This is a genomic window from Microbacterium sp. PRC9, assembly GCF_031844125.1.
GTDB lineage: Bacteria > Actinomycetota > Actinomycetes > Actinomycetales > Microbacteriaceae > Microbacterium.
On sequence record NZ_JAUZUR010000004.1, the window covers coordinates 286,135 to 398,312 of the forward strand.

General features: G+C 69.9%; 104 protein-coding genes, 4 tRNA genes and 1 pseudogene (2 of these 109 only partly in view). 36 read left to right on the forward strand and 73 right to left on the reverse strand.

The annotated features are described in order from the left end of the window. Window positions 1-619, reverse strand: the start of a protein-coding gene (locus Q9R33_RS10630; RefSeq protein WP_311293707.1) for an ATP-dependent DNA helicase RecG. Its footprint begins 1,544 nt before the window's first position; the window shows 619 of its 2,163 coding nt (coding positions 1-619); it begins with the start codon at window positions 617-619; its stop codon lies off the left edge, out of view. 222 nt (window positions 620-841) lie between these two features. On the opposite strand from Q9R33_RS10630, the gene rsmD reads away from it, so the two are divergent. Further along, on the forward strand, window positions 842-1,405 hold the full coding sequence (gene rsmD / locus Q9R33_RS10635) for a 16S rRNA (guanine(966)-N(2))-methyltransferase RsmD (protein ID WP_311293708.1): 564 nt from the start codon (window positions 842-844) through the stop codon (window positions 1,403-1,405). A gap of 37 nt (window positions 1,406-1,442) precedes the next feature. Here the strand turns inward: rsmD and thiL are convergent, their stop codons facing one another. Continuing rightward, a complete protein-coding gene (gene thiL, locus Q9R33_RS10640) occupies window positions 1,443-2,438 on the reverse strand; it encodes a thiamine-phosphate kinase (RefSeq protein ID WP_311293709.1) in 996 nt (331 codons plus the stop codon). A gap of 57 nt (window positions 2,439-2,495) precedes the next feature. Here thiL and Q9R33_RS10645 point away from each other — a divergent pair, with 57 nt between their 5' ends. Then, window positions 2,496-2,993: a DUF3515 family protein gene (locus Q9R33_RS10645; RefSeq protein WP_310247059.1), complete on the forward strand. Its 498-nt coding sequence runs from the start codon at window positions 2,496-2,498 to the stop codon at window positions 2,991-2,993. Between the two features lie 9 nt (window positions 2,994-3,002). Here the strand turns inward: Q9R33_RS10645 and Q9R33_RS10650 are convergent, their stop codons facing one another. The 7 genes from Q9R33_RS10650 to Q9R33_RS10680 form a co-directional block, all read right to left on the reverse strand. Further along, entirely contained in the window at window positions 3,003-4,118 is a 1,116-nt protein-coding gene (locus tag Q9R33_RS10650; RefSeq protein ID WP_311293710.1) for a D-alanine--D-alanine ligase family protein, read from the reverse strand. Then, on the reverse strand, window positions 4,018-5,154 hold the full coding sequence (locus tag Q9R33_RS10655) for an NAD(P)H-dependent glycerol-3-phosphate dehydrogenase (RefSeq protein WP_311293711.1): 1,137 nt from the start codon (window positions 5,152-5,154) through the stop codon (window positions 4,018-4,020). Before Q9R33_RS10655 ends, Q9R33_RS10650 begins: the two co-directional genes overlap by 101 nt. Then, window positions 5,144-5,908 (reverse strand): 1-acyl-sn-glycerol-3-phosphate acyltransferase, encoded by a 765-nt coding sequence (locus tag Q9R33_RS10660; protein WP_056367588.1) that lies wholly within the window; start codon window positions 5,906-5,908, stop codon window positions 5,144-5,146. Before Q9R33_RS10660 ends, Q9R33_RS10655 begins: the two co-directional genes overlap by 11 nt. A gap of 6 nt (window positions 5,909-5,914) precedes the next feature. Beyond that, a complete protein-coding gene (gene murA / locus Q9R33_RS10665; RefSeq protein WP_311293712.1) occupies window positions 5,915-7,297 on the reverse strand; it encodes a UDP-N-acetylglucosamine 1-carboxyvinyltransferase in 1,383 nt (460 codons plus the stop codon). Window positions 7,298-7,371: 74 nt separating this feature from the next. Beyond that, on the reverse strand, window positions 7,372-7,968 hold the full coding sequence (gene leuD / locus Q9R33_RS10670; protein ID WP_056367590.1) for a 3-isopropylmalate dehydratase small subunit: 597 nt from the start codon (window positions 7,966-7,968) through the stop codon (window positions 7,372-7,374). Window position 7,969: 1 nt separating this feature from the next. Continuing rightward, window positions 7,970-9,442 carry a 3-isopropylmalate dehydratase large subunit gene (gene leuC / locus Q9R33_RS10675; RefSeq protein WP_311293713.1) on the reverse strand — a complete coding sequence of 491 codons (1,473 nt, stop codon included), beginning with the start codon at window positions 9,440-9,442 and terminating at the stop codon, window positions 7,970-7,972. Between the two features lie 252 nt (window positions 9,443-9,694). Next, window positions 9,695-10,768 (reverse strand): TerC family protein, encoded by a 1,074-nt coding sequence (locus tag Q9R33_RS10680; RefSeq protein WP_056367595.1) that lies wholly within the window; start codon window positions 10,766-10,768, stop codon window positions 9,695-9,697. A 246-nt stretch (window positions 10,769-11,014) separates the two neighbouring features. On the opposite strand from Q9R33_RS10680, the gene Q9R33_RS10685 reads away from it, so the two are divergent. The 5 genes and pseudogenes from Q9R33_RS10685 to Q9R33_RS10705 all read left to right on the forward strand — a co-directional run bounded on the left by Q9R33_RS10685 (window position 11,015) and on the right by Q9R33_RS10705 (window position 13,705). Then, the gene (locus Q9R33_RS10685) at window positions 11,015-11,572 is read left to right on the forward strand and encodes a sigma-70 family RNA polymerase sigma factor (protein WP_311293714.1); all 558 of its coding nucleotides are present in this window, start codon (window positions 11,015-11,017) and stop codon (window positions 11,570-11,572) included. Next, window positions 11,569-12,753, forward strand: coding sequence for a DUF4349 domain-containing protein (locus Q9R33_RS10690; RefSeq protein WP_311293715.1), 1,185 nt, complete (start codon window positions 11,569-11,571; stop codon window positions 12,751-12,753). Before Q9R33_RS10685 ends, Q9R33_RS10690 begins: the two co-directional genes overlap by 4 nt. A gap of 139 nt (window positions 12,754-12,892) precedes the next feature. Next, entirely contained in the window at window positions 12,893-13,330 is a 438-nt protein-coding gene (locus tag Q9R33_RS10695; protein WP_311293716.1) for a hypothetical protein, read from the forward strand. A 76-nt stretch (window positions 13,331-13,406) separates the two neighbouring features. After that, window positions 13,407-13,523, forward strand: a pseudogene (locus tag Q9R33_RS10700) (YidH family protein); the annotation flags it as partial. Continuing rightward, on the forward strand, window positions 13,499-13,705 hold the full coding sequence (locus Q9R33_RS10705; protein WP_311293843.1) for a hypothetical protein: 207 nt from the start codon (window positions 13,499-13,501) through the stop codon (window positions 13,703-13,705). The pseudogene Q9R33_RS10700 and the gene Q9R33_RS10705, both read left to right, overlap by 25 nt. Before the next feature lie 44 nt (window positions 13,706-13,749). Here the strand turns inward: Q9R33_RS10705 and Q9R33_RS10710 are convergent. Together Q9R33_RS10710 and Q9R33_RS10715 are read right to left on the reverse strand one after the other, a co-directional pair. Beyond that, window positions 13,750-13,825, reverse strand: a tRNA-Glu gene (locus Q9R33_RS10710). Window positions 13,826-13,867: 42 nt separating this feature from the next. Next, window positions 13,868-13,943: transfer RNA gene (locus tag Q9R33_RS10715), tRNA-Glu, on the reverse strand. 118 nt (window positions 13,944-14,061) lie between these two features. Here Q9R33_RS10715 and Q9R33_RS10720 point away from each other — a divergent pair. Next, window positions 14,062-14,700 carry an MBL fold metallo-hydrolase gene (locus Q9R33_RS10720; protein ID WP_310247077.1) on the forward strand — a complete coding sequence of 213 codons (639 nt, stop codon included), beginning with the start codon at window positions 14,062-14,064 and terminating at the stop codon, window positions 14,698-14,700. A gap of 90 nt (window positions 14,701-14,790) precedes the next feature. Here Q9R33_RS10720 and Q9R33_RS10725 read toward each other — a convergent pair whose 3' ends face one another. The 4 genes from Q9R33_RS10725 to Q9R33_RS10740 all read right to left on the reverse strand — a co-directional run bounded on the left by Q9R33_RS10725 (window position 14,791) and on the right by Q9R33_RS10740 (window position 18,907). Then, complete coding sequence (locus Q9R33_RS10725) at window positions 14,791-15,060, reverse strand: HPr family phosphocarrier protein (RefSeq protein ID WP_045297931.1); 270 nt, start codon at window positions 15,058-15,060, stop codon at window positions 14,791-14,793. Window positions 15,061-15,123: 63 nt separating this feature from the next. Continuing rightward, window positions 15,124-17,151 (reverse strand): fructose-specific PTS transporter subunit EIIC, encoded by a 2,028-nt coding sequence (locus Q9R33_RS10730; protein WP_311293718.1) that lies wholly within the window; start codon window positions 17,149-17,151, stop codon window positions 15,124-15,126. A gap of 38 nt (window positions 17,152-17,189) precedes the next feature. Next, on the reverse strand, window positions 17,190-18,131 hold the full coding sequence (gene pfkB / locus Q9R33_RS10735; RefSeq protein WP_311293719.1) for a 1-phosphofructokinase: 942 nt from the start codon (window positions 18,129-18,131) through the stop codon (window positions 17,190-17,192). Further along, complete coding sequence (locus Q9R33_RS10740; protein WP_311293720.1) at window positions 18,128-18,907, reverse strand: DeoR/GlpR family DNA-binding transcription regulator; 780 nt, start codon at window positions 18,905-18,907, stop codon at window positions 18,128-18,130. Before Q9R33_RS10740 ends, pfkB begins: the two co-directional genes overlap by 4 nt. A 75-nt stretch (window positions 18,908-18,982) precedes the next feature. Here Q9R33_RS10740 and Q9R33_RS10745 point away from each other — a divergent pair, with 75 nt between their 5' ends. Further along, complete coding sequence (locus tag Q9R33_RS10745; RefSeq protein WP_311293721.1) at window positions 18,983-19,903, forward strand: aminoglycoside phosphotransferase family protein; 921 nt, start codon at window positions 18,983-18,985, stop codon at window positions 19,901-19,903. 62 nt (window positions 19,904-19,965) lie between these two features. Here Q9R33_RS10745 and Q9R33_RS10750 read toward each other — a convergent pair. The 3 genes from Q9R33_RS10750 to Q9R33_RS10760 all read right to left on the reverse strand — a co-directional run bounded on the left by Q9R33_RS10750 (window position 19,966) and on the right by Q9R33_RS10760 (window position 22,622). Beyond that, window positions 19,966-20,040 (reverse strand) — tRNA-Gln (locus Q9R33_RS10750). A gap of 69 nt (window positions 20,041-20,109) precedes the next feature. Beyond that, window positions 20,110-21,639, reverse strand: coding sequence for a glutamate--tRNA ligase (gene gltX / locus Q9R33_RS10755; RefSeq protein WP_056367617.1), 1,530 nt, complete (start codon window positions 21,637-21,639; stop codon window positions 20,110-20,112). Between the two features lie 11 nt (window positions 21,640-21,650). Continuing rightward, window positions 21,651-22,622: a LysR family transcriptional regulator gene (locus Q9R33_RS10760; RefSeq protein WP_311293722.1), complete on the reverse strand. Its 972-nt coding sequence runs from the start codon at window positions 22,620-22,622 to the stop codon at window positions 21,651-21,653. An 81-nt stretch (window positions 22,623-22,703) separates the two neighbouring features. Here Q9R33_RS10760 and Q9R33_RS10765 point away from each other — a divergent pair, with 81 nt between their 5' ends. The 4 genes from Q9R33_RS10765 (at window position 22,704) to Q9R33_RS10780 (ending at window position 27,164) form a co-directional block, all read left to right on the forward strand. After that, the gene (locus Q9R33_RS10765) at window positions 22,704-23,771 is read left to right on the forward strand and encodes an aminotransferase class V-fold PLP-dependent enzyme (protein WP_311293723.1); all 1,068 of its coding nucleotides are present in this window, start codon (window positions 22,704-22,706) and stop codon (window positions 23,769-23,771) included. A gap of 78 nt (window positions 23,772-23,849) precedes the next feature. Further along, complete coding sequence (locus Q9R33_RS10770) at window positions 23,850-25,481, forward strand: amidohydrolase family protein (RefSeq protein ID WP_311293724.1); 1,632 nt, start codon at window positions 23,850-23,852, stop codon at window positions 25,479-25,481. Window positions 25,482-25,518: 37 nt separating this feature from the next. After that, window positions 25,519-25,905, forward strand: a complete 387-nt coding sequence (locus Q9R33_RS10775; RefSeq protein ID WP_310247105.1) for a Rid family hydrolase — start codon at window positions 25,519-25,521, stop codon at window positions 25,903-25,905. Then, a complete protein-coding gene (locus Q9R33_RS10780; RefSeq protein WP_311293725.1) occupies window positions 25,905-27,164 on the forward strand; it encodes an alanine racemase in 1,260 nt (419 codons plus the stop codon). The genes Q9R33_RS10775 and Q9R33_RS10780 overlap by 1 nt, the downstream gene beginning before the upstream one ends. 19 nt (window positions 27,165-27,183) lie before the next feature. Here Q9R33_RS10780 and Q9R33_RS10785 read toward each other — a convergent pair whose 3' ends face one another. From Q9R33_RS10785 to Q9R33_RS10805, 5 genes are all read right to left on the reverse strand, one after another. Further along, on the reverse strand, window positions 27,184-28,485 hold the full coding sequence (locus Q9R33_RS10785; protein ID WP_311293726.1) for an MFS transporter: 1,302 nt from the start codon (window positions 28,483-28,485) through the stop codon (window positions 27,184-27,186). Continuing rightward, a complete protein-coding gene (locus Q9R33_RS10790; protein ID WP_311293727.1) occupies window positions 28,478-29,245 on the reverse strand; it encodes a fumarylacetoacetate hydrolase family protein in 768 nt (255 codons plus the stop codon). The genes Q9R33_RS10785 and Q9R33_RS10790 overlap by 8 nt, the downstream gene beginning before the upstream one ends. 114 nt (window positions 29,246-29,359) lie before the next feature. Then, window positions 29,360-30,466 carry a branched-chain amino acid aminotransferase gene (locus Q9R33_RS10795; protein WP_311293728.1) on the reverse strand — a complete coding sequence of 369 codons (1,107 nt, stop codon included), beginning with the start codon at window positions 30,464-30,466 and terminating at the stop codon, window positions 29,360-29,362. Window positions 30,467-30,527: 61 nt separating this feature from the next. Further along, a complete protein-coding gene (locus tag Q9R33_RS10800; RefSeq protein ID WP_311293729.1) occupies window positions 30,528-31,580 on the reverse strand; it encodes a 3-isopropylmalate dehydrogenase in 1,053 nt (350 codons plus the stop codon). A 7-nt stretch (window positions 31,581-31,587) separates the two neighbouring features. Next, window positions 31,588-33,129 carry an MFS transporter gene (locus tag Q9R33_RS10805; protein ID WP_396654092.1) on the reverse strand — a complete coding sequence of 514 codons (1,542 nt, stop codon included), beginning with the start codon at window positions 33,127-33,129 and terminating at the stop codon, window positions 31,588-31,590. 63 nt (window positions 33,130-33,192) lie between these two features. Here Q9R33_RS10805 and Q9R33_RS10810 point away from each other — a divergent pair, with 63 nt between their 5' ends. After that, window positions 33,193-33,738 carry a TetR/AcrR family transcriptional regulator gene (locus Q9R33_RS10810; protein ID WP_056367639.1) on the forward strand — a complete coding sequence of 182 codons (546 nt, stop codon included), beginning with the start codon at window positions 33,193-33,195 and terminating at the stop codon, window positions 33,736-33,738. Window positions 33,739-33,825: 87 nt separating this feature from the next. Here the strand turns inward: Q9R33_RS10810 and serA are convergent, their stop codons facing one another. From serA to Q9R33_RS10845, 7 genes are all read right to left on the reverse strand, one after another. After that, on the reverse strand, window positions 33,826-35,430 hold the full coding sequence (serA, locus tag Q9R33_RS10815; protein ID WP_056367640.1) for a phosphoglycerate dehydrogenase: 1,605 nt from the start codon (window positions 35,428-35,430) through the stop codon (window positions 33,826-33,828). A 139-nt stretch (window positions 35,431-35,569) separates the two neighbouring features. Further along, the gene (locus tag Q9R33_RS10820; protein ID WP_235560164.1) at window positions 35,570-35,944 is read right to left on the reverse strand and encodes a bacitracin resistance protein; all 375 of its coding nucleotides are present in this window, start codon (window positions 35,942-35,944) and stop codon (window positions 35,570-35,572) included. Beyond that, the gene (locus Q9R33_RS10825) at window positions 35,941-36,486 is read right to left on the reverse strand and encodes a DNA polymerase III subunit gamma/tau (protein WP_311293730.1); all 546 of its coding nucleotides are present in this window, start codon (window positions 36,484-36,486) and stop codon (window positions 35,941-35,943) included. The genes Q9R33_RS10820 and Q9R33_RS10825 overlap by 4 nt, the downstream gene beginning before the upstream one ends. A 75-nt stretch (window positions 36,487-36,561) precedes the next feature. Then, the gene (locus Q9R33_RS10830; protein ID WP_311293731.1) at window positions 36,562-37,416 is read right to left on the reverse strand and encodes a peptidoglycan-binding protein; all 855 of its coding nucleotides are present in this window, start codon (window positions 37,414-37,416) and stop codon (window positions 36,562-36,564) included. 82 nt (window positions 37,417-37,498) lie between these two features. Beyond that, on the reverse strand, window positions 37,499-40,726 hold the full coding sequence (locus Q9R33_RS10835; protein WP_311293732.1) for a lamin tail domain-containing protein: 3,228 nt from the start codon (window positions 40,724-40,726) through the stop codon (window positions 37,499-37,501). 97 nt (window positions 40,727-40,823) lie between these two features. Beyond that, a complete protein-coding gene (locus Q9R33_RS10840; protein WP_311293733.1) occupies window positions 40,824-41,540 on the reverse strand; it encodes a copper homeostasis protein CutC in 717 nt (238 codons plus the stop codon). Between the two features lie 82 nt (window positions 41,541-41,622). Continuing rightward, window positions 41,623-41,829, reverse strand: coding sequence for a hypothetical protein (locus tag Q9R33_RS10845; protein WP_056367649.1), 207 nt, complete (start codon window positions 41,827-41,829; stop codon window positions 41,623-41,625). A gap of 199 nt (window positions 41,830-42,028) precedes the next feature. On the opposite strand from Q9R33_RS10845, the gene Q9R33_RS10850 reads away from it, so the two are divergent. Then, window positions 42,029-46,264: a BTAD domain-containing putative transcriptional regulator gene (locus Q9R33_RS10850; RefSeq protein ID WP_311293734.1), complete on the forward strand. Its 4,236-nt coding sequence runs from the start codon at window positions 42,029-42,031 to the stop codon at window positions 46,262-46,264. An 88-nt stretch (window positions 46,265-46,352) separates the two neighbouring features. On the opposite strand, the gene Q9R33_RS10855 is transcribed toward Q9R33_RS10850, so the two are convergent. The 8 genes from Q9R33_RS10855 to Q9R33_RS10890 all read right to left on the reverse strand — a co-directional run bounded on the left by Q9R33_RS10855 (window position 46,353) and on the right by Q9R33_RS10890 (window position 56,043). Then, the gene (locus Q9R33_RS10855; protein WP_311293735.1) at window positions 46,353-48,188 is read right to left on the reverse strand and encodes a 5'-nucleotidase C-terminal domain-containing protein; all 1,836 of its coding nucleotides are present in this window, start codon (window positions 48,186-48,188) and stop codon (window positions 46,353-46,355) included. 100 nt (window positions 48,189-48,288) lie between these two features. Then, window positions 48,289-49,008, reverse strand: coding sequence for a copper homeostasis protein CutC (locus Q9R33_RS10860; RefSeq protein WP_311293736.1), 720 nt, complete (start codon window positions 49,006-49,008; stop codon window positions 48,289-48,291). Then, window positions 49,005-50,348 carry an alpha-L-fucosidase gene (locus Q9R33_RS10865; protein ID WP_311293737.1) on the reverse strand — a complete coding sequence of 448 codons (1,344 nt, stop codon included), beginning with the start codon at window positions 50,346-50,348 and terminating at the stop codon, window positions 49,005-49,007. The genes Q9R33_RS10860 and Q9R33_RS10865 overlap by 4 nt, the downstream gene beginning before the upstream one ends. After that, window positions 50,345-51,895, reverse strand: a complete 1,551-nt coding sequence (locus Q9R33_RS10870) for a M81 family metallopeptidase (protein WP_396654100.1) — start codon at window positions 51,893-51,895, stop codon at window positions 50,345-50,347. Before Q9R33_RS10870 ends, Q9R33_RS10865 begins: the two co-directional genes overlap by 4 nt. 10 nt (window positions 51,896-51,905) lie before the next feature. Continuing rightward, on the reverse strand, window positions 51,906-52,886 hold the full coding sequence (locus tag Q9R33_RS10875; RefSeq protein WP_056367662.1) for an ROK family protein: 981 nt from the start codon (window positions 52,884-52,886) through the stop codon (window positions 51,906-51,908). Next, window positions 52,883-53,836: a carbohydrate ABC transporter permease gene (locus Q9R33_RS10880; protein ID WP_311293738.1), complete on the reverse strand. Its 954-nt coding sequence runs from the start codon at window positions 53,834-53,836 to the stop codon at window positions 52,883-52,885. The genes Q9R33_RS10875 and Q9R33_RS10880 overlap by 4 nt, the downstream gene beginning before the upstream one ends. Continuing rightward, window positions 53,826-54,734 (reverse strand): carbohydrate ABC transporter permease, encoded by a 909-nt coding sequence (locus Q9R33_RS10885; RefSeq protein WP_056367664.1) that lies wholly within the window; start codon window positions 54,732-54,734, stop codon window positions 53,826-53,828. The genes Q9R33_RS10880 and Q9R33_RS10885 overlap by 11 nt, the downstream gene beginning before the upstream one ends. 46 nt (window positions 54,735-54,780) lie before the next feature. Next, on the reverse strand, window positions 54,781-56,043 hold the full coding sequence (locus tag Q9R33_RS10890; RefSeq protein WP_235560166.1) for an ABC transporter substrate-binding protein: 1,263 nt from the start codon (window positions 56,041-56,043) through the stop codon (window positions 54,781-54,783). Between the two features lie 187 nt (window positions 56,044-56,230). Between Q9R33_RS10890 and Q9R33_RS10895 the strand changes: the two genes are divergently transcribed. Next, entirely contained in the window at window positions 56,231-57,382 is a 1,152-nt protein-coding gene (locus Q9R33_RS10895; protein ID WP_311293739.1) for an ROK family transcriptional regulator, read from the forward strand. Window positions 57,383-57,388: 6 nt separating this feature from the next. Here Q9R33_RS10895 and Q9R33_RS10900 read toward each other — a convergent pair whose 3' ends face one another. The 7 genes from Q9R33_RS10900 to Q9R33_RS10930 form a co-directional block, all read right to left on the reverse strand. After that, window positions 57,389-58,654, reverse strand: coding sequence for an alpha-L-fucosidase (locus Q9R33_RS10900; protein WP_311293740.1), 1,266 nt, complete (start codon window positions 58,652-58,654; stop codon window positions 57,389-57,391). A 131-nt stretch (window positions 58,655-58,785) separates the two neighbouring features. Next, window positions 58,786-59,859 (reverse strand): ketol-acid reductoisomerase, encoded by a 1,074-nt coding sequence (ilvC, locus tag Q9R33_RS10905; RefSeq protein WP_311293837.1) that lies wholly within the window; start codon window positions 59,857-59,859, stop codon window positions 58,786-58,788. Between the two features lie 4 nt (window positions 59,860-59,863). Continuing rightward, window positions 59,864-60,373 (reverse strand): acetolactate synthase small subunit, encoded by a 510-nt coding sequence (gene ilvN / locus Q9R33_RS10910; protein ID WP_045297961.1) that lies wholly within the window; start codon window positions 60,371-60,373, stop codon window positions 59,864-59,866. Between the two features lie 3 nt (window positions 60,374-60,376). Beyond that, a complete protein-coding gene (locus Q9R33_RS10915) occupies window positions 60,377-62,182 on the reverse strand; it encodes an acetolactate synthase large subunit (protein WP_056367670.1) in 1,806 nt (601 codons plus the stop codon). Between the two features lie 47 nt (window positions 62,183-62,229). After that, window positions 62,230-63,948 (reverse strand): dihydroxy-acid dehydratase, encoded by a 1,719-nt coding sequence (gene ilvD, locus Q9R33_RS10920; RefSeq protein ID WP_311293741.1) that lies wholly within the window; start codon window positions 63,946-63,948, stop codon window positions 62,230-62,232. A gap of 61 nt (window positions 63,949-64,009) precedes the next feature. Beyond that, window positions 64,010-64,801, reverse strand: a complete 792-nt coding sequence (gene otsB / locus Q9R33_RS10925; protein ID WP_310247140.1) for a trehalose-phosphatase — start codon at window positions 64,799-64,801, stop codon at window positions 64,010-64,012. Further along, window positions 64,798-66,264: a trehalose-6-phosphate synthase gene (locus Q9R33_RS10930; RefSeq protein ID WP_311293742.1), complete on the reverse strand. Its 1,467-nt coding sequence runs from the start codon at window positions 66,262-66,264 to the stop codon at window positions 64,798-64,800. Before Q9R33_RS10930 ends, otsB begins: the two co-directional genes overlap by 4 nt. 136 nt (window positions 66,265-66,400) lie before the next feature. Here Q9R33_RS10930 and Q9R33_RS10935 point away from each other — a divergent pair, with 136 nt between their 5' ends. Beyond that, window positions 66,401-66,655, forward strand: coding sequence for a hypothetical protein (locus tag Q9R33_RS10935; RefSeq protein WP_056367677.1), 255 nt, complete (start codon window positions 66,401-66,403; stop codon window positions 66,653-66,655). A gap of 68 nt (window positions 66,656-66,723) precedes the next feature. Here the strand turns inward: Q9R33_RS10935 and Q9R33_RS10940 are convergent, their stop codons facing one another. From Q9R33_RS10940 to Q9R33_RS10950, 3 genes are read right to left on the reverse strand one after another with little or no spacing between them, the layout of a single operon-like run. Next, window positions 66,724-67,908, reverse strand: a complete 1,185-nt coding sequence (locus tag Q9R33_RS10940; RefSeq protein WP_056367679.1) for an acetyl-CoA C-acetyltransferase — start codon at window positions 67,906-67,908, stop codon at window positions 66,724-66,726. Continuing rightward, the gene (locus tag Q9R33_RS10945; RefSeq protein ID WP_310291401.1) at window positions 67,905-68,558 is read right to left on the reverse strand and encodes a CoA transferase subunit B; all 654 of its coding nucleotides are present in this window, start codon (window positions 68,556-68,558) and stop codon (window positions 67,905-67,907) included. The genes Q9R33_RS10940 and Q9R33_RS10945 overlap by 4 nt, the downstream gene beginning before the upstream one ends. 1 nt (window position 68,559) lies before the next feature. Continuing rightward, window positions 68,560-69,360, reverse strand: coding sequence for a CoA transferase subunit A (locus Q9R33_RS10950; RefSeq protein WP_311293743.1), 801 nt, complete (start codon window positions 69,358-69,360; stop codon window positions 68,560-68,562). A gap of 107 nt (window positions 69,361-69,467) precedes the next feature. Here Q9R33_RS10950 and Q9R33_RS10955 point away from each other — a divergent pair, with 107 nt between their 5' ends. Both Q9R33_RS10955 and Q9R33_RS10960 read left to right on the forward strand, forming a co-directional pair. Next, entirely contained in the window at window positions 69,468-70,256 is a 789-nt protein-coding gene (locus tag Q9R33_RS10955) for an IclR family transcriptional regulator (protein ID WP_311293744.1), read from the forward strand. Between the two features lie 198 nt (window positions 70,257-70,454). After that, complete coding sequence (locus tag Q9R33_RS10960) at window positions 70,455-72,890, forward strand: PxKF domain-containing protein (protein WP_311293745.1); 2,436 nt, start codon at window positions 70,455-70,457, stop codon at window positions 72,888-72,890. 65 nt (window positions 72,891-72,955) lie between these two features. On the opposite strand, the gene Q9R33_RS10965 is transcribed toward Q9R33_RS10960, so the two are convergent. Genes Q9R33_RS10965 through Q9R33_RS11005 form a run of 9 tightly spaced genes read right to left on the reverse strand, consistent with a single transcriptional unit; the run spans window position 72,956 to window position 81,763 of the window. Continuing rightward, window positions 72,956-73,870 (reverse strand): alpha/beta hydrolase, encoded by a 915-nt coding sequence (locus Q9R33_RS10965; RefSeq protein WP_311293746.1) that lies wholly within the window; start codon window positions 73,868-73,870, stop codon window positions 72,956-72,958. After that, the gene (locus Q9R33_RS10970; RefSeq protein WP_311293747.1) at window positions 73,855-74,607 is read right to left on the reverse strand and encodes a 3-hydroxybutyrate dehydrogenase; all 753 of its coding nucleotides are present in this window, start codon (window positions 74,605-74,607) and stop codon (window positions 73,855-73,857) included. The genes Q9R33_RS10965 and Q9R33_RS10970 overlap by 16 nt, the downstream gene beginning before the upstream one ends. Further along, window positions 74,607-75,293 carry a TetR/AcrR family transcriptional regulator gene (locus Q9R33_RS10975; RefSeq protein WP_396654093.1) on the reverse strand — a complete coding sequence of 229 codons (687 nt, stop codon included), beginning with the start codon at window positions 75,291-75,293 and terminating at the stop codon, window positions 74,607-74,609. The genes Q9R33_RS10970 and Q9R33_RS10975 overlap by 1 nt, the downstream gene beginning before the upstream one ends. Continuing rightward, a complete protein-coding gene (locus Q9R33_RS10980; protein ID WP_311293748.1) occupies window positions 75,290-76,975 on the reverse strand; it encodes an AMP-binding protein in 1,686 nt (561 codons plus the stop codon). Before Q9R33_RS10980 ends, Q9R33_RS10975 begins: the two co-directional genes overlap by 4 nt. Then, the gene (locus Q9R33_RS10985) at window positions 76,972-78,120 is read right to left on the reverse strand and encodes a branched-chain amino acid ABC transporter permease (RefSeq protein ID WP_396654094.1); all 1,149 of its coding nucleotides are present in this window, start codon (window positions 78,118-78,120) and stop codon (window positions 76,972-76,974) included. Before Q9R33_RS10985 ends, Q9R33_RS10980 begins: the two co-directional genes overlap by 4 nt. Continuing rightward, window positions 78,117-78,992, reverse strand: a complete 876-nt coding sequence (locus tag Q9R33_RS10990; RefSeq protein ID WP_056367694.1) for a branched-chain amino acid ABC transporter permease — start codon at window positions 78,990-78,992, stop codon at window positions 78,117-78,119. Before Q9R33_RS10990 ends, Q9R33_RS10985 begins: the two co-directional genes overlap by 4 nt. Further along, window positions 78,989-79,732, reverse strand: coding sequence for an ABC transporter ATP-binding protein (locus Q9R33_RS10995; RefSeq protein WP_310247168.1), 744 nt, complete (start codon window positions 79,730-79,732; stop codon window positions 78,989-78,991). The genes Q9R33_RS10990 and Q9R33_RS10995 overlap by 4 nt, the downstream gene beginning before the upstream one ends. Next, complete coding sequence (locus tag Q9R33_RS11000) at window positions 79,729-80,544, reverse strand: ABC transporter ATP-binding protein (protein WP_310247170.1); 816 nt, start codon at window positions 80,542-80,544, stop codon at window positions 79,729-79,731. The genes Q9R33_RS10995 and Q9R33_RS11000 overlap by 4 nt, the downstream gene beginning before the upstream one ends. A gap of 19 nt (window positions 80,545-80,563) precedes the next feature. Then, entirely contained in the window at window positions 80,564-81,763 is a 1,200-nt protein-coding gene (locus tag Q9R33_RS11005; protein ID WP_311293749.1) for a substrate-binding domain-containing protein, read from the reverse strand. Window positions 81,764-81,979: 216 nt separating this feature from the next. On the opposite strand from Q9R33_RS11005, the gene Q9R33_RS11010 reads away from it, so the two are divergent. Both Q9R33_RS11010 and Q9R33_RS11015 read left to right on the forward strand, forming a co-directional pair. After that, window positions 81,980-82,435, forward strand: coding sequence for a MarR family transcriptional regulator (locus tag Q9R33_RS11010; RefSeq protein WP_311293750.1), 456 nt, complete (start codon window positions 81,980-81,982; stop codon window positions 82,433-82,435). Next, complete coding sequence (locus Q9R33_RS11015; protein ID WP_311293751.1) at window positions 82,432-83,664, forward strand: MFS transporter; 1,233 nt, start codon at window positions 82,432-82,434, stop codon at window positions 83,662-83,664. Before Q9R33_RS11010 ends, Q9R33_RS11015 begins: the two co-directional genes overlap by 4 nt. Window positions 83,665-83,742: 78 nt before the next feature. Here the strand turns inward: Q9R33_RS11015 and Q9R33_RS11020 are convergent. Beyond that, window positions 83,743-83,815 (reverse strand) — tRNA-Lys (locus Q9R33_RS11020). Between the two features lie 94 nt (window positions 83,816-83,909). Here Q9R33_RS11020 and Q9R33_RS11025 point away from each other — a divergent pair. Together Q9R33_RS11025 and Q9R33_RS11030 are read left to right on the forward strand one after the other, a co-directional pair. Next, window positions 83,910-84,737 carry an inositol monophosphatase family protein gene (locus Q9R33_RS11025; protein WP_056367703.1) on the forward strand — a complete coding sequence of 276 codons (828 nt, stop codon included), beginning with the start codon at window positions 83,910-83,912 and terminating at the stop codon, window positions 84,735-84,737. Between the two features lie 52 nt (window positions 84,738-84,789). Continuing rightward, window positions 84,790-85,368, forward strand: a complete 579-nt coding sequence (locus Q9R33_RS11030) for a hypothetical protein (protein ID WP_056367705.1) — start codon at window positions 84,790-84,792, stop codon at window positions 85,366-85,368. Between the two features lie 19 nt (window positions 85,369-85,387). On the opposite strand, the gene Q9R33_RS11035 is transcribed toward Q9R33_RS11030, so the two are convergent. The 4 genes from Q9R33_RS11035 to Q9R33_RS11050 are packed head-to-tail and all read right to left on the reverse strand — an operon-like array spanning window position 85,388 to window position 90,729. Beyond that, window positions 85,388-86,968 carry a peptide ligase PGM1-related protein gene (locus Q9R33_RS11035; RefSeq protein WP_311293752.1) on the reverse strand — a complete coding sequence of 527 codons (1,581 nt, stop codon included), beginning with the start codon at window positions 86,966-86,968 and terminating at the stop codon, window positions 85,388-85,390. After that, complete coding sequence (locus Q9R33_RS11040) at window positions 86,965-88,101, reverse strand: response regulator (RefSeq protein ID WP_311293753.1); 1,137 nt, start codon at window positions 88,099-88,101, stop codon at window positions 86,965-86,967. The genes Q9R33_RS11035 and Q9R33_RS11040 overlap by 4 nt, the downstream gene beginning before the upstream one ends. Next, a complete protein-coding gene (locus Q9R33_RS11045) occupies window positions 88,091-88,483 on the reverse strand; it encodes a response regulator (protein WP_311293754.1) in 393 nt (130 codons plus the stop codon). The genes Q9R33_RS11040 and Q9R33_RS11045 overlap by 11 nt, the downstream gene beginning before the upstream one ends. Continuing rightward, window positions 88,480-90,729, reverse strand: a complete 2,250-nt coding sequence (locus Q9R33_RS11050) for a GAF domain-containing protein (RefSeq protein ID WP_311293755.1) — start codon at window positions 90,727-90,729, stop codon at window positions 88,480-88,482. The genes Q9R33_RS11045 and Q9R33_RS11050 overlap by 4 nt, the downstream gene beginning before the upstream one ends. 183 nt (window positions 90,730-90,912) lie before the next feature. Here Q9R33_RS11050 and Q9R33_RS11055 point away from each other — a divergent pair, with 183 nt between their 5' ends. After that, on the forward strand, window positions 90,913-91,452 hold the full coding sequence (locus Q9R33_RS11055) for a YaeQ family protein (RefSeq protein ID WP_311293756.1): 540 nt from the start codon (window positions 90,913-90,915) through the stop codon (window positions 91,450-91,452). An 8-nt stretch (window positions 91,453-91,460) separates the two neighbouring features. Here the strand turns inward: Q9R33_RS11055 and Q9R33_RS11060 are convergent, their stop codons facing one another. After that, window positions 91,461-91,874, reverse strand: coding sequence for an NUDIX domain-containing protein (locus Q9R33_RS11060; RefSeq protein WP_311293757.1), 414 nt, complete (start codon window positions 91,872-91,874; stop codon window positions 91,461-91,463). 49 nt (window positions 91,875-91,923) lie between these two features. Here Q9R33_RS11060 and Q9R33_RS11065 point away from each other — a divergent pair, with 49 nt between their 5' ends. From Q9R33_RS11065 to Q9R33_RS11075, 3 genes are read left to right on the forward strand one after another with little or no spacing between them, the layout of a single operon-like run. Beyond that, window positions 91,924-93,405 carry an SDR family NAD(P)-dependent oxidoreductase gene (locus tag Q9R33_RS11065; RefSeq protein ID WP_311293758.1) on the forward strand — a complete coding sequence of 494 codons (1,482 nt, stop codon included), beginning with the start codon at window positions 91,924-91,926 and terminating at the stop codon, window positions 93,403-93,405. Continuing rightward, a complete protein-coding gene (locus Q9R33_RS11070; protein ID WP_056367721.1) occupies window positions 93,399-93,629 on the forward strand; it encodes a hypothetical protein in 231 nt (76 codons plus the stop codon). Before Q9R33_RS11065 ends, Q9R33_RS11070 begins: the two co-directional genes overlap by 7 nt. A 43-nt stretch (window positions 93,630-93,672) precedes the next feature. Next, window positions 93,673-94,029 carry a nuclear transport factor 2 family protein gene (locus Q9R33_RS11075; protein WP_056367723.1) on the forward strand — a complete coding sequence of 119 codons (357 nt, stop codon included), beginning with the start codon at window positions 93,673-93,675 and terminating at the stop codon, window positions 94,027-94,029. A gap of 39 nt (window positions 94,030-94,068) precedes the next feature. On the opposite strand, the gene Q9R33_RS11080 is transcribed toward Q9R33_RS11075, so the two are convergent. From Q9R33_RS11080 to Q9R33_RS11105, 6 genes are all read right to left on the reverse strand, one after another. Continuing rightward, the gene (locus Q9R33_RS11080) at window positions 94,069-95,046 is read right to left on the reverse strand and encodes a zinc-binding dehydrogenase (protein WP_311293759.1); all 978 of its coding nucleotides are present in this window, start codon (window positions 95,044-95,046) and stop codon (window positions 94,069-94,071) included. Between the two features lie 184 nt (window positions 95,047-95,230). Beyond that, on the reverse strand, window positions 95,231-95,989 hold the full coding sequence (locus Q9R33_RS11085) for an NmrA family NAD(P)-binding protein (protein WP_311293760.1): 759 nt from the start codon (window positions 95,987-95,989) through the stop codon (window positions 95,231-95,233). Between the two features lie 80 nt (window positions 95,990-96,069). Next, window positions 96,070-96,483, reverse strand: coding sequence for a hypothetical protein (locus Q9R33_RS11090; RefSeq protein WP_311293761.1), 414 nt, complete (start codon window positions 96,481-96,483; stop codon window positions 96,070-96,072). Continuing rightward, the gene (locus Q9R33_RS11095; protein ID WP_235560167.1) at window positions 96,480-97,364 is read right to left on the reverse strand and encodes an RNA polymerase sigma-70 factor; all 885 of its coding nucleotides are present in this window, start codon (window positions 97,362-97,364) and stop codon (window positions 96,480-96,482) included. The genes Q9R33_RS11090 and Q9R33_RS11095 overlap by 4 nt, the downstream gene beginning before the upstream one ends. Before the next feature lie 47 nt (window positions 97,365-97,411). After that, window positions 97,412-98,206 (reverse strand): SDR family oxidoreductase, encoded by a 795-nt coding sequence (locus tag Q9R33_RS11100; RefSeq protein WP_056367731.1) that lies wholly within the window; start codon window positions 98,204-98,206, stop codon window positions 97,412-97,414. Window positions 98,207-98,305: 99 nt separating this feature from the next. Beyond that, window positions 98,306-98,713 carry a VOC family protein gene (locus Q9R33_RS11105; protein ID WP_056367733.1) on the reverse strand — a complete coding sequence of 136 codons (408 nt, stop codon included), beginning with the start codon at window positions 98,711-98,713 and terminating at the stop codon, window positions 98,306-98,308. Window positions 98,714-98,836: 123 nt separating this feature from the next. Here Q9R33_RS11105 and Q9R33_RS11110 point away from each other — a divergent pair, with 123 nt between their 5' ends. Both Q9R33_RS11110 and Q9R33_RS11115 read left to right on the forward strand, forming a co-directional pair. Then, a complete protein-coding gene (locus tag Q9R33_RS11110; protein ID WP_056367735.1) occupies window positions 98,837-99,577 on the forward strand; it encodes an alpha/beta fold hydrolase in 741 nt (246 codons plus the stop codon). A gap of 140 nt (window positions 99,578-99,717) precedes the next feature. Further along, window positions 99,718-100,068 (forward strand): LysR family transcriptional regulator, encoded by a 351-nt coding sequence (locus tag Q9R33_RS11115; protein WP_056367736.1) that lies wholly within the window; start codon window positions 99,718-99,720, stop codon window positions 100,066-100,068. 10 nt (window positions 100,069-100,078) lie between these two features. Here the strand turns inward: Q9R33_RS11115 and Q9R33_RS11120 are convergent, their stop codons facing one another. Both Q9R33_RS11120 and Q9R33_RS11125 read right to left on the reverse strand, forming a co-directional pair. Further along, window positions 100,079-101,743 carry an ABC-F family ATP-binding cassette domain-containing protein gene (locus Q9R33_RS11120; RefSeq protein WP_056367739.1) on the reverse strand — a complete coding sequence of 555 codons (1,665 nt, stop codon included), beginning with the start codon at window positions 101,741-101,743 and terminating at the stop codon, window positions 100,079-100,081. A gap of 66 nt (window positions 101,744-101,809) precedes the next feature. Next, the gene (locus Q9R33_RS11125) at window positions 101,810-102,178 is read right to left on the reverse strand and encodes a VOC family protein (protein WP_082496922.1); all 369 of its coding nucleotides are present in this window, start codon (window positions 102,176-102,178) and stop codon (window positions 101,810-101,812) included. 241 nt (window positions 102,179-102,419) lie between these two features. Here Q9R33_RS11125 and Q9R33_RS11130 point away from each other — a divergent pair, with 241 nt between their 5' ends. Together Q9R33_RS11130 and Q9R33_RS11135 are read left to right on the forward strand one after the other, a co-directional pair. Continuing rightward, a complete protein-coding gene (locus tag Q9R33_RS11130; protein ID WP_311293762.1) occupies window positions 102,420-102,872 on the forward strand; it encodes a hypothetical protein in 453 nt (150 codons plus the stop codon). Between the two features lie 117 nt (window positions 102,873-102,989). Continuing rightward, on the forward strand, window positions 102,990-104,336 hold the full coding sequence (locus Q9R33_RS11135) for a vanadium-dependent haloperoxidase (protein ID WP_311293763.1): 1,347 nt from the start codon (window positions 102,990-102,992) through the stop codon (window positions 104,334-104,336). 74 nt (window positions 104,337-104,410) lie between these two features. Here Q9R33_RS11135 and Q9R33_RS11140 read toward each other — a convergent pair whose 3' ends face one another. Then, window positions 104,411-105,625, reverse strand: coding sequence for an ROK family protein (locus Q9R33_RS11140; RefSeq protein WP_311293764.1), 1,215 nt, complete (start codon window positions 105,623-105,625; stop codon window positions 104,411-104,413). Window positions 105,626-105,742: 117 nt separating this feature from the next. Between Q9R33_RS11140 and Q9R33_RS11145 the strand changes: the two genes are divergently transcribed. From Q9R33_RS11145 to Q9R33_RS11165, 5 genes are all read left to right on the forward strand, one after another. Next, window positions 105,743-107,011 (forward strand): ABC transporter substrate-binding protein, encoded by a 1,269-nt coding sequence (locus tag Q9R33_RS11145; RefSeq protein WP_056367748.1) that lies wholly within the window; start codon window positions 105,743-105,745, stop codon window positions 107,009-107,011. A 22-nt stretch (window positions 107,012-107,033) separates the two neighbouring features. Then, window positions 107,034-107,966, forward strand: coding sequence for a carbohydrate ABC transporter permease (locus tag Q9R33_RS11150; RefSeq protein ID WP_056367750.1), 933 nt, complete (start codon window positions 107,034-107,036; stop codon window positions 107,964-107,966). After that, a complete protein-coding gene (locus Q9R33_RS11155; protein ID WP_311293765.1) occupies window positions 107,966-108,883 on the forward strand; it encodes a carbohydrate ABC transporter permease in 918 nt (305 codons plus the stop codon). Before Q9R33_RS11150 ends, Q9R33_RS11155 begins: the two co-directional genes overlap by 1 nt. Before the next feature lie 55 nt (window positions 108,884-108,938). Next, complete coding sequence (locus Q9R33_RS11160; protein ID WP_311293766.1) at window positions 108,939-110,630, forward strand: glycoside hydrolase family 13 protein; 1,692 nt, start codon at window positions 108,939-108,941, stop codon at window positions 110,628-110,630. Window positions 110,631-110,998: 368 nt separating this feature from the next. Further along, entirely contained in the window at window positions 110,999-111,547 is a 549-nt protein-coding gene (locus tag Q9R33_RS11165; protein ID WP_310247230.1) for a GNAT family N-acetyltransferase, read from the forward strand. A gap of 176 nt (window positions 111,548-111,723) precedes the next feature. Here the strand turns inward: Q9R33_RS11165 and Q9R33_RS11170 are convergent, their stop codons facing one another. Then, on the reverse strand, window positions 111,724-112,178 hold the end of the coding sequence (locus Q9R33_RS11170) for an aldo/keto reductase (protein WP_056367757.1). It continues 526 nt past the right edge of the window; 455 of the gene's 981 nt are visible here — the last part of the coding sequence; its start codon lies off the right edge, out of view; it ends in the stop codon at window positions 111,724-111,726.

Here is a 112,178-nt window from a genome sequence, read left to right on the forward strand (position 1 = left end):
GGATGTGCTCGATGGCGGACCGGGCGTCGATGAGGCCGTGCCGTGCGCGCAGCTCGTCGGTGAGCGGCTCGGGCACCTCGCCGAGTCCGTCGAGGACGAGTTCGACGATCTTCTGCAGCTGCCAGCTCGCGACCGTGCTCGTCGCCGGGTAGATCGGGATGGGAAGGTTGGCGTTCGCCTGCACCTTGAGCCGCGCCGTGTCGGCATCTTCGAACAGCTCGTAGTCGGGGTGCGCGAGCTGCTGTGCGCCCTTGTAGATGCCCACCTTGCCCGCGAAGATCCCCTGCCGGCCGGGCTGCAGGTCGCGCACCCGCCACGACTGGTTGAAGAAGGTCAGCGACATCTCGCCGTTGCCGTCGCTGATCACGACCTCGAGCAGCGAACCGTTCCGGTTCTTCATGCGCCGTTCGCTCACACGGCGCACCTCGGCGACGATCGTCACCGGCTCGCCGAGCGGCAGCGTCGAGATCGGCGTCAGCTCGCCATGGCGGGCGTAGCGGCGGGGGTAGTGGACGAGCAGATCGCCGACCGTCGTCATGCCGAACGCACGCTCGAGGGCCGCCGCCGTCTTTCCGCCGATCGCGCCGCCGAGGCTCGAGTCGAGGGTGAAGGAGGCCACGCCACGAGTCTAGGAGCGACCGGCGACGTCCCGTGCGCCAGCCGAAGATGGACTCCACGATCTCGGAGAGGAACGCGCGCCCGTTCCGGTTCACCGTGGAGAGGTAGAGCCAGCCCCCTCCGGGTGCGACCCCCGCCGCCGCTCGCGCACCCCGCGAGCACGAATGTGGCAGAGGGGCGGCCGCGACAGGGCCGCACGGAGGCGGGCCGATATCGTGGGAGGGTGACGCGCATCATCGCCGGCCGTGCGGGCTCGCTCATGCTCGACGTGCCGGACGCCGGCACCCGGCCCACGAGCGACCGCGTGCGCGAGTCCCTCTTCGGCGCACTGGAGTCCGCGGACGCGCTCCACGGCGCCGCCGTGCTCGACCTGTACGCCGGCTCGGGTGCACTCGGCCTCGAAGCGGTGAGTCGCGGTGCGGTCTCCGCCGACCTCGTCGAGAAGTCCCCCCGCGCCGCGACCATCGTCCAGCGCAACGCGGGCCGGGTGACGAAGGCCGTCGGGTCCGGCAGCACGATCCGCGTGCACCGCGCATCGGCCGACGCCTTCCTGCGCTCGGCGCGCGGCCCCTTCGACCTGGTCTTCCTCGATCCGCCCTACGACCTCGGCGAGACGGAGCTGTCGTCGACCCTGGCGCTGCTCGTGCCGGTCCTCGCCGCCGGTGCGGACGTCGTGATCGAGCGCGCCACGCGCTCCCCTGAGCCGAGCCTGCCCGAAGGCCTCGTCGCCACGCGCTCGAAGCGCTACGGCGACACTGCGATGTGGTGGGCGACCACGGCGGACTGATCGACGGAGGGCGTCGAAGCGTCGCTCCGACGCCGGATCAGCCGGTGCCCGCGTCCCAATCGCGGTAGGGGTCCCAGCCGCCACGTCCGTCGTGGGCCCGGCCGTCGACGAGCACGGCGTCCTGGCCCCGCGCCTGCACCACGCCCACGCGGACGAACCCGTGCGGCAGCGGTCGGTCCGCCGGGAACGTCGCCAGCAGCGCGTGATCCTCACCGCCCGCGAGGGCCGATGCGACGTCGGATCCCAGCGCCGCCGACTCCAGGGCGATGGTGACTCCGGATGCCGCGGCCATGCGCGACGCGTCGAGCACGAGGCCGTCCGACACGTCCATCATCGCCGTCGCGCCCGCGTCGGCCGCCTCGGGACCGAGCCACACAGGAGGCGATGGACGCAGCTGGGCCGCGAGATCGGCGAGCTCCGCGTGGTCGAGCAGACTCTCGTCGACCGGGATCGGGTGGCCCGCGGCATCCGTGAAGCGTTCGAACAGGATGTCGAGGCCGCGCGCCGCGCGCCCCAGTTCGCCCGCCACGGCCACGAGGTCGCCGGGTTCGGCGCCGGAGCGCAGCACCGGTGAGCGGCCCGCGAGAGCCCCCAGCGCGGTCACCGCGATCGTGAGGGTGTCGGAGACCGTGAGGTCGCCGCCTTCGACCCGGCAGCCGGGCGCGAGGTCGCGGCAGGCGGCGCGCAGGCCGTCCGCGATGCCGGTGACGAACGAGAGACGCGTCGCATCGGGCATGGCGAGGGCGACGAGCAGGGCGGTGGGGGTCGCCCCCATGGCCGCGACGTCCGCGAGGTTGACAGCAGCCGCCTTGTAGCCGAGGTCGAACGCGCTCGACCACGCAAGGCGGAAGTCGGGACCGTGGACGAGCGTGTCGACCGTCGCCACCACCCGGCCGTCCGCGGCGGCGATCACGGCGGCATCGTCACCGGGTCCGACCAGGGCGTTCGACTCGCCGAGGCGCTCCAGGATGCGCCGCAGGATGCGCCCCTCGCTGAGCTCGCCCACCGTCGGATCTATGCGCTCGTCGACCACACGACCACGCTACCGGTGCCGACATCGCCCGCCGCGCCGCCGGGTTAGCCTGGAACGGTGCGTGTTCTCCCCTCCCTGATTGCGTTCGGGCTCGCGATGGTGGCGGCCGTCGGCTTGACGGGGTGCACCACCACCGTCGACCTGGATCCCGCGGAGGCCGCGAACGACCCGCTCTGCGCGGAGGTCACCTCGAACCTCCCGGGAACGGTCAGCGGTCAGGCGCGCCGGTGGACTGATGCGCAGGCCACGGGAGCGTGGGGCGATCCGGCCAAGGTGCTGCTCACGTGCGGCGTCGAGCCGCCGGGGCCGACCACCCTCCCCTGCCAGGACGTCGCGGGCGTCGACTGGATCATCGACGACTCCGACGCGCCCCGCTTCCGCGTGACCACGTTCGGCCGCACCCCGGCCGTTGAGATCTACCTCGACACGACCGCGGACGAGAACGGCGACGGCGTGTCGAGCCGCGACGTGCTCGACGCCCTGTCGCCGATCGTCAGCGTGCTGCCGGTCGACGGCCAGTGCCTCGATCGGGGCGAGGCGACCCCCGCTCCCTGATGCCCCGGCTCAGCGAGCCGCGCGGACGGCGACCGTCTGCTCGGCGCGCTCGAGTGCGGTGTCGATGAGTTCCGTGATGAGCTCGGGGTACGACATCCCCGACGCGATCCAGCACTTCGGGAACATCGAGATCGGCGTGAACCCCGGCATCGTGTTGAGCTCGTTGACGTAGAGCCCGTCCGCAGCGAGGAAGAAGTCGACGCGCGCGAGACCCTTGCCGTCTACCGCCTGGAACGCACGGATGCCGAGCTGCTGGATCGCGGCGATCTCGCTGTCGGTCAGGTCCGCGGGGCAGACCACCTCGGCACCGTCGCCGCCGAGGTACTTGCCCTCGAAGTCGTAGAACTCGCGCGTCGTGAGAACGATCTCGCCGGGCAGCGAGGCGCGCGGGGCGGCGCCGCCGCGTCCCTCGAGGATCGCGACCTCGACCTCCCGTCCGACGATCGCCGACTCGATGAGCACCTTGTCGTCCTCGGCGAACGCGAGAGCGAGCGCCGCATCGAGCTCCGAAGCGTCGTGGACCTTCGAGACGCCGACGCTCGACCCGGCGCGCGCAGGCTTCACGAAGGACGGCTCACCGAGGGCCGCAGCATCCGCTCGCACGCCCTCGGGGTCGCGCTCCCAGCGCTCCTGCGTCACGGTGACCCACGGGGAGACGGGCACGCCCGCCGCCTGCAGGACGATCTTCATGAAGTGCTTGTCCATGCACAGCGCGGAATCGAGCACGCCACCGCCCGCGTACGGGATCTCGAGCGTGTCGAAGTAGCCCTGGATCGTGCCGTCCTCACCATGCACGCCGTGCAGGATCGGGAGCACGACATCGAGGGCGCCGAGGTCCTCGACCGTTCCGTCGGCGCGGCGAACGCGCAGTTCGCGGTCACCGACCTCGGGCCACAGCACACGGGTGCCGTTGTCGACGACCTCCGGAAGCCGTTCGGCGTCGAGGGCGAACTTGTCGGGGTCGTCGTCCTCGAGGACGAAGACGCCGTCCCGCGTGATTCCGACGGGGATCACGCGGTAGCTGTCACGGTCGATCGCCCGCAGCACCCCGCCCGCCGTTGCGGAACTGATCGAGTGCTCGCTGGATCGACCGCCAAAGAGCACCGCCACCGCCGGCTGGTCCATTCGTCGTCCTCTCGCCCTGGGGGGTGTCGTCGTCGGTCGTGAGATGCGGCGCGATGTCGCGAGGGTTCATGGTGCCGTCGAGCACCATCTTCACCTGCTCGACGATGGGCATCTGCACGCCCACCTCCCGCGCCAGCTGCAGGATGGGCGCGACGGACGCGAGCCCCTCCGCCGTCTGGTTCATCTGCTTGACGACGTCGTCGAAGCGATAGCCCTGGCCGAGCAGTCGCCCGGCGGTGTTGTTGCGGCTCAGCGGCGACTGGCAGGTCGCGATGAGGTCGCCGAGCCCGGCGAGGCCCTGGAGCGTCTCGTGCTGGGCGCCGAACGCCACCGCGAAGTCCGTCATCTCGACGAGGCCGCGCGTGATGATCGAGGCCTTCGTGTTCTCGCCGTAGCCGACGCCGTCGACGATGCCGATCGCCACCGCGATGAGGTTCTTGAGCACGCCGCCGAACTCGGTGCCGATCACGTCGGTGTTGACGAACGTGCGGAAGTACCTGTTGCGCGCGCGCCGGGCGACAGCCTCGGCCGTCTCCTGGCTCGTCGACGAGATGACGGCAGCGGTCGGCTGCTCGCGGGCGATCTCGAGGGCGAGGTTGGGGCCGGAGGCGACTGCGATGCGCGCGGGGTCGCAGTGGAGCTCCTGCTCGATGACCTGGCTCATGCGCAGGCCCGTCCGCCGCTCGACACCCTTCATGAGCGACACGATGGGCGCGTCGCTCTGCGCGATCAGCGGGCGGACCGCTTTGAGGTTCTGGCGCACCGCCTGGCTCGGGATCGACAGATAGATCTGCTCCGCGCCCTCGAGGGCCTCCGACAGATGATGGGTGGCGTGCATGTCGCGCGGCAGGTTGATGCCGGGGAGGTACTCGCTGTTGCGCTTGCCCTCCTGGATCTCGCTCGCGAGCTCGGGCCGCCGTGCCCACATCGTGACGTGGGCGCCGCCGTCGGCCAGGATCTTGCCGAACGTCGTGCCCCAGCTGCCCGCGCCGATGACGGCGACGCGCGGGCGCGCGGCATCCTGCCTACGACTCAAGGCGCCCCGTCTCCTTCTGGCCGTGATCGGCCGGGTTCCAGCGCTCCGGGGGTGCGGGCTCGCCGCGCAGCTGCGAGAGGAGGCCCGAGATGTCGGCCATCACGGCGTCCGTCGCCGCGACGAGCGCGGTCTGCGACGAGGCCGAGCCGGCATACGCCGACAGGTCCACCGGGTCGCCCACGATCACGCGCACGCGGCGGCGCAGCGGCCAGAGCTTGAGCTTTCCGTAGCGCGGGAGCACCTGCTGCGAGCCCCACTGCGCCATGGGGATGACCGGGATGCCTCCCGCCAGCGCAAGACGGACGGCTCCGGTCTTGCCGCGCATCGGCCAGAGGTTCGGCTCGCGGGTGAGCGAGCCCTCCGGGTAGACGATCACTCCGCGACCGTGCTCCACGAGGGTCTGCGACGCCTCCAGCGTGGCGCGAGCCGCGGCGGCCGACGTCGCCCGAGCGACCGGCACCATCCCCGTGATACGCAGGACCCACCCCAGCACCGGCACGCGGAACAGGCTCTCCTTCGCCATGAACCGAGGCGCACGGCCCAACCGCCACACGGCGAGGGCGACCACGAGTGGGTCGATCTCGCTCATGTGGTTCGGAGCGAGCACGTAGGCACCATCGCGCGGGAGCTTCCTGCCGTCTTCGATCTCCAGTTTGAAGAGCAGACTCAGGAGCGGCACGAGGAGGCCGGCCAGCGGCCAGAAGGCGCTCGGTCGCGTCTTCTCAGCCGACGCGCGCGGACGATCGGTGGCCACCGGGGGTTATCCGATGACGTCGAAGTCGGCGCCGAGCTGGTCGAGCTTGGCGAAGAACTTCTCGTAGCCGCGACGGATGATCCCGACGTTGCGGACGACCGACTCCCCCTCGGCTGCCAGTGCCGCGATCACGTAGCTGTAGCCACCGCGGAGGTCGGGGACGACCACATCGGCGCCGTGAAGAGGTGTCGGGCCGTTGATCACGGCCGCCTGCTCGAGGGCACGGCGCGGGACTCGGCGGCCAGGCGCATCGATGCCGTCGCGATGCACGACGATGTCGGCGCCCATCAGGTTGAGCGCCTCGGTGAATCCGAGCCGGTTCTCGTACACGGTCTCGTGCACGGTCGACTTGCCCTGAGCCTGCGTGAGCGCGACGATGAGCGGCTGCTGCCAGTCGGTCATGAAGCCGGGGTGCACATCGGTCTCGACGACGACCGGCTTCAAGGCCCCGCCGCGGCGGAACTGAATGCCGTCCTCGCGGACGTCGAACCATCCGCCGGCCTTGCGGAAGACGTTGAGGAAGGTCAGCATCTCCTGCTGGCGCGCTCCGCCGACGAAGATGTCGCCGTCGGTCGCCAGCGCCGCGCACGCCCACGATGCGGCCTCGTTGCGGTCGAAGATCGCGCGGTGGTCGTATCCGCGCAGCGAGTCGACGCCCTCGATGAAGATGACGCGGTTCGGCTCGTACGAGATGATGGCGCCCATCTTCTGGAGCACCGCGATGAGATCCATGATCTCGGGCTCGATCGCGGCGTTCCGCAGCTCCGTCACGCCCTTCGCGCGCACGGCCGTGAGCAGCACCTGCTCGGTCGCGCCGACGCTCGGATACGGCAGCTCGATGTTCGCGCCGTGCAGCCCGTCGGGCGCGGTGATGCGGATGCCCTCGTAGCTCTTGTCTACGACGGCCCCGAAGGCGCGCAGCGCATCCATGTGGAAGTTGATCGGGCGGTCCCCGATGCGGCAGCCGCCGAGGTCGGGGATGAGCGCCTCGCCGAGGAGGTGCAGCAGTGGTCCGCAGAAGAGGATCGGGATGCGGGAGGCCCCGGCGTGCGCGTCGATCTCTTCGAAGTGCGCGGCGACGGCCCCACTCGGGTCGAGGTGGATCGTACCTTCCTCCTCGCCGTCCACGACGCGGACGCCGTGGACTTCGAGAAGGGAGCGGACCACCTGGACGTCGCTGATGTCGGGGACGTCGCGCAGCGTGCTGGCGGTCTCTCCGAGGAGGGCCGCCACCATCGCCTTCGTGACGAGGTTCTTGGCGCCCTTGACTTCGACGCGCCCGGTCAGCGGTCGCCCGCCCCGGATCGCGAGGACTTCGCCGGTCAGTTCCTGCTCTCCCGCTTCGGCAGTGGTGCTTTCGCCGGCGGCGACGTTCAGGAGCGGCTTCATCCGGTGGTCCTCACTTGGTGTGCAGAGGGGGCTTGCGACGGTCGGGTGCCCGGGGTCTGGGCGCCCGGCCCGGCTTACGGAACGGGAAGTGTCCGCGGCCGCCACGCCTCTCGGCGAGCCTCGAACTGCGCGATCTTGTCTGCGTCGCGCAGCGTGAGCCCGATGTCGTCGAGCCCTTCGAGAAGCCGCCACCTAGTGTAATCGTCGATCTCGAAAGGGAGCTCCAGCGCGCCGATGCGCGCGGTGCGGGCGTCGAGGTCGACCGTCATCGACACGCCCGGATCCGCCTCGATGGCGGCCCACGCGGCCTCGAGGTCGGCCTCGGAGATCACTCCGGCGACGAGCCCCTGCTTGCCCGCGTTCCCGCGGAAGATGTCGGCGAACCGCGGGCTCAGCACGACCTTGAACCCGAAATCGCGCAGCGCCCACACGGCGTGCTCACGGCTCGAGCCTGTGCCGAAGTCGGGGCCGGCGACGAGGATGCTGGCACCCGCGTATGCGGGCTGATTCAGCACGAACTCGGGGTCCTGGCGCCAGCTGGCGAATAGGGCGTCCTCGAAACCCGTCTTGGTGACGCGCTTCAGGTAGACGGCGGGGATGATCTGGTCGGTGTCGACCGCGGAGCGCTTCAGCGGCGCGGCGATGCCGGTGTGCGTCGTGAACTTCTCCATGTCAGGCCTCCGTGCCCTCGGCTGCGGCCGCGACGGGCGCGGGAAGATCGCCCGGGCTCGCGAGGCGGCCCATGACGGCGGTGGCCGCGGCGACGAGCGGCGAGACGAGGTGCGTGCGGCCGCCCTTGCCCTGACGGCCCTCGAAGTTGCGGTTGCTCGTGGAGGCGCAGCGCTCCCCAGGAGCGAGCTGGTCGGGGTTCATGCCGAGGCACATCGAGCAGCCGGCGAAACGCCACTCGGCGCCGAAGTCCTCGATGACCTTGTCGAGGCCCTCGGCCTCGGCCTCGAGGCGGACCCGAGCCGAGCCCGGGACGACCATGACACGCACACCGTCCGCCTTCTTGCGGCCTTCGATGACCGACGCGAACGCACGGAGGTCCTCGATGCGGCTGTTCGTGCACGACCCCATGAACACGGCGTCGACGGGCACCTCTTTGAGCGGGGTGCCGGGCACCAGATCCATGTACTCGAGCGCACGCTCTGCGGCGGCGCGCTCGTTGGGGTCGGCGAAGTCTTCAGGCGACGGGACGGATGCGCTCAGCGAGACGCCCTGGCCCGGATTGGTGCCCCACGTCACGAACGGCTCGAGCTCGGCGGCGTCGAGGAACACCTCGGCGTCGTAGACCGCGCCCTCGTCGCTCGGGAGCGTCCGCCAGTAGGCGACGGCGTCGTCCCAGTCCTGACCGGTCGGCGCGTGCGCACGGCCCTTCACGTACGCGAAGGTGGTCTCGTCGGGCGCGACCATTCCGGCGCGGGCGCCGGCCTCGATCGACATGTTGCAGATCGTCATGCGGCCCTCCATGGAGAGGGAACGGATGGCGCTGCCGCGGAACTCGAGCACGTACCCCTGCCCGCCGTTCGCACCGATCTTGGCGATGATCGCGAGAACGATGTCCTTGGCGGTGACGCCGGGCTTCAGCTCGCCCTCGACCGTGATCGCCATGGTCTTGAAGGGCTTGAGCGGCAGCGTCTGCGTCGCGAGGACGTGCTCGACCTCGCTGGTGCCGATGCCGAACGCCATCGCGCCGAACGCGCCGTGCGTGGAGGTGTGCGAGTCTCCGCAGACCACCGTGATGCCCGGCATGGTCAGACCCAGCTGTGGTCCGACGACATGGACGATGCCCTGCTCCTTGTCACCGAGCGAGTGCAGGCGCACGCCGAACTCCGCGGCGTTGCGCCGCAGCGTTTCGATCTGGGTGCGGCTCGTGAGGTCGGCGATCGGCTTGTCGATGTCGAGCGTCGGGGTGTTGTGGTCCTCGGTCGCGATCGTCAGGTCGAGGCGCCGCACCGGGCGGTCCTCCGCCCGCAGACCGTCGAACGCCTGGGGGCTGGTGACCTCGTGCACCAGGTGCAGGTCGATGTAGATCAGGTCCGGCTGACCGTCTTCGCCGCGGACGACGACGTGGTCGTCCCAGACCTTCTCGGCGAGGGTGCGGGGACGATCGGGAATACCGGATGCATCGGTCATGCTCATTGCTAGTCGTTCTCCTCTGTGGGACTGCGCCCGAAAGGGTGGGGCCCGCGACGAACTCCGCGACGAGGGAGGCCTGGGGACTAGGACTCGTCGCGGCCGCTAAGGAGAAGGCGAGCGATCCGCACGTGCCCAGGCTACCACCGTCGAAACGGGCACCCGCGCCGCCGCCGTCATCTGCCGCCTCCCCGCGCTCCCGCACCTCGGGCCGCCGACGACGGTCGGCGGCCCGAGGGATACGGCTGGAGAAGGCGGTCAGCGAGCGTCGTCCGAACGGGGCTGATCGACCGTTGGTGGGGTGCCCTTCTCGTCCGCCACGACGGCGGCCGCAGCATCCGCGTTCGGCATCTTCTTCTCACGTGCGGACGCGACGAGGCTCGCCACCGTCGCGACCAGCATCGAGACGATGATGACGCCGAGCGACATCCACGTCGAGATCTCGGGTGCCCATTCGATCGGCTCGCCGCCGTTGATGAACGGAAGCTCGTTGACGTGCATGGCGTGGAAGACGAGCTTCAGACCGATGAAGGCCAGGATGAACGCGATGCCGTAGTGCAGGTAGCGAAGGCGATCCAGCAGGTCGCCGAGGAGGAAGTAGAGCTGGCGCAGGCCCATGAGAGCGAAGATGTTCGCAGTGAACACGATGAACGCGCTCTGGGTGATGCCGAAGATCGCGGGGATCGAGTCGATCGCGAACAGCAGGTCGGTCACGCCGATCGCCGCGAACACGATGATCATCGGCGTCCACATCTTCTTGCCGTCCACGACCGTGCGGATCTTCGCGCCGTCGTAGTGGTCGCTGATGTCGATCGTGCGGCGCAGCATGCGCACCACGAAGTTCTCCTGCTTCACGTCGGAGTCGTGATCGCCGCCGGGGAAGGCCTGGCGCCAGGCGGTCCACACCAGGAACGCGCCGAAGATGTAGAAGATCCAGCTGAACTGCTCGATCACCGCGGCGCCGACCAGGATGAAGATGCCGCGCAGCACGAGGGCGATGATGATGCCCACCATCAGCACCTCCTGCTGGTAGCGGCGAGGCACCGCGAACTGCGACATGATCAGCACGAAGACGAACAGGTTGTCGATCGACAGGCTGTACTCGGTGAGCCAGCCGGCGACGAACTGGCCGGCGTACTCGGGCCCGGCGACGATCCACATGATGCCCGCGAAGATGAGGGCGAGCGTCACGTAGAAGACGACCCACAGCGTCGACTCGCGTGTCGACGGGATGTGCGGCCGCTTCAGGATCAGCAGGAGATCCGCGAGCAGGATCAGGGTGAGGATCACGAGCGATCCGATTTCGAACCACAGCGGGAGTTCGAGGTCCATGGAGGGCCTTTCGAAGGGGACGTGAGAGGGGTCGGCGGAATCCGAAAGTCTCTCCCCCGCCGGCTGACCGCCTGCGGCGCGCACCCGGGGTCGCAATGTCGGGACCCGTGATGACGGATGCGCGGTGTCGGGATACTCCCTCTCGCTCGCAACAGGATACAGGCTCGGCGAAGCGCGACCGGCGCCGGTGAGACGATCCGGACGATGCGGACACTGACACGGTGAGAGACAATTCGGAGGATGGGGATGACGGGCGAGGACCTGCCGGGCGACGCCGAGCTCGTAGTGCTGGCTGCGGGCGGGAGCGAGCACGCCTTCCGCACGCTGTACCGGGCGTACGTGCGCCCGGTCTACTGGCTGGCGCACGGGCTCGTCGGCAACCCGGCGGACGCCGAGGAGGTCACGCAGGAGACGTTCCTCGTCGCCTGGCGCAAGCTCCCCGACCTCGAGCTGCTCGGCGATTCGCTCCTGCCCTGGCTCGCGACGATCTGCCGGTTCCAGTCCGCGAACCGCATCCGCCGGCAGCGGCGCGACCGCGAGCACACCGGGGCCGCGGCCGACGAGACCCTGGCGTCCACGGTCGACGTCGAGCAGCAGGTCATCGACGACCGCCTGGCCGAGGCGATCCTGCACGAGGTCGCCGGGCTCGGCGAGCTCGATCGCGCCATCTTCCGGCTGTGCGCGACCGAAGGGTACGCGTACCAGGCGGCCGCCGACGAGCTCGGCGTCGCGCACGGCGTCGTCCGCAATCGTCTCTCCCGCATCCGCACCCGACTGCGGACCGTCGTGAAGGAGAGCACATGAGCACGCAGCCCACGGGTCCCGAGACCCCCGCACCCCTCCCCGAACTCAGCTCAGAGCGCATCGACGAGATCGAGGACGCTCTCTTCGCCGACATCGCACACGAGCGGACCCGCCGATCCGCACGGCTCACGCGGCGAGGACGCCTCTGGATCGCCGGCGGCGCGGCAGCCGCGGTGATCGCCGTCGCGGCCGTGATCGCCCCGTCCGTGGGCTCGTTGGTCAGCCCCTCGGGCAGCGTCGGCGACGAATCCGCCGTCGCGCCCGTCGCGCCCGCCGACTCCGGCGCGAACACGACGGACTCCTCGGGTGGTGCCGACACCCGCGAATCCGCACCGCTCACGGTCGCACCCGGCGCAGCCGGTGACACCGCCGCCGGCGCGGCGGCTGCTGATCGCGACATCATCACCACGGCCTCCGCGACGGTCACCGCTGAGGAGGTGGACGCGGCTGCACGGGCCATCGCCAACTCGGCAGTCGCCCACGGCGGCTATGTCGAGTCGCTGAGCGTCGGCAGCGACGGCACGGTGTACCCGGTGAGTCCCACCGACGGCGGCATCGTCTACGACACCATGCCCTACCCGTATCCGACGGACGGCGCGTGGATCACCGTCCGCGTCCCCGCCGACCAGCTGCAGAGCGTCGTCGACGAGCTCGACGACGTGGGCGAGGTGACGGCGACCAACCTGTCCCGTCAGGACGTCACCGAGCAGACAGTGGACCTCGAGGCGCGCATCGATGCGGCGCAGGCGTCCGTGGACCGCCTCACCGAGCTGATGACGCAGGCGCAGAGCGTCGCCGACCTCATCGCCGCAGAGTCCGCGCTGGCGGAACGCCAGGCGACGCTGGAGTCCTACCAGCAGCAGCTCGAGATGATCGACGACCAGGTCGCCATGTCGACACTGTCGGTCACGGTCGTCCCCGAGGTCGAGCCGGTGACCGCCGATCCCGCCGGGTTCGGCGACGGCCTCGCCGCGGGCTGGAACGGCCTCGTCGCCACGCTCAACGGCATCGTGGTCGCGCTCGGCTTCCTCCTGCCCTGGCTCGCCGTGGCGGCCGTGATCGCGGTCGTGGTGTGGGCCATCGTGCGACTCGTCCGCGGGCGTCGGCGTCGGCGGACGGATGCTGCGACCCCTGCTTCGCCGACCGTCGACGCGGACCGTTCCACCGACTCGTCACGATGACGGTCTCGGCGCCGTCCGCCCCCTAGGGAGTCGCCCCGGGGCGGCCCTACGGAGAACAGGAGTTGCTCTCGACACCCGAAGCCCGCGGGCGTAGCGTCCCCCACGCCGGGCACCGCGCCCGGGGTGGGGAGGTAGGGAAATGGGAATCAGATCGCGAATCGCCGTCGGCATCGTCGCCGGCCTCGTCCTGGGCATCACCGGGTCGGCCGCGGCCGGGGCCGCGCCGGTGGGCTTTCCGGTCGACGTGGTGGTGCACACCGAGATCGGCGGCGGACCCAACGACTTCGAGGGCAATATCCCGGGATGCGAGACCGGCACCGTCCTCGACGTCGACCCTCGCGCGACGTACACGCCGTGGGGAGGCGTGTTCAAGGGCGACAAGGAGTTCACCTGCGACAGCGGGAACGGGGGCTTCACCGTGCAGCTGAACGCGCGGTTCGGTGAGCCGGGGTCCACAGGGTCGTGGACGCTCGTCGATGCGTGGGGTCTCTATGAGGGCGTCAAAGGCTCCGGAAAGCTGACCGGGACATACACAGACTTGGGGATCGACGACCGGTACACCGGCAGCGCGCGCTGAGCGCGCCCGCCGTCTCGACCCGGCCGGGGTGCCGCGCCACGGCCGGGTCGACAGGCGTCGCAGCTACGGTGTGAGGGTGACCCGCACCCGCTTCCCCGCCGCCGTCTACGGCACCGGCGATGAGCCGGACGCGCGCTTCAGCCTCGCGAACGAGCGGACGTTCCTCGCGTGGAACCGCACCGCTCTCGCGGTCTCGCGTTCGCCGTGGTGCTCTGGACCCGCGCCGGCGACCGGCATCGCCGCATCACCCGCGCCCTGCTCGACGACCGGCCTGACGCGCTGCCCGGCGCCGGCCTGCTCCTGCTCCTGACGGTGTTCGTCATCGCATGCGGCGTGGTGGCGGCCGTCGTGATCGCGGTGCCCCGCCTCATCTGAGCGGAAACAGAAGACGCCCCGGTCCTTCTGGACCGGGGCGTCGATGGTGACCCCAGCGGGATTCGAACCCGCGTTACCGCCGTGAGAGGGCGGCGTACTAGGCCGCTATACGATGGGGCCGTACAGCGCGCCGCAACCGGAGTTGCGACGTTGTTGCCTGACTGGTGACCCCAGCGGGATTCGAACCCGCGTTACCGCCGTGAGAGGGCGGCGTACTAGGCCGCTATACGATGGGGCCGTTCAGGCAACCGTTCGATTATGCCACGGCCCGCATGCCCTCTCCAAATCGGCGCGGGCACCGGCGCGCCGCCCCCTCGTCGCTTGCTCCGACGACGCCGTGGCGCTTGACTCGACGCATGCGAGTCACGAAGTTCGAGCACGCCACCCTGACCCTCGTCGACACCGGAAGCACGGTCGTCATCGACCCGGGTTCGTTCACGGCACCGCTCGGAGAGCTCGAGGGCGTCGTCGCGATCGTCATCACGCATGAGCACCCCGACCACTGGACGCCGGACCACCTGGACCGCATCCTCCAGACTTTCCCGGGAACGCCGATCTTCGCCCCAGAGGGCGTGTCCAAGGCGGCCGAGGGCTACAACGTGACGATCGTCCATCCGGGCGACGTCGTGGAGGTCGAGCCGTTCCGCCTCGAATTCTTCGGCGGCCGGCACGCGGTGATCCACGAGTCGATCCCGGTCGTCGACAACGTCGGAGTGCTCGTGAACGACGAGTTCTACTACCCCGGAGACTCGTACGCCGTCCCGGAGGGCCGCGCGGTGAAGCTGCTGGCATCTCCGGTCGGCGCCCCATGGCTCAAGATCGGGGAGGCGATGGACTTCGTGCTCGCCGTCGCCCCACGACGCGTCTTCGGCACGCATGACATGACGCTGTCGGTCGCCGGCCGCGACATGGGCCGCGCGCGCCTGGGCTGGGCGGCCGAGCAGGGCGGCGGGGAACTCCTCGCGCTGAACCCCGGAGACAGCACCGACATCTGAACCGGAAGCGCCGAAACACCCCGCAGAACGCGGACGACGGATGCCGCAGCGGCTTCGACCCGCGGCATCCGTCGTCACATTCTTCGGTGCTTACTGTGCGTCGAGGTCCGTCTCGAGCAGAGCGACCAGGGCGTCCAGCGCCTCTTCGGCGCCGTCCCCGTCGGCCTTCAGGGTCACGACGGTCCCCTGCGAGGCACCGAGGCCCATCAGCGACAGGATGCTGCCGGCGTTGAGATCGGCACCGCCCTCGACCGCGATCGTGACCGGGACGGGCTGCGCCTGCACGGCCTGCACGAAGAGCTTCGCGGGGCGGGCGTGGAGTCCCGAGCTGCTGGCGATGGTGGCCTGACGTTCTGCCATGGTTCTCTCCTGTCTGTGTCGGACCTCGGCGGTCGACGATTCCGATTCTGGCGGACGACGGCCTCAGGCCGCCACGGGTACACGCGCTTCGGCCTCTTCGAGCTCCTTCGGTGCGATCCACTTCTTGAGAGCGATCACCGTGAGGGCCGAGACGACCGTGCCCGCCGCGAGAGCGATCAGGAAGCCCCAGATCGGGTTGATCGCGAAGAGGACGAAGATGCCGCCGTGAGGCGCCAGGGACTCGACGGCGAACGCCATGCTGAGGGCGCCCGTGACCGCACCGCCCGCCATCATCGCGGGGATGACGCGCAGCGGGTCCGCCGCGGCGAACGGGATCGCGCCCTCGCTGATGAACGCCGCGCCCAGCAGCCAGGCCGCCTTGCCGTTCTCACGCTCGACCGGGGGGAACATGTTGCGTGCGAGCACCGTCGACGCCAGCGCCATCGCGAGCGGCGGGACCATGCCGGCGGTCATGACCGCGGCCATGATCAGGTACGGCGTGGTGTTATCCGCCGAAGCGGACGCGAGGCCCGCGACCGCGAACGCGTACGCGACCTTGTTGACCGGACCACCCAGGTCGAAGCACATCATGAGACCGAGGATCACGCCGACGAGGATGATCGCGCCGGTCGCGGCGAGGCCCGTGAGCCAGTCGTTCAGCCCGACCATCAGGGTCGCGATGGGGCGGCCGAGGAACAGGATCATGAGCCCCGACGCCACGATCGACGCCACGAGCGGGATGATCACGACGGGCATGAGGCCGCGCAGCCAGCGCGGGGCGTTGAATCGCCCGATCCACCATGCGACGTAACCCGCGAGCAGACCGCCGATGATGCCGCCGATGAACCCGGCGCCCATCAGCGCGGCGATCGCGCCGGCGACGAAGCCGGGGGCGATGCCGGGCCTGTCCGCGATCGCGAAGGCGATGTAGCCGGCCAGCGCCGAGACCAGGAAGCCCATCGACGTCACACCGATCACGAAGAACACCGACCCGAAGTACTGGGCGAGCCCGCCCTCCGGAAGCGCCCACAGGGCGTTGTCCTTGATGACGGTGAACGCCGCGTCGTCCGCGTTGACGTTGACGCCGCCGATGAGGAAGCCGAGGGCGATCAGCAGACCGCCGCCCGCGACGAACGGGATCATGTAGCTGACGCCGGTGAGGAGGATCCGCTGGATGCGGGCACCCCACGACAGCGTCTCGGAGGGGGCCGCAGCGGCGGCGGCCGCCTCTCCCCCCACCCGGGTGGCCGACGGGTCGTTCGCGGCGGCGACGGCCTCCGAGATCAGCTGGTCGGGCTGCTCGATGCCGCGCTTGACGCCCGAGCGCACGACCGGCTTGCCGGCGAACCGCTGCGGTTCCCGTACGTCGACGTCGGTGGCGAAGATCACGGCGTCGGCGTTGCGGATGACGTCCGCCGGAAGCGCCTGGTAGCCGCTGGAGCCCTGCGGCTCGACGACGAGGTCGATCCCGGCCTTCTTGCCCGCCGCGGTGAGGGCGTCGGCGGCCATGAACGTGTGCGCGATGCCGGTCGCGCAGGCCGTGACCGCGACGACGCGTGCCGGGCGGCCGTCGACGACGAGGCCCGATGCGGCGCTGGGCGCCGAGGCCGCGGCAGCCGGAGCGGGCGCTGCGGCCTCGCGCTCCCCGATCGCCGCCTGCACGATCGCGACCACGTCGTCGTCGGACGACGCGGCGCGCAGTCCCGCGGTGAAGTCCTCCTGCATGAGGCTGCGGGCGAGCTTCGAGAGCACCGCGAGGTGCGCCTCGGCGGCGTCCGCGGGGGCCGCGATGAGGAATACGAGATCGGCGGCGCCGTCCGGCGCACCGAAATCGACGCCCGGGTTCAGTCGCGCGAAGGCGAGGGACGGGGTCGACACCGCGGCGCTCTTGGCGTGCGGGATGGCGATGCCGCCGGGAAGCCCGGTCTCGTCCTTCTCTTCGCGGGCCCACGCGTCGGCGAAGAGCGCTTCGGCGTCGGTCGCGCGACCCTGCGCGACCACACGTGCGGCGAGGGCCCGGATGACGGCGGCCTTGTCGGCGCCCAGCGGGACGTCGAGACTCACCAGGCCTGGGGTGATGGTGTCGGACACGGTGACCTCCTGCGGTCGTGGGGTGTGGTGGGTGGGTGTCAGTCGAGACGCGTGACAGGCACGTCGCCGGTGGGAAGGTCTGCGGGAGCCGGCGCTTTCGTGCCGGGAAGGGATGCTGCGGCCGACCCGTACCGGACCGCGAGGCGCAGCCGCTCGCCCTGGTCGGCGCCGCGCGTCGCAGCGAGCACGTATCCCGCGAGCGAACTGTCGCCCGCGCCGACCGTGCTCACGACCTGGATCGGCGGCGGTGTGGCCGCCCAGGCGCCCTCGGCGGCGACGAGCACGGCCCCGCGGGAGCCGAGGGTGATGAGCGCCGCCCGCACGCGGGCGGGAACGAGAACGCGCGCCACGTCGAGCACCGCCTGCGGGTCGGCGCCGTCGATGGCGACGCCGGCGAGCTCGGCGAGCTCTTCGTCGTTCGGCTTGATGAGATCGGGCGCGCCGTCTGCGACGACGGCGGTGAGCGCCGGGCCGGAGGTGTCGACAGCGATGAGCGGGGCGTCCGCGCCGTGCGCGCGGCGAACGGCGGCGATCACGCGCACGTAGAAGTCATCGGCGACGCCGGGAGGCAACGAGCCGGCCAGCACCAGCCAACGCGCGCCCACGGATGCGGAGACCACCGCGTCGATCACCGCGGAGACCTCGTCGGGCGAGAGCTCCGCACCCGGCAGGTTCAGCTTCGTGGTGACCCCGGCGGGGTCGGTGATCGCGATGTTCGCGCGCACGTTGCCGTGGATCGGAACGCGCCGTGCGTCGACCTCGGCCGCGCGGAGGGCCGCGTCGAACGGATCACCCGGCGCGAGCGGCAGCACCGCGGTGCAGTCCTCGCCCGCGGCGGCGACGGCGCGGGCGACGTTGATGCCCTTGCCACCGGCATCCTCCCGTGCGGAGGCTGCGCTCTGCACGTCTCCGACCTGCAGAGGGGCGGGGAGCATCACCGTGCGGTCGAGGGACGGGTTGGCGGTGAGCGTCACGATCATGCGAGCCAGACCTCCACATCGGCGTCCGCGAGCGCGGACGCGAGTTCTGCGTCGGGTGCGGCATCCGTCACCAGCACGTCGATGTCGGACAGCGACGCGAAGCCGACGAGCAGCTCCGCACCGAGCTTCTCGGCGTCGGCCACGACCACCACCCGACGCGCCGACTCGACGATGGCGCGCTTGACAGCCGCCTCGTCGGGGTCGGGCGTGCTGAGACCGAACGTCGCGGAGACACCGTTGGTGCCGACGAAGGCGACGTCGGGACGCAGGGCGCCGATGGCGCGGACCGTGTCGGCGCCGACGGCCGCGGCGGTGAGTCCGCGCACGCGACCCCCGACCAGCGAGAGCGAGGCGCCCGGGATGCCGGCCAGCGTGTTTCCGAGGGTCAGCGAGTGCGTGACGACCTCGATCCGCGCGCTCGAGAGGCGCGGGATCAGCGCCGAGGCGACGGCCGAGGTGGTCGTGCCGGCGTCGAGGAAGACGGATCCGGTGAATTCGGCGCCGAGGGCGTCCAGGGCGCGCTGACCGATGGCGGCCTTGGCGCCGCCGTGGTGCTCGAGGCGCTCGGCGAGCGAGGGCTCACGCGTGCTGGCGCGCTCCCGGCTCACCGCTCCCCCGTGAACGCGGCGCAGCGCGCCGGTGGACTCGAGGTGATCGAGATCGCGACGGATGGTCTCGGTCGTGACGTCGAAGCGCTCGGCGAGCTCGACGACGCTCACGCGGCTCCGCTCTGCCAGCAGGAGCTCGATCTGCTCGTGGCGCTCCGTCGCGTACATGTGGGACAACCCTCCGTTGGATTCCCACACAATACAACACAGTCCCACACAAACACAAGAGAGTATCGTCGTACGGTGCCCGACAAACCCGCCGCTGAGGTCTCGTTCGACACCGCACTCATCCGAGGACTGCTCGCCGACCAGGCGCTGGCGACCATCCCCGACGCCACCGGCCTGCCCCTCCGAAAGGTCGCCGAGGGCTGGGACAGCGAGGTGTGGCGGCTGGGTGGCGAGTACGCCGTGCGACTCCCCCGCCGCGCGCTCGCCGCACCCCTGGTGCTGCACGAGCAGACCGTGCTGCCGGGGGTGGCCGAGCGGCTCGCGCCGCTGGACGTGCGCGTTCCGGCGCCCGTGGTCGCCGGTGTGGCGGGCCACGGCTACCCTTGGGCGTGGTCCGTCGTGCCGTGGATCGACGGCGTCTCCGCTCTGGACCAGCCGCGCACCGAGCGCGGCGAATGGGCCGACACGCTCGCTCGCGCGCTCCTGGCACTGCACGCCGACGCACCGGAGGATCACCCGGTCAATCCCTTCCGCGGTGTGCCCCTCGCCGCTCGCACGGGCGCTGTCGAGGAGCGACTGCGCACGCTGCGCGCGGGAGGCCTCCTCGACGACACTTCAGCGGACGCCGTGCACGCGCTGTGGCAGGCGGGACTCGAAGCGGCTCCGTGGGATCGCACGCCGGTGTGGATCCACGGCGACCTGCACCCGGGCAATCTGGTCGCGCGCGACGGCGCGCTCGCCGGAATCATCGACTTCGGCGACGTCACCGCGGGCGACCCGGCCTACGATCTGGCGGTCGCCTGGCTGGCATTCGACGCCGCGTGTCGCGAACGGTTCATCACGGCGGCGGGCTCAGCCTACGACGCCGACGTCTGGGTGCGAGCACACGCCTGGGCTGCCGCCGTCGTGCTCATGCTGCTGGCACACAGCGACGACAACCCCGCCTACTTCGCGCTGGGACGGGATGCTGCCACCGAGGTGCTCGCAGACGCCTGAGGCCGCGATATCCATGTTCGATGGAAAACGAAAAACCCCCGCTCAGCGGGGGTTTTCTCGTTTGGCTGGGGTACCTGGACTCGAACCAAGAACAACTGAACCAGAATCAGCCGTGTTGCCAATTACACCATACCCCAAGGCTGTCAGCCGAAGCCGTGCCGAGGAATGAGTCTACGCGACGCAGGCACGTGCTCCAAACCGAGCCGTCACCCGCGCGCGTCGAGCAGTGCTCCGAGGCGGCGGATCGACTCGGACTTGCCGAGCAGCTCCATCGACTCGAACAGCGGCGGTGACACCCGACGGCCGCTCAGCGCGACGCGCAGCGGGCCGTAGGCGATGCGGGGCTTGAGACCGAGGCCCCCGTCCTCCGCGGGCGAGATCAGCGCGCCGGCGAGGGCGTCCTGCACCGCGGCGGCGGTGAACTCGGTGTCGGGCACGAGCTCGAGGGCGCCGACCGAGGCGACCAGCACCTCATTCGTGTTCGCCGGCAGCGATGCAAGGGCGTCGTCCTGATAGCCGACGGTGTCGGTGAACAGGAAGCCGAGCAGTCCCGGCGCATCACCGAGCAGCTGCATGCGCTCCTGCACGAGCGGGGCGGCGGAGGCGAGCATGGCCGCCTGGGCCGGCGTCGGGTTCTCGTCGACCACTCCGGCAGCGGCCAGGTACGGCACCAGCCGATCGGCGAAGTCTCGGGGCTGCAGCATCCGGATGTGGTCGCCGTTGATGGATTCCGCCTTCTTCTGGTCGAAGCGCGCGGGGTTCGGGTTGACGTCGACGATGTCGAACGCCGCCACGAGCTCCTCGAGGGAGAACACGTCGCGGTCGGGGCCGATCGACCAGCCGAGGAGAGCGAGGTAGTTGAGCAGGCCCTCGTGGATGAAGCCCTTGTCGCGCTGCAGGAACAGGTCGGCCTTCGGGTCGCGCTTGGAGAGCTTCTTGTTGCCCTCCTCGCCGAGCACGAGCGGCATGTGTGCGAAGCGCGGGACGAACGACGTGACGCCGGCATCGACCAGTGCGCTGTACAGCGCGAGCTGACGGGCGGTCGACGGCATGAGGTCCTCGCCGCGGATGACGTGGGTGATGCCCATGAGCGCGTCGTCGACGGGGTTCACGAACGGATACAGCGGCACGCCGCCCGCGCGCACGAGGACGAAGTCGGGGAACGAACCCGCCGGGAAGGTCACCTCGCCGCGGATCAGGTCGACGTAGGTGAGGTCCTCGTCGGGGACCCGCAGGCGCCACGCGGGCTCACGGCCCTCGGCGCGGAAGTCCGCCTTCTGCTCGTCGGTGAGGTCACGGTCATAGTTGTCGTAGCCGAGCTGCTTCGCGCGGCCGTTCGCCTCGTTGCGGGCGTCGATCTCCTCGGCCGTCGAGTAGCTCTCGTACACGGCTCCGGCGGCGATGAGCTTGTCGAGCACCTCACGATAGATGTGGTGGCGCTGCGACTGGCGGTACGGGGCGTGGGGGCCGCCGAGCTCGACCCCCTCGTCCCAGTCGATCTTGAGCCAGCGGAGGGCGTCGAGAAGCTGCTGGTAGCTCTCCTCGCTGTCGCGCGCCGCGTCGGTGTCTTCGATGCGGAACACGAGCTTGCCCCCGGTATGACGCGCATACGCCCAGTTGAACAGCACCGTGCGGATCAGTCCGACGTGCGGAAGACCGGTCGGCGAAGGGCAGAACCGGACGCGGACGTCGGTGCCGGTGGCGGTCGTGGTGCGAGGATCAGGCGAAGAAGACATCACCCCTGAGTCTAGTTGCGGGATGCTGCGGAACCAGGCTCGGCCAGGGGCTCGGCGATGAGCCGCGCAAGGGCGTTCAGCGTCGCGCGCACCGCGGGAACGCGGTCCGCGCCGCGCGCCGTCACGGTGTGGATGCGGCGCTGCTCCCCCGCCCGCAGCGGCACCACCGCCACCCCCGGCAGCTGCGGGAACGACTCGACCGCCATCCGGGGCAGCGTCGCGACGCCGATCCCCTGCGCGACGAGCCCTTCGACGGCGACGAAGTTGTCGGTCTCGAACGCGATGCGCGGCGCGAACCCGGCGCGCCCGCACAGCTCGAGCAGGTGACCCCGGCAGCGCGGGCACCCGGCGATCCAGTCGTCGTCGGCAAGGGTCGCGACATCGATGATCTCCGCGGTCGCCGCCGGGTGCTCCGCGGGAAGCACCGCGAGCAGCTCGTCGGCGCCCACCGTCTGCACGGCGAGGCCGCGGGCGCTCGAGCCGTGCGGATCGTCGCGGTCGCCCGGGTAGCTGAAGGTGAGGGCGATGTCGGTGCGGTCCTCGCGCACGGCCTCGACGGCCTCCGGGGGCTCCGCCTCGACGTAGGTGAGGGAGATTCCGGGATGCCGCTGCGCGAGGTCCGCGAGCAGGCGCGGCACGATCGTGGGCGAGGCCGACGGGAAGCCGACGAGGCGCACGCGCGCGGCGCGGAGACCGCGGAGCTCGGCGAGCTCGCCGGCGGCGGCATCCAGAGCCGTCGTCACGGCGGGAGCGTGCCGCGCGAGGATGCGGCCGGCGTCGGTGAGGCGCACGCTGCGACCGACACGTTCGACGATCGCGACCCCGAGGCGCTGTTCGAGGCGCTTGAGCTGCTGACTCACCGCGGGCTGGCTGTAGCCGAGAGCGAGGGCGGCGCCAGTGATGGACCCTTCGTCGGCGATCGCCTTCACGACGCGCAGTTCGCGCGCGTCGAAGCCCGGGTCGTCGTCCCACGCATCCGTCATGCACGAATCATAAGTCTTTGTTATGTCCAGCATGGAACACCTGCCGTAGACGTAGGCAATCGCCGCCGTCACCCTGGATGCATGCCCGCGATCGCTCCTCACCCCGCTGTCGACGCCGCGAGGCGTGAGTTCACCGGAGGCCGCGACTACCTCGCGGCGTGCACGGTGGGCCTGCCGAGCCGCGCGACGCGACGCGCCGTGGTGGCGGACCTCGACGCGTCCGCCTCGGGCCGCCCCGACCTCGCCGCCTACTGCGCGGCGGTCGAGCGCTCGCGGGCGCTGTTCGCCTCCCTCGTCGGCGTCGGGGCCGAACGGGTGGCCATCGGCTCGCAGACCTCGGTCGCGGCGGGAATGGTGGCTTCCGCGCTCCCCCGCGGCGCGGAGGTGCTCGTGCCCGACGGCGAGTTCTCGTCGCTCGTACTGCCGTTCATCCACTCCGGCCGCGGGCTCGTCGTGCGCACCGCGCCGCTGGCCGACCTGGCCGCGCATGTGCGTCCGACCACGGCGCTGATCGCGTTCTCCGTCGTGCAGTCGGCGACCGGGGAGGTGGCGGATGCTGCGGCGATCGCCGCCGCAGCGGCCGCGCACGATGCCCTCACGCTGTGCGACGCGACGCAGGCCGTCGGCTGGCTGCGCGTCGAGGCATCCGTCTTCGATGCCGTCGTGTGCCACGCGTACAAGTGGCTCTGCGCGCCGCGGGGTGTGTCGTTCCTGACCGTGTCGGACCGCCTGGGTGCGCGCATGACACCGCTCAACGCCGGCTGGTATGCCGGGGACGATCCCTGGTCGTCGTGCTACGGCACGGAGGTCGAGCTCGCATCCGATGCCCGCCGCTTCGACGTGTCGCCGGCATGGCAGGCCTTCGTCGGCGCTGCCCCGGCACTCGAGCTCTTCGCGTCGCTGGATCCTGCGGAGCTCCATGAGCACGCGACCGGGCTCGCTGCGGCCTTCCGCACCGGCCTCGGCCTCGCACAGCCGGAGCGCGCGTCGGCGATCGTCACGTGGGACGACCTGGACGGGTGCGACCTCGCACGACTGACCGCGGCGGGGATCACCGCATCCGGCCGGTCGGGCCGCGCACGCGTGGCGTTCCACGTCTTCAACGACGCCGACGACGTCGACCTCGCACTCGCGGCGCTGGGCCACTGACGGCACGCCCTCGGCGCTTTCGGGCGACTGCGTAGACTGCCAACGCGGGTCAGCCGGGCCCCGCACGACGGAGGCCGCATGACCGCCCACCCCGACCGCACGGTGCTGCGCGGCGGCATCGTGGTCGACGGCACGGGAGGCGATTCCCGCGAAGCCGACGTCGAGATCCTCGGCGATCGGATCGGCGTGATCGGCGACATCCCGGCGCAAGAAGGCGATGACGTCGTCGACTGTCGCGGGCGCCTGGTGATGCCGGGCTTCATCGACGCGCACGCGCACGCCGACGGAGCCGTCTTCCGGTCGGACGTGCAGCTCGCACTGCTGCGCCAGGGAGTCACGACCGTCATCGGCGGGCAGGACGGCGTCTCATACGCCCCCGGCGATGGCGTCTGGGCGAGCCGGTACTTCGCGGCGATCAACGGCGCGCACCCGACCTACGCGGGCGGCGGCGTCGCAGAGCTGCTCGGCACCTACGACGGCACCACGCCCCTCAATGTCGGCTACCTCGTGCCTGCCGGCACCGTGCGCCACGAGGTCATGGGCATGGCGACGGGACGAGCGGATGCCGCGCAGCTGACCCAGATGCAGCGGCTCGTGGCCGACGGTCTCGACGCCGGCGCGCTCGGGCTGTCGACCGGGCTCGACTACGTACCCGGCATCTTCGCCGACGCGGACGAGCTCGCACAGCTGTGCGCTCCACTGGCCCGGGCGGACGCGCTCTACGTGACGCACATGCGGGGCGGCTACGAGACCAACACCGCGGCCGGCCTCCAAGAGGTCGTCGCGATCTGCGCGCCGGGCGCGGCGCACGACGGCGTCCGCGGACACGTCTCGCACCTTCACGTCGATGCCGACGACGCCGAACGGCTGCTGGCGGAGGCCGCAGCATCCGGAGCCGATCTCTCCTTCGACATGTACCCGTACACCCGAGGCTGCACGCTCGTCTCGATGGCGGTGCTTCCGCCGGAGTACAGCGCGCTGGCCGTCGACGAGGCGATCGCCCGGCTGTCGGATCCCGCCGAGCGCGCGCGGCTGCGCGACGAGTGGTTCCCCACCGTCGCACACAAGCCGAGTCTCGGACCCGACTGGCCCTCGATGATCCGCGTCGGGCACACGCCCGCGAAGGACTGGGCCTGGGCGCCCGGACGGACCCTCGCCGAGATCGCCGATCGTCGGCAGACCTCGGTCGAAGAGGCGACGCTCGACCTCCTCTTCGCCGGGCGCATGGAGGTCAACGCGGTGATGGCGGTGCGAGACGAGCGCCCGGTCGAGAATCTGGCGCAGCTGTTCGCACATCCAGGGCACACCGGCGGCTCGGACGGCATCTTCATCGGGGCGGTGCCGCACCCCCGCGCGTGGGGCGCGTTCGGCCGGTTCCTCGGCACCTACGTCGGACGCTCGTTCACGTGGGAAGGAGCCGCCGTCCACCTCGCCGCGCGCGCCGCCGAGCGGTTCGGACTGGCCGATCGCGGCATGCTGCGTTCTGGCGCTGCCGCGGATGTCGCCATCGTGGACCCGGCGGCCGTCACGGATGCCGCCACCTACGACGACCCTCAGCAGCCCGTGCGCGGCATCGATGACGTCTTCGTCAACGGCACGCACGTGCTGCGCGGCGGAGGACTCACCGGCGCTCTGGCCGGGCGCGGCCTTCGCCGTTCGAATCAGACTGCTCCCCTGTCGCGAACTGCCGCCCCGGCCGGCACTTCGTGACAGGCGAGCAACCATTCGCCCCCAGGAGAGGAACCCCATGACCAAGCAAGCCGTCCTCATCGAGAACGCTCCGAAGCCCGCCGGGCCATACAGTCACGGCGTCGCCGCCGCGGGCCTGCTCTTCACCGCGGGGTTCGGCCCGCAGGACCCCGCGACGGGAGAGGTCGTGCCCGGCGGCGTCTACGAGCAGACGCAGCAGGTGCTGCGCAACGTCGGCAGCGTGCTCGCCGCCAAGGGCGCCTCGTTCGACGACGTCGTCAAGGTGACGGCGCACCTGCAGCACCTCAAGCGCGACTTCGCCGAGTACAACCGCGCCTACGCCGAGTTCTTCACCGAGCCCTACCCGGTGCGCACCACGGTCGGCTCCGACCTGTACGACATCCTCGTCGAGATCGACGTCGTCGCCGTCCTCCCGGGCGAGTGATGTCAGCCCCGCAGCGCGGTGTCGCGGCTCGCCTGCTCGACGCGGGCGACAAGGCGCTGCCGTCGGATGCCGCGGGCCTGACCGTCGCCGGATTCCTGGCGCGCAGGCCACGGCTCGCCGACCTGTGGACGCCCCTCGTCGTGCTCGACGACGGCGTGCTCGACGACAACATCGCGTTCCTGGCCGGCTGGGTGGCCGCGCGTGGGCTCGAATTGATGCCGCACGGCAAGACCACGATGGCGCCGCAGCTGTGGCGTCGGCAGCTTGAGGCGGGAGCCACCGGCATCACGGTGGCGAACCCCTCGCAGCTGCGCGTGGCGGTGGATGCCGGCATCCCGGCGATCATGCTCGCCAACCAGCTCGTGCAGCCGGAGGCGATCCGCTGGACCGCCGACGTCGTCGCGGCGGGCACGAGGATCTGGAGCTGGGTCGATGACGTCGCCGGGATCGAGGCGATCGAGCGTGCCCTCAGCGAGCCGGCGGAGCGTCCGCTCGAGGTTCTCGTGGATGTGGGCCGTCCCGGTGGCCGCACGGGCGCCCGATCGCTCGAGGCGGCGGTCGCGGTGGCCGAACGCGCGGCGGCCTCGCCGGCCGTGCGCCTCGCCGGCGTCACCGGGTACGAGGGCTCTGTCGCGCACGGGCGCGGCGAAGAGGCGCTGGCATCGGCGAAGGCGTACATCGACGAGCTGCTCGCCGTCCACGACGCGGTGGCCGAGTTCTACGACGACGGCGACGTGCTGGTGTCCGCCGGCGGCAGCGCCTATCCGGACGTGGTCGGCGCGGCGTTCGCCGCCGCAGCCGTCGGCGGCGACCGCGCGCGTTTCGTCCTGCGCTCGGGGGCGTACCTCGTGCACGACCACGGCTACTACCGGCAGAACTCGCCGTTCGAGGGATCGGGACTCCGCCCCGCGGCGCGCGGACTCGCACGAGTGGTGTCGCGACAGGACGCCGACACGGCGATCGTCGATGCCGGCAAGCGCGACTTCCCATACGACGAGGGGCTGCCGACGCCGCTGTACGCGATCACGAGGGACGGTGGGCGGATGCCGCTTCCCGGCGCCGAGACGACCAAGCTCAGCGATCAGCACGGCTTCGTGCGCATCGGGCGCGATTCGCCGCTGTCCGTGGGCGATCTCGTGGTGTTCGGACTCTCGCACCCGTGCACGATGCTCGACAAGTGGCGGCTCGTGCCGGTGGTGGATTCGGTGGATGATCTCGAGGCGGCGATCGTGACCGACCTCGTCGAGACGCTGTTCTGACGGGCGGCCTGTCGGGCGGTCAGGCGCCCGACGCGGCCTCCGGCGCCCGCGCGGTGGACGCCCGCCAGCCCAGCGGAGATAGCACCACCGAGGCGGCGACGAGCACCATCACGACGAGCGCGAGCCCGCCGTAGCCGATCCAGCCGAGCAGTGCGCCGGCGGTGATCGCGCCGAGGCCGCCGACGATGCTCATCGTGAAGTCGCTGATCCCCTGCCGCCTGGTGCGCAGCTCCTCCGACGACGACTCGGTCAGCAGCGTCGAGCCGGCGACCGTCGACGCGCTCCACCCGAGCCCGAGCAGCACCAGCGCGACCGTCACCGCCGTCGTCGAGGCCTGGCCGAACGACGCCGTCAGCAGCGCGGCGGCGAGCAGCACCTGACCCGCGAGGATCGTCGGGACGCGGCCGACCTTGTCGGCGAGGATGCCGAAGACCGGCGAGAGCATGTACATGCCGGCGATGTGCAGGCTGATCGTGAGACCGATGATCGACAGGGTCGCGGCCTCCGTCGCGCCATGCGTCAGGTGCGCCAGGTGCACGGGCGTCATCGCCATGACCGAGACCATCGTGCCGTGGGCCGCGGCGACGGCGAAGATCGCGTAGCGCGCAGCCACGGGCCGGTCGGCCTTGGCGATCGTCCGGCTCGCCGCCTTCGCGGAGGCCACGACGCGCTGCGCGAGCAGCAGCGGGTCGGGTCGCATCGCGACCAGATAGAGGACGATGGCGAGCCCCTGCGCGACGATGGTGAACAGGTACGCACCCGTCAGCGGCGGCATCCCGATGGCGCCGCCGATCAGTTCGCCGGGACCGGTGAGGTTCGGGCCGAGGACCGCTCCCACGGTGGTCGCCCACACCACGATCGACAGATCCCGGCCGCGGGAGGCATCCGTCGCGAGATCCGCCGCGGCGAAGCGGGACTGCAGGTTCGCGGCCTGCCCTGAGCCGATGATGAGGAATCCCGCGAGCAGGACCGGGAACGATCGCAGCGCGACGGCGAAGATCACGAGGCCGACACCGATGAGTGCGACGGCCATGCCCATGGTGAGTGACAGCCTGCGGCCGCGGCGGCGGGCGATCGCCGCGAGCGGCACCGCCGTCAGCGCCGTGCCGAAGGTGACGGCGGCCGCCGCCAGCCCCGAGAACGCGTCTTCGCCGGACAGCTCGGCCGCGAGCACCGCGCCCAGCGACAGCGTCGCACCGAACGCGAGCCCGCCGAGCACCTGCCCGCCCGACAGGACCCATACGGTGCGTCGCTGGACGCGCGCGAGCTCGTCTTCGGTCGGCGCGATGTCGACCGCCGGTTCTGATCCGGTCTCAGCCATCGCGGGCGGGATTGCGGAGCGTCCCGAGCCCGGTGATCTCGACCTCGACGGTGTCACCCGCGCTGATCTGGCCAACGCCGGCGGGGGTGCCCGTGAGGATGACGTCGCCCGGCAGAAGCGTGAAGGCGGCCGAGGCGAAGGCGATGACATCGGCGAGCGAGAAGATCATGTCGCTGATCGGACCCTGCTGGCGCACCTCGCCGTTGAGACGGGTCGTGATGACCGCGGGGCCGTTGACGTCGAAATCGGTCTCAATCGCCGGGCCCAGCGGGCAGGACGTGTCGAAGCCCTTGGCGCGCGCCCACTGGCCGTCCGACTTCTGCCAATCGCGTGCCGTGAGGTCGTTCGCGATCGTGTAGCCGAAGACGTAGTCGAGCGCGTGCTCGGCCGAGACGTTCTTGGCGATGCGGCCGATGACGGCGGCGAGCTCGCCCTCGAAGCTGATGAAGTCAGACCCCTTGGGCAGCACGACCGCGTCGCCGGGGCCGATCACCGACGTGTTCGGCTTGAAGAACAGCATCGGCGACGTCGGCACGTCGTTGCCCAGCTCGGCAGCGTGGTCGCGGTAGTTGCGGCCGACCGCCACGATCTTGGAGCGGGGGATCACGGGCGCCAGCAGCGCGACATCGGCGAGCGGCACGCGCTCCCCCGTCGTCTCGTAGCCGGCGAACATCGGGTCGCCCGCGAGGACGACCAGCTCGCCCTCGTCGACGATTCCGAATCTGATGGCGTCGTTGTGGCTGAAGCGCGCGATCCTCACCCGCTCAGCCTAGCGAGAAGCGCCGACGCCGGCCCCGGTGGCGTGCACCACAACGACGGAGCGGACGGATGCCGCAGCATCCGTCCGCTCCAGAGGAGTCGGTGTGAGCGCCGCTCAGTCGTCGAGGCGCACCAGCCAGTTGTGCTTGTCCTCCCGGCGGCCGTACTGGATGTCGGTGAGCTCCTCGCGCAGCGAGAGGGCGAGCGAGCCGGTCGGCTGCTCGTCAAGGAAGTCCTTGCCCTTGAGCACGCCGATCGGGGTGACCACGGCGGCCGTACCGCAGGCGAACACCTCGACGATGTCGCCCGACGCGACGCCCTGACGCCACTCGTCGAACGACACGGCACGGCCCTCGACTTTGTGGCCACGGTCGGCGGCGAGCTGGAGGATCGAGTCGCGCGTGATGCCCTCGAGGATCGAGTCGGACTGCGGAGTGACGATCGTGCCGTCCTTGTAGACGAACACGACGTTCATGCCGCCGAGCTCCTCGACGTTGCGGTCCTGGTCGAGGAAGACGACCTGGTCGCACTCGTTCTCGTACGCCTCGGACTGGGGCAGCAGGCTCGCGGCGTAGTTGCCGCCCGTCTTGGCCGCACCCGTGCCGCCCTTGCCGGCGCGGGCGTAATCCTCGCTGAGCCAGATCGACACCGGCTGCACCCCGCCCTTGAAGTAGGCGCCGGCGGGCGAGGCGATGACGTAGTAGCCGACCTTGTGCGCGGGGCGGACGCCCAGGAACGCCTCCTTGGCGAACATGAAGGGGCGCAGGTACAGGCTCTGGTCATCGCCCGACGGCACCCACGCGCCATCGACGGCGATGAGCTCGCGCAGCGACTGGATGAAGTACGAGACCGGCAGTTCGGGCAGCGCGAGGCGGCGGGCGGAGCGCTGCAGCCGGCGGCCGTTCTGATCGGGACGGAACGTGTGGACCGAGCCGTCCGCGTGGCGGTAGGCCTTGATGCCCTCGAAGATCTCCTGGCCGTAGTGCAGCACCGCCGCGGCGGGATCGAGCGACAGCGGGCCGTACGGCTGGACGCGCGGTCGGTGCCATCCGCCGCCGACCGACCAGCAGATGTCGACCATGTGGTCGGTGAAGCTGGTGCCGAAGCCGGGGTTCGCGAGGATCTCCTCGCGCTGCGCCGTGGTCTTCGCCTGGAGGTTGCGGTTGACGGTGAACTCGAGAGGCGCGAGCCCGGTGTCGGGATCGGAATCGATGAGGGTCATGACGAGCCTGTGCTTTCGTGCGGTCGAGCCGCTGGATGGAGAGGCGCTTGCCGGTTCCAGGTTACGCCGGGAGCCGGCCGGCGATGGCGTCGCCGATCTGCGCGGTGGTGCGCGCTGCGGTGCCCCGGTTCGCGATGTCCGCTTCGACAGCCGTGGTGACGCGCTGTGCCTCGTCGGTGAGCCCGAGGTGATCGAGCAACAGTGAGACGGAGAGGATCGCGGCCGTGGGATCGGCCTTCTGCTGTCCTGCGATGTCGGGCGCCGATCCGTGCACGGGCTCGAACATCGAGGGGAACGCGCCGTCGGGGTTGATGTTGCCCGAGGCTGCGAGGCCGATGCCACCGGTCACGGCGCCGGCCAGGTCTGTGAGGATGTCGCCGAAGAGGTTGTCGGTGACGATCACGTCGAAACGGCCCGGGTTCGTGACCAGGAAGATGGTTGCCGCGTCGACGTGCAGATAGTCTACGGCGACGTCGGGGTGCTCCCGCGCCACGTCGTCGACGAGCCGCTTCCAGATCCCGCCGGCGTGCACCAGCACGTTGGTCTTGTGCACGAGGGTGAGCTTCTTGCGGCGGCGCTCGGCGAGGTCGAACGCGTAGCGCACCACCCGCTCGACGCCGAAGGCGGTGTTCACCGAGGTCTCGTTGGCGACCTCGTGCGGCGTGCCGGTGCGGATCGATCCGCCGTTGCCGACATACGGCCCCTCGGTGCCCTCGCGGACGACGACGAAGTCGATGTCGCCCGGCTCGGCCAGCGGCCCCGGTACGCCCGGGTACAGCTTCGACGGACGCAGGTTGACGTAGTGGTCGAGCTCGAACCGCAGCTTGAGCAGCAGCCCGCGCTCGATGTTCGCGTTCTTCAGCCGCGGGTCGCCGGGCACTCCCCCGACGGCGCCCAGGAGGATCGCATCGTGCGTCTTGATCGCGTCGAGGTCGTCGCCCGTGAGCGTGTCGCCGGTCTCGAGGAAGCGGGCGGCGCCGAGCGAGTACCGCGTCTTCTCGAAACGGATGCTGCTGCCCGCGGTCGCGGCGTCCAGCACCTTCTCCGCTTCGGCGATGACCTCCGGACCGATGCCGTCACCCGGGATGACGGCCAGCTTCACGACACGCGACATGGTGCTCCTACGACTTCTGGCGGGACCCTCCCAGGGTAGTGGCCGCGATGACCCCTGCGACGACCACGAGGGCCGCTCCGATGAGCGCAGTCACCGTGACCCCGGCGTCGAACGCCGTGGCCGCCGCTTCGAAGAGCGCCTCGCCCGTGGCCCCGCCGAGCTGGTCGGCCGCGTGCACCGCACCCGCCAGGGTCTCGGACGCCGCCGCGGCCGCGGCATCCGGAACACCGTCCGGCACCACGAGATTCGTGCGGTAGAGAGCCGTCAGGATGCCGCCCAGCACCGTCGTGCCGAGAACAGCACCGAGCTCGTACGCCGTCTCCGAGACGGCGCTCGCGGCACCCGCCTTCGCGGGCGGTGCGCTCGAGAGCACGAGTTCGTTCGACACGGTCTCGGCCGCGCCGATGCCGATGCCGAGCGAGATGAACGCCGCGACCAGCGTGCCGATGCTGTCCGGCCCGGTGGCGAACGCCACCGCGATGTAGCCCGCGACGGAGAACACCAGGGCGATCGGGACGACGATCCGTGCAGGCCACTTCTTCGAGATCGGCACGACGGCGAGGCCCGCCAGGATCATCATCGCGAGGCCCGGGACGAGTGCGAGACCGGCTTGCATCGGCGACAGCCCGACGATGAGCTGCAGGTGTTGCGCGACGAAGAAGAGGAAGCCGACCAGCGCGATCACGCTGAGGAGGTTCACCAGCAGCGCACCGCTGAAAGTGCCGAGGCCGAACAGCCGCATGTCGAGCATCGGGGTCTTGGCACGGAGCTGGCGGCGTACGAAGAGGACACCGAAGCCGAGGCCGACGAGCATCGGCAGCCACGCGGCGACGGTGAACCCGTGCACCGCGAGTTCCTTGATGCCGTAGACGACCGGGATCATCGTCGCCATCGACAGCGCGATGCTGAGCGGGTCGATGCGGCCGGGGTTCGGGTCGCGGCTCTCGGGCACGAGCAGCGGCGCGAGCACCAGAAGCGGGATCAGCACCGGCACCGACATGAGGAACACCGAGCCCCACGAGAAGTGCTCGAGCAGCAGTCCGCCCACGATCGGGCCGAGCGCCGCTCCCGCGGAGAACATCGATGCCCAGACCGCGATCGCGAGACGTCGCTGATCGCGGTCGGTGAAGATGCTGCGCAGCAGCGAGAGCGTCGACGGCATCAGCATCGCGCCGAACACGCCCATCGCCGCGCGGGCTGCGATGAGCCACGCGGCGCTCGGCGCGAAAGCCGCGAGCACCGACACGGCGGCGAAGCCGGTCGCGCCGATGAGCAGCATCCGTCGCCGGCCGAACCGGTCGCCGAGCGTGCCCATCGTGACGAGCAGGCCCGCGAGCACGAGCGGATACGCGTCGATGATCCACAGCTGCTGGGCGCTCGAAGGCCCGAGTTCGAGGGCGATCGACGGCAGCGCGAAGCTCAGCACCGTGTTGTCGACCGACACGAGCAGCACCGGCAGCATGAGCACGACCAGCGCCGCCCAGCCGCGCCAGCCGACCTTCCGGCCCTGGGCGTCGGCGAGCGAGAGTTCTTGAGTGAGAGTCATCATTTCTATACCGTCCAGCCGGTATAGTAACAGGATGCTCCGACACCTGTCGATACCATCGAGGCCATGAGTCGTCCTCCCCTCGCCCGCGAGAAGGTGCTCGATGCCTTCGAGCAGATCCTCATCGAGGAGGGCGAGCGCGCGGCGACGATGGACGCCACCGCGAAGGCCGCGGGGGTCTCCAAGGGCGGACTGCTCTACCACTTCGGCACGAAGGAGGCTCTCGAAGCCGCGCTCATCGAACGGCTGCGGGCGCTCGTGCAGGCGGACGTCGACCTGATGGCGTCCGCGCCGGAGGGCCCCATCGCCTACTTCCTGCACACGTCGGTCATGGCGAACGACCCGATCGACCGAGCGATCCTCGCGACATCGCGACTCGCACAGGGGGGTGACGCGACGGCGAGCGACGCGCTGCGTCACATCAGAGATGACTGGGCCTCCGTGCTTCGGCCCCACACGAAGGACGCCACGGCGCTCGATCTCGTGATGCTCGTGAGTGACGGCCTCTACTTCAACAACGCGCTCGCGGGCGGCTCCATCCCCGGCCCGGTCCCGCGCGGCGAGGCGCTCGACGCGCTGGTCGCGCTCGTGGAGCGCGCCGCGCGCCCCTGACCTCCGCCGGGTCTGGCCCGCACGCGACGACGGATGCCGCGCCCTGGCCCTCGCCGAGGACTCAGGGACGCGGCATCCGTCGTGGAATCAGGACTCGGTGATCTCGATCTGGCGGAACAGGTCTGCCTGGATCGCGGTGCTCACCTCGTCGAGCAGGGCGTCGGGCACCGGCGAGTCGACCGTGAGGACCGACAGCGCCTGGCCGCCGGCCGTCTGGCGCGCGATCTGCATGCCGGCGATGTTGATGCCCGCCTCGCCGAACTTCTGGCCGTAGATCGCGACGATGCCGGGTCGATCGGTGTACAGCATGACGACGTGGTTCGTCTCGATCGGCAGCTCGATCGCGTAGTCGTTGATGCCGACCAGCTTCTCGACCTGCTTCGGGCCGGTGAGCGTGCCCGAGATCGCGAGCTGCGAGCCGTCCGACAGGGCGCCGCGCAGCGTGATGACGTTGCGGTACTCGGGGCTGTCGTCGTCGACGAGCAGGCGCACCTCGACACCGCGCTGTTCGGCGAGCAGCGGCGCGTTCACGTACGACACGGTCTCGCTGACGATGTTCGTGAAGACGCCCTTGAGGGCGGCGAGCTTGAGCACGCTGACGTCGTAGCCTTGCAGCTCGCCGTGCACCTCGACGTCGAGGCTCGTGAGCGGCGACCGCGCGAGCGCCGAGAAGATCTGACCGAGCTTCTCGACGAGCGGGATGCCGGGGCGCACGTACGGGTCGATGACGCCGCCCGCGACGTTCACGGCGTCCGGAACGAGCTCGCCGCCGAGCGCGAGGCGCACGGACTTCGCGACCGAGACGCCCGCCTTCTCCTGTGCCTCTTCCGTGGAGGCGCCGAGGTGCGGGGTGACGACGACGTTCGGGAGGTCCAGCAGCGCCGCGGCGGTGCCGCCCTCCGCCGGGGGCTCCGACGTGAACACGTCGAGGCCGGCGCCCGCGATCTCGCCCGCGGTGAGGGCGGCGTGGAGGGCCTCCTCATCGATGAGGCCGCCGCGCGCGACGTTGACGACGTACGCCGTCGGCTTCATGATCTTGAACTGCTCGGCGCCGATCATGCCCGTGGTCTCGGGGGTCTTCGGCATGTGGATCGTGACGAAGTCGCTCTGCTCGAGCAGCTCGTCGAGCGTGACCAGCTGCACACCGAGCTGCTGCGCGCGGGCGCTCGTGACGTAGGGGTCGTACGCGATGACGCGCACGTCGAACGCCTGCAGGCGTGCCGTGATGAGGGCGCCGATCCGGCCGAGGCCGATGATGCCGACGGTCTTCTCGAAGAGCTCGGTGCCGGTGTACGAGCTGCGCTTCCAGGCGCCGCCCGCGAGCGACGCGTGCGCGGCGGGGATGCGGCGCGCGAGGCTGAGGATGTGGCCGACCGTGAGCTCGGCTGCCGAGATGATGTTCGAGGTCGGCGCGTTCACGACCATGACGCCGGCGGTGGTGGCCGTCTTGATGTCGACATTGTCGAGGCCGACGCCGGCGCGGGCGACGACCTTGAGGACGGGGGCCGCGGCGATCGCCTCGGCGTCGATCTTCGTCGCCGAGCGGATCAGCACCGCGTTGGCGTCGGCAAGGGCCGAAAGAAGCGCGGGGCGGTCGGTGCCGTCGACGTTGCGCACGTCGAAGTCGGGACCCAGGGCATCGATCGTGGCGGGAGAGAGCTCTTCGGCGATCAGGACGACAGGCTTCGGCACGGGTGTTCCTTAGTGGGGCGGTGCGCGAACGCGCGGAGCAGAACCGGATGCCGCGCCGCACGCCGTCGGGGGGCGAGGCCGGTGCCAGCCTACCGCCCGCGAGGCGAGGCGCCCGACCGTGTGACGACCTGCGACAGGCTCAGCCCAGGAAGGATGCGGAGTTGAGCGTCGTGTACGCGACGACGTTCAGCCAGAACACCGCCACCAGCGCGAGGCCGGTGAGCATCACGAGGAGCAGCTCGTGCGGTGCCCGTCGGTGTCCGATCGCGAACGCTCCGCCCCACACCAGCAACGGGAACACTGCGGCGAAGATCCAGATGAACCAGCCGAGGGCGTTGAGTGTGACACCCGCGCCGCCGAACGTCTGAAGCGTGATCACGAGGTTGCCGATCGCGTTCCAGACGGCGTACGCGTAGAACAGGCCCACGGCGCCCGAGATCGTCGCCACGAGCCACGTGGGCGTCTTGCCGCGCTTCGCGGCCGAGGGCGCAGCATCCATCACGTTCTCGCTCATTGTCCGATCGCCCCGATCATCACGAAGGGCCAGGGCAGCAGCAGGACGACTCCGGCCGCGAGCCACGTGAACCGCAGCCACGCGCGCGAGGTGCGGGTGAGCAGCAGGGTGGTGGCGAACCACAGCAGCGGGGCCAGGACGGCGAGCCACAGGCTCCCCTGGTACATCACGTCGGTCACGAGGTACTGAGCCCTGCCCTGTAGGCGCAGGCCGCCGATGAGCCAGCCGATCGCATAGAGGGCATACACGCCGCCGAGCACACCGAACGCGATCAGCGCGCCGTTGCCCATCGGCTGACGGCCCGCGGTGACGGCCGGCGCCTCGGACGAGCCCTCGGGCACCGATCCGGCGGCCGGCGCATCCGTGGAGTCCAGCGTCTCGCTGCCTTTGCCCACGGCGGTGAAGCCCTTCGGGAGCTCCGCAGTCGTCGACGCGGGTCGCGTCTCGAGCTCATCCTCCGGCTCTGCGGCCGCACCGTGGTCGAGCGTGGGATCGTCGTCGCCGTCCCAGGTGAGGGCGTCGTCGTCGCGTCCGGTCGTCACGTTCTCAGCGTAGTGCCGCGGCCCGGCAAGCCCGGATGCCACCCGCGCTGGTCGCGGCACCCGGGCCCGCGTCGCTCATTCGAAGAGCCGAAGCATCAGCGTGTGCCAGGTGTCCGGGCCCACGATGCCGTCGACGGGCGGCGCGAACAGCTGCTGGAACTCACGGACCGCGGCGTCGGTGGCCGGACCGAAGTCGCCGTCGACGGCGAGGCCGGCGAGGAGCGTCTGCACGGCGCGCACGGCCTCGCCCTTCGCCCCGCCCGGGCCGTCACCCTGCTTCACGGTGATGATGAGGCTCGGCCAGTCCAGCTGCCCGAGCGTGGTCGAGATCTCGACGGCGCGCAGCGTCTGCTGGAAGGTCTTGACGGCCTGACCGCTCTGCGGTCCGAATGCACCGTCGGCCGCGATGGTCGCGCCATGCGCACGCAGCAGGTGCTGCGCGGCGAGGACGCGCCAGTTCGTGGCCTGCGACGACCCCTGCTTGACGAGCGCCCACGGGCGGTCGCCCGGCCTGAACGTGCTGAAGAACGACCAGGTCTCGCGACCGGCGACGCTGTCGAGGGTGAGGCCCCACGACTCCTGGAAGAACTCGACCCGCTCCTTGGTGATCGGGCCGAAGTCCCCGTCCACGACGAGCGGGTCCTCCCCCGGCGATCGCGCGAGCCCGAACTGCTGCACGGCGCGGACGGCGTCGCCGGTCGACCCCTGGTGCACCGCGATGACGAGCTTGGGCCAGGTCACGGGTCCGACGATGCCGTCGGCGGGCACGCCCTGCGCGGTCTGGACGGCGGAGACCGCGGCCGCGGTCGCGGGCCCGTAGTCGCCGTCGACGACGACGGCATGCCCATGCGCTCTCAGCAGGTACTGGATGCCGGGGACGATCGCCGCTGACGATCCCGGCCCGACGGTGCTCCATGGTTCGACGTTCATGACGGCTCCTCTGATCTGGGGGTGGACTGGGGGGCGTGCCGCCCCTCATGCTTGCGAGGCGTCGCCGGCGCGCCGTGATACCTCAGTCCCGCACGGTGGAGACGGCATCCGTCTCCACCGCCTTCGCGTACTGCAGCGCCAGCGGCACCGCGAACGCGTCGTCCTCCTCGGTGTAGCGGTGCTGCAGTCCCTGCGCAAGGATGCGCCAGGGACGTTCGTTGGACGCGGTCGCGGCGTCGCCGTCGTCGGGGAGGAACTGCGTGTAGTCGTACGGATGACTCGCCGTGGCGCCGAGCGGCACCGAGAACGTGTCGACCGCGAGCATTCCCGCGGCGAGATCGACCTGGAGCAGTCGCTGGAAGCCCGTCGCCCGCTCCCCCGTCGGCGTGCGGAACTCCTGATAGTCGGCGAGCGCCTCGAGCACGGTGTGCCCGGGGATCCCCCCGGCGTTCTCGGTGATGATCGCGCCGAGCCCGTGGAAGTGCCCCGACAGCACGAGAACGACGTTGCGGTTCGGCGCGACGACCCGCTCCCACAGCAGATCGCCGTGCGAGACCCATCGCGAGGTCGTCGAGCGCTCCGCCTCGTCGGTGGCCGTCGCCGGCATGAGGTGCTCGTGCGTCGAGATGACGACGTTCGCATCGCGGTGGGCGGCGACGACGTCCTGTGCCCAGGCGACCTCGCGCTCGCCGTACGCGTACGGCAGCGAGATCATCACGAACCGCGCGCCGCCCGCCGCGAACGACGACCAGTTCGCGCTGTTGTCGTCCGCGGTGAGCGAACCGCCGAACCACGGCCGGTCGCGATATCGCTCCGGCCCGAAGTACTCGTTGAAGAGGTCGTTGCTCACGCCGCGCTTGTTGTCGTGGTTGCCCGGAAGCACGCTGTTCGCGATTCCGTTCGCATCCAGCACGCCTTGCAGCCGCGATGCCACCTCGTACTCGCGGCGGGCACGCTCCTCCGTCTGGCCCGGATCGACCCAGTTCTGGATGAGATCGCCCGTGTGGGTGACGAAAGCGAGCTTTCGCGCGTCGGCGTTCTCCGCCAGCCACGCCACCTCTCCCGCGTACACCTCGGGGTACGCCTCCGAGTAGTACTGCGTGTCGGTGATGTGCCCGAGAGCCAGGTCGTAGTCCGCGGGGTCGGCGAGCCCGTCCGCGTCGGCCGCCGCCGACTCCGCTCTCGGCACCACCTGCACCAGCAGGTCGACCGCGCCGCCGACGACCTCTTCGCCGCGCACGACTCCGTCGAGTCGCACCGATGCGGTGGCTGCGGCATCCGCTGCCGTCAGTGCGCCTGCGGCTTCGTCGAGAGCGCGCCATCCCGCCCGGCCCGTGGTGCCGGCGGCCGGAGCCCAGACCGACAGCCGCACTTCGGCCCGCCCGACGGTGCGGCCCTGCCACGAGATGGTGCCACCGCCGTCGGGCACCCGCACGCGCATCCGCACGTAAGGCAGGTCGTACCCGTCGTCGCGCGCCGTCAGTCCTGCGACTGAGACCTCCTGCTCGCCCGGTGCCGTCCTGCTGGTGAGCGGCGAAGGCCAGGAGCCGGCGTGGGCGGCCAGCACCTCCAGCGGCGTGCCGTCGCCGGCCTGCGGGGCGACGGCGACGGCCGCGGCCCGGCCGACAGCCGCATCGACGGCTTCCGATCGGGCGTCGTCGAGCGCGCGTCGGATCACATCGTCGGCAGACACCGCACGGCGCACGGCGAGGACGCCCGGGCTCGCCGGGGCGGGGACGAAGTCGCTCGCGTCATCGCCGGTGAACGCGACGCGCTGCAGTGTCTCGCCGCGCACCCGATCCACGGCGAAGGTCGACAGTGCGAGTCCCTTCGTGCAGGGGCTCGGGGCGTCCACGCTGCTGTCCATCTCGTTGCGGTGGAAGACGCCGACGCTGTCGACACGGCGCCCTTCGGCGTCCTGCACCCACACCCCCGCGCCCGCAAGCTCGAGCGGGTCGGCGTACGCCGCGCTGGCCACGCCGGCCGCCGGTGTTCCTTCGAGGGCGGCTGTCCACGTGTCGTCGGGGCCCAGCACCGTGCCCGGAGCCACGACGGCGAGGTCGTCGAACCTGCGGAAGCCGTCGGCACCGCACGCGACCAGCGTCCAGCCCGAGATGTCGACCTCGCGTGCTCCGAAGTTCGCGAGCTCGACGAAGTTGCGCCGAGGCACCCCGTCGATCTCGGGGTCGGTCGCGATCTCGCTCACCGCCACCCCCGGCCGATCGTCGTACGCGAACGCCGTCGCGATCGAGGAGGCCGCCGAGGGCGACCGCTCCGCGTTCGGGGCCCCCGGTGTGCGACTCGCGATCGCGAAGCCGCCATCGGCCTGCCGCTGCCAGCTCTCCCCGGTGCGGTAGTCCAGCGTCGAGGTCAGCTTGTCGCGGCCGGTCTGGCAGGCGGTGTCCTCGCGGGAAGACACTCCGACTCCGTCGACCCGGCGTCCGTCGGCGTCGACGAGGAGCACACCGTGCACGGGGTCGGCCAGCGACGTCTCGACGCGGATGTCAGCGTCTTCCGCGAATCCGGGACCGCCGATCACCAGACGCTCCCCCGGTCGCAGCGTCGCGCTCGCGTCGAACACGTGCTGGAGCGCCTCGCTCGGGGCGGCCCCGGTGGCGGTGCAGCGGTAGAGCCGCCAGCCGTCGAGGTCCACGACCACCGGGCCGGCGTTCTCGAGCTCGACGAAGTCGTCGCTGCGCCCGGCCGGGCCTGCCGCGGCGATCTCCGACACCCGCACCGGCTCGTCGCCGGCGACCGCAAGCACGTTCGCCCCACCAGGGGTCGCGATCGCGCGCACCCAGCGCCCGTCGGCGGACGCCCCGGCGCGCTGCCAGCTCTCGCCGAGCGCCGCCGCTGTGGTCACCGGCAGCTCGACACCCCCGCATTCCGACGTCGTCGGCGCAGGATCGTCCGAGTACACCGCGAGAGCGTAGACGGTCTCGCCCGACGGTGCGATGACGATGAGCCCGTATCCGCGCTCAGAGAGCCGGGTCGTCGGGAACGCCCGCCGCTCCCCCGCCGCGAGGACGACTGCGCCCAGGTCGGCCTCGGGATCCGACGGGCGGGCCCGCAGACCTTCGTCGTCGCAGCGGAAGACCGCGTACCCCGTGAGATCGACCGGGCGATCACCGGGATTCGCGAGTTCGAAGAAGCCGGAAGCCGAGCCCCGAACTCCTGCCGGCGCGACCTCGACGAGCGACACCGTGCCCGTCGACGTGACGATTCGGGGCGATTCCGCCGCACCGGCAGGACCGCCGACCGAGGCCGCAATCCCGACGAGGAGGATGGAGGCCGCAAGGAATGTGGTCACACGTTTCGTGGCGCGCACGCCATGACGGTGACCCGGCGAAGTGAACCGGCACGGGCCTGGCGGCGATCATCCGGTGTACGGCTGCGGGACGGTTGCCTCAGCCGGCGGCGGCGACGGCCGCCGCCACGACCGCAGGGTCGGTGACGTCGTGGCCCGGCGACCCGCCGCCCGGGCCGGACGGAGCATCGTGGCCCGCGCGCGCTCGCGCCGACAGGTGCACCGCGTCGACCCCGGCCGCGAACAGTGCCGGGATGTCGGCCGGCTGCACGCCGCCGCCCGCCATCACCTCGACAGCCCCCGAGCGCTCTGCGAACACCGCCAGCATGGCGAGGCCGTCGATGGAGCGCGGCGCACCGCCCGAGGTCAGCACACGGTCGACCCCTTCGGCCACCAGCGCGTCGAAGACGGCCGACGGATCGGCCGCGGCGTCGACGGCCCGGTGGAACACGAGCGTCGCGGGGCCCGCAGCATCCCGCCATCGGCGCAGCGTCTCGACGTCGAGGCCGCCCGCCGAGGTCAGCGCGCCCACGACCACACCGCCCGCGCCGCGATCCACGCACGCGCGGATGTCGGCCGCCACGAGCGCGACCTCGTCGGGGTCGTAGACGAACCCGCCGCCGCGAGGACGGACGAGCACGTTCACGGTCGCGGGGTCGACGGCGGCCAGCACGGCTTCGAGGGTCGCGAGCGACGGCGTCAGCCCGCCGACGTCCAGGGCTTGGCACAGCTCGAGGCGAGCCGCTCCCGCGGCGAGCGCGACGCGCGCTCCTGCAGGGTCCTGGACGGCGATCTCGACAGGGCGCGGTGCGGACATGCCGCGAGCCTAGTCCGACGGTGCGCCCGGCCGCAGACATGGTGAGACCCGCCGCGCTCCCGGGCGGCGGGTCTCGACGGATTCAAGAGAATCGCAGCTGCCGCGGCCTCGTGAAGAGGTGACGGAACCACACTCCGATGCCTGCGACGACGTGCGACGCCGGGCTCTCGGGCGTGATCGTCGCGCCGCGGTCGGCGATGCTGCGGAGAATCTCGTTCTCGCGATCCAGGGCGGCCGCCCGCTCGCGATCGAGCCGGTCGGCCGTGTAGGTCAGGGTGTTCCCGTCCATGGCCGTTCCTTTCATGATGCTCGCCCGGGTTGGCGAGGGTTGTGTGATGTGAGTCGCGGTCGCGGTGCGGTGATACGCCGGGCCGTGAACACAGCGTCGCGGCATCCGGTATCGGGATCGGGCGCGTCCGGTACTGGTCCGGTACTGATCAGGGGCGGATGCCGTTGACGCTCGTATCGGCGGAGATCACACTGCAAAGATGGCCATCAGGGTCTTGGGGCCGCTCGACACGGGGACCGAGCACACCCTGAGCCCGCGGGAGCGGGTGGTTCTCGCCGCACTGATCGTGCGAGCGGGACGCACTGTCGCGCCGGGCGACCTCGCGGAGGCGTGCTGGGGCGAGGATCCGCCGCGCACATGGCCGCAGCAGGTGAAGACCTGCGTGGCCCGCATCCGGGCCGGGCTCGGGAGCGCCGCCGTGGTGACCCGGGGCTCCGAGTACACGCTGGGGATCGATCCCGCGACGATCGACGCGTTCGAGTTCGAGCGCGTGGTCTCGAGTGCGCGGCAGCATGCCCTGCATGACGAGCACGATCGCGCGGTCGACGCGTACCGGCGCGCGCTCGAGCTGTGGCGCGGCGAACCCTACGCGGAGCTGGTCGACTGGGCGCCCGCGGCGATCGAAGCCGAGCGTCTCATCGAGATCCGCGACAGCGCCCAGGAGGAGCTGCTCGAGGCCCGCCTCGCCGAAGGCGAGCACCGCGCGGTCATCGCCGACGCCGAGCGCCTCGTGCGCGCGGCCCCGCTCCGCGAGGATCGCTGGGCGATCCTCGCGATCGCCAACTACCGCGCCGGGAGGCAGGCCGAGGCGCTCGCCACCGTGCGCGCCGCTCGCACGCGACTCGTCGACGAACTCGGCATCGACGTCGGGCAGCGGCTGCGCGAACTCGAGGCGTCGATGCTGCGGCAGGATCCGGCCCTCGCCCTCGTCAAGACGCTGCATCGCGTGAGCGACGCGTGCCCGTACCGCGGCCTGGCGGCCTTCTCGACCGCCGACGCGGACGAGTTCTTCGGACGCGAGAGCGACATCGAGGCGCTCCTGCAACGCGTACGGCCGGGAACGCTGACCGCGGTGGTGGGGGCGTCCGGCTCGGGGAAGTCGTCGCTGGTGTTCGCGGGCCTGCTCCCGCACGGCTCGGAGGGCCGCCGCGTGGCTATCGTCACCGCGGGACGCGAAGCCGCGCCGCGACTTCGCGGACGGCTCGAGCAGCGGGGCGCGGCCGACCTCGTCGTCGTGGACCAGTCGGAGGCGGTGTTTCAGCTCCCCGAGCGCGAGCAGGAGGAGCTGTGCGCGCTCGTCGCAAGTGTCCTGTCGACCGGGTCGGCGGTGATCATGACCCTCCGCAGCGACTTCCTCGACCGCGCGACGGGGCTGCCTCACATCGGAACCTTGATCGGCCGGGGCGTCTACGCGATCGGGCCGCTCAGCCTCGCCGGTCTGCGAGAGGCGATCGAATACCCGGCCACCCGCGCCGGTCTCCGGCTCGAGCCGGGACTCGTCGAAGTGATCGTGAGGGATGCCGCCGACCGGCGCAGCACGCTTCCCCACGTCTCGCACGCCCTGGTCGAGACCTGGGTCCGGCGCGAGGGAGCGACGCTCACCGTCGCCGGGTACGAGGCGTCCGGAGGTCTCGTCGGCGCCATCGCCCAGTCGGCCGAGAGTCTCTACAGGTCGCTCGACGCCGAGGATGCCGATGCGTGCCGATCTCTGATGCTGCGACTCGTGCACCGTGGCGCCGACGGCGCCTCGGTTCGGCATACCGGTCAGCTCGCACCGCTCGTCGCGGACCCGGCGCGCCGCAGGGTGCTCGACCGCCTGGTCACCGCGCGACTCCTGACCACCGACGGGGACGAGGTGACGATCGCCCATGAGTCCGTCGCGACGGCGTGGCCGCGCCTTGACCGCTGGCTCGAGGAGGACGCCGAGGGAGCGCGCCTCGTCCCGGTCGTCGCGACGGCGGCGGAGCTGTGGAACGGGTCCGGCCGGCGGGACGAGGACCTGCTCCGCGGAGCGCGCCTGCAGGCGGCGCTGGACTGGCGTGGCGAGGCGCAGCCCGACCTCACCGCCGTGGAGCGGGAACTGCTGGACGCGTCGGCCGAACGCGAGCAGGACGAGCTGCGCGAGCTCGGCGAGCGCGCCGCCCGCGAGAAGCGGAGCAACCGACGGTTGCGGTGGGCGGTGGGAGGTGCGGGCGTGCTGCTGGTGGCGGCGATCGTCGGCGGAAGCCTCGCGGTCGTGCGGGGCGGGGAGGCGCAGGTCGCTGCCGAGAACGCGAGCGTCGAGGCACTCGTTGCGACGTCGCTCTCGCTGCTCGACCAGGACCGCGAGGTCGCCGCATTGCTCGCCGCTGAGGCGTACCGCCGATGGCCCGACGATCCGCGGACGCGATCCGCGCTCTGGGGTGTCGTGACGAACTCCGGAGGCGTCGTCGCCGTCCACCACGGGGCCGACGCGTCAGTCCCCTGGCTCGATGTCATTCCGGGGACGGGCACCGCGGTGCGAGTATCGGCGGCTCCGACCGATCGCACAGCGTCGACGGTCGACATCGTGGATCTGGCGACCGGCGACTCACTCGACGTGCTCGACGCCGAGCTGCCGGCGGCGGTCGCCGGGTCGGAGCGGAGCGTCTCGGTGAGTCCCGACGGATCTGCTGCGGCGATCACCGTCTTCGTCTCCACTGATCCGGTAGATGCGGACGAGTGCTGCTGGACGCACCTTTCGGTGATCGATCTCGCGAGGGGACGAGCCCACCCGGAAATCGACGTGGTTCGAGCCATGTTGTGGCCTGGCGCGGTGTGGGATGCGGCGGGTCGGAGTCTGTTCATGGTCGACGCGGAGACGGCCGAACTGATCGCGGTCGACTCGGCGTCAGGCGTCGTGCGGGTATCGAGCGGCTGGGCGCCCTCCCCGCCTTCGAACATGGACGACGTGCAGGTGTACGCGAGCCCCGCCATCGTCGACGAGGAACTCGTCGCCGTCGGCGCAGGCCACGAGATCCGGTTGCACGAACAGGATTCACTCGCGCTCGCGCGAACGATTCCACTCGACAGCGACAGATCGAGCGAAGCGATCATCACCGACGGCGGGGGTGGATTGGTGGCCGCAGGGTGGGACGGCACGGTCCGCATCGCCTCCGACGGAACCGTCCTGTGGCGCCGCAACGTGGAACCGACGGAGACCTGCGTAACGCTGCATCTCGTAAGCCCCGACACGATCGCCTGCGGATCATACGGAGGATTGTCGATCCTCGATCTCCACACCGGCGAGGCGACGGGTGCGCGTGCGCCACTGCAGTACAACCGGAAGGCGTTCTTCGAAACCATCGACGATCAGTCCCTGCTCGCGTTCCCCACGATCCCGCCGGTCTGGCTGCGCTGGCGGATCGACGGCGGTGGCGCGGGCGCGGAGGTCGTCGCGAAAGGACGCGAGCTGCTCGAGGGCCCCGAGGCAGGAGGCTCACTCGTCGTCACACAGCCATCAGGTGGCGGGCCGATGCGGCTGTGGGACATCGACCGCGACGTCGCCGTCGGCGAGGAGTCGGCGAGGATCGTGCCGCTCGGCAGCGGAGTGGTGGCACGCTTCGCCGAGTACGAGTCAGGCCCGTTGTACGCGCGGTACTGGCAGCAGTGGGGGCGGCCGACGCTCGAGCACGTGTCGACGGGCGACGAGATCCCCCTGCGCATCGGCGATCTGCCCGACTCGGTGAACGTCTACCCGGGGGGCTGGGCGACCCCGGCCTTCGCCGCATGGCCTGGCGCCGTGGTCGCCTTCGACCCTTCGACGGGCGAGGCCCTCGGACCGATCATCAGGCTCGCCGAAGGGCGCTTCACCGACGTGGGTTCGATCAGCGAAACGCCCGACGCGACGCGCGCCGTGATCACCTGGTGGAACGTGGAGCGGGCCACCTCGGAGACCGGGGTCTTCGAGATCTCGACCGGAGACCTCATCGCGCGCGGTCTCTACGGCCTGGAGGGGAGCCTGGCCGTCGACGACGACCGCTTGGTCGGCGTCGCGGAGGATGAAGCCCGGATCTACGACCTGCGCACACTCGAGCCGCTCGCCGCCCTTGCGCGGGCTGCAGGCGGCGGCAACCGGATCGCGGTCAGCGCGGACGGTCGCACGCTGCTGAACGTCGGGTACAACAACACGCTCACGCTCTACGATCTGGCGGGGAACGTCGCCCTCGCGGGTCCGCTCGACGGTGCGGCGGATGCGACTCTCATCGCCGGCGGGTTCCTCACCGCCGACGGCGAGAGCCTGATAGAAGCCCTGCCCAGCGGCATCCGGATCTGGGACCTGGGCGCCCGGCAGCAGTCGACCCACGCGTGCACGCTGGCCGGCCGAGAGCTCACCACGGACGAATGGACGACGTACTTCCCCGGCGAGGAGCGTGTCGAGACGTGCGCAGCGCTCGCCTCCGCTGCCGGTGAATGAAGCCCACGGGGCGCGCGGATCCCGAGCAGGAATTCGCCGCAGGATGCTCGCTCACCCCCGCGCCCGCGCTTCACCGGGCCGCGCGTGGTCAGAACACCGGCACCCCCGCGCGCACCAGCCGCCAGTTCGCGACGTGGAAGTCGGCGGGGTCGATCACTCCCGTCGCCGAGGCGTACGCCACAATCGCCTCGCGGATTGCGACCTGCGCGTTGTAGACCACGGGCGCGGTCGCGACGTGCGGGAACCCGCCGCCACCTGATTGCCGATAGTTGTTGATCGCCACCACGAACCGCTGGTCGGCCGGCACCGGCGCTCCGCCGAAGGCGAGGTTCGCGATGCGCGAACCCTGGGGCTGGGAGATGTCGATGTCGTATGTGACGCCCGAGAACTGGTCGAAGTTGTAATCCGGGGTGTTGAGCGCGTTCGTCCAGGTCGCGGGCGCGACCGGAGCGTCGGGTGCCACCTGCTGGAAGTACTTGGCCGAGTATTCGAGATAGTCCTTGATCTGGGCGCCCGTGATCACCGACCCGAGCAGCGTGTTGTCGTAGATGTACAGCCCCGCGACGTCCTTGATCGTGACCTGCCCGGCCGGGAACGTCGCGGCGCGGTTGAACGGCGCCGCGAGGGAGATGATCGGAAGGGATGCCTCGGGGGTGCCGGCGATCGCCTTCGACACGGTGTCGATCTGCACGTGGTGGATGTAGTCGAGGATCGCGGTGTCTTTCCAGCACGACTCGGCGGCAGAGAGCACCTCGGTGGAGGTCGCGACCGGCGTGTTGACGTACGCGACGACGGCGTCGTGCTGCGCCTTCACGACCTGGACGAGCGCGGGGTCGTCGGCGACCGTGTTCGTGTTGACGGTGAGGGACTTCGCTCCGGTGACCGCCCACTTGCCGCGGTCGATCGTGAGCGTGAGGTCGAACACGCTGAGGCGCTGACCCCAGTTCTTCGGCTCGCTCATGACGACCTGCCTGCCCGTAGCCTTGTTCGTCACGAACCGCTGCGGGACGTCCTGGTGGGCGTGACCGAAGAGGACCGCGTCGATGCCGGGCACCTGCTCGGCCAGCAGGGCGGACGCGTTCTCGACCGGGATGTCGGAGCCGTACGACGACAGCCCGCTGTCGCCCGCGTGCACGCTCACGACGACCACGTCGACGCCCTCCGCCCGCATCACGGGCACCCAGCGCGCCGCCGACTCTACGACGTCGAGCACGTCGATGCGGCCGCTCACGTTCGCCTTGTCCCAGATGACGACGCCGGGGTTGGTGAGGCCGAGCACGCCGACGCGGATCGGCTTGTAGCCGGGAATGTTCATCTTCTTGACGACATAGGGGCGGAACGCGGGATCGGTCGTGCCCGCGTGCACGGCGTTCGCGGCCAGGGCCGGGGCATCCAACTGTGAGATCCAGTTGTCGAGGAAGTCGAGCCCGTAGTTGAACTCATGGTTGCCGAGGGCCACGGCGTCGTAGCCGATCGCGTTGAACGCGGCCGCGATCGGATGCATCGCACCCGACGCGGTGACCGGGTCGACGGTCGCGTAGTAAAAGCCCAGCGGCGACCCCTGAATCGTGTCGCCGGCGTCGAACAGCAGCGTCCGGCCGCGTCCCCGATCTGCACGGATCTGGTTCACGAGGCTCGACACGCGAGCCAGCCCGATCGTGTTGCCCGCACTGTCGCTGTAGGCGGCGTCCTTGTAGTAGTCCCAGTTGAGCGCGTTCGCGTGGATGTCGGATGTGCCCATGACGGTGATGGTCACGGACTTCCCGCCGGGTGCGGCCAACGCCTGCGGCGACTGCACCCATCCGGCCGCGGCGAGCACACTCGCCGCGGAGACACCCACGAGGAAATTGCGTCGACTCAGACCCGAGTGGGGCGGGTTCTCCGCCGTGGTCCCGAGGTCGTGGTCGGATGCGTGATCAGGCATGTTTTCTCCCATGGCGAGGATCGAACCACGCTCCCGGGCACGGCGACAAGAGTCCGCGGATGAGGAAACTCTCAGCAACCGCTCCGACCGGCAGCGGTGCTCAACCCCGGGCGGCGGCCACCGCTTCCGCTACGATCCCCGGATCGGTGACATCGTGCCCGTCCGTGCCGCCGCCGGGTCCCGCGGACGCGCCGAGCCCCGCGCGCCGGCGCGCCGAGAGGTGCACGGCGCCCACGCCGGCGCGGACGAGGTGGCGGATGTCGGCCGGCGCCACTCCCCCGCCTGCCGTCACTTCGAGGTCCGGCCCGGCGAGGCGGGCGTACGCCTCGAGGCGGTCGATCCCCTGGATGCTGCGCTCCGCGCCCCCCGACGTCAGCACCCGGCCGATGCCCTCGGCCAGCAGGGTCTCGAACACCTCGGCGCTGCGCGGCGACGCGTCGATCGCACGGTGGAAGACGAGCGTCGCAGGGCCCGCGGCATCCGTCCACCGGCGAAGCGCCTCGCGGTCGGCGCGGCCGTCGCGCTCGAGCGCGCCGACCACGACGCCGCCCACCCCCCGCGCGACGCAGGCGCGGATGTCGGCCGTGACGACTGCGACCTCGTCGGCGTCGTACACGAAGCCGCCGCCCCGGGGACGCACCAGCACGTTCACCTTCTCGGCCCCGACCGCGTCGCACACGGCCTCGATCGACCCGATCGACGGGGTGAGACCGCCGACGACGAGCGCCTGGCACAGCTCGAGTCGATCGGCGCCGGCCTCGATCGCCGCGCGAGCACCCGCGGCGTCCTGCACTGCGATCTCGACGACCGTGGGGATCACAGCTCGACCCGGAGGGCGACCGCCGGCTCGGTCCGGAAGGCGTCGGGGACGGTCGCGTACACGCGACCGTCGGGCGCACGCTCGAGCGCAGCCTCGGTGCCGTCCGCCCAACGGGCAGGCCGGCCGGCGAGCTCCTCGGGAAGATCGAACTCGCCCGAGGCGGGGTCGAGCGCGATCACGTTGACCACACTCTCGGCAGCGGTGTAGGCGCGCGGCGCGCCGGTCTCCTCGTACGCGCGCACCCACGGGCGCGTGGCGTAGATCGCGTCGCCGTCGCGGCGGAGCCACGCTCCGAGCTCCCGCATGGCGCGTTGCTGCAGCTCGGGGATCGATCCGTCGGCGCGCGGGCCGACGTTGATCAGGAGATTGCCGTTCTTGCTCACGACGTCGGCGAGGAGCCGGATAAGGGCGTCGCCCGACAGCGAATGACTCGCATCCTCCGCTTGGTTGTAGCCGAAGGAGTACCCGAGTCCACGCGTCGACTCCCAGGGCTCGGCGACGATGTCGGCGACGTGGGTGTACTCGCGCGTGAGGAAGCCGTGCCGAGGCACGCCCCAACGGTCGTTCACTGCGCCGTCCGGCACGGCGGCGAGGTAGCGGCGCAGCAGAGCGGCGACCGCGTAGTCCTGCTGCCCCTTGCCGCCGTCCGGCCACTCGATGTCGTTCCAGAGCAGGTCGGGGCGGAAGCGGTCGACGAGCTCGTCGAGCTGGGCGGCGGCGTACCGCGAGAACCACTCGTCCGCCCGGCGGAACCGGAACAGGTCGGTGTCGGACTCGATCGGCGGGTGGTCGCTGACGTGCCAGTCCAGCGCGCCCGAGAAGTAGACGCCGAACCTCGTGCCCGCGCGACGCGTCGCGTCGTGGAGTTCGGCGATCAGGTCGCGGCGCGGCCCGCGGCGGGCCGAGCTGAACGTCGTCGTCGCGGTGTCCCACAGGCAGAAGCCGTCGTGATGCTTCGTCGTGGGCACGACGTAGCGCGCGCCCGCGTCGACGAGCGCGCCGACGAATGCGTCGGCGTCGAACCCATCGGGATTCCACTGTTCCGCGAGGTCCTCGTAGCTCGTGCCCGTGCCGTAGAGCTCCTGGTGGCGCCGCCACGTCGGGCTCCCCGCGATGCGCACCGTGTTGGCGTACCACTCGGCGTACTGGTGGTGGGCATAGGCGTCCTCGGTCGGCACTCCCCCGGGAGGGTGGGCCGGCGCCCATGCGGGCACCGAATACACGCCCCAGTGGATGAAGAACCCGAGCTTCGCGTCGCGATACCAGTCGGGAACCGGCGTCTCGGGGTACTCGGGCGCCGCGTCGCCGAGGTCGGGTCCGGTGCGGGTCTCGAAGTTCATGCGCGTGCCTCCGTGCCGCGGCGTCGGGTGACGAGTGCCGCAAGGTCGGGCTCGTCGTCGGTCGTGGCGAACGGGTAGGTTCCGGGGCGCAGCCGGGAGTGGCCGAGGCGCAGCAGATCCTGGTCGACGCCGCCGGGGGTGAGCGCGAGCGTCCAGCCCGCGGCGAGATCGTAGAGCTCGGGTTCGAGATAGCCGATCTTCACGATGACGATGTCGGCCGACTCAGGGTCGAGTCCCAGCATCCGGAAGTCGTCGAGGGAGTGGAAGGGCTTGCGCCGCTCGGTCACGATCGCGTGCACGGCTCCACGGCGTACCACGACCTGCGTGCCCGCGACCGGGTCGCCGTCGGTGATCGAGAACACCTCGCCGGTGACCTCGACCGGCCCCCGCGGCCCGGGGTCGACACGGCCGCCCACGTGCACCGTGACCGTGCCGCCGATCCCCGCCGCCTGGGCGGTGCTCACGGCCTCCGGATCGAACACGGAAGCCGCGAGCACCGTGCGCGACGCATCGTCGAGGTCGGCCCGCTCGAGCAGGCGACCGAGGGTCCACGAGACGTCTCCGGCGCCGCCCGCGGTGGGGTTGTCACCGGAATCGGAGATGACGTAGGGCCGCGGCGCGTCGTCCGCCAGAGCCTCGTCGAGCGCCTCGTCGAGGCTCGCCGTCGGACCCACGAAGACGAAGTCCGCTCGTGCATCCCAGTACCGCCGTCCGAGCCGCTCCGATTCGCGGGCGATCACATCCGGGTCGTCGCCGGTCACGATGACGGTGGCGTGGCAACGGGGTTCGTCGGCCCACGCGTAGCCCACCCAGACCGCGGCGTCGACGACGCCCTCGAGCTCCTCGACATCCGGGATGGTGCCGTACAGCCCCTGGGCGGGCTCGAGCCGCGTGCTCGTCTTCTCGCCGGGCAGCAGCACCGGGACGCGCACCCACGCCTTGTAGGGGCGTCGCGCGTCCGGGTCGGCACCCAAGGCACCACGCAGTCGCTCGAGCAGGTTGTGCACCGCGCGCTGCTTGGTGTTCATCCAGTCCTCGTGCGGCGCCATCCGGTAGCAGGTGATGAGGTCGACGGCGTCGAAAAGGGCGTCCGACACGTTGCCGTGCAGATCCATCGACGCCGATACGAGGGTGTCTGGACCGAGCGCCTCGCGCACCGCAATCGCGAGGTCGCCCTCGGCGTCGTCCATGCCCACGACGCTCATCGCTCCGTGGATGTCGAAGAAGAACGCGTCGAACGGGCCTTCCGCACGGATCCCCTCGACGATCGCCTGCTTCATGCGCGCATAGGTCTGCGGGTCGACCGCCCCGCCGGGCAGGGACCGCCCGTGCGTGAGCGGGACCCAGGTCGCAGCATCCCGCAGCTCCTCCCCCTCGGAGAGGAAGGGGTAGTACGCGAGCAGCTCATCTCCGGTGCGGATCGTGAACGCCTCGTCACCCGAGATGTGCGGTGAGAACGTGCTCGACTCGATCGAGATGCCGCCGATGCCTATACGCGGGCGCGCGAGCCCCGCCGGGTGGAGCGGGCCCAGGGGGCCTTTCCAGATCTGGTCGTGGTCAGGACGCGACGTCACGGACGAGCTCACCTTCTGCGAACGATTCGGAGGGGATGGAACGATCGGATGCCGCCACCAGGGCCGCGGCACCGAGCACGACCGCGTCACCGCGCAGGGTTCCGGGAACGATGCGCAAGGGAGCGCCGGACACCGGCGGATCGGTCAGGAGCGTGGCCTCGACAGCAGGAGCGAGCAGGTCCCATGCGGAGGCCACCCCGCCCCCGACTACCGCGAGGGGCACGTCGACGAGGGTCGCGGCGGAGATGCACGCGAGGGCGACCGCCCTCCCGGCGTCGTCGAACACGGCCTTCGCAACGGGGTCGCCGGTTCGCGCCCGGTCGGCCACGACCCGCGCGGATACGACGACCTCGCCGGTCGCGGCCGCATAGCGGCGCGAGATCGAGGTGCCCGAGGCCAGGGTCTCAAGGTGGCCGGTGCGACCGCAGGTGCAGACCAGATCGCTGTAGCCCGGAGTGTGGCCGATCTCGCCGGCAGCGCCGTATGGACCGTGGCGCAGTGCTCCGTCGAGCACGAGCGCTCCGCCGACACCGGTGCCGAGCATCACGCCGAGCACGTCGCTCCCCCGCCCCGAGCCCCACGCGGTCTCGCCGAGGAGGAAGGCGTTGACGTCGTTCTCGACGCGCACCTCGAGCTCGAGTCGGTCGCCGAGGCGCTCGCCGAGCGGGAATCCCGCCCAATCCACGAACATGTCCGACGCGGCGCGGATGGCACCGCTCTGCGGATCGACGACCCCCGCCGCGCCGACGCCGACCGCATCGGGACGCACGCCCGTGTCGTCGGCGAGCTCCTCGACGAGGAGCGCCGCCGTCTCTGCCATCGCGGCGCCGCCGGCGCGGGCGGGGGTGACGCGCGTCGCGCGCGCCAGCACCTTGCCGTCCGCGGCGACGAGGGCGCCGGAGGTCTTCGTGCCCCCGATGTCGATGCCGGCGACGACGGCGGGGGCCTCTGCGCACCCGCTCATCGGCCGCCCAGCCCGGCCATCGCGATGCCCTTCACCAGGTGCTTCTGCAGGACGATCACGAGAATCGTGGTGGGGATCATCGAGATGATCGCGGCCGCCATCTGCAGATCCCAGCGCGTGCCGGTGAGACCCGAGAAGCTGGCGAGGCCCACGGGAAGCGTGCCCAGCGTCGCGTAGTCGACCGTCACGATGAGCGGCCAGAGGTAGCTGTTCCAGAACGACAGGAAGGTGAACACCGCGAGCACAGCCACCGCCGACTTGGACAGCGGAAGGATGATCTGGAGGAAGGTGCGCACCGGACCCGAGCCGTCGACCCGGGCAGCCTCTTCGAGCTCGAACGGGATGCCGCGGAAGAACTGACGCATGAGGAAGGTGCCGAACGCCGTGAAGGCGAACGGGAAGATGAGCGCCTGATAGGTGTTGACCCATCCGAACCACTGCATCACCTGGAACATCGGGATGACGAGCACCTCGGCCGGCACCATGAGCGTGGCCAGGAACAGCACGAAGACCGCGTCACGCCCCTTCCAGCGCAGGCGCCCGAACGCGTAGCCAGCGGTCGTCGAGACGATGAGGACGACCAGGGTGCCGGCGATCGCTACGAACAGCGAGTTGCCGATATAGGTCAGGAACGGCCCGTAGGCGAAGACCTCCGCGAAGTTGCCCCACTTGATCTGCGAGCCGACCAGCGTGGGCGGCATCGAGAACATCTCCTCGTTGGGCTTGAGCGCCGAGAAGAACGCATAGACGAGGGGCGCGAGGAAGATGAGCGCCGCGAGGTAGATGCAGATGTGCGCGAGAACAAGTCGGATGCGCTCGCCGGGCGTGCGGGCGGCGGTGCGGCGGCGCGCCGGGGGCTCCTCGACGAACTCGTCGTCGGACGTCATGAGCAGCGTCTGCTCGATCACCGACGCTTCCTTGTCGGTCTCGGTCTCGGTGTCAGTGCTCATAGTGCACCCACTTCCGCTGCGCGGCGAACTGCATGCCTGTGATGAGGATGATGATCGCGAAAAGGATCCACGCCGCTGCTGCAGCGAGTCCCAGGTCGCCGAAGGTGAACCCCTGTTCCCAGATGAACATGACGAGCGGCTTCGTCGCGTTGCCCGGGCCGCCGCCGGTCAGCAGCTGCGGCTGGGCGAACACCTGGAGGGCGGTGATCATCGTCATGATCGTCGCGAAGAAGATCGACGGCGAGATCATCGGGATCATGACGCTCCAGACGAGGCGGAAGCCCCGGGCGCCGTCGATGCTGGCCGCCTCGAGCACGCTCTCGGGGAGCTGCTCGAGCGCCGCGGAGAAGATCAGCATGTTGTAGCCGAGCCCCTGCCACACGCTCATCGCGACCACCATGATCATCGCCCACGAGGGATCGGCGAGGAAGTTCGGCAGCGTGATGCCGAACCAGCTCTGCGCCAGCCCGTTGAACAGGCCCTGCGGCTGCAGCATCATCTTCCACACCAGGACGTTGGCCACCATGGGCACGACGACCGGGATGAAAAAGAGCACGCGGAGGGCTCCGCGACCGCGGATGCGCGGCCCCAGCCCGATCGCGAGCGCGAGCGAGAGGGCAATGCTGAGCGGCACGTACAGCAGCGTGTAGACCGCGGAGTTGCGCAGCGCCGGCCAGAAGTCCGGGCTGCTGGTGAACAGCTTGGCGTAGTTCTCGACGCCGTTGAAGGTGCGGTCGCCGAACGTCGGCCAGTCGTAGACGCTCATCACGATCGAGAGCCCGACGGGCACGATCGTGAACAGGGCGAGCCCCACCAGGGCCGGGCTTGCGAAGCCCAGCGCCTGGCGGGCCTCGGCCCTGGCGAGCGACCCGCGACGTGTCGTCGTCGTGGTCGTCATTGCTCTGCTCTCTTGCTCACGTGCGAGGGTTCGAGGCCGAACCCGGTCAGTTGCCGAACTGCGCCTGGGCGCTCTCCAGCAGGTCCGACATCTCCATCTGGCCGTTGTAGACGCTGACGAGGTTCGGCTGGATGTAGCTGTCGAGCTTCTCCCAGTTCTTCGTCATGTACAGCGGCACGGTGGTGGCGAACGCCGACTCGAAGACCGTCTGGACCTGTTCGCGGTACTGCTCGTCGATGGAGTCGAAGTACAGCGGCTGCGACTCGGTGCGCGCCGGGTACGAGCGGCCCGACGAGGCGATGTAGTCCTGCGCGTCCTTGCCGAGCAGCGAACCCATGACCTTGAGGGCGGCCTCGGGGTTGTCGCACGTCTTCGAGATGCCGTAGCCCGATCCGAGGATCGGTCCGGAGTTGCCGTGGTCACCTGCCGGGAGCGGCGCCATGCCGGCGGCGAAGCCCGACTCGTTGTTGAGGTAGCTCACCGCATTCCACGTGCCGTCGACGGCCATGGCCGCGTTGCCGCCGGTGTACTGGTTCTCTCCCCAGCCGGTGTCGGAGGCCGAGGCGACCGGTGCCGCGACTCCGAGGTCGGTGACCAGGCCGGAGTACCACGAGGCCGCGTCCACGAAGTCGGGGTCGTCGATGTGAAGCGTGCCGTCCTCCGACGCCGGCTGCTTGCCGGACAGCGCGATCGGCATCGACATCCACTGGTATCCGCCCATGCCCATGCCGAATCCGTACTTGCCGTCGGCGGTCGCGGTCGTCGCGACGTCCTCGAAGTCGTCGAAGGTCCAGCCGATCTCGGGCGTCGCCGCACCGGTCGCGGTCAGCATGTCCTGGTTGTAGTAGACGAGCATCGTCGCCACGTCGAAGGGAACGCCGTACAGCCCGCCCTCGAAGCTCAGGATCCCCTCGGCGCCCGGGTTGAAGTCGGCGAAGTCGAGGCCCGCCGTCTCGAGGTCTTCCGCCGTCAGCTCGCGGAATCCGTCGGTGAACCCACCGAGCTGCGCGCCGCTCATGCCCGTGACGCACGCCATGTTCCCGCTGGCCATGTTGGTGGTGAGCTTCGTGAAGAAGTCGTTCCACGGCGCGGTCTGCAGCTTGATCGTCACATCGGGGTTCTCCTCCTGCGCGATGGCGACCTGCTTCTCGAGAGCCGTGGTGTCGTCCTCGCTCCCCGCCCACATGTCGACGACGATGGTGGGCTTGCCGTCGGTGGAACCCTCGCCACCGGAACCGCTCGCGCACCCCGTCAGCACCACCGCTACGCCGGTGGCTGCGGCCACCGCGCCAACGCGCAACTTCTTCATCGAATGCCTCCTATGGCAGCCAGTTGGTTCAGGTTATTTCGATTCTCGAAACAACCTTGTACTCTTGTGTCGCAAGTCACCCTCGCAGGTTTCGATCGGTGACGCAACCCGAACATCGGATGTTTATCGACGTGTGATACTTCGTCACGTCTCGGAAACACGGCCGCCTACACCCGCGAGAGGGAACATGACCCCCGACACCGACCGCTCTTTCGCCGACGAGGACCTGTCCCGGCGGATCATCGATCTGATCGCGCGCGGGCGGGCGAGCTCGCGCAGCGAGCTCGCCGCGGCGCTGGGCCTCGCGCCGTCGACCGTCAGCCTGAGGGTGCAGACGCTGATAGACGCCGGGCTCGTGACCGAGCGCGGCGACGGCACGTCACGCGGCGGTCGGCGTCCACGGCTTCTGGGCATCGACGAGGGTTCGGGGATCGTGCTGACGGTCGACCTCGGAGGCGGCCACGCCCGCATCGGCGCACACTCGCTCAGCGGCGAGCTGCGTGAGACGCGTTCCATCCCGGTCGCCCTCGCGGACGGCCCCGAGGCCACGCTCGACGCCGTGTGTGATGTCTTCGACGAGCTCGCGCGGGACACCACGATCCATGCGATCGGCATCAGCCTTCCTGGCCCGGTCGACATCGACCGCGGAACCGTCACGCAGCCGTCGCGCATGCCCGGGTGGCCCGGCTTCCGTGTCCCCGACTACGTGCGGCGCCGCTACGGCGTGCCTGTTGCCGTCGACAACGACGCGAACCTCGCCGCACTCGGCGAGCACCGCGCGCAGTTCGGCGCGAACGGCCACAGCATCACCGTCAAGGCTGGCACGGCCATCGGCAGCGGCATCATCGTGGACGGCCACATCCACCGAGGGGCCACGGGTGCGGCAGGCGATATCACGCACACGCGCATCGACGGCAGCGGCGACATCCCGTGCTCCTGCGGAAACACCGGCTGCCTCGAGACCGTCGCCAGCGGCGCAAGCCTCGTCCGCCAGATGCGCGAGCGCGGACGGACGGACGTCGAGACCACCGCGGACGTCTTGGCGCTGGCCCGCGACGCCGAGCCCGAGGCGACCACCATCGTCCGCACCGCCGGCACCCACCTGGGCCAGGCGCTCTCGGGCGTGGTCAACTTCTTCAACCCCCATGCCGTGTTCCTGACCGGCAGCATGAGCGCGTCGGAGCCCTTCATCGCCGCAGTGCGCAGCCGCGTCTACGAGGCGTGCCACCCCCTGGCCACTCAGCAGCTGCGGATCGAGGCCGCGCAGACGCGCGCCGACGCGATCCTGCACGGTGCCGCGCGGTGGGCCCTCGACAACCTCGAGATGCCCACCGCCTGAGCGGACTCAGTCCTGGGCGAGCGTGAGCTCGATCACCGGCACCAGGACATCCGGCCGTGCCACCGGGAGGTGGACGGTCAGAGTCCCCTCCGCTTCGCCCGCCGGCGTCATGTTGACCGCCTTGCGGCTCGGATCGGCCGCCGACGTCTTCAGCCACGACCCGTCGTGGAGCAGCCGCGCGTACGTGACCTCGCCCGCCAGTGCGGGCAGGTGGACGAACCCCAGCGGCCAGGACAGCAGGTGCAGATAGAGCTTCCGCCCTCGCCTGGTGTAGACGCCCTCACGCGGCGGCTCGAAGCCCGCGTGGCCGGCGCCGACGATCGCACCCCGGTGCAGCCGCATCCATTCGCCGATCTCGGCCAGCGTGCGCTCGTCCCGCGGGGCGATCGCCCCGCGGCCGTCCGGGCCGATGTTGAGGAGCATGTTGCCGTCCATCGAGACCGAGTCCGCGAGCATCTGGACGAGCAGCGTCGCCGGCTTCTGCTCGGTGTTGTCGCGGTGGTAGCCCCACGAGCCGTTCATCGTCTGGCAGGCCTCCCACACCTGAGGGACGCCGTCGACCACGAGCGGGGAAGTCGGCTGGTACTGCTCGGGCGTGACGAAGTCCGCGGGGATGCCCAGCCGGTCGTTCACGAGCATCTCGGGCTGGAGGTCGCGGCACATCGCGAGCAGCGCCTCGGCGTCCCAGTCCTCCGGCCCCTTGCCTGCCAGACCGTCCACGGTCTCGGGATAGGTGAAGTCGAAGAACAGGTAGTCGATCCGCCCGTAGTCCGTGAGGAGCTCACGCACCTGGGCGTGCAGGAACTCGCGGTAGCGCGCCATGTCGCGCCCTGAGTTGAGGGCCGCGACGTCCGCGTCCGCCCGTCTCGGGTGGTTCACGTCGACCGTGAAGTCGGGGTGGTGCCAGTCGATGAGCGAGTGGTACAGGCCCACCCGCAGCCCTTCGGCGCGGAGCGCGTCGACGTACTCGCGAACGAGGTCGCGCCCGCACGCGGCGACGGAGTTGAAGTCGCTGACGGCCGTGTTCCAGAGCGCGAAACCCTCGTGGTGCTTCGTCGTGAGCACGACGTAGCCCATCCCCGACTCCTTCGCACGCCGCGCGAGCGCCCGTGCATCGAAGAGATCGGGGTCGAAGTTCTCGAAGTACTGGCGGTATTCCTCATCGGTGAGGAACTCGTAGTTCTGCACCCATTCGTGCCGTGCCGCGCCGCTGTACAGGCCGAAGTGCACGAACATCCCGAACCGCGCCTCGTCGAACCACTGCTGTCGCATCCTCGCCCCGCTCACTCTCGTCGCTGTGTCCTCCCATCCTGACACAGACATCCGATGTCTCAGTCGCAGGGGCGTCAGCAGACGCCGAAGGCCCGGTTCCCCACGAACGGGAACCGGGCCTTCGGTCAGAGTCAGCGCGCGGCCGAGCCCTCGACGTAGTCGGAGTCCGTCTGCTTCCACGCGAAGAGCGAGCGCAGGTCCTTGCCGACCGACTCGATCGGGTGGGCGGCGGCCTTCTCACGCAGCTCGAGGAACTCGACGCCGCCGTTGTCCTGGTCGTCGATGAAGCGCTTGGCGAACGCGCCCGACTGGATGTCGGCGAGCACGGCCTGCATGTTCTCCTTGACGTGCGGGTCGATGACGCGCGGGCCCGAGACGTAGTCGCCGTACTCGGCGGTGTCGGAGACCGACCAGCGCTGCTTGGCGATGCCGCCCTCCCACATGAGGTCCACGATGAGCTTGAGCTCGTGCAGCACCTCGAAGTACGCGATCTGCGGCTGGTAGCCCGCCTCGGTCAGGGTCTCGAAGCCGTACTGGACGAGCTGCGACACACCGCCGCAGAGGACGGCCTGCTCGCCGAACAGGTCGGTCTCGGTTTCCTCGGTGAAGGTCGTCTTGATGACGCCGGCGCGCGTGCCGCCGATGGCCTTCGCGTACGACAGCGCGGTCGCCCAGGCGCCACCCGTCGCGTCGCGCTCCACGGCGATGATGTCGGGGATGCCGCGGCCCGCGACGTACTCGCGGCGCACCGTGTGGCCCGGCGCCTTCGGCGCGACGAGGATGACGTCGACACCCTCGGGCGCCTCGATGTAGCCGAAGCGGATGTTGAAGCCGTGCGCGAACGCGAGCGTCTTGCCCGGGGTCAGCTTGTCCTTGATGCTGTCGTTGTAGATCCCGCGCTGGTGCTGGTCCGGCGCGAGGATCATGATGACGTCGGCCCACTCGGCCGCGTCGGCGACCGACTTGACCTCGAAGCCCTCGTCCTGCGCCTTCTCGATCGACTTCGAGCCGTCCTTGAGCGCGATGACGACCTCGACACCCGAGTCGCGAAGGTTCTGGGCGTGCGCGTGGCCCTGCGAGCCGTAGCCCACGATCGCCACCTTCTTGCCCTGGATGATGCTCAGGTCGGCATCGGCGTCGTAGAAGATCTCAGCCATCTTCGTGTTTCTCCTTGATTGATCGGTTCTGGAAGTAGTGGATGCCAGGGACTCAGCCGCGCAGCACACGCTCGGTGATGCTCTTGCCGCCGCGGCCGATGGCGACGAGGCCGGACTGCGCCAGCTCCTTGATGCCGAAGGGCTCGAGCGCGCGCAGGAATGCGTCGACCTTGCCCTTGTCGCCGGTGACCTCGACCACGAGCGCGTCGGGCGCGTAGTCCACGATCTGGCCGCGGAAGAGGTTCACGACCTCGAGCACATTCGAACGGGTCTGGTTGTCGGCGCGCACCTTCACGAGCATGTGCTCGCGCTGGACGGATGCCGCGGGGTCGAGCTCGACGATCTTGATGACGTTGATGAGCTTGTTGAGCTGCTTGGTGACCTGCTCGAGGGGAAGCTCGTCGACGTCCACGACCACCGTGATGCGCGAGAGCCCGGGCACCTCGGTGACGCCCACCGCGAGCGACTCGATGTTGAAGCCGCGCCGGGCGAACAGGCCCGCGACGCGCGTCAGCAGACCGGGCTTGTCCTCCACGAGGAGGCTCAGCACGTGACTCGTCATGTCTCAGTCCTCCTGCTCGTCGAAGGCGGGCGAGTGGTCCCGCGCGTACTGGACGAAGCTGTTGCTCACGCCCTGCGGCACCATCGGCCACACCATCGCGTCGGCGCTCACGACGAAGTCGATGACCACCGGGCGGTCGTTCGTCTCGAGCGCCGTCTGGATCGCAGCATCCACGTCCTCTTCCTTCTCGACGCGGATCGCGAGGCAGCCGTACGCCTCCGCCAGCTTCACGAAGTCGGGGATGCGCACCGTGCCATGGCCGGTGTTGAGGTCGGTGTTCGAGTGGCGGCCGTCGTAGAACAGCGTCTGCCACTGGCGCACCATGCCCAGCGACGAGTTGTTGATGATCGCGACCTTGATCGGGATGTTGTTGATCGCGCAGGTGGCGAGTTCCTGATTGGTCATCTGGAAGCAGCCGTCGCCGTCGATCGCCCACACGACGCGATCGGGCTCGGCGACCTTCGCGCCCATCGCCGCGGGAACCGAGTAGCCCATCGTGCCGGCGCCGCCCGAGTTGAGCCACGCGTTCGGACGTTCGTACTTGATGAACTGCGCGGCCCACATCTGGTGCTGGCCCACGCCGGCGGCGTAGACGCCCTCGGGGCCGGTGAGCTCGCCGATGCGCTGGATCACGTACTGCGGTGACATGTGGCCGTCGGTGGGCTGGGTGTAGCCGAGCGGGAACTCGTCGCGCAGCCCATCGAGGAACGACCACCACTCGGCGATGTCGGGCGCGGTGCCACCACTGACCGCGCGGAACGCCACGTCGAGGTCGACGAGCACGTCCTTGAGGTCGCCCACGATCGGCACGTCGGCGGTGCGGATCTTCGAGATCTCGGCGGGGTCGATGTCGACGTGCACGACCTTCGCGTTCGGCGCGAACAGGGCCGCCTTGCCGGTGACACGGTCGTCGAAGCGGGCCCCGAGGGCGACGATGAGGTCGGCCTCCTGCAGCGCGAGCACCGCCGGCACCGTGCCGTGCATGCCGGGCATGCCGAGGTGCTGCGGGTGTGAGTCCGGGAACGCACCGCGAGCCATCAGCGTGGTCACAAGGGGCGCACCCGTCGTCTCGGCGAGCGAACGGAGCTCCTCGGAGGCCCGGGCGCGGATCACGCCGCCGCCGACGTACAGCACCGGCTTCTTGGCGTCGGCGATCAGCTGAGCCGCAGCCTGGATCTGCTTGCCGTGCGCCTTCGTGACCGGCCGGTAGCCCGGGAGGTCGATGTTCGGCGGCCAGACGAACGGCGCCTCGGCCTGCTGGGCGTCCTTCGTGATGTCGACGAGCACGGGGCCGGGGCGACCGGTCGCGGCGATCTCGAAGGCGGCCGCGATGGCACCCGGGATGTCTTCCGCGCGCTTCACCAGGAACGAATGCTTGGTGATCGGCATCGTGATGCCGACGATGTCGGCTTCCTGGAAGGCATCCGTTCCCATGAGGGTGGAGAAGACCTGGCCGGTGATGCAGACGATCGGCACCGAGTCCATGTAGGCGTCGGCGATCGCGGTGACGAGGTTCGTCGCGCCGGGACCGGACGTCGCGATCGCGACGCCGACACGACCCGATGCGGCGGCATAGCCTTCGGCCGCGTGACCGGCGCCCTGCTCGTGCCGGACGAGGATGTGGCGCACCGACTCGTCGTCCATGAGGGGGTCGTACACGGGCATGATGGCGCCACCCGGAAGACCGAAGACGTCGGTCACCCCGAGCAGGTCGAGAGAACGGACGACCGCTTCCGCGCCCGTGAGCACGGGCGTCGAGGCGGTGCGGGCTGGCGGCCGGGGAACGGCCGCGGCGGTGTCGGCTGACATGGTGATTTCCTCTGAAATGGGTCGGAGGCGGATGTCGGAAGCCAGGCTCAACCGGTGGTCGCGCCCTCCGCAGCGGAGCGCACGAGTCGGGAGTACTTGGCAAGGACGCCACGGGTATAGCGCGGGGGAAGCGGCTCCCAGCCAGACCGGCGGGAGTCAAGCTCAGCCTCGTCGACGAGTAGGTCGAGAGTGCGAGCCGCGATATCGACCCGTATCAGATCACCATCGCGCACGAAGGCGATGGGACCTGCGTCCACCGCTTCGGGTGCTATGTGGCCGATGCACAGGCCGGTTGTGCCGCCTGAGAATCTGCCGTCCGTCAAGAGTAGTACATCTTTTCCGAGCCCAGCGCCCTTGATGGCAGCGGTGATCGCGAGCATCTCGCGCATGCCCGGGCCGCCCTTGGGGCCTTCGTAGCGGATCACGACGACGTCACCGGCGGCGATCTCGCCCGCCTCGAGCGCGTCCATCGCGGCACGCTCGCGCTCGAACACGCGGGCAGGGCCCTCGAACACGTCGGCGTCGAAGCCGGCCGACTTCACGACCGCACCCTCGGGGGCGATCGAGCCGTGCAGGATCGTGATGCCGCCCTTGGCGTGGATCGGGTCGTCGAACGAGTGGATGACGGTGCCGTCGACAGGGTCGGGATTCAGGTCGGCGAGGTTCTCGGCCAGCGTCTTGCCGGTGACGGTGAGCGCGTCGCCGTGGAGCAGACCCTCGTCGAGCATCGCCTTCATGATCACCGGGATGCCGCCGTGCCGGTCGACGTCGTTCATGACGTACTTGCCGAACGGCTTCATGTCGGCCACGTGCGGCACCTTGTCGCCGATGCGGTTGAAGTCGTGCAGGGTCAGGTCGACATCGGCCTCGCGGGCGATCGCGAGCAGGTGCAGCACGACGTTGGTCGAGCCGCCCAGCGCCATCGCGAGCGCGATCGCGTTCTCGAACGCCTCCTTGGTGAGGATGTCGCGCGTCGTGATGCCCTGACGCAGCAGGTTGACCACGGCCTCGCCCGAGCGGTGCGCGAAGTAGTCGCGGCGGCGGTCGGCCGACGGCGGCGCGGCCGAGCCGGGAAGGCTGAGTCCGAGCGCCTCGGCGACGGAGGCCATCGTGTTGGCGGTGTACATGCCGCCGCAGGCGCCCTCGCCCGGGGCGATCGCGCACTCGATGCGCTTGAGGTCGGCCTCGCTCATCTTGCCCGCGAGGCACGCGCCCACGGCCTCGAACGAGTCGATGATGGTGACGTCCTTCTCGGTGCCGTCGGAGAGCTTGACCCAGCCGGGCGCGATCGAGCCGGCGTACAGGAAGACGCTCGAGAGGTCCAGGCGCGCCGATGCCATGAGCATGCCGGGGATCGACTTGTCGCAGCCGGCGAGCAGCACCGATCCGTCCAGGCGCTCGGCCATGATGACGGTCTCGACGGAGTCGGCGATCACCTCGCGGGAGACGAGCGAGAAGTGCATGCCCTCGTGGCCCATCGAGATGCCGTCCGAGACGGAGATGGTGCCGAACTGCAGCGGGTACCCGCCACCGGCGTGCACGCCCTCCTTGGCGCCCTGCGCGAGCCGGTCGAGGCTCAGGTTGCAGGGGGTGATCTCGTTCCAGCTCGAGGCGATGCCGATCTGCGGCTTCTCCCAGTCCGCGTCGCCCATGCCGACGGCACGGAGCATGCCGCGGGACGTCGTGGCTTCGATGCCGTCGGTGACGACGCGACTGCGGGGCTTGATGTCGATGGAGTTGTCAGCGAGCGAATCGGGCTGGGCCATTGACTCAGTGTATTCCCGTGACACGACCCGCTCGCCCCGAGTGACGGAGCCCGTGCGATCCCTAAGAGCGACGCTGCGAGCGCTCAGCTGCCAGGCGCTTCAGCAGGGCGGCGAGACCCGCGATGTCGGGCGCGCGCACCGCTGCGGCGGTCTCACCCTCCCCCACGCGCACGCCGAGGTCGCCGTCTCCGAGGCTCGCCAGCGCGTCCTCGTCGGTGACGTCGTCGCCGGCGAACAGCACCGCCGTGGCGCCCACGCGCTCGCGCAGCTCGGCGATGGCGGAGTCCTTGCCCTCATGCCGGAAGGCGAACTCGACGATGTTGTGCCCCGTGCGCCGGCGCCAGTGCGGGGCCTCGGCCGCGACGATCTCATCGACCACGCGGTTCGCCTCGGCCGCGGCCTCGACGGTCGCCCGGCGCGTGTGCACACCGAACCCGAAGGTCTTCGGCTCGATCCAGACGCCCTCCAGGTGCGCTGTGGCCTCCTCGGCATGCCCGCGGAGCGCGTCGCGCAGGGCGACGTCGGCCTCTTCTTCGCCGTGGCTCACAATGCCCTCACCCGGGAGCCAGAACTCGGCGCCGTGCGATCCCGCCAGCAGCACCTGCGACGAGTCGTCGTGCTCGGCGATCACGCGAAGGTCGACGAGGCTGCGCCCCGAGACGAAAGCGACGATCGTGTCCGGCGCCGCGACCAGCGCGTCGACGGCTTCGCGCGCGGCGGGCAGCATCCGTGCGTCCATCGGCTCGTCCTCGAGCGGCGACAGCGTGCCGTCGAAGTCGAGGGCTGCGAGAAGGCGATCGGATGCTGCGAGCTTGTCGATCGCCGCGGCCGCGGCCCGCGAGTCGACGGTCATGCGCGGGACCCCGCAGCCTTGTTGAGCGCGGGGAACCTGTTGCGCTCGCGCGCCCCGTCGAGCGCGTCGAGGAACGACTGCGACCATCGCGCGACGTCGTTCTCGAGCACCTTCCTCCGCAGCGCCCGCATGCGACGACCCTGCTCGGCAGGGGGCATCTCGATGGCCCGCATGATGGCGTCCTTCATCCCATCGATGTCGTGGGGATTGATCCGCACCGCGCTCGGCAGCTCGTCCGCGGCGCCGGCGAACTCGCTCAGCACGAGCACGCCCCGGTTGTCGATGCGTGCAGCGACGTACTCCTTCGCGACGAGGTTCATTCCGTCGCGGAGGGCGGTGACCAGCATGACGTCGGCAGCCATGAACAGGGCCACCATCTCCTCCCGCGGATACGCCTGGTGGAGGTACCGGATCGCCGTGTGCCCCATCGTGTCGTGGTCGCCGTTGATGCGACCCACGGTGAGCTCGATCTCGTCGCGCAGCTGCATGTAGGCCGCGACCCGCTCGCGGCTCGGGCTCGCGACCTGCACAAGCGTCACATCCTCGACCGTGATGCGGCCGTCCTCCAGCAGCTCGCCGAATGCCTTCATGCGGTGACGAATGCCTTTGGTGTAGTCCAACCGGTCGACGCCGAGCAGGATCTTCTTCGGATTCCCCAGGCTCTCGCGGATCTCCTTCGCGCGCGCCTTCACGTCATCGCGCTGAGCGAGCTCCACGTACGAGGAGGCATCGATCGAGATCGGGAACGCCTTCGCCAGCGCGCGGCGGGTGGTGCCGTCGGGGTTGGGCACGGTGATCCCGGACGCCTTCGTCTCGTAGCGGAACTGCCGGCGCACCGCGCGGGCGAAGTTTCCGGCGTCGGCAACACGCTGGAATCCGATGACGTCTGCCCCCAGCAGCCCTTCGAGCACTTGCCGTCGCCACGGCAGCTGCGAATAGAGACCGTATGCCGGGAAGGGAATGTGGTGGAAGTAGCCGATCGTCAGGTCGGGACGCGCCTCGCGGAGCATCTGTGGGACGAGCTGAAGCTGATAATCCTGCACCCACACGGTCGCGCCCTGCGCCGCGACCTCGGCGGCCGATTCCGCGAACCGCCGGTTCACCTTGACGTACGAGTCCCACCACACCCGGCGGTACCGGGGCTCGGCGATGACGTCGTGGTAGAGCGGCCAGAAGGTGTCGTTCGACATGCCCTCGTAGTAGAGCTCGACGTCTTCGGCGCTGAGCTTCACGGGCACCAGGTAGGTGCCCTCGAACTCGAAAGGATCGACCTCGATGTCGGGCTGCCCCGGCCAGCCGACCCACGCACCGTCGGTGCGGCGCATCATCGGCTCGAGCGCCGTCACGAGGCCGCCGGGCGAGCGCCGCCAGCCCGGCTCGCCATCCCCGTCCACGACACGGTCCACCGGCAGCCGGTTGGCGACGACGACGAGTTCGGCGGTGTGGGCGGCGGGCTCTGTCACGCGGTCTCCTGACGGTTTCGTGGACTCGGCACGCCCAGGCTACCGCGCGCCGGGTCGCGTCCGAGTCCCCTTGACTCATCGGGCGGCGCCATGTCAAGGCGCGCGGCGTCCGCATGCCCCGCGCTAACGTGGCCCCATGCGCAAGTACCTCTTCGGCACCGGCCTGCTCACCGCGATCACCGGCGGGCTGACGTTGATGAGGGGACTCCGCGAGAACGAGCCGTTCACGTGGCGCATGGCGCTCGGGTGGCTCAGCTGGGGCATCTCCCTGGCCCTCGCGATCGGAGCGATCGTCGACGTGCGCCGCGCATCGCGCGGCGAGCTCATCGCGAACGACTCCCCCGTCCACGGCCGCGAGAAGAAGCTCCTCAAGCGCCGCATCCAGCCCTGACCCGCACAGGCAAGCGCCACGAGACCCATCCGGGTCCCGTGGCGCTTCCGTCTTGGGGTCGAGGGTGATCAGCGCGTGAGGATCAGCGCGTCGCCCTGACCGCCGCCGCCGCACAGCGCCACCGCCGCCGTGCCGCCGCCGCGCCGCACGAGTTCGTGGACGGCGTGGACGACGAGGCGGTTGCCGGATGCCCCGATCGGGTGTCCGATCGCGATACCGCCGCCGTGCGGGTTGACGACGTCGTCCGAGAGGCCGAGCTCGGCCTGCGAACGCACCACCACGGCGCCGAACGCCTCGTTGATCTCGACGATGTCGAGGTCGCTCGCGGCGAGGCCCTGCTTGGCCAGAGCCTTCTCGATCGCGCGCGCGGGCTGCGAGTGGAGCGAGTTGTCGGGGCCCGCCACCTGGCCCGACGCCCCGACGACTGCGAGCACGTTCCAGCCGTTCTCGTCGGCGTGCGATCGCGTTGTCAGCACGACCGCGGACGCGCCGTCCGAGATCTGCGACGAGTTGCCCGCGGTGATCGATCCGCTGGACGCGAACGCCGGGCGCAGGCCCGCGAGCGTCTCGACCGTGGTCTCGGGGCGCACCCCTTCGTCCTTCGTCACGACGACCGGCTCGCCCTTGCGCTGCGGGATCTCGACCGGCACGATCTCGGCGTCGAAGAGCCCCTCGGCCTGCGCGGCGGCCGCACGCTGATGCGACCGCGCGGCCACAGCATCCTGAGCCTCTCTCGTCACCTCGAGCCGTTCGTTGTGTCGCTCGGTCGATGCGCCCATGCTCTCGCGGTCGTAGGCATCGGTGAGCCCGTCGAACGCCATGTGGTCGAGCACCTCGATCGAGCCGTAGGCCCAGCCGTCACGCGAGCCCATGAGCAGGTGCGGGGCGCGGGTCATCGACTCCATGCCGGCGGCGACCACGACGGTCGCGTCGCCCACCGCGAGCATGCGTGCGCCGTCGATGATGGCCGTGAGGCCGGAGAGGCACACCTTGTTGACCGAGCCGGAATGAACGTCCCACCCGATGCCTGCGCCCACCGCCGCCTGACGCGCGGGGTTCTGGCCGCTTCCGGCCGCGAGCACCTGACCGACGAGGACCGCGTCCACGGCGTCGGCGGGGATGCCGCCCTTCTCGAGTGCGCCCTTGATCGCGGCGCTGCCCAGCTGCACCGCCGTGAGCGGAGCCAGCTGGCCCTTCAGCCGCCCCTGCGGAGTGCGCGCAGCGGCGACGATGACGACGTCGTCGTGGTTCATGCTTCGATTCTCTCTCCTACGGCGACCGTCAGCTCCGGTTCGGTGGCCGCGATGACCTCTTCCACAGTGACGCCGGGAGCCGTCTCGACCAGCACGAGTCCGGCATCCGTCACGTCGATGACGGCCAGGTCCGTGATGATGCGGTCGACCACACCGCGTCCGGTGAGGGGCAGCGAGCACTCGTTCACGATCTTCGCCGAGCCGTCCTTGGCGACGTGCTCCATCAGCACGATCACCTTCGCAGCGCCGTGCACCAGGTCCATCGCGCCGCCTGGCCCCTTCACCATCTTTCCGGGGATCATCCAGTTGGCCAGGTCGCCTGTCGCCGACACCTGCATCGCGCCGAGGATCGCGGCGTCGATCTTGCCACCGCGGATCATTCCGAAGCTCGTCGCCGAGTCGAAGAAGGCGGCTCCGGGCAGCGTCGTCACCGTCTCCTTGCCGGCATTGATGAGATCGGGGTCGACGTTCTCCTCGGTCGGGTACGGCCCGACACCGAGGATGCCGTTCTCGGACTGCAGCACGACGGTCACGCCCTCGGGCACGAAGTTCGGCACCAGGGTCGGCAGGCCGATGCCCAGATTGACGTAGGCGCCGTCGGCGAGCTCCTCGGCCGCGCGGGCGGCCATCTCGTTGCGGGTGAGCGGCATGTCAGGCTCCTTCCGGCATCTCGCGCGCGGCGGCCTGTGCGACCGAGACCGTGCGCCGTTCGATGCGCTTCTCGATGTCGGATCCGACCTCCACGATGCGGTGCACATAGATGCCGGGGAGATGGATGCTGTCGGCCTCGAGCTCGCCCGGTTCCACGAGCTCCTCGACCTGGGCGACGCACACGCGCCCGGCCATCGCGGCGAGCGGGTTGAAGTTGCGTGCGGACTTGTTGAAGACGAGATTGCCGTGGCGGTCGCCCTTCAGCGCGTGCACGAGAGCGAAGTCGGTGACGATCGCCTCTTCGAGCACGTAGTCGCGCGGCGTGCCCGAAACGTCGAAGCTGCGCACGTCCTTGACGGGCGACGCGACCGCGATGCTGCCGTCGGCGGCGTAACGGCGGGGCAGCCCGCCTTCCGCGACCTGCGTGCCGACACCGGTCTGGGTGTAGAACGCGGCGATGCCCGAGCCGCCGGCGCGGAGCTTCTCGGCGAGCGTGCCCTGCGGCGTCAGCTCGAGCTCGAGCTCGCCCGAGAGGAACTGCCGCTCGAACTCCTTGTTCTCGCCGACGTACGAGGAGGTCATCTTCCGGATGCGCTTGGCGTTCAGGAGGATGCCGAGCCCCCAGTCGTCGACGCCGCAGTTGTTGCTCACGATGCTGAGGTCGCTCGTGCCCTGTGCGAGCAGCGCCTCGATGAGGGCGATGGGGTTGCCGGACAGCCCGAACCCTCCCACCGCGAGAGACGCCCCGTCGGGGATGTCGGCGACGGCCTCGGCCGCCGACCTCCAGGTCTTGTCGATCATTGTGCTCCTTCGCATTCCGGTCGCCGGCTTCCATCGTCCGGCTTGACGGCGCACACCGCCACCTCCCCGCTTGCCATGTGGCCACCCCGCGTCGTAGCGTCCATATTGTGGACACCACAGCCAAGCGCACCGTTCCCGGCGCCCAGTCGATCGCCCGCGCCGCCCAGCTCCTGCGACTGGTGACCTCGGGAGGAGACGAGGGGATGCCGGTGGCCGAGCTCGCCCGCCGCGCCGAACTCACCCGCCCGACGACGCATCGACTCCTCACCGCACTGCGCCACGAGGGCCTGGTCGATCAGGACGAGCGCACCGGCCGCTGGATGCCCGGACCCGAGCTGTACCTGATGGGCACGGTCGCAGCATCCCGCTACGACATCACCGCTGTCGCGCGCGACATCGTGCGCTCACTGGCCGTCCGCACCGAAGAGAGCGCGTTCCTGTCAGTCCGCCGGGGCGACGAGACCGTGTGCCTGCTGCGCGAAGAGGGCAGTTTCCCCATCCGCTCGTTCGTGCTGTCGGAGGGCGTGCGGTTCCCGCTCGGCGTCGCCTCCGCAGGGCTCGCGATCCTGTCGTTTCTGCCACCTCACGATGTGGACGCTTACTTCGAGCGCCACCCCGAACTCTCCCGCGAATGGGGCGCCGCCCATAACGAGCAGCGGCTGCGCACGCGCCTGCGTGACACCCAGGAGCGCGGCTACGCCGTCAACCCCGGGCTCATCGTCGAGGGCTCCTACGGCATCGGAGCGGCGGTCTTCACTCGTGAGGGCCACCCGCAGTGGGCGCTGAGCCTCACCGGCGTGGAGTTCCGCTTCGGCCCCGACCGCCTCCCCGAGCTCGGTCGCACACTGCTCGCCCACGCGCACCAGCTCACGACCCGCATCGCCGCGTCGCGCTGAAAGCGTTCCCTGCGGTCCTCGGGTCTGCAGGGCTCCTCAGGACGCGGCTAAGTTGCGCACAGTTCCGGATGAGATTCAGCGCGCGTCGGATATGTTGATCGCAACCCGAGCGGCATAGGGGCCGCTTCGGGGAGCAGTACCCCTGGGGAGGGACCAATGAAACAACGGACGTCTGTGCTGTCCGCAATCGCTCTGGCGGTGTCAGCACTTCTGATCTCGACAGCGGGCGCGGCCCATGCCGACAATCTCGAGGTCGACGGCGATGCGCTCGTGACCAACACGCAGGCCGAGATCAACTTCGGCAACGTGGCATGCGGCACAACGGCGACCAAGCAGGTCACGATCTACGTGCAGCGGCTCGGCAACGGTCAGGTTTTCAAGAGCGGTGCACTCGTCGACATCACAGCGACGACGTCCGCGCCGCTGGCCGTGAGTGTGGCGACCGGCACCGCAGGCGACATCGAACTGCCATCGAACTGGACAACCGACTATCCGAACAACACTCCGTCGACGACCAGCGCGGCCGCAACCGTGACGCTCACCGCTGGGACCACCGCCGGTACCTTCAGCGGCTCGGTCGTGTTCTCGGGGACAGGCGCCGCGCTGCAGGAGAAACCGCAGGACCCAGCGAGCATTACGCGATCTGCCACCGTTACCGCACGCTGGACCGTCGAATGCGCGGCCAAGACCGATACGACCACCAGCCTGAACTGTCCCAGCTCGGCCGTGTACACGGCGGGCGCGATCACGCCCTGCACGGCGAAGGTCACAGGCGAGAATGGTTTCGAGCAGACACTCAACGTGACCTACGGTTCCAACACGGCGGTCGGCACCGCGACGGCCGCTGCTAGCTACGCCGGAGACGCGACGCACAAAGCCAGCAACGCGAGCGCATCGTTCCAGATCGCCAAAGCGTCGACGACGACGACCGTGACCTGCCCGCCGTCGGCGGTCACGTACACGGGCTCGCCGCAGACGCCCTGCACGGCGAGCGTCAGCGGACCGGGGCTCGTTCAGAACCTCACGCCGGCGTACAGCGACAACACGAACGCGGGCACTGCTTCGGCAACTGCCTCCTTCGCCGGTGACGGCAATCTGCTCGGATCGAGCGACACCAAGAACTTCGTCATCCTCGCAGCCGACGCGAGCTGCGAGGTCGAGGGGTACGTCGGCATCTACGACGGAGCCGTTCACGGAGCGACCGGTTCGTGCACCGGCCTCGGCGGTGCGGACGTGAGCCATGGCCTCGAACTCGGTGAGTGGTACACCGACGTGCCCGGCGGCCCGGCGCACTGGTCCTTCGAGCTGCCGAACTACGTGACGCAGACCGGCTCGGTCGGCATCGCGATCGGCAAGGCGATGTCGTCGATCGAACTACAGTGCTCCGACACCGTCTACAACCGTGCAGCGCAGGAGACGTGCTCGGCCACCGTCACCGGAGCGGGTGGGCTTTCGGAGCCGGTGACGATCACCTACGGGGACAACACCGATGCCGGCACCGCCACGGCGAAGGCCGAGTACGCCGGCGACAACAACCACGAGGGCAGCGTCGCATCGGCGACGTTCACCATCGCGCAGGCGCCGACGACAACCACCGTCACCTGCACCGGTCCAAACACGTACACGGGTGTCGAGCTCACGCCGTGCACGGTCAAGGTGACCGCCGACTACGGCATCGTCGAGCCCCCGACTCCGTCGACCCCGTCGTACCTGAACAACCGCGACGCGGGCACCGCCTCGGCGTCGTACCAGTACCCGGGCGACGACAACCATCTGCCGAGCAACGATTCGACCACCTTCACCATCGACAAGGCCACGTCCTCGATCACGCTGAGCTGCCCCGCATCGGTGGTGTTCACAGGTTCCCCGCTGACTCCGTGCACTGCCATCGTCTCGGGCGTGGCGCTCGCGGACACCGGCGTAAGAGTCATCTACTCCGCGAACACGAACGCCGGGTCGGTGACGACATCCGCGTCGTGGCCGGGTGACGACAACCACACCGGCAGCACGGCAAACGGTGGATTCGAGATCCTGAAGGCGCCCGTCACCGTCACGGTCGCGTGCCCGACGGCGGCAATCCCGTTCACGGGGTCGCCGATCCAGCCCTGCACGGCGTGGGTGAAGGGTCCGGGCGGCCTCGATGAAGCCGTCACCCCCGTGACGTACTCCGGCAACATGGCAGTCAGCACTCCGATGGAGCCGGCCACGGCGAAAGCGACGTACGTCGGGGACGCGAATCACCTCGGAGGCGAGGGCACGGCCACGTTCCAGATCGAGGCGTGGAAGCTCAACGGCTTCTACAAGCCGGTCGACATGGGCGACACCGTCCTCAACATCGTGAAGGGCGGCTCGACCGTGCCGCTCAAGTTCACGGTGCTCGCCGGCACGACGGAGGTGACCGACGTCACGACGCTGCACGCGACCTTCGCCATCACACCTATCCCCTGCGACCCGAAGGACGCCGTGAGCGACGACCTGTTCGCGACCACCGGGGGTACCACACTCCGGTACGACGCCACCGCACACCAGTGGATCCAGAACTGGGCGACGCCGAAGATCGCGGGCAAGTGCTACCAGGTAACGCTGACCACGGCCGACGGATCGACCCTGAAGGCGCAGTTCAAGACGAAGTAGACCGCAACATCAGAGCGCCCGGCGGCTTGCGATCCTCGCAAGCCGCCGGGCCTCGTCCGAATCGCTCACACTCGCGCCGCGAGCTCCTCGCGCACCGCGGCGGCGACCACATCCGCCCCCGCAGGCGACATCACGATCGTGTAGTGGTTGAAGCCGTCCACCCGCTCGTGCTCGACCGTCGGGTACTCCGAGAGCAATCGCCCGAGGTGGTGCGGGGCGTACAGCCCGGGCGGCTCGTTCTGCAGGCCGCGGGGCACGGTGATGAGGCGGGTCGGATGCTGGAGCCCGGCCAGCGCCGCAGGCAGCGCGTCGCCCGTGTTCATGTCGAGGGTGTCGTCGGCGGTCGTCGCGTAGCTCGTCGCGGGACGGAACGCGCCCATCCCGTCGTCGACGAGGTCGTACGCGAGATAGCGTTCGAGCTCGGGCGTCCAGGCGCCGGCGAAGGCCGGATGCTGCCGCCAGAAGTCCAGGTACTCCCCCGTGTCCGCGAACCTCATCGACAGCCGCGCCGCGGTCGGGCCGAGGATGCCGGCGACGAGCTCGTCGGTGCTGAGTCCCGCCGGGACGTCGAGCGGCAGCCCGCCGTCGACGAGCAGCAGCCGCGAGACGCGCTCGGGGTACCGGTGCGCGAACACGACGGACACGAACCCGCCCATCGAGTGCCCGACGACCACGGTGCGGTCGATGCCGAGCGCATCGAGCAGCGCCCTGAGGTCCGCCGCGTGTGCGGCCATCCCCGCGGCGCCGTCGATGCCGTTGCTGCGCCCGCGCCCGCGCAGATCGGGCGCGACGATGCGCACTCCCGGGAGGCGCTCCACGACGAACGGCCACGCCAGGTGCGAGGCCGTGACCCCGTGCACCAGCAGCACCGTCGGCGCCTCGGGCCCGGCATCCACCGGCTCCCAGACTCCCGCGCGCAGCGCGCCGCCGTCGACGGGCACGTCGATCGTCCGATACTCGTGGTTCACCGCGCCGTCCATCCGCCGTCCATCGTGTACGAGGCGCCCGTGACCATGCCGGCCTTGTCCGACACGAGCCATCCGGCCAGCGACGCGACCTCGTCGGCTTCGACGAGCCGCTTCACCGCGCTCTCGGTGAGCATGATCTTCTCGACGACTTCGCTCTCGGCGATCCCGTGCACGGCGGCCTGGTCCGCGATCTGCTTCTCCACGAGGGGTGTGCGCACGTAGGCGGGGTTGATGCAGTTGCTGGTCACGCCGTGCGGGGCGCCCTCGAGCGCCGTCACCTTCGACAGGCCCTCGAGCCCGTGCTTCGCGGAGACGTAGGCCGACTTGAACGCGCTCGCCCGTAAACCGTGCGCGCTCGAGATGTTGATCACTCGGCCCCATCCGCGCTCATACATCGCCGGGAGCGCCGCGCGGATGAGCAGGAACGGCGACTCCAGCATGAGCCGGACGATGAGCCGGAAGGCGTCCGGATCGAACTCCGTGATCGGGGCGACCCGCTGGATGCCGGCGTTGTTCACAAGGATGTCGACGTCGAGGGTCAGGTCATCGAGCGCGGCGGTGTCGGCGAGGTCGACGGCCCAGGACTCACCGCCGACGGCTGCGGCGGCATCCGTCGCGGCATCCGCGTTCAGGTCCGCGATGATGACGTGCGCGCCGCGCGCCGCGAACTCGTGCGCGCAGGCGAGGCCGATGCCGCTCGCCCCGCCGGTGACGAGTGCGCGCTTGCCCGCGAGATCCTTCTCCGCCATCAGGCTTCCTTTCCTGCGTCGTCCGCTCGCGGCGCGAGGGCGTTGTCGATGAAACGGGTCATGCCGGCGAACACCACGGGGTCGAGCTGCGCGGGCGGCTTGCCCTCGGCGTCGCGCTCCCACAGCAGGAACCGCATGCCGATGAGCTCACCCATGCCCATGAGGGCCCACGCCGTCGTCTCGGGGTCGAGGGCGCGGTCGACGTCGCCCGTCGCTTGTGCGGCGCGCAGGCCGGCCTCATAACCCTCGACGATGCGCGTGTAGTGCGTGCGCAGCACCTCGGGCGAGACGAACTCCGCCTCGCGCACGACCCGGTACAGCGCGGGGTGCTCTGCGGTGAACCGGAAGAACCCGGCGAACCCCGCGCGCTCCGCCTCCAGGCGGCCGGATGCCCCGACCATCGCCTCCGACATGGAGTGGCGCACGCGGCGGTTGAGGTCGAGCACGAGCGCCTCGAAGATCGACTGCTTGCTGTCGAAGTACAGGTAGAACGTCCCGAGACCGATGCCCGCGCGCTCGGTGATCTTGACGATGGATGCCTCGTGGTACCCCTGTTCGGCGAACACGAGCTCCGCCGCCTCGAGCAGGCGACGTCGGGTCGCCTCGCCGCGCTTGGTGAGGGGGCGTCCGGTGGCGGAGGAGACCAGCTCCTCTTCCCGGTCGACGAGTTCGTCGGACATGCTCATCGGGATTCCCCCTTCGTACGCTCGTGCACCACTCCGTGCGCGCGCTCCCCAGCACGATCTTCCTGCTCCCGCCGCCGTTCGACCAGCAACCTGGCCTCTTCGCGGAGACGGGATCGTGCGAGCTTCTCGATGGTCGACCGCGGCAGCGTGTCGACGAACTCCACGTGGACCGGGATCTTGAAGGCGGCGAGGTTGCGTCGCGCGTGGGCCAGCACCTCGTCGACCGACAGCGCGGCCCCCGCCACGGGCACCACGAACGCGACTCCCCGCTCGCCCCACACCGCATCGGGCACGCCGACGACGGCCGCCTCCTCGATGAGCGGGTGCAGACACAGCGCGTACTCGACCTCCGCGGGAGCAACGTTCTCGCCGCCCGAGATGAAGATGTCCTTCAGGCGGTCGACGATCCGGTACACGCCGGACGCGTCGCGCGACGCCAGATCGCCGGTGCGCAGCCACTCGCCACTCATCGCACGGGCCGTCGCATCGTCGTCGTCGAGATAGCCGGCGAAGACGCTGGGGCCGCGCACCCACAGCTCGCCGGTGGCCTCGCCCTCCAGCACGAGCCCCGAGGCGGGGTCGACGATCCGCACCGACACGTGCGGGTACGGCCGGCCGACGGCGCCCGGCGCCTCGATCGACTCGGCAGCCGGCAGGTGCAGCACGTTGGGTGCCGCTTCGGTGAGCCCGTACCCCTGCGTGAGCGGGATCCCCCGCGCTGTCCACTCCTCCTGCAGCTCCACCGGCATCGTCGCGCCCCCGACGAGAGCGAGGCGCAGCGACGAAGCTGGGCCCACGCGGCCGGAGGCTCCGCCCGACGCACCAGCGGCGGGTGGAGGGGTCGTGGGGACCGTCGTGCGCCACTCGCGGTCGCCCGCGAGCAGCGCGTACTGCGTCGGCACGCCCATCATCGCGGTGACCTTGCGGTCGGCGATGAGCTGCAGCACGCGCGCCGGCTGGAACGACCGCTCGAGCACGACCGTCGCGCCGACCCACCACGCGAGCAGCGGCTGGCAGTTCCACGCCGCGACGTGGAACTGCGGCAGCATCGCGAGCACGACATCGTCCTGCGTAAGCGGCAGCGCCTGCGCGAGGGCCAGGTTGTTCCAGAAGCAGTTCGCGTGCGTGAGCACGACGCCCTTCGGCGCGGCTTCGCTCCCCGACGTGAAGATCACCAGCAGCGGGTCGTCGTCGCGCACCGGCCGGCGAGTCCTCGGGTTCGTTGCGCGGGGCACGGATGCTTCGACCCCTGTCGTGCCCAGACCTGCGACCGGCGCTGCCACCGCCGCGATCCGCAGCGCTTCGCCCGCGAGTGCGGCGTGCTCGTCCTCGATCAGCGCCAAGGCCGGTGAGGAGCGTGTGAGCACGTCGGCCAGCTCGCGCGGCGTGAGCCGCCACGACAGCGGCACGAAGGCGATGCCCGCGATCGCGCACGCGAAGAACGCGACGACGTGGTCGGTGGAGTTGCCGGACACGGTCGCGATGCGGTCACCCGGCCCGTAGCCCGCCCGGCGCAGCCGGTCGGCAAGTTCCGAGGAACGGGCGGCGAGGGTGGCGTAGTCCGTCGTCACTCCGCGGTCGTCGATCGCGATGCGCTCGGGCGAGCGGGTCGCGCGGTCCACGATCCACCGGCCGACCGTGTGCGGCCCGTCGTCGATGTCGGGATCGGCGGTCCAGCTCATGCGCGCACCTCAGCCGGCGTCTCCACGGAGTCATCGGCGTCGTCGAGCTGCCGGAGCGACCCGCGGACCTTCTCCCCGCGCCGACGGCGGACCGCGGCGTCGATGGTGCCCGCGATGCCGCCCGGGAGGAACATCACCACGATGATGAACAGCACGCCGAGGAGGAAGAGCGGCTCCGACAGTGGAATCCGCAGCATGTCGGGAAGCCCGGCGATCGCCTCGGAACCGGCGAGCACGGTAAGCCGCTGATCGAGCAGCGTGTAGAGCACACCGCCCACGATGGCACCCCAGCGGAATCCGACGCCACCCAGCACCACCATCACCAGAACCGTGATCGTGAGGTCGGCGGAGACCGACCGCGGGACGGTGCCCGACTGCAGGAGCATGTACGCGACTCCGGCGAGACTCGCGAGACCCGCCGCGATGACGAACACGATGAGCCGGACGCGGTAGGGCGACAGACCCAGCACACGCACGCGCTGCTCGTTCTCGCGCGTCGCGCGGGCGAGATGGCCCAGACGCGAGGTGTCGACCCACAGCACCACGAGGTACACCAGGACGAGCACGACGAGCGTGAACCAGTACAGGTTGCGGGTGTTCACGACCCCGATGAGGAAGTCGGGCACCTGCGCCGTGTTGAGGCTGAGTCCTTCCTCGCCGCCGGTGACCTGCGAGTTGCGGCGCACCAGCACTGAACCCGCCTGCGCGAACGCCAGCGTCACCATCGCGAAGGGGATGCCCGAGACCCGCATCGACACCGCGCCCGTCACCAGCGCGATCACCATGCCGCCGATCAGCGCGATGAAGACGCCGGGCCACAACGGCACGCCGAAGTGCTCGAGCGCGATGCCCAGACCGTACGCGCCGGCGCCGAAGTAGAGGGCGTGGCCGAACGACAGCATCCCACCCGATCCGAGCAGCAGGTTGTACGACAGCGCGAGCGCGGCGAACACCATGCAGAGGGACAGCAGCGCAAGGGTGCCGGGCAGGTACGTCGGCGTGGGCAGGATGCCCGGGAGCGAAAGGTTGAGCAGCGGGAGCATCGCCATGAACGCGACGAGGACGACGCCCACGAGCGCGGGGAGGAAGCGACGGATGCTGCGCTCCTCGGCCGCCCCGCGTCCCTGAGCCTGTCGAAGGTTCATGCCTTCCTCCCCAGGAGTCCGGTCGGACGCACCAGCAGCACGAGTGCCAGCAGGATCACGACGATGAAGTCCCCGGTGCCGCCGAGGTAGAAGTTCGCGAACTGCTGGAGCACCGCGACGAGGACGGACGCCACCGCCGCACCGGTGAGCGAGCCGAGACCGCCGACGACGGTGACGATGAACGCGAAGATGAGGAGTGTCTGCCCGAGGTGCGCCGACACGAAGGTCGAGTAGTGCATCGCCAGCACGCCGCCGATTCCCGCGGCCGCGCCGCCGATGGCGAAGACGAGGGTGAACGAGCGACGGACGTCGATGCCCAGGGCCGTCACCATCGAACGGTTCTCGACGCCGGCGCGGATGATCATGCCGTACCGCGTCTTCTGCAGGAACAGCACGAGGGCCGCGAGCACGAGCACGGCCGCGATCATCAGGACCCAGTACGTGTTGGGGATGCGGGCGCCGAGCACGTCGGTCGTCTGCTTGAGCCACGGGGGTCCGCCGATGTGGATCGGGTCGGTGCCCCAGATCCCCTCGAACAGCGCCACCGCAGCGAACGACAGACCGACCGTGACGAGCACCTGCTCGATGTGCCGCTCGTACAGCGGTCGGATGAGCACGAGCTCGGTGAGCGTCGCGAACACGGCGCCCACGCCCGCGCCGACGAGGACCGACAGCAGGAAGGATCCCCATGAGTCGGTGCCGAGCGCCTGCGCGACCATCCAGCCCATGAATGCGCTCAGTGTGAGGAAAGCGCCGTGCGCGAAGTTGAGCACGTGCATGAGGCCGTAGATGAGGCTCAGGCCACTGGCGACGAGGAAGTAGAGGGCGCCGAGACCGACGCCGGTGATGAGGGTGAGGATCAACGTGCTCATGCGGCGTGCTCCACGTGGACGCCCAGCAGGCGGCGGGTGAGGTCTTCGTCGTCGAGGATGTCGCGCGCCTTGCCGACGTGCGCGACGCGACCGCCGGCGATCACGATGGCGTCATCGGCGAGCCGGCGCACGACCTCGAGGTTCTGCTCGACGAGGAGGATCGGCACGATCTTCGACGCCTCCTGGAGCGCGTCGGCGACCTCGGTCACGATCTTCGGCGCCAGGCCCTTCGTCGGCTCGTCGACGAGGAGCAGCCGGTTGTCGTTGAGCAGCGCCCGTGCGACCGACACCATCTGCTGCTGGCCGCCCGAGAGCGTGCCGGCCTGCTGGTCGCGGCGCGCGACGAGGTCGGGGAACAGCTCCGCGACGAACTCGCGCCGCGGGTTGCGCTGACGTTCGGCCAGAGCCAGGTTCTCGGCGACGGTGAGCTTCGAGAACACCTCGCGGTCCTCCGGCACATACCCGACGCCGCGCCGCACGATGCGATGGGTGGGGAGGCCGTCGATGCGGTCGCCCGCGAGCGTCACCTCGCCACGGCGGGAGATCAGGCCGAGGATGCCGCGCAGGGTCGAGGTCTTGCCGACGCCATTGCGGCCGAGCACCGCGGTGATGCCGGTGGCCGGCACGTCGAACGACACGTCCTCGACGACCTGCTGGCCCGCGATCGTGCAGCGGAGGTTTCGGACGGTCAGGATGGGCGTGCCGGAGAACGCCCCGGTTCCAGAAGGGGCCCCGCTCATGCCGCTGCCTCCCCCGCCGATCCGGTGCCCAGGTAGGCGCTCTGCACGAGAGGGTTCTCCATGATCCGCTGCGGCGTGTCGTACGCGATGATCGTGCCGAAGTACATGACGGCGACCTTCTCGACGAGGCCCATCAGCACGTCGATGTGGTGCTCGACCATGAGCAGCGTGCAGCCCTTCTCGCGCTGCATATCGCGGATGTTCTCGACGAGCCCGGCGACGTCGCCCGAGGCCACGCCCGCCATCGGCTCATCGAGCAGCACGATGCTCGCGTCCGTCGCCAGCAGCACCGCGATCTCGAGCTTGCGCTTGTCGCCGTGCGAGATGTCGCCCGCGAGCGCGTCGCGCTTGTGGCTGAGCCCCACGACCTCGAGCTTCGTCAGGGCGAGCTCGGTGGCGGCATCCGTCCGCTTCGGGAAGTGCAGGAGAGAACCCGCGCCGCCCAGCGACACCTGAGCCGCCAGGCGCACGTTCTCGAGCACCGACAGCTTGGGGAAGAGGCTCGACGTCTGGAAAGTGCGACCCAGCCCCGCCCGCGCCCGTGCCGGCACCGATGCCGTCGTGATGTCTCGGTCGTCCAGCACGACGCGGCCGGCAGTGGGCTTCATGAGCCCCGAGATCACGTTGAACAGCGTGGTCTTGCCGGCGCCGTTGGGACCGATGACGCCCACGAGGGATCCGGCGGCGATATCGAGCTCGACGTCTTTGAGGATTGTCGCGCCCCCGATCTGCAGGCCGAGGCCCTCGATCTTCAGCGGAGAGCCGCGGCGCGCGGTCTCCGCGTCGGGCGCGGACGGGACTGTGGTGCTCATCGTTTCGCGAAGCCCCGGATCACTCGGCTTCGGCGGGGGCGACGTCGTCGGCCGAGACCGTGTCGACGAGCTCGGGCACGAACGTGCCGTCCTTCGCGACGAGCTTCACCTGGTACATCTCCTGGATGAGTGCGTGGTCGCTCGCGCGCACCGTCATGGCGCCCTTCGGACCCTCGAACTCGAAGCCCTCCAGCGCCGCGACCATCGCGTCGACGTCGCCCTGGCCCGACTCGATGGCGTGGACGATCATGATCGCCGCGTTGAAGCCGTCGGGGCTGAACAGGTCGGGCGTGCCGCCGGCCTCTTCGATCGCCTCGACCATCGCGGTGTTGACGTCGTTGTCGGGAGCGCCCGGGAAGTAGTGGTTCAGGAAGCTGATCTTCTCGGATGCCTCGCCGTACGCACCGAATGTCGCCGAGTCGCCCAGACCGGTCACGACGGGAATCTCGTCCATGACCCCCTGCTGGCTCATGGCCTGCCACATCGCGCCCGACGTCGCGCCGGCCCAGGCCACGAACACGAGGTCGGGAGCGCCCGCGAGCACCTGCTGCGCGAACGGCGTGAACTCGGTCGCGTCCTCTGCCACGAGCACGGAGTTCACCGTGGCGCCCTGACCGCCGAGGATCGCCTGCACTGCCGCGACGTTGCCCTGGCCGAAGGCGTTGTCCTGCGCGAACACCGTCACGGTCCTGCCCTCGATGTCGTCGAGGAACGTGCCCGCGGTCGCGACGTCCTGCGCGCTCTGCCGGCCCGAGCGGAACGTGTAGTCGTTGATGCCGGTGATCGCGTCCGCAGCCGCAGGACCCGAGATGTAGAGCACCTTGTTCTGCTCCGCCTGCTCGGCGACGGCCAGCGCGACGCCCGACGATGCGGTGCCCGCGATGATGTTGACGCCGGAGCCGATGAGCTCCTTGACGGCGGTGACGGCCTTGTCGGGGTCGCCGGCGTCGTCGCGGTACTCGACGTTGATCGTCGTCCCGTCGATCTCGCCGGTGCCGTCGGTGGCGTAGTCGAGCCCTGCCTTGAAGGCGTCGAGGTACTGCTTGCCGTAGCCGGCGAGCGGCCCGGACTCGCTCGTGACGATGCCGACGGTGACCTCGGACACCCCGCCCGGCTCGGTGGACCCGTTGTCGGGATCGCCGGACGGCGCGCACGCCGCCAGGGCGAGCGCTGCCGTGACGACCACGGAGCCCAGGAGCAACTTCTTCGTAACCCGCATGTGCGTGCCTTTCCCCATTGGAAGGATCTGGTGCGTGAATCGGTGCTTCATCCTCAAACATGAGATCCGATTCAGGTTCTTGCAATGTAGGAAACGGAAGCCGTGCAGGTCAAGTCGGCGAGCCCGCTCCTCTCCCGTCGTTACCGAATCGGGACGAACTCCCGCGCTTCGGCGAATTCGCATACCTGCGGTATATACCAGCGGTATGCTTTCTTGGTGACCCACGATCAGGACATCGAGACCCTCATCGTCGCCGCCCACGCACTGACCCGCGTCGCGGCGCTCGAGACCGCCAACGAAACACCCGCCGCGCAGTGGCGCACGCTCACGATCCTCCGCGACCACGGCGCGCTCCGCATCGGCGAGCTCGCCCGCCTGAGCCGCGTGACCCAGCCCGGCATGACGCGTCTGGTCGGCCAGATGGCCGGCCACGGGCTCGTGGCGAAGATGACGGATGCCGCGGACTCGCGCGCGACGGTCGTGGAGGTCACCCCGCTCGGCCTCGAAGCACTCCAGACCTGGCTGCTGCAGCTCACCGCCGCGCTCGCCCCTCACTTCGACGACCTCCAGCCCGAGGAGTGGGACGCACTGCGGACCACGGCATCCGTCCTCATGCGCAAGCTCGACCGCACGCGCACGGCCGCCGCCGACACGGCCGAGGTCACCCGATGAGCGCCCACGGCAGCACCACGGGCTCGGTGTGGCGCCAGCCCGCGCAGGTGTGGGCAGTCGCCTTCGCCTGCGTCGTGGCGTTCATGGGGATCGGCCTCGTGGACCCGATCCTCCCCGCGATCGCGGAGTCACTGCAGGCGAGCCCCGTGCAGACCGAACTCCTGTTCACGAGCTACCTGCTGGTGACCGGGCTCGCGATGCTCGTCACGAGCTGGATCTCGAGCCGCATCGGTGCGAAGGCGACTCTGCTCATCGGCCTCGCGCTGATCGTCGTGTTCGCACTCCTGTGCTCGCTGAGCGGCAGCGTCGATGCGATCATCGGCTTCCGGGCCGGATGGGGCCTCGGCAACGCGCTCTTCATCTCGACCGCCCTCGCCACCATCGTGGGCGCGGCGTCGGGCGGCAGCGGCGCGGCCATCGTGCTCTACGAGGCGGCACTGGGTCTCGGCATCGCGATCGGTCCGCTCCTCGGCGGCCTGCTCGGCGAGATCAGTTGGCGCGGACCGTTCTTCGGCGTGGTGGTGCTCATGGCCATCGCCTTCGTCGCCGTCCTCGTGCTCCTGCGCGGGCCGAGCGAGAAGCCGGTGCCGGTGCCCCTGTCGGCGCCCTTCACTGCGCTGCGCATCCCGTCGCTGGCTCTGCTCGCCGTCGCCGCTCTGTTCTACAACATCGGCTTCTTCGTGCTGCTCGCCTTCTCGCCCTTCCCGCTCGGCTTCGGCGCCATGGGGATCGGCTTCACGTTCTTCGGCTGGGGCGTCGCCCTCGCGATCACCAGCGTGTGGGTCGCGCCGCTGCTGCTGCGCTTCATGGCCCGCACCACCGTCATGCTCCTGACGCTGCCCCTGCTCGCGGTCGACCTGGTCATCGCCGGAATCCTCGTCGAAGACGCCACGGCCCTGGTGGTGTGCATCATCGCCGGCGGCCTGCTCCTGGGCGTCATGAACACGGTGCTCACGGAGTCCGTCATGGAAGCGACGGATCTCCCCCGTTCCGTCGCGTCCTCGTCGTACTCGGCGGTCCGCTTCCTCGGTGGCGCCGCCGCTCCCCCGCTCGCCGCGCTCCTGTGGCACCTGTACGGCCCGACCGTGCCGTACCTCTTCGCCGCGGCATCCGTCCTGATCGCCACCGGCACGATCCTCTTCGGCCGGCGCGCACTCGCCCGCATCGACGAGAACGAAGCGGATGCCGCCGATGAGGCCGCGGCCGTACTGGTGGGCGACGCGGCCTGAGTCGACCGCCGAGGCTCGGAGCGGACATCGCGCCGGACAGCAGAAAGGCCCCGGATGTTCCGGGGCCTCTCTGGTCGGTGCACCCCCTGGGACTTGAACCCAGAACCCACTGATTAAGAGTCAGTTGCTCTGCCGATTGAGCTAGAGGTGCGTTGTTCACTTACGAGGCGAACGAGGATCAACATTAGCATCACGATCGCGTCTCGTGAAATCGAGGCGGGAGCGCCCCGGCTATCCTGGATTCCGTGACCTCCCCCTCCCCCGTTTCGACGTTCGACACGCCGTTCGAGGGAGACCTCCGGGCAGATCTCGATCTCGCTCTGCGACTGGCGGATGCGGCGGACGCGGCATCCATGTCCCGCTTCGATGCGGTCGATCTCGACGTGCGACTGAAGGCCGACGCGAGCCATGTCACCGAGGCGGATCTCGCCACCGAGCGGGCGCTCCGCGACCTGCTGGAGACAGAGCGTCCGGGCGACGGGGTGTTCGGCGAGGAGTACGGCGTCACGGGCGATTCGGCGCGGCAGTGGATCATCGACCCGATCGACGGCACCGCGAACTACCTCAAGGGCATCCCGATGTGGACGACCCTCATCGCCCTCGCCATCGACGGTGTGCCGCGCGTGGGGGTCGCGAGCCAGCCGGCGATCGGACGCCGCTGGTGGGCCGCGAGCGGCCTCGGAGCGTGGACGAACACGCCGACGGGCGAGACGAAGCGTCTCGCCGTGTCGGCGGTCGACACGATCGCCGACTCGAGCGTGAGTTTCCAGAGCATCGGGCAGTGGCGCGACGCCGGCAAGCTCGACGCCCTGGAGCGCCTGACCTCGTCGGTGTGGCGCGATCGCGGGTACGGCGACGCGTGGCCGTACATGCTGCTGGCCGAAGGTCGTCTCGAATTCGTCGCCGAGTTCGGCGTCAAGGAGTACGACATCGCCGCGCTGGTGCCGATCGTGACCGAGGCCGGCGGCAAGTTCACGTCGTTCGAGGGCAACGACTCTCTCTCGGATCTCTCCTCGCTCGCGACCAACCGCGTGCTCCACTCGGCCTATCTCGACCTGCTCCACACCGCCTGATCCCGCTCCGACTGACACCCGACCGCCTCCCATCCCCCACGGAGACTCTCTGATGCCCTTCCCCCGCATCCTCGGCACCGCTGCCGCCCTCGCGCTCTCCGCCGTCCTCCTCTCGGCCTGCGCCGGAACGCCCGAGGCCGCGCCCGAAGAGACCGGCAACGCGAAGACGCCGACCGCGGCCGCACCCGAGCCTTCGGCGACGCCCGAGCCGGCGCCCGCCTCGACCGAGGACCCGACCTGCACCACGATCATCGGGGAGTCGGTGGTGGCCGACTTCGAGAGCCTCGGCTGGAGCTCGCAGGCGTCGCCGCTGTACATCGGCAGCACCGAGATCGAGGACGGTCTGCAGTGCATGTGGGCGGACTTCGAGGGTCCCGCCGGCGACCACGGGCAGATGTTCGGCTGGGCGCCCGTCTCCGATGCCGACGCCGTCGACCTGCAGGAGGAACTCGAGTCTCAGGGGTGGCTGCGCGAGGAGGATTCCGCGGGCGTGTACATCACCGAGAGCGCGGACACCGCGATCGCGACGGATGCCGAGGGCTACGGCATGACGTACCTGTTCGCGTCCGGCCAGGTGAAGGTCGCCGACACGAAGCAGGGCCTCCTGCTGATCGAGTGGCCGAAGAGCTGACGCCCGGGGTCCGCGCGGGTCACTCGGGCAGCACGCGCTCGGTCCGCGCCCGCGCGGCCTCCTCCAGCACGATCCGGCCTCCGCGCTCGTAGAGCTCCATCGCACGCTCGCGGGTGTCGCCGACCGCCGTCATGCCGATGCGGCCCTGTTCGGTGATCGAGCTGATCATGTGGAACACGATCCCCTCCTGCCGCGACCGGTCGAAGTGCAGGTCGTGGCGCGCCACGACGTCGAAGAGGTCTCCCACAGATAGCGCGCGCAGGTCGTCGCCCTCGAGGTGGTCCGTCGCGACCAGGTGCTTCGGCACGCCCTCCGGGGTGAGGAACGCGCCGTCCTCGCCGTCATAGCGGCCGTCGGTGAGGAACTGCAGGGTGAGGAACGGATGCGTCGTGCCGCCCTTGCGGAGATTGAGCTCGATCGCCCACGAAGACCATTCGCCCGCAGCATCCCGCACGACGACGAAGTCCAGCGCGAAGCGCCCGCGCACCCCCATGTCCGCCAGGCGCCGGGCGACCGCGAGCGCCGGCTCGCTGATGAGCCGCGAGTACGCCGGATCGGCGGGGAACACGCATCCGAGGTAGCTCTGTCCGCTCGGACCGCCGAGCAGCTGGTCGTGCGTCGAGAGCAGCTCGATCGTGCGGTCGGGAAGCACCCGCAGCTGCACGCTCGGGCTCAGGATCTCCTCGCCCACGATGCGCTCCTCGACGATGCCGTGCCGGGTCGCGAGGGCGTCGAGCATGTCGGCCGGGCTCAGGGTCTCAACCTCCGGCTGCATCGCCTGAAGGGCCTGGACGATCGCGTCACGGCGGGCGTCGCCGCCGAGCTCGCCCACGCCGGCGAGGTTCACGAGCGCGTTGCCCGACCCCGATACGCCTTCGTCGAGCTTGAAGATCATCTGCCGCACCGTCGGCTTCTCGTCCAGCACCGCCTCGATCGCCCGCACGGCGTCGTCGCGGCTGCGCAGATCCTCGACACCGAGCGGATGCTGCACGCCGACGTCGCGGAACAGTCGCCGGCATCCGGTCTTCGTGCCGAGCGGGGCGAGACGGTGGTCGGCGCCGTACATCGGGATGCCCAGCATCAGCGCGAGATCGCGCTCGCGCTCGGTGGTGTTGTACGGGATCAGGTGGCACCGCTCACGGTCGGGGATGCTGCGCGCGATGCGTGCGAGGACGCGGGGACGTTCGAGCACCTTCTCGCTGAGCGTGCGGTGGGTGCCGTCGCCTACCGAGACGAGCGTGAGCCGCGCGAGTGCGTGGCTCGGGATGACTCCCGGGAGGAGCGCGAGGTAGTACTCGATGATGCGGGGGTCGATGGGCTGCGAGGTGACGTAGGTCATGCGCAGCATGGGCTGGCGCAGCAGCAGGAGAAGGAACAGGAACCGTTCCTCGTACGCCTGCACCATCGTCGCCGAGGTCGCGCGGCTGCCCACCGTGAGAGAGGGGACGACGACGACCGATTCGTCCTCGAGGTTGTGCTGCATCGATGCCCAGACCCCCGACATCCGTTCCTGCAGGCGGTCGAAGCGGTCATCGCGTTCGGCGTCGGAGAGCGACGAGAGCGTCGCGGGCGCCGCGGGCGCCGTGTCGGTGAGGGTCATGGTGCGACTCGATTCTCGGGATGACGGATGCCGTCCACGGCGTACGCGCGGACGGCCCGGCTGAAACCGCGAACGTCGAGCTCCCCCACCGGGTTCGCGGCGATGTGCTCCTCGACGGCGGTGAACGCGCGCTGCGCGACGAGGATCTGCCCGGCGGCGGCGGCCGCGCAGAGGCGGGCGGCGAGGTTGGTGACGCTGCCGATCGCGGCGTAGTCGAACCGGCCCTCGAACCCGATCCGGCCGAGTGTCGCGTACCCCTGCGCCACACCGATGCCGATGCCGAGATCGATCGCGCGGCGGTGCCACGCGGCGGTGAGGTCGCCCACCCTGTCGCGGATCTCGATCGCCATCTCGATCGCGCGCCGCGCCGGGTCCTCGAGCGGCAGCGGGTCGTTGAAGAACACCATGACGCCGTCGCCGGTGAAGCGCTCGAGCGTCCCCTCGTAGCGGTCGATGAGCTCGCCGAGCACCGCGTGGTACTCCGACAGCACGCCCATGACCTCTTCGGGCTCGCTGGCCTCGGCGAACGGGGTGAAACCACGCAGATCGCAGAAGACGACCACGATGTCCCGCCGGTGGCTCGCCAGCACGGCCTCGTCGCCGTGGTCGAGCACGACGTCGACGACCTGCCGTGACAGGAAGCGCCGCAGTCGGTTCACCCGCTCGAGCTCGTCGACCTGGCTCGCGACCCGGGCCTCGAGTTCGACGTTCCACCGGGCGAGCTCGGCGGCCTGCCGCTCGATCGTGTCGTGGTACCGCTTCAGGCGTGCGAGCGACGCGACGCGCGCGATGAGCTCGGCCTGATCGAACGGCTTGCTCACGAAATCGTCGGCGCCGGCTTCGAGCGCATGCCGCTTCTCCTGATCTCCGCTCGCGGTGATCATCACGACGGGGAGGAACCGCCAGCGCGGCACCGCACGGATGCGACGGCACACCTCGTACCCGTCTATGCCCGGCATCATGATGTCGAGCAGCACGAGGTCGATGTCGTGCCGCTCGAGCTGCTCGAGGGCCTCCTCGCCCGACGCCGCGGTGATGACGCCGTAGCCCCGCGGGGTCAGCACCGCGTCCAGCAGTCGCAGGTTCTGCTCGAGGTCGTCGACCGCGAGCACGAGGATCGGGTCATGAGGCATCGGCGCGGCCCCTGCCGATGAATGCGTCCACCTGCCCGGCCAGCTCGCGGATGCTGATCGGCTTCTCGAGGTACCCGTCGAAACCCGACTCCTTCGCCCGCTCTCGGTCCTCGCGCATCGCGAACGCGGTCACCGCGACGACGGGTACGTCCTGCAGGGCGGGATCCTCCCGCAGTCGCCGCAGCGCCTCATACCCGTCGAAATCGGGCAGCTGCAGATCCATCAGCACGAGGTCGGGCTCGCAGGTCGCCGCGAGCGTGACCCCCTCCTCGCCGGTGACCGCAGGCAGCACCTCATAGCCCGACGCCGTGAGCACGTCGCGCACGAGCTTGAGGTTGAGGGGGTTGTCTTCGACGACGAGGACCCGATGTCCGGTTGTCACGGCGCCGCCCCTCCGCCGCCGCTCGCCGCGATCGCGCCGGCGAGGGCCCCGACGTCGCGCAGCGCCCCGACGAGCGCGTCGCGACGGACGGGCTTGACGAGGTAGGCCGAGGCGCCCATCGCCAGCCCGCGCGCCCGCTCGTCCACGATCGACACCACGATGACCGGCACCGCGGCAGTGGCGTCATCCGCTCGCACGCGTCTCAGCACCTCCCAGCCGTCCGTCCGCGGCAGACGGATGTCGAGGAGCACTGCCGCGGGCACGTGCCGGCGGATCGCCGACAAGCCCTCGTCCCCGTCGCGCGCGATCACGACCTCGACCCCGAGCCCGTCGAGGTACGCCGAAGTGAGATCGAGCGACGCGCGGTCGTCCTCGACGACGACGATCATCGGCCGTCCCGCCTCGTCGTCCGCCGCGGGCATCGGGAGTGGCACACGCCGCGGGATCGTGAACCCGAAGGTGCTGCCGACGCCGACCTCGCTCTCGAGCCACATCGTGCCGCCGAGGATGGCCACGATCCGCCGGCAGAGGGTGAGACCGAGACCCGTGCCCTCTTCGCTCTGCAGTCCCCTCCGGCCCTGCTGGAAGGACTCGAAGATCCGCTCGCGGTCGGCGGGCGCGATGCCGATGCCGGTGTCCGCGACCGCCACGGCGATCTCGTGCTCGCTTCCCCGGGCGGTCACCGTGACGCTGCCGCCGTCCGGCGTGAATTTCACGGCGTTGCTCAGCAGGTTCACCAGCACCTGCTTGACGCGCAACTCGTCGGACTCGACCGTGTCGAGGTCGGCGTCGACATCGATGGACAGACGGATGCCGTGCCTCGCGGCCCGCTCGCGCACCATCGAGGCGCCGTACTCGAGTGCAGAGCGCAGCGAGAACGTCGACGGTTCGAGTGCCATGCGGCCGGCCTCCACCTTCGACAGGTCGAGGATGTCGTTGAGCAGCTGCAGCAGGTGGCGGCCGGAGCCCAGGATGTCGCGCAGGTACTCGTCCTGCCGGTCGTTGAGCTCGCCGAACATGCGCTCGAGGAGCACCTCCGAGAACCCGATGACGGCGTTCAGCGGGGTGCGCAGCTCATGCGACATGCTCGCCAGGAACTCGGACTTGTGGCGGCTCGCGATCTCCAGCTCGGCGGACTTCGTCTCGAGCTCGCGGAACAGCTGCGCGTTCCACACGGCGAGCGCCGACTGGCTCGCGAAGTTCTCGAGGAAGTCCATCGTGTCGGCCGAGAACTCACCGGGTGTGCGTCGGCGCACCACGAGCGCGCCGACGATCCGATCACCCCGGAGGACGGGCACTGCCACCATCGACCGCCAGCCGTCCTCGTGCAGCAGGCGCAGGTGGATGTCGAGTTCGACATCGTCGAGATCGGCGACGGCGATGGGATGCCGCTCCCTCGCGGCACGGCCGACGAGGGTGGTGTCGAGGTCGACCTTGATGCCGCGCAGCCGCTCGAGGAGTCGGTCGCTGGCGTACGCGCTTCTCACCGTGAACGCGTGCTCGTGCTCGACGTACTCCATGATCGAGCCGCCGTCGCATCCGGCGAAGCGCACCGCGTTCATGATGATCGTCGTCAGCACCTCGTCGAGGACGAGGCTCGAGCTCACCGCCTCGCCGACCTCGCTGAGCGCTTCGAGCTGGTCGACCTTGCGCGCGAGCTCGACGCTGCGGTCCTCGAGTGCACGCACCAGGTGGACCTGGCGCACCACCACAGCCGCCTGGGTGGCGAATGCCTCGAGGGCGGTGCGCGCGTGCGCGTCGAAAGGGGCGACCTCGGTGCGCCACAGCGAGATCACCCCCACGACCTCGTCGTCGAGCAGCATCGGCGCAGAGATCACGGTGCGGTAGTGACCCACCTTCTGGGCGTCCTGCCGCCCGTACTCGGCATCGGCGAGGACGTCGTCGATCTGCTGCATCTGCCGATCCGTGGCGACGCGTCCGACGAGGCTGGCGCGGTCGAGCCGGAAGGGGTGCGCGGCGATGTACGCGACCATCTCGTCGGGCACGCCGACCCATGACGACAGCACGAACCTGTCCCCGTTGATGAGATACACGTGGGCGGCATCGGACCGGCAGAGCCTGCGCGCGCTCTGGACGATCGTGTCCAGAGCCGAATCGGGATCCGAAGCGGAGCGCCCGAGTGCAAGCAGCACTTCGTTCATCGCTGCGAACTGCTCGGTGGCGTCGGTGTAGCCACGCTGGGGGGTTTCGAGTTCCCCCTCGCCGGCTCCATCCGAACGCTCCACGGGTGGCCTCCTCCCAGTGAGACCTCGCGTTCGCCGCGATGACAGGCCACATTGTCCTCGCGCCCGGGACTGCTTTCAAGACGAGGGGATTCAGGCGTGCGGAGCGCCCGGAAGGTTCGCCGCGAACGCCTGCTCGGCGTAGCCGGCGAGGATCTCCAGCCACTCGTCGTAGGCTCGATTCCCATGGCGATCGGCGTGACGATGTACACCTTCGATATCCAGCTGGCCGACGTCGATCGGAGCGTCTACGAGGATCTCTCGGTGCGCGTGGCGCGGCATCCGTCCGAGACGGACGCCTTCATGCTGACCCGGGTGCTCGCGTACGCACTCGAGTACGAAGAGGGCATCGCGTTCAGCGAGGGCATCTCGGCCACCGACGAGCCGGCTGTGCTCGTACGCGACCTCACCGGCGCGCTGGTGGCGTGGATCGAGGTCGGGGCGCCCGACGCCGCACGCCTGCACACCGGCAGCCTGGCCGGCGCGCGCGTCGCGGTGTACACCCATCGCGACCCCGCGAAGGTGGCTGCGCCCTGGGTGGGGAAGAAGATCCACCGCGCCGAGGAGATCAGCCTCTACAGCTTCGACTCGGGCTTCTTCGATGCGGCGACGGCGGTGCTCGAGCGCCGCAACCAGATGACCGTGTCGATCACCGAACGCCGGTTGTACCTCGACCTCAACGGCTCATCGTTCGAGTCGGACGTCCACGAGGTGGCGGCAGGCTGACACGCGGGTCACGGCAGGAAGTTCTCCCGCGCGAGCGGCGCGATCTCGAGCTCCAGGGCATCGGCGCGCGAGACCCAACGCAGTTCCTCGATCTCGGCGTCGATCACGGGCACCTGGGCGCCGATGTCGGCGACGAACACATCCGCCACGACGAGGAAGCCCGGTTCGTTCGCCGCTGCCGCGGTGTACAGACCGAGCGACTGCAGCGCACCCGGATCCACCGAGAGCCCCAGTTCCTCGAACAGCTCGCGGCTCAGCGTCTCGGCCGGCGTCTCCCCCGCCTCGGGCTTGCCGCCCGGCTGCATGAACGCCGTCGTGCCGGCCTTCCGCACGAGCAGCAGCTCGTCGAGGTCGTTCAGGATGACCGCGGCCGACACGTGGATGCTGCGCGTCGACGTCGATGCCGGGTTCGAGGTGCTCACGAAGGCACGCTAACAGCAACCGCGGAACCGGCCCGGCGTAGAATCACGTGTGCTTCCCGATTCCCCCGACCCCTCCGACCTGCCGCCGAGCGGCATCGACCCGGAAGATCTGGCGACCACCCTGCGGGTGCTCGCGATCATGCCGGGCGTCGACGAGTCGCACCCCGACTACGTGGCCGTCCGCCGTGCCACCGCCGCGATGTTCAAGGCCGTCAAGAAGGTGCGGCGCCGGGAGATCCGCGAGGCGATCGCCTCCGCCGATCGCGCAGTGGTCGCCGCCACGGCCACCGGAGCGCCGGACCGGATCGACGACGAGACCCGCGGCATCCCGATCACCTCGTCCACCACGGCTGCCAGTGCCGGCACCCTCCTCAAGGCTCGCGCCTGCTACATCTGCAAACAGCCGTACACGGTGGTCGACGCGTTCTACCACCAGCTCTGCCCCACATGCGCGGCCATGAGCCACGCGAAGCGCAACGCGCGCACCGACCTCACCGGCAAGCGCGCGCTGCTCACCGGCGGCCGCGCGAAGATCGGCATGTACATCGCGCTGCGCCTCCTGCGCGATGGCGCACACACGACGATCACGACGCGCTTCCCGCGCGATGCCGTGCGCCGCTTCAGCAGCCTCCCCGACTCGCCCGAATGGATCGACCGCCTGAAGGTCGTCGGCATCGACCTGCGCGATCCTGCCCAGGTGATCGGTCTGGCGGAGGATGTCGCTGCCGCCGGTCCCCTCGACATCCTTATCAACAACGCGACCCAGACCGTGCGCCGCTCGCCGGGCGCGTACCAGCCGCTGGTCGACGCCGAGCTCGCGCCACTGCCCGATGGCCCGCTGCCGGAACTCGTCACGTTCGGCCACACGAACGACCGTCACCCACAGGCGCTCGAGCGCTCCGTGACAGCGCACCCGATCCTCGCCGCGGCAGCCGCGCGCGCCGACGAGCTGACGGAGCAGGCCATGGCCGCGGGTTCCAGTTCGCTCGAGCGTCTCGCCGCCGGCACCGCCATCGATGCCGGCGGGCTGATCCCCGACCTCGACCACACCAACTCGTGGGTGCAGAGTGTCGAGGAGGTCGACCCCCTCGAGATGCTCGAAGTGCAGCTGGCGAACACGACCGCGCCGTTCCTGCTCGTGTCGAAGCTGCGCGCGTCACTGGCCGCGAGTCCGGCACGCCGCACGTACGTGGTCAACGTCAGTGCGATGGAGGGCGTCTTCAATCGCGGATACAAGGGGCCGGGGCATCCGCACACCAACATGGCCAAGGCGGCTGTGAACATGCTGACGCGCACGAGCGCCCGGGAGCTGTTCGAGACCGACCGCATTCTCATGACCAGCGTCGACACCGGCTGGATCACCGACGAGCGCCCGCACCCGACGAAGGTGCGGCTCGCCGAGGAGGGCTTCCACGCACCGCTCGATCTCGTCGACGGCGCCGCCCGCGTCTACGATCCGATCGTGCGCGGCGAGGCGGGCGAGGACCTGTTCGGTGTGTTCCTCAAGGACTACGCACCCGGCCAATGGTGAACCTGCCTGAGCCGGGTCACCGGGTGGTGGTGCGCTACATCCTGCCGACGGGCCAGGCGACAGATGCCCTCGGCGAGCTGCTGAGCGCGGATGCCGAATGCGTCGTCGTCGACGGCAAGCGCGGCGTCGAACGCATCCCGCACGGCGCGATCATCGCCGCGAAGGAAGTCCCGCCGCCGCCCGCACCCCGGGCGCCGCGGCGCCCGCCGACCGACGAGCTCTGACCCCGGGGGAAGAACTTCGCCCCGTCGGTGGTTCGACGATCCCATGAGCACAGTCGCAGAACTCCTCCGTCTGAACCTCCACGGCGTCTTCGGGAACCGGGATGCCGCCCACCGACGGGATGCGGCGGCTCGCGCCTACTCCCCCGGCGTGGTGCTGACCGACCCAGAGGGAACGGTCGTCGGCCCTGAGGCGCTTCTTTCCAGCGCGGAGGGGCTGCTGAAGGACGCGCCGGAGGAGTTCGTGCTCGTCGAGGACGGACCGGCCTACGTCTCGGAGACGACCGGGGTGCTGCCATGGGCGTTCGGACCCGCCGGCGCCCCCGTCGTGCGCGGCGTCGATCTCATCACCGTCGAGAGCGGCGTGATCACGTCGCTGACCGTTCTCCTGGCTGAAGCGTGAAGCCGCGTGGGCCGCGCCGCCGCGGCCCACGCACCCACCTCAGAACCGCAGCAGCACCTTGCCTGCACGGCCGGGCACGGCACTCGCGGCGGCGGCCGCGCGCGCCTGGTCGAACGGGAACACCTCGTCGACCGGCAGCGACACCTCACCCGACCCGATGCGCTGCACCAGCTCGGCGAACAGCGCACCGCGGGTGGCAGCATCCATCGTCTGGCTCACCTTGCTGCCCCAGAAGCCCTTGACCGTCGCCTGCTTGAAGATGAGGTCACCCGCCGACAGCTGCAGTGTGCTCGAACCCATCGATCCGAACGACACGAGGGTGCCGCCCTCACCGAGCAGCGAAAGCAGGTCGCCGGCCGCTTCGCCGCCGACCGAGTCCACCGCCGCGCGCGGAGCGTTCTCGCCGAGGATCTCCGCTGCCCGTTCCCGCCAGTCGTCCGACGCGGTGGATACGACATCACGGATGCCGAGCCCGGCCAGTTCGGCGACCCCCGCATCGCGGCGCACCAGACCGAGAACGTGCACCCCACGCGCCGCGGCGAACTGGGCGACGAGCTTGCCGACGGCCCCGTTGGCCGTGTTCTGCACGATCCAGTCGCCCGGTTGCACTTCCAGGAAGTCGAGCAGGCTCAGCGCGCTGAACGGCATCGAGATCAGCTGCGCAGCCGTCTCGTCGCTCACGGCCTCAGGCACGGGGACGAGTCCGGCAGCCTTCGCGACGAAGTACTCGCTCCACACGCCGAATGTTCCGCCGGTGGCGACGCGCTGCCCGACGTTGAGCGAGTCGACGCCCTCGCCGACCGCGTCCACGACCCCGACGGCCTCGGTCCCGGAAGCGGCAGGAAGCTCGGGCTTGTAGCCGTACGTGCCCCGGATCGTCCAGAGGTCGTGGTTGTGGATCGGCGAGAGGACCGTCCTCACCCGCACCTGCCCAGGACCCGGCTCGGGCAGAGGTCGTTCCGCGACCTCCAGAACCTCGGTCGGATCGCCGAAAGCGGAGTGGATGAGTGCGCGCACGGTGGTGCTCCTTGGTAGATCTCGGGCCGCGGGTGCGCGGCCCTCGAAGGTAAACCCGCATGCCTGCCGCGCGCATTCCCGGGCTCAGCGGCTCCCTAGTGTGCGGACCTGGGCCGTCTCGGTCGGAACAGCGGCGGAGGGGCCCACGTGCCCTGTGGCACGCGGACCCCTCCGCCTCCCGGGATCAGCTGCGCGCCGGGTTCGCCGGCAGCCACTCCTCGAGGGTCGTCTCGAACACCTGGACCCCGGCCACGGGCATGAGCGTGCGCTCCTGCATTCGCGCACCGAAGTACGGCGCCTCGGCGTCCGTCACGACCTCGCGCGGGTCCCCGCGGAAGGAGAGGCCGCGGCGCACCATCTCGTCGAGGCCCATGACCTCGGGGCCCGCGATCTCGACGTCGGTGTTCAGCGGGGCGCCGGCGGCGGTGCGCGCCACGGCGGTCGCGACATCCTCCGCGGCGATCGGCTGCACGAGGTTGCCCGGCAGGTGGATCGCCTCACCGTTGCCCGACACACCCGCGATGCCGGTGATGAACTCGAAGAACTGCGTCGCGTGCAGGATCGAGTACGGGATGCCGGAATCCCGGATCAACTCCTCCTGAGCGGTCTTCGCCGCGAAGTACGAGATCGCGTTCGGACGGTTCGTGCCCACCACGGTGAGGGCGACGAAGTGCCCGACGCCAGCGTCGCGTGCGCCCGCGATGAGGTTCCGCGTCGACGTCGTGAAGAACTCCATCACGTCCGCCGGTGCGAACGACGGCGAGTTCGACACGTCGACCACGACGTCCGCTCCCTGCAGCACGTCCGCGAGTCCCTCGCCGGTGATGGTGTTGACGCCGGAGTTCGGCGATGCCGGAACGGCCTCGTGGCCGTGCTCAGTGAGCTTCGCGACGACCTTCGAGCCGATGAGCCCGGATCCTCCGATGACGACGATCTTTGCCATGATGTGCCTTTCGTTCAGGGAGCGCGTGCGGCGCTCACCAGCTGAGACAGTCCTCGCCGCCGATCTGTGACAGCCCCGACTCAGCAGCGCCAGTGCGTGAGCTTCGCGGGATTCGAGACGAGCCACGCCTCGAGGATCAGGCAGCCCCGCACGGAGATGCTGAGCACGCCGGTCACCCGACCCTCCCGGCAGACGACGATCCCCGGCACGCCGTTCACAGACTCCACGCGCAGCGACGCCACCTCGTCCAGCAGCACGCCGCGGAGGTGCCCGCCGACGTCCGGCGCGCCCTCCAGTGCGGCCGCCGGCGCTGCCACGATCCCGCCACCGTCGACGGTGAGAACCACGCCGGGGTGCAGCATCCGTGTCAATCCGCGGGAATCACCCTGCTCGGCGACGGCGACCAGCGCCCTCACGACGCGCTCGTGCTGCGCGGCGCTCGCCCTCGAGCGTCGCGCAGAGCGGTGCAGCCACGAGCACGGGCGCGCGGTCACGCCCCGACCTGGGCGACGTGCCCGAGCTTTTCGGGGCTCATCACCCAGAGGAGGCGCCGGATGCCGTCCTCCGCCGCTGTGACGGTGACGAGGGTGGTGACCTCTCCCCCTTCCGAGAGGGTTGCTGCGGGTCGGCCGTTGACCTCCACCCAGTCGATCTGCTTGCCGGTCCAGAAATGGCTCGAGAACGCAGCCACGAACTGGGCGACGCGACTTCGCCCGGCCACCGGGATGCGCGCGGCGAGCTTGACGCCGTTGCCGTCGGTGTAGCTGACGACGTCCTCGGCGAACAGCCGCTCGAGATCGCTCACGTCGCCCTTCTGCGCGGCGACGAGGAACGCCTCCAGCAGGCGCCGCTGCTCTGCGGCGGCCACCTCCGCCTTGCGCGCCGACTCGAGGTGCTTGCGGGCACGGCTGACGAGCTGCCGGGCGCTCGCGACCGTGGCGCCGATGACGTCGGCGATCCGCTCGTACGGGTAGTCGAGCGCCTCGCGGAGGATATACGCGGCCCGCTCGGTGGGCGTCAGCTTCTCGAGCACGAGCAGGATCGCGTACTGCAGGGCCTCGCCGCGCTCCGCGCCGAGCGCGGGGTCGGCGTCGGTGTTGACCGGCTCGGGCAGCCACGGCCCGATGTACGTCTCGCGGCGTGCATGCGCCGACTGCGTGGCGTTGATGGAGAGACGCGTCGCGACCGTCGCGAGGAACGCGCCCGGCTCGCGGACCTCGGCGCGGTCGGCGTTCTGCCAGCGGATCCAGGTCTCCTGGACGATGTCTTCGGCGTCGGCCACCGTGCCGAGCATCCGATACGCGATGCCGAAGATGCGCCGGCGGTGCTCGTCGAAGACGGTGACCGCGCGTCTGATGTCGTCCGGATCGATCACAGGTTGCGTGTGCTCGCCCATTGCGTCTGCCGCTCCCGTCGCCGCGCTCAGCGTACGCCCGCCGCGGACGGCAGCAGCGCGTCGCCGGCTTCGCCGGCAGAGATCTGCCAGTCGTGGAAACGCGTCGGCGCGATGACGGCGCCCGCTCCGGGCAGCAGCTCGAACCGGTCGAGCTGCGCACCGAAGTAGGTCGCGAGCGGGTCGGCGGCGACCTCGCGCTCGTCGCGACGGAACCGGAGCTCGCGCTGCGCGAGGTAGCCGAGCTCGAAGACCTCGGGTCCCGCGTGCTCTGTGATCCCGCCGGTGGGTCGTGCGAGTGCGGCGCGGGCCACCGCCGCGGCCACGTCGTCGGCGGCCATGGGCTGGGTGAGGGCGTCGGCGACGTATGCGATCCCGCTGCGGGTCGCGGCATCCGTGATGCTGCGGATGAATTCGAAGAACTGCGTCGCGTGGACGATCGAGTAGGGGCGACCGGATGCGGTCAGCAGGCGCTCCTGCTCGGCTTTCGCCTGGAAGTACCCGCCCTCGGAGCGCGCGAGCCGGTCGGTGCCGACGACCGACAGCACGACGTGGTGCGCCACCCCGGCGGCGGCGCCGTACGTGAGGAGATTCAGCGTCGACCCGGAGAAGAACTCGCGCGCACCGGCCTCGTCCGTGTACGACGAATTCGACACGTCGACGAGGGCCTCGACTCCGTCGAGGGCGTGCTCCAGCCCTTCGCCGGTGAAGGAGTTCACGCCCGCCGCTCGCGCCACCACGACGACGTCGTGCCCCGTGGCTTCGAGCGCGGTGACGACCCTCGAGCCGATCAGTCCGGTTCCCCCGATGACAGCGATCCTCATGTCGAACCCTCTCTGCTTCATCGCGTGCGGAACGCGCGCGTCACAGCTGAGACCGGATGACTCGGCGTTCTGTGACAGGTCCGCGATCGATCTGCGGAATCAGCCGGCCGGGGCTTTCGGAGGATTGTGCATGAACTCGATGCGGATGCCGTTGTCGTCCTCCACGAAGGACGCGTAGTAGCGCTCGTTGAACCGCGGGTACGGCTTGGGATCGCGCACCGCGCTCCATCCCGCGGCGAGCGCGATGGCGTGGAGCCGATCGACGTCGTCACGGGAGTCCACGGCGAACGCCAGATGCTGCCAGCCGACCGAGCCGTGCACATGGGGGCCGGTCCCCGGCTCCCGCGCGGCGAAGAGGATGAGCTCCGTCTCATCCTCGACGTACCACGAGACCCCGTTGTCGCCGTCGGTGCGTTCCATGCCGAGCGCCGTGAGCACGGGATCGAATTGAGCGACCGCGCGGGGCAGGTCTTCCACGGTGATGCCGAGGTGATCGAGCAGGGGCATCGGGCCAGTCTCCCCGATGCCCGTTGCGTCCGCCCTGTCGACGCGCGGCCCCTGTCACAAGTCCGGGCCCCACCCGGTCCTAGCTCACAGTCTGCAAGACCCCACCCTCGAAAGGATCTCGACATGACCGCTCAGAAGCCCACCATCGTCCTCGTCCACGGCGCCTTCGCCGAGTCGTCGTCGTGGAATGGAGTCATCGCCCAGCTGCAGCAGCACGACGTCCGCGCGATCGCGGTCGCCAACCCGCTGCGGAGCCTCGCCGGCGACGCGGCCTACGTCCGTGACGTCCTCGCCTCGATCGAAGGCCCCATCGTCCTCGTCGGCCACTCGTACGGCGGGCTCGTCATCACCGAGGCGGCCGCGGGCAACGAGGCCGTCGTCGGGCTCGTCTACGTCGCAGCGTTCGTCCCCGAGACCGGGCAGAGTGCGTTCGAGCTGTCGAACAGCGCTCCCGGAGGCACGCTCGGCGACGCACTCACGGCGTACCCGGTGACGAGCGGCGGCGATGAGTTCGCCATCCGTCCCGAGCTGTTCCACCACCAGTTCGCCGCCGATGTGTCGCCCGAGGTGGCCGCACTGATGGCCGCGACCCAGCGTCCGGTCACGCGCGCGGCGCTGTCGGAGGCCCTCCCGACGGATCGTCCGGCCTGGCACGACATCCCGTCATGGCACGTCTTCGGCGACCAGGACCTCAACATCCCGGTCGCCGTGCACCGAGCCGGCGCTGAGCGTGCCGGCTCGCGCGGCACCCACGAGATCGCCGGCGCGTCGCATGCGATCACGGTGTCGCAGCCGGCGGCCGTGGCCGCGACCATCGCAGAGGCAGGAAAGGCGTACGTGGCTTCTCAAGAGATCGCCGCGTGACGGACCGGCGGCGCCCCGGACGATGGTCCGATCTCCGGGGCGCCGTCTCCACCTCGCGCGGCTGAACCGGCGCGCGAAACGCAGTGGCGGCGGTTGCTGGGGCAGACTTGACCTGTCCCTCGGTGCACGGAAGGTCGCCAGTGAAGATCAGTGAGCTGCAGCGGTTCGTCACCATCGTCGACCAGGAACTGCATGTTCCGCGCGCCGCCGATGCGCTCGGGGTCCCCTTGGCGTCGCTGTACTCGACGATCGACAAGCTCGAAGCAGAGGTCGGGCATCCGCTCTTCACCCGCAGCAAGCCGAGCTGGTCACTGACCCCGGCGGGCGTGCTCCTGCTCGAAGAGGCCAGGAATCGGATCGCCCGAGCCCCGGCTCCCGTCACGGCACCGAAGGCTTCCGCAGGCGGCAAGGCGAAGGCCTCCAAGGGCAAAGGCCGAGCGCCCATCGTGAAAGGCCAGCCGAAGCCGTACAAGAAGCGCCAGGGGCGTTAGCGGGCCGCGACTACAGCTCGATGACGCGCCCGGCGTCGACGCGCCAGTGACGGTCGAGGTGGACGGCGTCGAGCATCCGCCGATCGTGCGTCACCAGCAGCAGCGTCCCCTGATACGAGTCGAGCGCCTGCTCGAGCTGCTCGATCGCGGGCAGATCGAGGTGGTTGGTCGGCTCGTCGAGCACCAGCACGTTGACGCCGCGAGCCTGCAGAAGCGCCAGGGCGGCCCTCGTGCGTTCGCCCGGCGAGAGCTCGTCGACCGGTCGGCCGACGTGATCCGCTTTCAGACCGAATTTGGCGAGCAGGGTCCGCACCTCGCCGGACTCCATGTCCGGCACGAGCTCGCCGAATGCCGCCGCGAGCGGCTGTGACCCCACCAACAGCGACCGTGCCTGGTCGATCTCGCCGATCTCGACGTTCGCGCCGACGCTCGCCGTGCCCGCGTTCGGCGCCTGCCGGCCGAGCAGAGCCCGCAGCAGCGTGGACTTGCCTGCGCCGTTGTGCCCCGTGATGCCGATCCGCTCTCCCGCGTTCACCTGCAGCGACACCGGCCCGAGCGTGAACGAGCCCTGCTCGAACACCGCCGAGCTCAATGTCGAGACGACCGTGCTCGAGCGTGGCGCGGCGCCGATCGTGAACTCGAGCTGCCATTCTTTGCGCGGCTCCTCGACCTCTTCCAGCCGCGCGATCCGGCTCTCCATCTGGCGGACCTTCTGCGCCTGCTTCTCACTCGACTCGCTGTTGGCCTTGCGGCGGATCTTGTCGTTGTCGGGCGACTTCTTCATCGCGTTGCGGACGCCTTGGCTCGACCATTCCCGCTGCGTGCGCGCCCGGGCCACGAGATCGGCCTTCTTCTCGGCGAACTCGTCGTACTTCTCCCGCGCATGCCGGCGAAGCGTCGCGCGCTCCTCGAGATACGCATCGTAACCACCGCCGTAGACGCGGTTCGAATGCTGAGCCAGGTCGAGCTCGAGCACGCGCGTCACGCAGCGGGCCAGGAACTCACGATCGTGACTGACCAGCACGACACCGCCACGGATGCCGCGTACGAAGGCCTCGAGCCGCTCGAGACCATCGAGGTCCAGGTCGTTGGTGGGCTCGTCGAGCAGTGCGATGTCGAATCTCGAGAGCAGCAGCGCCGCGAGCCCGACGCGAGCGGCCTGCCCGCCCGACAGCCCGGTCATCGTCGCCCGATCCGCAGGCGTGCCACCGAGATCGAGTCCCAGATCGGCGAGAACGGCGGGCAGCCGCTCCTCGAGGTCGGCGGCACCACTGGCCAGCCAGCGGTCGAGTGCGGTCGAGTACATGTCGGCGGGATCGACGCCGTGCGCAGCGAGCCCGGGGTCGCCGAGCGCGGCGGCCGCAGCATCCATGTCTCTCGTCGCCTGCGTGCACCCCGTTCGACGAGAGATGTACTCGGCGACAGTCTCGCCCTCGACGCGTTCGTGCTCCTGCGGAAGCCAGCCGACGAAGGCGTCGGCGGGTGAGAGCGAGACAGTGCCGGCCTGCGGCTCGTCGATGCCGGCGAGCAGGCGAAGCAGGGTCGACTTGCCGGCTCCATTGGCGCCGACCACGCCGACGACGTCGCCGGGCGCGACGGTCAGGTCGAGCGAGTCGAAAAGTGTGCGGTGGCCGTATCCGCCGGCCACGCCGCGCGCCACGAGTGTTGCGGTCATCAGCCAATCCTCTCAGCGCCGGCACGCTGCGCTGACCCGGCGGATGCCCGCGAAGGCGGCTCCGGCTCACGCCGGCGCGTTGAGCCCGATCCTGTTGCCCTCGCTGTCCTCGATGTAGGCGTAGACGCCGCGACCGCCCATGATCTCGGTCTTTGGCACGAGGATGCCGCCGCCCGCCGGCTCGACCCGCGCCAGCCACTCATCGATCGAGGGGCTCGCGTCGAAGTAGACGCGCGAGCCGACGTGCGACGGCTCGTCTTCCGGGGCGGCGAACAGGCATCCCGCCGCGCCACCGTCCGCCGCGGCGAAGATGGCGGTCTCCTTGTCGGGCCCGACCGGAAGCCGGATGAGCTTCTCTTCGGTGAGCGCCTCATAGAACGCGATGGCTCGTGTCATATCGGTGACGGGGATGTCGAACCACACGACTCTGGACATTGCTCGGTCCTCCTTCTGGCGTCGGGCGGCCTGACCGGACGATCATCTCGCGTGATCAGGACGGATGCTGTCCGCGATGCGGTACCGGAACGGTATCGATCATCTTGTGCGCACGGGACGGCGGGTCTACCGTCACGCACAGAGGGAGATGCCCGTGCTCGCCTGGGGTCGATGGGTCGTGTTGCTGGGGGCGGTACTGCTTCTGGCAGGCTGCAGCGCACCCTCTCCCGCGAGTCCACCCGTGCCGATTCCCGCACGCGCGGTCTCGGCGCCTCCGCCCGACGAGGAGACGACACCTCCTCGGTCGGATCCCACGGGCTCGGCCCTCGTCACGATCGACCCGATCGGATTCGGCCTTCGGCCCGGCGCCGGGTCGGTGGCATGGGCGACGCAGTACTGCGAAGCGGCCGGGCTGTCGCCCTGCTCGGACATCGCCGATCGCGCCGAGCGCCTCTGCATCGAGCGATGGGACTGCCACCCGGCGCTGCTCGTGCCCTTCAGAGAGGGCACCGCCGCATTCCTGTCGGGCGGGCGCTTCACCTCGCCGGTGGTCTACGCCGTGTGGCTTTCGGAGAATCCGATGGTCGCCGTGGCCGGTGGCAGTCGGCACCTCCTCGAGTCATACCTGCTCACCGTCGGCGTGTGCCCCGACCAGGGAGGCGGCTACCCGCGCGGACCGGAGTGCCCGGCGTAGGAGGAGCCCGCCGTTTCTCCCTAAGGGCTATGCCCAATCGACGCAGGCGCGGCGCGGTGGGACAGTGAGGCAGGCTCTCCGAGCCTGTGCCTCAGATCCCCACTTGTGAGGTTGATCATGAATACTCGTCGATCCATCGCCATCATTGCGGCCGCACTCATCGCGTCGGTCTCACTCGGAGCCGCGGGGGCCTCGGCCGCACCGCCGACAGCCACGAACGCCACCGCCGTCGTCCATTGGAATGAGGTGGCGGCGAACACGCTCGCCGCCGTCCCCGGGCCGAACGGCGGCGCGCCGCCTGCGTATCAGATCAACATGGCCATGACACAGGGTGCCGTGTACGACGCGGTGACCGCGATCGGCCCGAAGCAGTACCAGCCGTACGTCCTCAAGCAGAGGTTCGGGGCGAAAGCGTCGATCGAGGCGGCGGTCGCCACGGCGGCGTACGACGTGGCCCACGCACTCGTCTCGACGGCGCCGGAGATCGCGCCGTTCCCCGGCAGGGGCGGCCTCCTGACGACGCTGGACGCGCAGTACGCGGCGTCGGTCGACGCCATCGCCGAGAGCTCGTTCAAGAAGCAGGGCATCGCCGCCGGCCACGCAGCGGCGGACGCGATGCTGCAGGCCCGACAGGGCGACGGGCGATTCGGTCCGTCGCAGTGGGTGCGCGACCCTCGAGCGGGGCACTGGTCCCCGCTGCTCAACGCGATGGGGCAGGAGATCCTCGACCCGACACCGTGGGTGGGCGGTGTCGAGCCGTTCCTCGTCGAGAGCGCGGCCCAGTTCCGCTCGGCACCGCCGCTCGCGCTCGACAGCCCGGAATACGCGGCCGAGCTCAACGAGGTGCAGATGATCGGCAGGGCGACTGGGTCCAGCCGGACGGAAGCCCAGACCTACGTCGCACAGTGGTGGCAGTGGGCGCCGATCCTCGCATGGAACGAAGTCGCGCGGCAGCTGATCGTCGCCAACGAGCTCAGCGCCGCCGATTCCGCACGGCTTCTCGCGATGCAGAACCTGAGCGGTGCCGATGCCCTGATCACGTGCTGGGCGGACAAGTACTACTACGACTTCTGGCGGCCGTGGAACGCGATCCCGCGGGCGGACGAAGATGGCAACGGTGGGACGACCGCCGAACCAGGCTGGACGGCACTCCTCACGGCCCCGTACCCGGATCACCCGTCCGGACACAACTGCAACGACGGCGCGCATGCGGCTGTCCTTCGCATGTTCTTCGGCGATGTCGTCGCGGGGGGCTTCCACATGACGAGCACGTCAGCGGCGCTGCCCGCCGGTGCGCAGCGGGTTCGCACATTCGACACGTTCTCGCAGCCGCTCAGCGAACTCATCGATGCGCGCATCTGGGCCGGCCTGCACTTCCGCTACGCGGACGTCGAGGGCCAGCGCCTGGGCGTCAACGTGGCGCAGTACGGGGCAGCGCACTACTTCCAGTCGGTGGGCCACTGACTGCCCGCGCATACGGTGACGGGCGAGGCGCCCGAGATCACCGACCGGCGCCTGCGCGCGAGCGCTCTGGAGCGTCAGCTGGCCGCCACGAACCGGGGCAGATCCAGCGCACCCCCGCGCGCCGCCTCGACGGCGGCGCGCACAGCTCCGACCGACACGATGTCGGCGCCCAGGTCGGACGCGACGATCTCGGGTGCGGGCAGGTCCAGCTCCTGCGGCAGCGCGTCGAGCGCCGCGTCGATCACCGGCCCTGCGCCGGCGGCGACGGCGCCCGACACGATGATCCGTCGGGAATCGAAGAGGCTCCCCAGGACTCCGGCGATGACGGCGAGCGTCTCTCCCACCTGCCGCGCGACGAGCATCGCACCCGCGTCGCCTTCGGAGGCGAGCGCGAGCACGGTCTTGGCGTCGATCTGGGCGGAGTCCAGTCCCCACAGCGCACTTGACGATGGCAACGATGCCTCCGCCAGCGCACGACGTGCCAGCTCGGCCACCCGGTAGCCGAGCCCCCACGCCCCTTCGACGCCCGCGACGTGGTCGAAGGCGACCATCTCGGCGGCGCCGCCATGCGCTCCACGGAGCGGAGTCCCGTCGACCCACACGCCCGCGCCGAGGCGCTCTCCTGCGAGAAGCGTCACGAAGTCGTCGCAGCCGACGGCCGCGCCGACCGCCCGCTCCGCCACCGCCGCCAGCGACGCATCGTTCTCGACCCGCACGATCGGCACCCATTCGCCGAAGAGGTCGCCGAACGACGGGTTCATCCGACGCCAGAAGTCATCCCGGTGAGGAGGCGACGACCCGTTCCGGTCCACGGGCGCCGGAACACCGACGCACAGCGCAACGACGTCGGTTCGCGTGATCCCGGCCGCCGCCAGCGCATCATCGACCACACGCGCGGCGTCGCGACGCCGGTCTTCGGGTGAATCGTGAGACGCATCGGCTGCCAGATGGCGCACCGCCCGCGCGGCGCCGCGCAGATCCGCGACGGTCGCCGTGAGGTGGGCGCGACCGGCGTCCAGCCCGACCACGTATCCGCTGTCCTCGCGGAACGCGAACCGCCGAGCCGGTCGCCCCTTCTGGTACTCCCCCACCGCACGGGCGTTCGGCAGCTCGGCGAGCAGCCCGCGCTCGACGAGTTCATCGACGACGTCGATGGCGGTCGACCGCGTGAGCCCGACGTGTTCGATCACGTCCGAGGCTGTCAGCGCGTCGGCGTCCCAGGCGAAGCCGAGGACAGCGTCCAGGCTCGCGCGACGCAGTGCCGTCGGGGTGAGCAGCGATTGTGACATCGAGGTCTTGACCTTTCACGCGTTCCTCAGCATTATGGTCCACATCCATTTGATTCGGCGAGTAAATCTACTCTTCGAACCAAAGAGACCCACAACCCACGGAAAAAGGACAACGACGTGCCTGCAGCATCCGTCTTCCTCCGCCGCGCGAGCGCGGCGGGCGCCGTCATCGCGATCCTCGGCACCTCCCTGGTCGCGTGCTCCGGCGCATCGACCGGGCCGGCCGAGGTGAGGTTCCATCTCAGCAAGCCCGAGGCGATCCCCTACTTCCGCGATCTCATCAAGGAGTACAACGCGAGCCAAGACGAGGTCGAGGTCGTCTTCGACACCTCTTCGAACCTGCAGGCGGGCTTCCTGCGCGGCAACCCGCCGGACCTCGGTCTGCTCAACTACAACATGGAGATGGCGCGCTTCATGGAGCGCGGCGCCCTCAGCGACCTGAGCGACATGCCCGAGGCCGACCGCATCCTCCCCGAGGTGCAGGATCTGGTCGACCAGTACGCCACCTACCCCGGGCGCACGAGCGTGCTGCCGTACTCGGTGATGGCGGCGTCCGTCATCTACAACAAGCAGATCTTCGACGAACAGGGGCTCGAGGTCCCCACCACGTGGGACGAGCTCGTCGAGGTCTGCGACGCGCTGAAGGCGGCGGGCATCACGCCGTTCTACGCCACCTTCAAGGACCCGTGGACCGTCGGGCAGGGATGGTTCGACTACGCCGTCGGCGGTGAGGTCGACGTCGCCTCGTTCTACGACGAGATGAACGAGCTCGGCACCGAGGTCGGCCCGGACTCGCCGGTGTCGTTCGAGAAGACCCTCGCCGACCCCGTCGAGCGGATGACGCAGCTCACGAGCGAGTACACGAACGCGGATGCCGCGAGCCGGGGCTACGGCGACGGCAACCTCGCCTTCGCGAAGGGCGAGGCGGCGATGTACCTCCAGGGGCCGTGGGCGTTCGGCGAGATCGACAAGACGAACCCCGACCTCGACCTCGGCACGTTCCCGCTGCCGATGACCGACGACCCCGATGACAACAAGGTGCGGGTCAACATCGACCTCGCCGCGTGGATCCCCGAGGCATCCGATCAGAAGGAGGGTGCGCGCGACTTCCTGAGCTACCTGTTCCGCAAGGACGTGATGGACGAGTACAACGCCGCATTCCTCGGCTACGGCACCACCACCGACTCTGCACCGGTCACCGACGAGCGCATCCTCGGCATGAAGGAGTACTACGACTCCGCGAAGTTCTACCAGGGCGCCTCGAAGGCGATCCCGCTGACCATCCCCACCGACAACTACATGCAGGGCATCGTGACCGGGTCCGACATCGAGAGCACACTGCGCACCCTCGACGCCGACTGGGCTCGGCTGGCGCTGCGCCAATAGCAGACACGAAGGGAACGCACTCATGGCAACCACCACGGCCACCCTCACGGTGCCCAAAGCGGGCAGGCGCTCCGGCGCGGCGACGATGCCGCGCACGCGCCGACGCGTCGAAGGGGTCTACTACCTCTTCCTGCTCCCCGCCCTCATCCTGTTCACACTCGCCATCACGATCCCGGCGGTCATCGGCATCTTCTTCAGCTTCACCGACTCGATCGGGTTCGGCGACTGGGAGTTCGTCGGGCTCATCAACTACGTGGCCGTCTTCACCGACCCGGCGATCCTGCAGAGCTATCTGTTCACCTTCGGCTTCGCTGCTGTCACCGTCATCGTCGTGAACGTGCTGGCGTTCCTGCTCGCGGTCGGGCTCGTCTCGCGCGTGCGGCTGAAGGCCGGGCTGCGAGCGATCTTCGTGATCCCGATGGTGATCTCGGGCATCATCATCGCCTACGTCTTCAACTTCCTGTTCTCGAACTCCCTGCCCGGGCTCGGGCAGGCGTGGGGCATCCCATGGCTCAGCGAGAGCATCCTCGCGAATCCGGATCTCGCGTGGATCGCGATCGTGATCGTCACGGCGTGGCAGGCGATCCCCGGCACGCTCCTCATCTACATCGCCGGCCTCCTGTCCATCCCGGGCGACGTGTACGAAGCGGCCGACATCGACGGCGCCGGCAAGATGCAGCAGCTCCTGCGGATCACGCTGCCACTGGTCGCGGGGTACGTCGTGATCAACGTCATCCTCGGCTTCAAGAACTTCCTGAACGCGTACGACATCATCGTCGGCCTCACCAACGGCGGCCCCGGCACCGCCACCCGCAGCATCGCGATGACGATCTTCACCGGCTTCTCGGGTGGCGACTACGCCTACCAGATGGCCAACGCCACGATCTTCTTCGTCATCGCGCTGATCCTCTCCCTCCTCCAACTCCGTCTCACTCGCGGAAGGAACGTGTTCTGATGACCACGCAAGCAGCCCTCGCCGTCGAGGACATCAACGCCGAACGCGTGCTCGACGGCGACGCCGTCCGCAAGCCCGCCCGCTCGCGCTTCGCGACGGAGCGCGTGAACTGGTCCGGCACGATCGTGCTGATCCTCTGCGCCTTCACGGTCCTGATCCCGCTGTACGTCACGATCACGATGGCGTTCAAGACGCAGGGTCAGGCCGTCGACGGCAATGCGTTCTCGCTTCCGGCACCGTGGAGCATCGAAGGGTTCGTCGCCGCCTGGGAGCTCACCGACTTCCCACGGGCGTTCACCATCTCGCTCCTCGTGACAGCGTTCACCGTCGCCGGCACGATCATCCTGGCCGCGCTGGCGTCGTTCGCCATCTCGCGCAACTGGGATCGCAAGCTCTTCCGCTACTCGTTCTACTACCTGCTGGCGGCGATGTTCCTGCCGTTCCCGGTGGTGGCGCTCCCCCAGATCCAGTTGACGGGACTCGCCGGGCTCGACAATCCCGTGGGCGTGACGATCCTGCACATCATGTTCCAGCTGAGCTTCAGCATCCTGCTGTTCACGGCGTTCCTGCGGTCGATCCCCGGTGAGCTCGAAGAGGCCGCTCGCATCGACGGCGCCACGACGTGGCAGACGTTCTGGCGGCTCATCTTCCCGTTGCTCGCGCCGATGAGTGCCACTGTCGGGATCTTCGCATTCCTGGCATCGTGGAATGACTTCATGATGCCGTCGCTCATCATCTCGGACCCCGCATCGCAGACGCTTCCGGTCGTCCAGAACATCTTCCAGACCCAGTTCAGCAACAACTACAACGTGTCGTTCGCCTCGTACCTCATGGCGATGGCGCCCGCGATCATCGTCTATCTGTTCACCCAGCGATGGGTCATGGAAGGCGTGACCCAGGGAGCCGTCAAGGGCTGAGGCCGCGGCATCCCACTCTCCACCGAAGAATCACCTCGAAAGGAAACGCGTCTCCGTGACGACTGTGCACTCCGCACCGCTGACCGCAAAGCTGAATGACCTCACGACCCCCGATTGGTGGCGTCAGGCGGTCGTCTACCAGGTGTATCCGCGGAGCTTCGCGGATGCCGACGGCGACGGCATCGGCGACATCCGAGGCGTCACCTCGCGCGTGCCCTACCTGAAAGAGCTGGGGATCGACGCGGTCTGGCTGAGCCCGTTCTACCCGTCGGCGCTGGCTGACGGCGGCTACGACGTCGCCGACTACCGCGACGTCGACCCTCGCCTGGGCACGCTCGAGGACTTCGATGAGATGCTCAGGGCGCTGCACGGCGCGGGCATCAAGGTGGTGGTCGACATCGTGCCGAACCACACGTCGGATCAGCACGAATGGTTCCAGGAGGCACTCGCGGCCGGCCGAGGCTCGGCCGCTCGCGCACGGTACATCTTCCGCGACGGATCCGGGCCGGATGGCTCCGAGCCACCCGCTGACTGGGTGTCGGTGTTCGGCGGCTCGGCCTGGGAGCGCGTGGCCGACGGGCAGTGGTACTTCCACAACTTCGCGGTCGAGCAGCCCGACCTCGATTGGTCGAACCCGGAGGTGCGCGCCGACTTCGTGAAGACGCTGCGTTTCTGGTCGGACCGGGGTGTCGACGGCTTCCGCATCGACGTGGCGCACATGCTCACAAAGGATTTCGTCGATCCCCTCCCCTCGCAGGCCGAGCTCGACGCGATGCCTCGCGACGGCAACCACCCGATGATCGACCGCGACGATGTGCACGAGGTGTACGCGGAGTGGCGCGAGGTGTTCGACTCCTACGACCCGCCGCGCACCGCCGTCGCCGAGGCGTGGGTCGAGCCTTCCCGCATCCCGCTGTACGCGCGCGCCGAGAGCCTGGGCCAGGCCTTCAACTTCGACTTGCTCGAGGCAGACTTCGACGCCACGCAGTTCCGCCGGATCGTCGGGGACAACCTCGCGCTCGCCGGGAAGTCGGGCTCGTCGACGACGTGGGTGCTGTCGAACCACGACGTGGTGCGTCATGCCACGCGTTACGGACTGCCCGACGTCGAGCGCGACGACAAGGGACGCCCCACGCGCAAGCACGGCAACGAGTGGCTGCTGTCGGGCGGTACGTCGCCGGTGCTCGACACCGAGCGCGGACTGCGCCGCGCCCGCGCCGCGACGCTCTTCGTGCTGGGTCTGCCGGGTTCGGCGTACGTCTACCAGGGCGAAGAACTGGGCCTGCACGAAGTGGCCGCGATCCCCGACTCCCAGCGCCAGGACCCGACCTTCTTCCGCAGCCCCGGCGAGGACATCGGACGGGACGGATGCCGCGTTCCGCTGCCGTGGTCGGCTTCGGGGTCCTCCCTCGGTTTCGGCGACGGCGGCGCCCACCTGCCGCAACCCGAGTGGTTCGCGGATCTCGCGGTGTCGGTAGAGGAGGACGACCCGCGCTCGACGCTCGCGCTCTACCGCCAAGCCCTCGCGCTGCGCCGGCTGCTGCAGACCGGCGAATCGCTGGAGTGGATCGACACCGGTCGCGAGGACGTGCTGGCTTTCCGCCGTCCGAACGGGTGGACGGTCTTCACCAACTTCGGTGAGACACCGTACGATCTGCCTGACGGAGGCGCGATGTCGCTCTCGAGCCACCACGTCGAGGGTCGCGAGCTCCCGGGCGAGGCGACCGTCTGGATCTCTGGGGCCTGACCGCCCCTCCCGAGCGCAGGGCAGCGGATGCCGCGGCAGGCGAGAGCCGCGGCATCCGCGTCTGGTCGTCACGAATGGCGCGCGGGCGGCGGGCCGGAGGAAGTCCGGGAACTTGGCAGAACACCGTGGACGGAGCGTCATCCGGACCAGCGACGGCTGCAGCTTTGATCCGCCGGAGCCCCGCGCCGCCGTTGTTCTCTGCGTCCTGTCGGTGGCGTTGGAGTTGCCGATGGCCGTTGAGATCGCAATGATCGCCGGAGCTCTCGTGCTGCTGGCATCTGCGGGTGGGTTGATCGGTGCGGCTGCGGTGGCGCGAAAGACGTGAGTGGGCTGTGTCTCGGCAGGTACCGCCCGTTTAGGCTTGCCCGATGCCTGAGGAATTCCGCGTCGTGTCGCATGGCGCACTGACCGCCTCACAACTCTCCGCTCTGCGGGGGTTGTTCGACCGGGAGTACCTCGCAGAGTACGGAGGGTGGGATCCGGATCGGCCCTACGGATACTCGCCTGCCAGCGTGCACATCCTCGCCTTCGTGGGCTCTGCGCTGGTGGGCCACGTCGGGTTTCAGACCCGGACGCTCACCGTCGGGGAAGCGGAAGTCACGGTCGCCGGCACAGGCGGCGTCTTGGTAGACGAGGCTGCGCGCGGCAGCGGGCTTGGTCGGCGCCTCATGCGTCGCGCGCAGGAAGCGATGTGGGAGGACGAGCGAATACAGTTCGGCTACCTCGGTTGCCGAGAGGGAGTCATTCCGTTCTACGAGAGCGCCGGGTGGCAACGAGTGCGAGCCGTCGAGCGTCACACATCGATGCAGGATCCGCGGTCGACGGTGGTGTCGTCCGACGGTCCACTGCTGGTCTTCCCCATCCGGGGACGCGATTGGCCGGCCGGCGAAATCGACCTGCGCGGCACCCCCTGGTGAGGCTCGAGCTGACCGGCACGGCGGCTCCGGCCTAGGCCAGCTCACTGATGGACCGGGTTGCGATCGCACCTTGCCCGGGGCGAGCATCCGTCCAAAGTGCGGCGTCACGGTAGGCCGAGCAACCCCTCCAGACGCTCGTTGACGAACCCAGCCCGAGCTGCGGAGGTCTGCCCCGATCACCGGTCGATCGAGGCCATGTTGGCTTGGTCGTGTCGTTCACCGGCGGCGGGTTCGAGCGCGCTGAGGCGATCGGCCTGCTCCTGAGTCAGCTCGAGGGCGTCGGCTGCGGTGTTCTCCTCCACACGCGCGACTCGCCGTGTCCCGGGGATTGGGGCGATGTCGTCTCCTCGGGTGAGGATCCACGCCAGCGCGGTCTGTGCGGGGGTGGCTCCGATCTCGGCACCGATGGCACGGACCTCGTCGACGAGGCGGAGGTTGCGGGTGAAGTTCTCGCCCACGAACCGGGGGTTGGTCTTGCGCCAGTCGTCGTCGGGGATGTCGGCAGCGGAGCGGATTTGCCCGGTGAGCAGCCCGTGACCGAGGGGTGAATAGGGAACGAACCCGATGCCGAGCTCGCGCAGCAGAGGAAGGATCTCAGCTTCCACGTCGCGGGTCCACAGCGAGTACTCGG

What these genes read in the sequence shown, in the direction of transcription:
- Q9R33_RS10965 (WP_311293746.1), bottom strand. Translation starts at nt 73,870, where the DNA reads ATGGACGGCGCGGTGAACCACGAGTATCGGACGATCGACGTGCCCGTC.
- Q9R33_RS10845 (WP_056367649.1), bottom strand. Translation starts at nt 41,829, where the DNA reads ATGGACGGGAACACCCTGACCTACACGGCCGACCGGCTCGATCGCGAG.
- Q9R33_RS11015 (WP_311293751.1), top strand. Translation starts at nt 82,432, where the DNA reads ATGAGCGCCCACGGCAGCACCACGGGCTCGGTGTGGCGCCAGCCCGCG.
- Q9R33_RS10995 (WP_310247168.1), bottom strand. Translation starts at nt 79,732, where the DNA reads ATGAGCGGGGCCCCTTCTGGAACCGGGGCGTTCTCCGGCACGCCCATC.
- Q9R33_RS10740 (WP_311293720.1), bottom strand. Translation starts at nt 18,907, where the DNA reads ATGTACGCGACGGAGCGCCACGAGCAGATCGAGCTCCTGCTGGCAGAG.
- leuD (WP_056367590.1), bottom strand. Translation starts at nt 7,968, where the DNA reads ATGGAGAAGTTCACGACGCACACCGGCATCGCCGCGCCGCTGAAGCGC.
- Q9R33_RS10970 (WP_311293747.1), bottom strand. Translation starts at nt 74,607, where the DNA reads ATGGCGGAGAAGGATCTCGCGGGCAAGCGCGCACTCGTCACCGGCGGG.
- Q9R33_RS10680 (WP_056367595.1), bottom strand. Translation starts at nt 10,768, where the DNA reads ATGGACCTCGAACTCCCGCTGTGGTTCGAAATCGGATCGCTCGTGATC.
- Q9R33_RS10810 (WP_056367639.1), top strand. Translation starts at nt 33,193, where the DNA reads ATGAGTCGTCCTCCCCTCGCCCGCGAGAAGGTGCTCGATGCCTTCGAG.
- murA (WP_311293712.1), bottom strand. Translation starts at nt 7,297, where the DNA reads ATGAAGCCGCTCCTGAACGTCGCCGCCGGCGAAAGCACCACTGCCGAA.
- Q9R33_RS11040 (WP_311293753.1), bottom strand. Translation starts at nt 88,101, where the DNA reads ATGCCTCATGACCCGATCCTCGTGCTCGCGGTCGACGACCTCGAGCAG.
- gltX (WP_056367617.1), bottom strand. Translation starts at nt 21,639, where the DNA reads ATGTCTTCTTCGCCTGATCCTCGCACCACGACCGCCACCGGCACCGAC.
- Q9R33_RS11055 (WP_311293756.1), top strand. Translation starts at nt 90,913, where the DNA reads ATGGCGATCGGCGTGACGATGTACACCTTCGATATCCAGCTGGCCGAC.
- Q9R33_RS10865 (WP_311293737.1), bottom strand. Translation starts at nt 50,348, where the DNA reads ATGAACTTCGAGACCCGCACCGGACCCGACCTCGGCGACGCGGCGCCC.
- Q9R33_RS11105 (WP_056367733.1), bottom strand. Translation starts at nt 98,713, where the DNA reads ATGCCCCTGCTCGATCACCTCGGCATCACCGTGGAAGACCTGCCCCGC.
- Q9R33_RS10950 (WP_311293743.1), bottom strand. Translation starts at nt 69,360, where the DNA reads ATGATCGACAAGACCTGGAGGTCGGCGGCCGAGGCCGTCGCCGACATC.
- Q9R33_RS10720 (WP_310247077.1), top strand. Translation starts at nt 14,062, where the DNA reads ATGCGAGTCACGAAGTTCGAGCACGCCACCCTGACCCTCGTCGACACC.
- Q9R33_RS10855 (WP_311293735.1), bottom strand. Translation starts at nt 48,188, where the DNA reads ATGCCTGATCACGCATCCGACCACGACCTCGGGACCACGGCGGAGAAC.
- Q9R33_RS11140 (WP_311293764.1), bottom strand. Translation starts at nt 105,625, where the DNA reads ATGTCACAATCGCTGCTCACCCCGACGGCACTGCGTCGCGCGAGCCTG.
- Q9R33_RS10775 (WP_310247105.1), top strand. Translation starts at nt 25,519, where the DNA reads ATGACCAAGCAAGCCGTCCTCATCGAGAACGCTCCGAAGCCCGCCGGG.
- Q9R33_RS10795 (WP_311293728.1), bottom strand. Translation starts at nt 30,466, where the DNA reads ATGACCCTCATCGATTCCGATCCCGACACCGGGCTCGCGCCTCTCGAG.
- Q9R33_RS11085 (WP_311293760.1), bottom strand. Translation starts at nt 95,989, where the DNA reads ATGGCAAAGATCGTCGTCATCGGAGGATCCGGGCTCATCGGCTCGAAG.
- Q9R33_RS11120 (WP_056367739.1), bottom strand. Translation starts at nt 101,743, where the DNA reads ATGACCGCAACACTCGTGGCGCGCGGCGTGGCCGGCGGATACGGCCAC.
- Q9R33_RS10900 (WP_311293740.1), bottom strand. Translation starts at nt 58,654, where the DNA reads ATGCGACAGCAGTGGTTCGACGAGGCGCGGTTCGGGATGTTCGTGCAC.
- Q9R33_RS10770 (WP_311293724.1), top strand. Translation starts at nt 23,850, where the DNA reads ATGACCGCCCACCCCGACCGCACGGTGCTGCGCGGCGGCATCGTGGTC.
- Q9R33_RS11000 (WP_310247170.1), bottom strand. Translation starts at nt 80,544, where the DNA reads ATGAGCACCACAGTCCCGTCCGCGCCCGACGCGGAGACCGCGCGCCGC.
- Q9R33_RS10980 (WP_311293748.1), bottom strand. Translation starts at nt 76,975, where the DNA reads ATGAGCTGGACCGCCGATCCCGACATCGACGACGGGCCGCACACGGTC.
- Q9R33_RS11135 (WP_311293763.1), top strand. Translation starts at nt 102,990, where the DNA reads ATGAATACTCGTCGATCCATCGCCATCATTGCGGCCGCACTCATCGCG.
- Q9R33_RS11155 (WP_311293765.1), top strand. Translation starts at nt 107,966, where the DNA reads ATGACCACGCAAGCAGCCCTCGCCGTCGAGGACATCAACGCCGAACGC.
- otsB (WP_310247140.1), bottom strand. Translation starts at nt 64,801, where the DNA reads ATGACCGTCGACTCGCGGGCCGCGGCCGCGGCGATCGACAAGCTCGCA.
- Q9R33_RS11070 (WP_056367721.1), top strand. Translation starts at nt 93,399, where the DNA reads ATGGTGAACCTGCCTGAGCCGGGTCACCGGGTGGTGGTGCGCTACATC.
- Q9R33_RS10890 (WP_235560166.1), bottom strand. Translation starts at nt 56,043, where the DNA reads ATGAAGAAGTTGCGCGTTGGCGCGGTGGCCGCAGCCACCGGCGTAGCG.
- Q9R33_RS10935 (WP_056367677.1), top strand. Translation starts at nt 66,401, where the DNA reads ATGCGCAAGTACCTCTTCGGCACCGGCCTGCTCACCGCGATCACCGGC.
- Q9R33_RS11165 (WP_310247230.1), top strand. Translation starts at nt 110,999, where the DNA reads ATGCCTGAGGAATTCCGCGTCGTGTCGCATGGCGCACTGACCGCCTCA.
- Q9R33_RS10685 (WP_311293714.1), top strand. Translation starts at nt 11,015, where the DNA reads ATGACGGGCGAGGACCTGCCGGGCGACGCCGAGCTCGTAGTGCTGGCT.
- Q9R33_RS11150 (WP_056367750.1), top strand. Translation starts at nt 107,034, where the DNA reads ATGGCAACCACCACGGCCACCCTCACGGTGCCCAAAGCGGGCAGGCGC.
- Q9R33_RS10850 (WP_311293734.1), top strand. Translation starts at nt 42,029, where the DNA reads ATGGCCATCAGGGTCTTGGGGCCGCTCGACACGGGGACCGAGCACACC.
- Q9R33_RS10985 (WP_396654094.1), bottom strand. Translation starts at nt 78,120, where the DNA reads ATGAACCTTCGACAGGCTCAGGGACGCGGGGCGGCCGAGGAGCGCAGC.
- Q9R33_RS10695 (WP_311293716.1), top strand. Translation starts at nt 12,893, where the DNA reads ATGGGAATCAGATCGCGAATCGCCGTCGGCATCGTCGCCGGCCTCGTC.
- Q9R33_RS10840 (WP_311293733.1), bottom strand. Translation starts at nt 41,540, where the DNA reads ATGTCCGCACCGCGCCCTGTCGAGATCGCCGTCCAGGACCCTGCAGGA.
- Q9R33_RS10885 (WP_056367664.1), bottom strand. Translation starts at nt 54,734, where the DNA reads ATGACGACCACGACGACGACACGTCGCGGGTCGCTCGCCAGGGCCGAG.
- Q9R33_RS10780 (WP_311293725.1), top strand. Translation starts at nt 25,905, where the DNA reads ATGTCAGCCCCGCAGCGCGGTGTCGCGGCTCGCCTGCTCGACGCGGGC.
- Q9R33_RS10805 (WP_396654092.1), bottom strand. Translation starts at nt 33,129, where the DNA reads ATGATGACTCTCACTCAAGAACTCTCGCTCGCCGACGCCCAGGGCCGG.
- Q9R33_RS10800 (WP_311293729.1), bottom strand. Translation starts at nt 31,580, where the DNA reads ATGTCGCGTGTCGTGAAGCTGGCCGTCATCCCGGGTGACGGCATCGGT.
- Q9R33_RS10875 (WP_056367662.1), bottom strand. Translation starts at nt 52,886, where the DNA reads ATGAGCGGGTGCGCAGAGGCCCCCGCCGTCGTCGCCGGCATCGACATC.
- Q9R33_RS11030 (WP_056367705.1), top strand. Translation starts at nt 84,790, where the DNA reads ATGCCCTTCCCCCGCATCCTCGGCACCGCTGCCGCCCTCGCGCTCTCC.
- Q9R33_RS10990 (WP_056367694.1), bottom strand. Translation starts at nt 78,992, where the DNA reads ATGAGCACGTTGATCCTCACCCTCATCACCGGCGTCGGTCTCGGCGCC.
- ilvN (WP_045297961.1), bottom strand. Translation starts at nt 60,373, where the DNA reads ATGACGAGTCACGTGCTGAGCCTCCTCGTGGAGGACAAGCCCGGTCTG.
- Q9R33_RS10975 (WP_396654093.1), bottom strand. Translation starts at nt 75,293, where the DNA reads ATGAGCATGTCCGACGAACTCGTCGACCGGGAAGAGGAGCTGGTCTCC.
- Q9R33_RS10760 (WP_311293722.1), bottom strand. Translation starts at nt 22,622, where the DNA reads ATGACGGATGCGTGGGACGACGACCCGGGCTTCGACGCGCGCGAACTG.
- Q9R33_RS10940 (WP_056367679.1), bottom strand. Translation starts at nt 67,908, where the DNA reads ATGAACCACGACGACGTCGTCATCGTCGCCGCTGCGCGCACTCCGCAG.
- pfkB (WP_311293719.1), bottom strand. Translation starts at nt 18,131, where the DNA reads ATGATCGTGACGCTCACCGCCAACCCGTCCCTCGACCGCACGGTGATG.
- leuC (WP_311293713.1), bottom strand. Translation starts at nt 9,442, where the DNA reads ATGAGCATGACCGATGCATCCGGTATTCCCGATCGTCCCCGCACCCTC.
- Q9R33_RS10915 (WP_056367670.1), bottom strand. Translation starts at nt 62,182, where the DNA reads ATGTCAGCCGACACCGCCGCGGCCGTTCCCCGGCCGCCAGCCCGCACC.
- ilvD (WP_311293741.1), bottom strand. Translation starts at nt 63,948, where the DNA reads ATGGCCCAGCCCGATTCGCTCGCTGACAACTCCATCGACATCAAGCCC.
- Q9R33_RS10895 (WP_311293739.1), top strand. Translation starts at nt 56,231, where the DNA reads ATGACCCCCGACACCGACCGCTCTTTCGCCGACGAGGACCTGTCCCGG.
- Q9R33_RS10725 (WP_045297931.1), bottom strand. Translation starts at nt 15,060, where the DNA reads ATGGCAGAACGTCAGGCCACCATCGCCAGCAGCTCGGGACTCCACGCC.
- Q9R33_RS10785 (WP_311293726.1), bottom strand. Translation starts at nt 28,485, where the DNA reads ATGGCTGAGACCGGATCAGAACCGGCGGTCGACATCGCGCCGACCGAA.
- Q9R33_RS10820 (WP_235560164.1), bottom strand. Translation starts at nt 35,944, where the DNA reads ATGAGCGAGAACGTGATGGATGCTGCGCCCTCGGCCGCGAAGCGCGGC.
- Q9R33_RS10880 (WP_311293738.1), bottom strand. Translation starts at nt 53,836, where the DNA reads ATGAGCACTGACACCGAGACCGAGACCGACAAGGAAGCGTCGGTGATC.
- Q9R33_RS11125 (WP_082496922.1), bottom strand. Translation starts at nt 102,178, where the DNA reads ATGTCCAGAGTCGTGTGGTTCGACATCCCCGTCACCGATATGACACGA.
- Q9R33_RS10650 (WP_311293710.1), bottom strand. Translation starts at nt 4,118, where the DNA reads ATGGACCAGCCGGCGGTGGCGGTGCTCTTTGGCGGTCGATCCAGCGAG.
- Q9R33_RS11035 (WP_311293752.1), bottom strand. Translation starts at nt 86,968, where the DNA reads ATGACCCTCACCGACACGGCGCCCGCGGCGCCCGCGACGCTCTCGTCG.
- Q9R33_RS10765 (WP_311293723.1), top strand. Translation starts at nt 22,704, where the DNA reads ATGCCCGCGATCGCTCCTCACCCCGCTGTCGACGCCGCGAGGCGTGAG.
- Q9R33_RS11100 (WP_056367731.1), bottom strand. Translation starts at nt 98,206, where the DNA reads ATGAGGATCGCTGTCATCGGGGGAACCGGACTGATCGGCTCGAGGGTC.
- Q9R33_RS10690 (WP_311293715.1), top strand. Translation starts at nt 11,569, where the DNA reads ATGAGCACGCAGCCCACGGGTCCCGAGACCCCCGCACCCCTCCCCGAA.
- Q9R33_RS11075 (WP_056367723.1), top strand. Translation starts at nt 93,673, where the DNA reads ATGAGCACAGTCGCAGAACTCCTCCGTCTGAACCTCCACGGCGTCTTC.
- Q9R33_RS10830 (WP_311293731.1), bottom strand. Translation starts at nt 37,416, where the DNA reads ATGAACGTCGAACCATGGAGCACCGTCGGGCCGGGATCGTCAGCGGCG.
- Q9R33_RS11110 (WP_056367735.1), top strand. Translation starts at nt 98,837, where the DNA reads ATGACCGCTCAGAAGCCCACCATCGTCCTCGTCCACGGCGCCTTCGCC.
- Q9R33_RS10945 (WP_310291401.1), bottom strand. Translation starts at nt 68,558, where the DNA reads ATGCCGCTCACCCGCAACGAGATGGCCGCCCGCGCGGCCGAGGAGCTC.
- Q9R33_RS11005 (WP_311293749.1), bottom strand. Translation starts at nt 81,763, where the DNA reads ATGCGGGTTACGAAGAAGTTGCTCCTGGGCTCCGTGGTCGTCACGGCA.